92 protein-coding genes and 2 pseudogenes are annotated in these 105,621 nt (G+C 69.2%); 43 read left to right on the top strand and 51 right to left on the bottom strand.

The window, feature by feature from the left end; translation table 11 throughout:
• Positions 1–5 precede the first annotated feature (5 nt).
• Both ACIRRA_RS20845 and ACIRRA_RS20840 read right to left on the bottom strand, forming a co-directional pair.
• The gene (locus ACIRRA_RS20845; protein ID WP_402770355.1) at positions 6–593 is read right to left on the bottom strand and encodes a recombinase family protein; all 588 of its coding nucleotides are present in this window, start codon (positions 591–593) and stop codon (positions 6–8) included.
• A pseudogene (locus ACIRRA_RS20840) lies at positions 571–975 on the bottom strand (ATP-dependent DNA ligase); the annotation flags it as partial. The pseudogene ACIRRA_RS20840 and the gene ACIRRA_RS20845, both read right to left, overlap by 23 nt.
• A 90-nt stretch (positions 976–1,065) precedes the next feature.
• On the opposite strand from ACIRRA_RS20840, the gene ACIRRA_RS20835 reads away from it, so the two are divergent.
• Positions 1,066–2,682, top strand: coding sequence for an FAD-binding protein (locus ACIRRA_RS20835; protein ID WP_402770352.1), 1,617 nt, complete (start codon positions 1,066–1,068; stop codon positions 2,680–2,682).
• A gap of 94 nt (positions 2,683–2,776) precedes the next feature.
• Here the strand turns inward: ACIRRA_RS20835 and xdhC are convergent, their stop codons facing one another.
• From xdhC to ACIRRA_RS20820, 3 genes are read right to left on the bottom strand one after another with little or no spacing between them, the layout of a single operon-like run.
• Positions 2,777–3,595, bottom strand: a complete 819-nt coding sequence (xdhC, locus tag ACIRRA_RS20830; RefSeq protein WP_402770349.1) for a xanthine dehydrogenase accessory protein XdhC — start codon at positions 3,593–3,595, stop codon at positions 2,777–2,779.
• A gap of 1 nt (position 3,596) precedes the next feature.
• Positions 3,597–5,966 carry a xanthine dehydrogenase molybdopterin binding subunit gene (gene xdhB / locus ACIRRA_RS20825; protein WP_402770346.1) on the bottom strand — a complete coding sequence of 790 codons (2,370 nt, stop codon included), beginning with the start codon at positions 5,964–5,966 and terminating at the stop codon, positions 3,597–3,599.
• Entirely contained in the window at positions 5,963–7,414 is a 1,452-nt protein-coding gene (locus tag ACIRRA_RS20820; protein WP_402770343.1) for a xanthine dehydrogenase small subunit, read from the bottom strand. Before ACIRRA_RS20820 ends, xdhB begins: the two co-directional genes overlap by 4 nt.
• 406 nt (positions 7,415–7,820) lie before the next feature.
• Here ACIRRA_RS20820 and ACIRRA_RS20815 point away from each other — a divergent pair, with 406 nt between their 5' ends.
• The gene (locus ACIRRA_RS20815) at positions 7,821–9,212 is read left to right on the top strand and encodes a nucleobase:cation symporter-2 family protein (RefSeq protein WP_402770340.1); all 1,392 of its coding nucleotides are present in this window, start codon (positions 7,821–7,823) and stop codon (positions 9,210–9,212) included.
• 4 nt (positions 9,213–9,216) lie between these two features.
• On the opposite strand, the gene ACIRRA_RS20810 is transcribed toward ACIRRA_RS20815, so the two are convergent.
• Positions 9,217–10,224 (bottom strand): bile acid:sodium symporter family protein, encoded by a 1,008-nt coding sequence (locus ACIRRA_RS20810; protein WP_402770337.1) that lies wholly within the window; start codon positions 10,222–10,224, stop codon positions 9,217–9,219.
• A gap of 83 nt (positions 10,225–10,307) precedes the next feature.
• Between ACIRRA_RS20810 and ACIRRA_RS20805 the strand changes: the two genes are divergently transcribed.
• The 3 genes from ACIRRA_RS20805 to ACIRRA_RS20795 all read left to right on the top strand — a co-directional run bounded on the left by ACIRRA_RS20805 (position 10,308) and on the right by ACIRRA_RS20795 (position 12,899).
• A complete protein-coding gene (locus ACIRRA_RS20805; RefSeq protein WP_402770333.1) occupies positions 10,308–11,177 on the top strand; it encodes a LysR family transcriptional regulator in 870 nt (289 codons plus the stop codon).
• A 168-nt stretch (positions 11,178–11,345) separates the two neighbouring features.
• Positions 11,346–12,632 (top strand): glycosyltransferase 87 family protein, encoded by a 1,287-nt coding sequence (locus ACIRRA_RS20800; RefSeq protein WP_402770330.1) that lies wholly within the window; start codon positions 11,346–11,348, stop codon positions 12,630–12,632.
• A gap of 90 nt (positions 12,633–12,722) precedes the next feature.
• Complete coding sequence (locus tag ACIRRA_RS20795; protein WP_402770327.1) at positions 12,723–12,899, top strand: hypothetical protein; 177 nt, start codon at positions 12,723–12,725, stop codon at positions 12,897–12,899.
• Between the two features lie 21 nt (positions 12,900–12,920).
• Here the strand turns inward: ACIRRA_RS20795 and ACIRRA_RS20790 are convergent, their stop codons facing one another.
• The gene (locus ACIRRA_RS20790; protein WP_354841679.1) at positions 12,921–13,259 is read right to left on the bottom strand and encodes a helix-turn-helix domain-containing protein; all 339 of its coding nucleotides are present in this window, start codon (positions 13,257–13,259) and stop codon (positions 12,921–12,923) included.
• A gap of 69 nt (positions 13,260–13,328) precedes the next feature.
• On the opposite strand from ACIRRA_RS20790, the gene ACIRRA_RS20785 reads away from it, so the two are divergent.
• Both ACIRRA_RS20785 and ACIRRA_RS20780 read left to right on the top strand, forming a co-directional pair.
• Positions 13,329–13,655: a hypothetical protein gene (locus ACIRRA_RS20785; protein ID WP_402770324.1), complete on the top strand. Its 327-nt coding sequence runs from the start codon at positions 13,329–13,331 to the stop codon at positions 13,653–13,655.
• A gap of 7 nt (positions 13,656–13,662) precedes the next feature.
• Positions 13,663–14,304 carry a cysteine hydrolase family protein gene (locus ACIRRA_RS20780; protein ID WP_402770321.1) on the top strand — a complete coding sequence of 214 codons (642 nt, stop codon included), beginning with the start codon at positions 13,663–13,665 and terminating at the stop codon, positions 14,302–14,304.
• On the opposite strand, the gene ACIRRA_RS20775 is transcribed toward ACIRRA_RS20780, so the two are convergent.
• Positions 14,288–15,562 carry a cytochrome P450 gene (locus ACIRRA_RS20775; RefSeq protein ID WP_402770318.1) on the bottom strand — a complete coding sequence of 425 codons (1,275 nt, stop codon included), beginning with the start codon at positions 15,560–15,562 and terminating at the stop codon, positions 14,288–14,290. The two genes, ACIRRA_RS20780 and ACIRRA_RS20775, sit on opposite strands and share 17 nt — an antisense overlap.
• 155 nt (positions 15,563–15,717) lie before the next feature.
• Between ACIRRA_RS20775 and ACIRRA_RS20770 the strand changes: the two genes are divergently transcribed.
• Entirely contained in the window at positions 15,718–16,314 is a 597-nt protein-coding gene (locus ACIRRA_RS20770) for a TetR/AcrR family transcriptional regulator (protein ID WP_402770316.1), read from the top strand.
• 65 nt (positions 16,315–16,379) lie between these two features.
• Here ACIRRA_RS20770 and ACIRRA_RS20765 read toward each other — a convergent pair whose 3' ends face one another.
• Positions 16,380–17,126 (bottom strand): methyltransferase domain-containing protein, encoded by a 747-nt coding sequence (locus ACIRRA_RS20765; RefSeq protein WP_402770313.1) that lies wholly within the window; start codon positions 17,124–17,126, stop codon positions 16,380–16,382.
• A 101-nt stretch (positions 17,127–17,227) separates the two neighbouring features.
• On the opposite strand from ACIRRA_RS20765, the gene ACIRRA_RS20760 reads away from it, so the two are divergent.
• On the top strand, positions 17,228–18,034 hold the full coding sequence (locus ACIRRA_RS20760; RefSeq protein WP_402770307.1) for a DUF1460 domain-containing protein: 807 nt from the start codon (positions 17,228–17,230) through the stop codon (positions 18,032–18,034).
• Positions 18,035–18,045: 11 nt separating this feature from the next.
• Here ACIRRA_RS20760 and ACIRRA_RS20755 read toward each other — a convergent pair whose 3' ends face one another.
• The 4 genes from ACIRRA_RS20755 to ACIRRA_RS20740 are packed head-to-tail and all read right to left on the bottom strand — an operon-like array spanning position 18,046 to position 21,792.
• Positions 18,046–18,837: a DeoR/GlpR family DNA-binding transcription regulator gene (locus tag ACIRRA_RS20755; protein ID WP_402770306.1), complete on the bottom strand. Its 792-nt coding sequence runs from the start codon at positions 18,835–18,837 to the stop codon at positions 18,046–18,048.
• Complete coding sequence (locus ACIRRA_RS20750; protein WP_402770303.1) at positions 18,834–19,658, bottom strand: carbohydrate ABC transporter permease; 825 nt, start codon at positions 19,656–19,658, stop codon at positions 18,834–18,836. Before ACIRRA_RS20750 ends, ACIRRA_RS20755 begins: the two co-directional genes overlap by 4 nt.
• Complete coding sequence (locus tag ACIRRA_RS20745) at positions 19,655–20,491, bottom strand: carbohydrate ABC transporter permease (protein ID WP_402770300.1); 837 nt, start codon at positions 20,489–20,491, stop codon at positions 19,655–19,657. The genes ACIRRA_RS20750 and ACIRRA_RS20745 overlap by 4 nt, the downstream gene beginning before the upstream one ends.
• 59 nt (positions 20,492–20,550) lie before the next feature.
• Complete coding sequence (locus tag ACIRRA_RS20740) at positions 20,551–21,792, bottom strand: extracellular solute-binding protein (RefSeq protein ID WP_402770297.1); 1,242 nt, start codon at positions 21,790–21,792, stop codon at positions 20,551–20,553.
• Between the two features lie 158 nt (positions 21,793–21,950).
• Between ACIRRA_RS20740 and ACIRRA_RS20735 the strand changes: the two genes are divergently transcribed.
• The 6 genes from ACIRRA_RS20735 to ACIRRA_RS20710 all read left to right on the top strand — a co-directional run bounded on the left by ACIRRA_RS20735 (position 21,951) and on the right by ACIRRA_RS20710 (position 28,519).
• Entirely contained in the window at positions 21,951–22,904 is a 954-nt protein-coding gene (locus ACIRRA_RS20735) for an SIS domain-containing protein (RefSeq protein WP_402770295.1), read from the top strand.
• Between the two features lie 14 nt (positions 22,905–22,918).
• The gene (locus ACIRRA_RS20730) at positions 22,919–23,857 is read left to right on the top strand and encodes an ROK family protein (protein WP_402770292.1); all 939 of its coding nucleotides are present in this window, start codon (positions 22,919–22,921) and stop codon (positions 23,855–23,857) included.
• Positions 23,854–25,011, top strand: a complete 1,158-nt coding sequence (locus tag ACIRRA_RS20725; protein WP_402770289.1) for an N-acetylglucosamine-6-phosphate deacetylase — start codon at positions 23,854–23,856, stop codon at positions 25,009–25,011. The genes ACIRRA_RS20730 and ACIRRA_RS20725 overlap by 4 nt, the downstream gene beginning before the upstream one ends.
• Complete coding sequence (locus ACIRRA_RS20720) at positions 25,008–25,949, top strand: hexose kinase (RefSeq protein WP_402770287.1); 942 nt, start codon at positions 25,008–25,010, stop codon at positions 25,947–25,949. Before ACIRRA_RS20725 ends, ACIRRA_RS20720 begins: the two co-directional genes overlap by 4 nt.
• Positions 25,946–26,803 (top strand): class II fructose-bisphosphate aldolase, encoded by an 858-nt coding sequence (locus ACIRRA_RS20715; RefSeq protein ID WP_402770284.1) that lies wholly within the window; start codon positions 25,946–25,948, stop codon positions 26,801–26,803. The genes ACIRRA_RS20720 and ACIRRA_RS20715 overlap by 4 nt, the downstream gene beginning before the upstream one ends.
• Positions 26,804–26,866: 63 nt before the next feature.
• The gene (locus ACIRRA_RS20710) at positions 26,867–28,519 is read left to right on the top strand and encodes a sulfatase-like hydrolase/transferase (protein ID WP_402770281.1); all 1,653 of its coding nucleotides are present in this window, start codon (positions 26,867–26,869) and stop codon (positions 28,517–28,519) included.
• Here the strand turns inward: ACIRRA_RS20710 and ACIRRA_RS20705 are convergent.
• The 5 genes from ACIRRA_RS20705 to ACIRRA_RS20685 form a co-directional block, all read right to left on the bottom strand.
• Positions 28,506–29,354, bottom strand: a complete 849-nt coding sequence (locus ACIRRA_RS20705) for an NAD(P)H-binding protein (protein WP_402770278.1) — start codon at positions 29,352–29,354, stop codon at positions 28,506–28,508. The two genes, ACIRRA_RS20710 and ACIRRA_RS20705, sit on opposite strands and share 14 nt — an antisense overlap.
• 11 nt (positions 29,355–29,365) lie before the next feature.
• The gene (locus ACIRRA_RS20700; RefSeq protein WP_402770276.1) at positions 29,366–30,370 is read right to left on the bottom strand and encodes a saccharopine dehydrogenase NADP-binding domain-containing protein; all 1,005 of its coding nucleotides are present in this window, start codon (positions 30,368–30,370) and stop codon (positions 29,366–29,368) included.
• Positions 30,371–30,502: 132 nt separating this feature from the next.
• A complete protein-coding gene (locus ACIRRA_RS20695) occupies positions 30,503–31,693 on the bottom strand; it encodes a cytochrome P450 (RefSeq protein WP_402770273.1) in 1,191 nt (396 codons plus the stop codon).
• Between the two features lie 20 nt (positions 31,694–31,713).
• A complete protein-coding gene (locus ACIRRA_RS20690) occupies positions 31,714–32,445 on the bottom strand; it encodes a DJ-1/PfpI family protein (protein WP_402770270.1) in 732 nt (243 codons plus the stop codon).
• A gap of 15 nt (positions 32,446–32,460) precedes the next feature.
• The gene (locus tag ACIRRA_RS20685; RefSeq protein WP_402770268.1) at positions 32,461–33,417 is read right to left on the bottom strand and encodes a GlxA family transcriptional regulator; all 957 of its coding nucleotides are present in this window, start codon (positions 33,415–33,417) and stop codon (positions 32,461–32,463) included.
• A 137-nt stretch (positions 33,418–33,554) separates the two neighbouring features.
• On the opposite strand from ACIRRA_RS20685, the gene ACIRRA_RS20680 reads away from it, so the two are divergent.
• From ACIRRA_RS20680 to rplL, 3 genes are read left to right on the top strand one after another with little or no spacing between them, the layout of a single operon-like run.
• The gene (locus ACIRRA_RS20680; RefSeq protein ID WP_402770265.1) at positions 33,555–33,938 is read left to right on the top strand and encodes an acyl-CoA thioesterase; all 384 of its coding nucleotides are present in this window, start codon (positions 33,555–33,557) and stop codon (positions 33,936–33,938) included.
• Entirely contained in the window at positions 33,938–34,390 is a 453-nt protein-coding gene (locus tag ACIRRA_RS20675; RefSeq protein ID WP_402770262.1) for an acyl-CoA thioesterase, read from the top strand. The genes ACIRRA_RS20680 and ACIRRA_RS20675 overlap by 1 nt, the downstream gene beginning before the upstream one ends.
• 41 nt (positions 34,391–34,431) lie before the next feature.
• Positions 34,432–34,815: a 50S ribosomal protein L7/L12 gene (gene rplL, locus ACIRRA_RS20670; RefSeq protein ID WP_357001394.1), complete on the top strand. Its 384-nt coding sequence runs from the start codon at positions 34,432–34,434 to the stop codon at positions 34,813–34,815.
• Positions 34,816–34,892: 77 nt separating this feature from the next.
• Here the strand turns inward: rplL and ACIRRA_RS20665 are convergent, their stop codons facing one another.
• Both ACIRRA_RS20665 and ACIRRA_RS20660 read right to left on the bottom strand, forming a co-directional pair.
• Positions 34,893–35,501, bottom strand: coding sequence for a MerR family transcriptional regulator (locus tag ACIRRA_RS20665; protein ID WP_357001397.1), 609 nt, complete (start codon positions 35,499–35,501; stop codon positions 34,893–34,895).
• Between the two features lie 285 nt (positions 35,502–35,786).
• The gene (locus ACIRRA_RS20660) at positions 35,787–35,948 is read right to left on the bottom strand and encodes a hypothetical protein (RefSeq protein ID WP_354841596.1); all 162 of its coding nucleotides are present in this window, start codon (positions 35,946–35,948) and stop codon (positions 35,787–35,789) included.
• Positions 35,949–36,089: 141 nt separating this feature from the next.
• Here ACIRRA_RS20660 and ACIRRA_RS20655 point away from each other — a divergent pair, with 141 nt between their 5' ends.
• A complete protein-coding gene (locus tag ACIRRA_RS20655; RefSeq protein WP_402770257.1) occupies positions 36,090–37,412 on the top strand; it encodes a hypothetical protein in 1,323 nt (440 codons plus the stop codon).
• Here ACIRRA_RS20655 and ACIRRA_RS20650 read toward each other — a convergent pair.
• From ACIRRA_RS20650 to ACIRRA_RS20630, 5 genes are all read right to left on the bottom strand, one after another.
• Positions 37,404–38,432, bottom strand: coding sequence for an LLM class flavin-dependent oxidoreductase (locus tag ACIRRA_RS20650; RefSeq protein ID WP_402770254.1), 1,029 nt, complete (start codon positions 38,430–38,432; stop codon positions 37,404–37,406). The genes ACIRRA_RS20655 and ACIRRA_RS20650 overlap by 9 nt on opposite strands.
• Positions 38,433–38,483: 51 nt before the next feature.
• Positions 38,484–44,507: an amino acid adenylation domain-containing protein gene (locus ACIRRA_RS20645; protein ID WP_402770251.1), complete on the bottom strand. Its 6,024-nt coding sequence runs from the start codon at positions 44,505–44,507 to the stop codon at positions 38,484–38,486.
• Positions 44,508–44,645: 138 nt separating this feature from the next.
• Positions 44,646–45,839 (bottom strand): DUF1501 domain-containing protein, encoded by a 1,194-nt coding sequence (locus ACIRRA_RS20640; protein WP_402770248.1) that lies wholly within the window; start codon positions 45,837–45,839, stop codon positions 44,646–44,648.
• 13 nt (positions 45,840–45,852) lie between these two features.
• Positions 45,853–47,157, bottom strand: a complete 1,305-nt coding sequence (locus ACIRRA_RS20635) for a DUF1800 domain-containing protein (protein ID WP_402770245.1) — start codon at positions 47,155–47,157, stop codon at positions 45,853–45,855.
• A 64-nt stretch (positions 47,158–47,221) separates the two neighbouring features.
• Complete coding sequence (locus ACIRRA_RS20630) at positions 47,222–48,094, bottom strand: class I SAM-dependent methyltransferase (RefSeq protein WP_402770242.1); 873 nt, start codon at positions 48,092–48,094, stop codon at positions 47,222–47,224.
• Between the two features lie 65 nt (positions 48,095–48,159).
• Between ACIRRA_RS20630 and ACIRRA_RS20625 the strand changes: the two genes are divergently transcribed.
• Both ACIRRA_RS20625 and ACIRRA_RS20620 read left to right on the top strand, forming a co-directional pair.
• The gene (locus ACIRRA_RS20625) at positions 48,160–48,867 is read left to right on the top strand and encodes a haloacid dehalogenase type II (protein WP_402770239.1); all 708 of its coding nucleotides are present in this window, start codon (positions 48,160–48,162) and stop codon (positions 48,865–48,867) included.
• A 56-nt stretch (positions 48,868–48,923) separates the two neighbouring features.
• Positions 48,924–50,264: a TerD family protein gene (locus ACIRRA_RS20620; RefSeq protein WP_402770236.1), complete on the top strand. Its 1,341-nt coding sequence runs from the start codon at positions 48,924–48,926 to the stop codon at positions 50,262–50,264.
• A 68-nt stretch (positions 50,265–50,332) separates the two neighbouring features.
• Here the strand turns inward: ACIRRA_RS20620 and ACIRRA_RS20615 are convergent, their stop codons facing one another.
• Positions 50,333–51,673, bottom strand: coding sequence for a hypothetical protein (locus ACIRRA_RS20615; RefSeq protein ID WP_402770234.1), 1,341 nt, complete (start codon positions 51,671–51,673; stop codon positions 50,333–50,335).
• Between the two features lie 176 nt (positions 51,674–51,849).
• Complete coding sequence (locus ACIRRA_RS20610; RefSeq protein ID WP_402770231.1) at positions 51,850–52,944, bottom strand: TerD family protein; 1,095 nt, start codon at positions 52,942–52,944, stop codon at positions 51,850–51,852.
• A 281-nt stretch (positions 52,945–53,225) separates the two neighbouring features.
• Between ACIRRA_RS20610 and ACIRRA_RS20605 the strand changes: the two genes are divergently transcribed.
• The 3 genes from ACIRRA_RS20605 (at position 53,226) to ACIRRA_RS20595 (ending at position 61,679) form a co-directional block, all read left to right on the top strand.
• A complete protein-coding gene (locus ACIRRA_RS20605) occupies positions 53,226–53,858 on the top strand; it encodes a GNAT family N-acetyltransferase (RefSeq protein WP_402770229.1) in 633 nt (210 codons plus the stop codon).
• A 97-nt stretch (positions 53,859–53,955) separates the two neighbouring features.
• Positions 53,956–60,291, top strand: a complete 6,336-nt coding sequence (locus ACIRRA_RS20600; RefSeq protein WP_402770226.1) for a beta-ketoacyl synthase N-terminal-like domain-containing protein — start codon at positions 53,956–53,958, stop codon at positions 60,289–60,291.
• Complete coding sequence (locus ACIRRA_RS20595) at positions 60,288–61,679, top strand: aminotransferase class I/II-fold pyridoxal phosphate-dependent enzyme (protein WP_402770224.1); 1,392 nt, start codon at positions 60,288–60,290, stop codon at positions 61,677–61,679. Before ACIRRA_RS20600 ends, ACIRRA_RS20595 begins: the two co-directional genes overlap by 4 nt.
• On the opposite strand, the gene ACIRRA_RS20590 is transcribed toward ACIRRA_RS20595, so the two are convergent.
• Positions 61,652–62,908: an MFS transporter gene (locus ACIRRA_RS20590; RefSeq protein WP_402770382.1), complete on the bottom strand. Its 1,257-nt coding sequence runs from the start codon at positions 62,906–62,908 to the stop codon at positions 61,652–61,654. The genes ACIRRA_RS20595 and ACIRRA_RS20590 overlap by 28 nt on opposite strands.
• A 103-nt stretch (positions 62,909–63,011) precedes the next feature.
• Between ACIRRA_RS20590 and ACIRRA_RS20585 the strand changes: the two genes are divergently transcribed.
• The gene (locus tag ACIRRA_RS20585; RefSeq protein WP_402770221.1) at positions 63,012–63,893 is read left to right on the top strand and encodes a LysR family transcriptional regulator; all 882 of its coding nucleotides are present in this window, start codon (positions 63,012–63,014) and stop codon (positions 63,891–63,893) included.
• Here ACIRRA_RS20585 and ACIRRA_RS20580 read toward each other — a convergent pair.
• Positions 63,880–66,168, bottom strand: coding sequence for a molybdopterin-dependent oxidoreductase (locus ACIRRA_RS20580; protein ID WP_402770218.1), 2,289 nt, complete (start codon positions 66,166–66,168; stop codon positions 63,880–63,882). The genes ACIRRA_RS20585 and ACIRRA_RS20580 overlap by 14 nt on opposite strands.
• Positions 66,169–66,655: 487 nt before the next feature.
• Between ACIRRA_RS20580 and ACIRRA_RS20575 the strand changes: the two genes are divergently transcribed.
• The 3 genes from ACIRRA_RS20575 to ACIRRA_RS20565 are packed head-to-tail and all read left to right on the top strand — an operon-like array spanning position 66,656 to position 70,011.
• Positions 66,656–67,333, top strand: coding sequence for a TetR/AcrR family transcriptional regulator (locus ACIRRA_RS20575; protein WP_402770216.1), 678 nt, complete (start codon positions 66,656–66,658; stop codon positions 67,331–67,333).
• 2 nt (positions 67,334–67,335) lie between these two features.
• Entirely contained in the window at positions 67,336–68,196 is an 861-nt protein-coding gene (locus tag ACIRRA_RS20570; protein WP_402770213.1) for a 3-hydroxyacyl-CoA dehydrogenase, read from the top strand.
• Positions 68,197–68,247: 51 nt separating this feature from the next.
• The gene (locus ACIRRA_RS20565) at positions 68,248–70,011 is read left to right on the top strand and encodes an oleate hydratase (protein WP_402770210.1); all 1,764 of its coding nucleotides are present in this window, start codon (positions 68,248–68,250) and stop codon (positions 70,009–70,011) included.
• 63 nt (positions 70,012–70,074) lie between these two features.
• On the opposite strand, the gene ACIRRA_RS20560 is transcribed toward ACIRRA_RS20565, so the two are convergent.
• The gene (locus ACIRRA_RS20560; protein ID WP_402770207.1) at positions 70,075–71,007 is read right to left on the bottom strand and encodes a LysR family transcriptional regulator; all 933 of its coding nucleotides are present in this window, start codon (positions 71,005–71,007) and stop codon (positions 70,075–70,077) included.
• Positions 71,008–71,172: 165 nt separating this feature from the next.
• Between ACIRRA_RS20560 and ACIRRA_RS20555 the strand changes: the two genes are divergently transcribed.
• Both ACIRRA_RS20555 and ACIRRA_RS20550 read left to right on the top strand, forming a co-directional pair.
• Complete coding sequence (locus ACIRRA_RS20555; RefSeq protein WP_402770204.1) at positions 71,173–71,610, top strand: nuclear transport factor 2 family protein; 438 nt, start codon at positions 71,173–71,175, stop codon at positions 71,608–71,610.
• 76 nt (positions 71,611–71,686) lie between these two features.
• Positions 71,687–72,466, top strand: coding sequence for an SGNH/GDSL hydrolase family protein (locus ACIRRA_RS20550; RefSeq protein WP_402770201.1), 780 nt, complete (start codon positions 71,687–71,689; stop codon positions 72,464–72,466).
• On the opposite strand, the pseudogene ACIRRA_RS20545 reads toward ACIRRA_RS20550, so the two are convergent.
• Both ACIRRA_RS20545 and ACIRRA_RS20540 read right to left on the bottom strand, forming a co-directional pair.
• A pseudogene (locus tag ACIRRA_RS20545) lies at positions 72,463–72,606 on the bottom strand (TerD family protein); the annotation flags it as partial. The gene ACIRRA_RS20550 and the pseudogene ACIRRA_RS20545 overlap by 4 nt on opposite strands.
• Before the next feature lie 116 nt (positions 72,607–72,722).
• A complete protein-coding gene (locus ACIRRA_RS20540) occupies positions 72,723–74,318 on the bottom strand; it encodes a carboxylesterase/lipase family protein (protein ID WP_402770198.1) in 1,596 nt (531 codons plus the stop codon).
• 183 nt (positions 74,319–74,501) lie between these two features.
• Between ACIRRA_RS20540 and ACIRRA_RS20535 the strand changes: the two genes are divergently transcribed.
• Together ACIRRA_RS20535 and ACIRRA_RS20530 are read left to right on the top strand one after the other, a co-directional pair.
• Entirely contained in the window at positions 74,502–75,722 is a 1,221-nt protein-coding gene (locus ACIRRA_RS20535) for a cytochrome P450 (RefSeq protein WP_402770195.1), read from the top strand.
• Between the two features lie 113 nt (positions 75,723–75,835).
• Positions 75,836–76,219, top strand: a complete 384-nt coding sequence (locus tag ACIRRA_RS20530; RefSeq protein ID WP_402770192.1) for a hypothetical protein — start codon at positions 75,836–75,838, stop codon at positions 76,217–76,219.
• A gap of 57 nt (positions 76,220–76,276) precedes the next feature.
• Here the strand turns inward: ACIRRA_RS20530 and ACIRRA_RS20525 are convergent, their stop codons facing one another.
• Positions 76,277–76,738 (bottom strand): PaaI family thioesterase, encoded by a 462-nt coding sequence (locus ACIRRA_RS20525; protein ID WP_402770189.1) that lies wholly within the window; start codon positions 76,736–76,738, stop codon positions 76,277–76,279.
• 148 nt (positions 76,739–76,886) lie between these two features.
• Here ACIRRA_RS20525 and ACIRRA_RS20520 point away from each other — a divergent pair, with 148 nt between their 5' ends.
• Entirely contained in the window at positions 76,887–77,537 is a 651-nt protein-coding gene (locus tag ACIRRA_RS20520) for a GntR family transcriptional regulator (protein ID WP_402770186.1), read from the top strand.
• Positions 77,537–78,763, top strand: a complete 1,227-nt coding sequence (locus ACIRRA_RS20515) for an MFS transporter (RefSeq protein WP_402770183.1) — start codon at positions 77,537–77,539, stop codon at positions 78,761–78,763. The genes ACIRRA_RS20520 and ACIRRA_RS20515 overlap by 1 nt, the downstream gene beginning before the upstream one ends.
• Positions 78,764–78,837: 74 nt before the next feature.
• Here ACIRRA_RS20515 and ACIRRA_RS20510 read toward each other — a convergent pair whose 3' ends face one another.
• Positions 78,838–79,998, bottom strand: coding sequence for an acyl-CoA dehydrogenase family protein (locus ACIRRA_RS20510; protein WP_357001471.1), 1,161 nt, complete (start codon positions 79,996–79,998; stop codon positions 78,838–78,840).
• A 5-nt stretch (positions 79,999–80,003) separates the two neighbouring features.
• A complete protein-coding gene (locus ACIRRA_RS20505; protein ID WP_402770379.1) occupies positions 80,004–80,834 on the bottom strand; it encodes a CoA transferase in 831 nt (276 codons plus the stop codon).
• 134 nt (positions 80,835–80,968) lie between these two features.
• Here ACIRRA_RS20505 and ACIRRA_RS20500 point away from each other — a divergent pair, with 134 nt between their 5' ends.
• Positions 80,969–81,553, top strand: a complete 585-nt coding sequence (locus tag ACIRRA_RS20500; protein ID WP_402770179.1) for a TetR/AcrR family transcriptional regulator — start codon at positions 80,969–80,971, stop codon at positions 81,551–81,553.
• 191 nt (positions 81,554–81,744) lie between these two features.
• Here the strand turns inward: ACIRRA_RS20500 and ACIRRA_RS20495 are convergent, their stop codons facing one another.
• Positions 81,745–82,068 carry a rhodanese-like domain-containing protein gene (locus tag ACIRRA_RS20495; RefSeq protein WP_402770176.1) on the bottom strand — a complete coding sequence of 108 codons (324 nt, stop codon included), beginning with the start codon at positions 82,066–82,068 and terminating at the stop codon, positions 81,745–81,747.
• Between the two features lie 82 nt (positions 82,069–82,150).
• Between ACIRRA_RS20495 and ACIRRA_RS20490 the strand changes: the two genes are divergently transcribed.
• On the top strand, positions 82,151–82,624 hold the full coding sequence (locus tag ACIRRA_RS20490; protein WP_364621920.1) for a MarR family transcriptional regulator: 474 nt from the start codon (positions 82,151–82,153) through the stop codon (positions 82,622–82,624).
• Positions 82,624–83,616, top strand: coding sequence for an LLM class F420-dependent oxidoreductase (locus ACIRRA_RS20485; RefSeq protein WP_402770172.1), 993 nt, complete (start codon positions 82,624–82,626; stop codon positions 83,614–83,616). The genes ACIRRA_RS20490 and ACIRRA_RS20485 overlap by 1 nt, the downstream gene beginning before the upstream one ends.
• Before the next feature lie 162 nt (positions 83,617–83,778).
• On the opposite strand, the gene ACIRRA_RS20480 is transcribed toward ACIRRA_RS20485, so the two are convergent.
• On the bottom strand, positions 83,779–85,095 hold the full coding sequence (locus ACIRRA_RS20480) for a family 1 glycosylhydrolase (RefSeq protein WP_402770169.1): 1,317 nt from the start codon (positions 85,093–85,095) through the stop codon (positions 83,779–83,781).
• A 67-nt stretch (positions 85,096–85,162) separates the two neighbouring features.
• On the opposite strand from ACIRRA_RS20480, the gene ACIRRA_RS20475 reads away from it, so the two are divergent.
• The gene (locus ACIRRA_RS20475) at positions 85,163–85,744 is read left to right on the top strand and encodes a TetR/AcrR family transcriptional regulator (protein ID WP_379387798.1); all 582 of its coding nucleotides are present in this window, start codon (positions 85,163–85,165) and stop codon (positions 85,742–85,744) included.
• 100 nt (positions 85,745–85,844) lie between these two features.
• Here the strand turns inward: ACIRRA_RS20475 and ACIRRA_RS20470 are convergent, their stop codons facing one another.
• Positions 85,845–88,334, bottom strand: coding sequence for an aminotransferase class I/II-fold pyridoxal phosphate-dependent enzyme (locus tag ACIRRA_RS20470; protein ID WP_402770166.1), 2,490 nt, complete (start codon positions 88,332–88,334; stop codon positions 85,845–85,847).
• Positions 88,331–89,350 carry a helix-turn-helix domain-containing protein gene (locus ACIRRA_RS20465; protein ID WP_402770163.1) on the bottom strand — a complete coding sequence of 340 codons (1,020 nt, stop codon included), beginning with the start codon at positions 89,348–89,350 and terminating at the stop codon, positions 88,331–88,333. Before ACIRRA_RS20465 ends, ACIRRA_RS20470 begins: the two co-directional genes overlap by 4 nt.
• A gap of 343 nt (positions 89,351–89,693) precedes the next feature.
• Here ACIRRA_RS20465 and ACIRRA_RS20460 point away from each other — a divergent pair, with 343 nt between their 5' ends.
• Positions 89,694–90,071 carry a hypothetical protein gene (locus ACIRRA_RS20460; protein WP_402770160.1) on the top strand — a complete coding sequence of 126 codons (378 nt, stop codon included), beginning with the start codon at positions 89,694–89,696 and terminating at the stop codon, positions 90,069–90,071.
• Here ACIRRA_RS20460 and ACIRRA_RS20455 read toward each other — a convergent pair whose 3' ends face one another.
• A complete protein-coding gene (locus ACIRRA_RS20455) occupies positions 90,072–90,476 on the bottom strand; it encodes a hypothetical protein (protein WP_402770158.1) in 405 nt (134 codons plus the stop codon).
• Between the two features lie 144 nt (positions 90,477–90,620).
• On the opposite strand from ACIRRA_RS20455, the gene ACIRRA_RS20450 reads away from it, so the two are divergent.
• Positions 90,621–90,749 carry a hypothetical protein gene (locus ACIRRA_RS20450; protein WP_402770155.1) on the top strand — a complete coding sequence of 43 codons (129 nt, stop codon included), beginning with the start codon at positions 90,621–90,623 and terminating at the stop codon, positions 90,747–90,749.
• Here ACIRRA_RS20450 and ACIRRA_RS20445 read toward each other — a convergent pair whose 3' ends face one another.
• Complete coding sequence (locus ACIRRA_RS20445) at positions 90,750–92,027, bottom strand: ROK family protein (RefSeq protein WP_402770152.1); 1,278 nt, start codon at positions 92,025–92,027, stop codon at positions 90,750–90,752.
• 67 nt (positions 92,028–92,094) lie between these two features.
• Between ACIRRA_RS20445 and ACIRRA_RS20440 the strand changes: the two genes are divergently transcribed.
• Both ACIRRA_RS20440 and ACIRRA_RS20435 read left to right on the top strand, forming a co-directional pair.
• Positions 92,095–93,654, top strand: coding sequence for a carboxylesterase/lipase family protein (locus ACIRRA_RS20440; RefSeq protein ID WP_402770149.1), 1,560 nt, complete (start codon positions 92,095–92,097; stop codon positions 93,652–93,654).
• Positions 93,655–93,718: 64 nt separating this feature from the next.
• Positions 93,719–94,417, top strand: a complete 699-nt coding sequence (locus tag ACIRRA_RS20435; protein ID WP_402770146.1) for a hypothetical protein — start codon at positions 93,719–93,721, stop codon at positions 94,415–94,417.
• Positions 94,418–94,425: 8 nt separating this feature from the next.
• Here ACIRRA_RS20435 and ACIRRA_RS20430 read toward each other — a convergent pair whose 3' ends face one another.
• The 9 genes from ACIRRA_RS20430 to ACIRRA_RS20390 all read right to left on the bottom strand — a co-directional run bounded on the left by ACIRRA_RS20430 (position 94,426) and on the right by ACIRRA_RS20390 (position 103,949).
• Positions 94,426–95,478: an aminotransferase class V-fold PLP-dependent enzyme gene (locus tag ACIRRA_RS20430; RefSeq protein ID WP_402770143.1), complete on the bottom strand. Its 1,053-nt coding sequence runs from the start codon at positions 95,476–95,478 to the stop codon at positions 94,426–94,428.
• A 90-nt stretch (positions 95,479–95,568) separates the two neighbouring features.
• A complete protein-coding gene (locus ACIRRA_RS20425) occupies positions 95,569–97,071 on the bottom strand; it encodes a flavin-containing monooxygenase (protein ID WP_402770140.1) in 1,503 nt (500 codons plus the stop codon).
• Positions 97,072–97,203: 132 nt separating this feature from the next.
• Positions 97,204–97,440 carry a hypothetical protein gene (locus tag ACIRRA_RS20420; RefSeq protein ID WP_402770137.1) on the bottom strand — a complete coding sequence of 79 codons (237 nt, stop codon included), beginning with the start codon at positions 97,438–97,440 and terminating at the stop codon, positions 97,204–97,206.
• Positions 97,441–97,468: 28 nt separating this feature from the next.
• On the bottom strand, positions 97,469–98,821 hold the full coding sequence (locus ACIRRA_RS20415; RefSeq protein ID WP_402770135.1) for a hypothetical protein: 1,353 nt from the start codon (positions 98,819–98,821) through the stop codon (positions 97,469–97,471).
• A gap of 13 nt (positions 98,822–98,834) precedes the next feature.
• Entirely contained in the window at positions 98,835–99,668 is an 834-nt protein-coding gene (locus ACIRRA_RS20410; protein WP_402770133.1) for an ABC transporter permease, read from the bottom strand.
• Positions 99,665–100,639 carry an ATP-binding cassette domain-containing protein gene (locus ACIRRA_RS20405; protein WP_402770130.1) on the bottom strand — a complete coding sequence of 325 codons (975 nt, stop codon included), beginning with the start codon at positions 100,637–100,639 and terminating at the stop codon, positions 99,665–99,667. The genes ACIRRA_RS20410 and ACIRRA_RS20405 overlap by 4 nt, the downstream gene beginning before the upstream one ends.
• Positions 100,636–101,922 (bottom strand): glycosyltransferase, encoded by a 1,287-nt coding sequence (locus ACIRRA_RS20400; RefSeq protein WP_402770127.1) that lies wholly within the window; start codon positions 101,920–101,922, stop codon positions 100,636–100,638. Before ACIRRA_RS20400 ends, ACIRRA_RS20405 begins: the two co-directional genes overlap by 4 nt.
• 41 nt (positions 101,923–101,963) lie before the next feature.
• A complete protein-coding gene (locus ACIRRA_RS20395) occupies positions 101,964–103,508 on the bottom strand; it encodes a condensation domain-containing protein (protein ID WP_402770124.1) in 1,545 nt (514 codons plus the stop codon).
• Between the two features lie 141 nt (positions 103,509–103,649).
• Positions 103,650–103,949 (bottom strand): hypothetical protein, encoded by a 300-nt coding sequence (locus tag ACIRRA_RS20390; RefSeq protein ID WP_402770121.1) that lies wholly within the window; start codon positions 103,947–103,949, stop codon positions 103,650–103,652.
• Positions 103,950–104,304: 355 nt separating this feature from the next.
• Here ACIRRA_RS20390 and ACIRRA_RS20385 point away from each other — a divergent pair, with 355 nt between their 5' ends.
• Positions 104,305–105,015 carry a Mut7-C RNAse domain-containing protein gene (locus tag ACIRRA_RS20385; protein ID WP_402770118.1) on the top strand — a complete coding sequence of 237 codons (711 nt, stop codon included), beginning with the start codon at positions 104,305–104,307 and terminating at the stop codon, positions 105,013–105,015.
• 114 nt (positions 105,016–105,129) lie between these two features.
• Here ACIRRA_RS20385 and ACIRRA_RS20380 read toward each other — a convergent pair whose 3' ends face one another.
• Positions 105,130–105,519: a MarR family winged helix-turn-helix transcriptional regulator gene (locus ACIRRA_RS20380; RefSeq protein ID WP_402770376.1), complete on the bottom strand. Its 390-nt coding sequence runs from the start codon at positions 105,517–105,519 to the stop codon at positions 105,130–105,132.
• Positions 105,520–105,621 lie beyond the last annotated feature (102 nt).

Here is a 105,621-nt window from a genome sequence, read left to right as displayed (position 1 = left end):
CGACATCACCCCGCCACCATCAGCCGGGTCGGCCGATTCCACCCGAACGGAGGTCGCCTAAAACATACCGATACACAGGTTTTGACAATTACTCCGGAGTGCAACCGTCCAAGCTCCCGGGTTTTCCTCTGCGAGCCTTGGTTACGTTCGGTGGCCGCTTCTAGCTCACCTTCGGCGACGATTGCCAGCACGGTTGCCACCAAGCGGCCCGCCCAAGTGCTCAGGTCGATAGATTCGGAGGTGGACGCAAGCGACTTACCCCGTTCCCGAAGGAACTCCATCAAGGTGGACAACGGGATCAGTCGGCGCGAGATTCGGTCCAGCCGGTACCCGACCAGGACATCCCACTCGATCAACCGTTCAGGCTTCAGCCATGCACCGAGTTCGGGGGTTTTGAACGGGTCTACGCCGCCGGACACCCCGAGGTCTACAGCCCAACCGACAACGGTGGCACCGTGCATACGTGCCCATGCTTCTATGGCTTCACGCTGGCGGGCTTCAGAGGTACCCGCGTCCTCTGCCTCCCGGGACAATCGGATACGGCCAAGTACCCGTTTCCCTACATGATCATCGTTCACACCAATGTTGTACATGTATTGCGGTAGAGATCTGCACCGCCCAGATCACGGCGAGCTTCTCGACACAGAGTTCGTCGGCGGTGCGGCCGTAGCGCGGGAAGTACAGCTGGACAGTCGGAATCCAGTCCGGCGCACCGCCGGGCAGGCGTTTCTGGTGGACCTTGCCGCCGGGCAGGCCCTTCGGGAAGCGGTGCAGCATGCACGGCCGGTCCCGCAGCGCGTTGACGATCCCGTCGCCGACGCTCAGGTAGTACTGCACCAGATCGAGCTTGGTCGCCCCGGTTTCGGGGAAGTACACCCGATCCGGATTGGACACGCGCACCGTGTGTTCGCCGACCGGCACCTCGATCGCCGGTGCGGCTGACTTGCTGGCCACCCGTCCGACGGTAACCGGCATTCCGGCCATCCGCGACCGGCTCGCCGTGAACCGCACACCGAACTAGAACGCGTTATAGTTCATCTCGCTGGGATTTCTTCACTCGGGAAGGTGGACGCAACGGTGCGGACCTGGGACTCTTCGGCCAATGTGGTGGTGGTCGGATACGGGGGCGCGGGTGTCGCGGCAGCACTGGCCGCGCGGGAGTCGGGCGCCGACGTGCTCGCCCTGGACCGCTACCTGGGCGGCGGGGCGACCGCGCTCTCCGGCGGAATCGTCTACGCGGGCGGCGGCACCTGGGTGCAGCGCGCGGCCGGGGTCGAGGACGACGTGGAGAACATGCTCGCGTATCTGCGCGCCGAGGTCGGCGACACCGTGAGCGAGCGGACGCTGCGCAAGTTCTGCGAGGAGTCGCCCGCACTGATCGATTGGCTGACCGGGCACGGGGTGCCGTTCCAGCCGTCGCTGTGCCCCTTCAAGACCTCGTACCCCACCGACGACTACTACCTGTACTACTCGGGCAGCGAAAACTCCGGTGGCTTCCGGGAATTGGCACGGCCGCGGCAGCGCGGGCATCGCGCGCACGGACGTGGGGTGTCCGGCAAGAAGCTGTTCGGGCCGCTCGCCGCGTCGGCGGCGAAGCACGGGGTGCGGGTCCAAACCGGCACCCGGGCAACACGGCTCGTGATCGAGGACGGCCGGGTGGTCGGCATCGAGGCGACCACGATCAGCGGCGCGCCCGCGGCAGTGCAGCGCAGATTCGCCGCGCTGGCCCGCATCTCGGCGAAACCCGGTGTGTACCACCAGGGTCTGCGCAAGGCGGCGCAAGCGCTGCTGGCCCGCATCGAGCGGCGCTACGGGACGCCGGTGCGCATTCAGGCGCGGTCGGGGGTCATCCTCACCACGGGCGGCTTCATCGCCAATGGCGCGATGGTCGCCGAGCACGCGCCGGACTATCCGTGGGCCGAGGGACTGCCACTGGGCACCGCCGGGGACGACGGCGGCGGTATCACCATGGCGCAGGAGGCCGGCGCGGCCACCGGTCGCATGGATGTGCTGTCCACCTGGCGTTTCATCGCACCGTCGAGTGCCTACTTCGGCTCGATCGCGGTGGATGCCAACGGTCGGCGCATGATCGACGAATCCCGCTACGGCGCGGCTCTGGGCGCGGCCATCGCCGCCAGTCCGGGACATCGGGCCTGGCTGCTGGTCGATGCCCCGCTGGCCGCCGAGGCGCGCCGCCAGCTCGGGAAGCAGTCGGTCTGGTTCCAGCGCATGCAGGCCGAGCGGCTGCAGCGGTTCGGCAGTGTGACCGGCCGGACCGTCGAGGAGGTCGCGGCCCGGGCCGGTATCGATCCCGCGGCCCTGCGCAAGACCGTGGATGCGCACAATCGCGCCATCGAGCAGCAGCTGCCCGACCCCATGGGCAAGCCCGACGACATCCGCCGCCCGCTGCGCACGGGACCCTTTGCGCTGCTGGACATCTCGTTCAAGTCCCGGCTGACCTACCCCATGCCCATGCTCACCCTGGGCGGGCTGCTGGTGGACGAGGAGACCGGCGCGGTCCGCACCGAATCCGGCGCGGCCATCCCGGGTCTGTTCGCGGCGGGCCGGGCCGCAGTCGGAGTGTGCTCGAACTCGTACGTGAGCGGCCTGTCCCTGGCCGACTGCGTGTTCTCGGGTCGCCGCGCCGGTACCCACAGCGTGGAGCTGGCGGCCACGCACTGACCCCGGAGCCCACGCTGCGGCCATGGCCGACGGCGACGTCACCACCGCGCCCCCGGAGCGCTGATCGCGTGCCCGCGGTTCCCGCGCCGCGGCGTCAGTCGGTGGTGCGCGCTCCGAGTTCGAAGGTGTGCACCAGATCCGCCGCGACGCTCACCGCGATGACAGCCGGTTCCTTCCCGGTGATATCGGCCAGCCCGATGGGAGTCTTGATGCGGCCCAGGGCTTCCGGCGAATGGCCGCCCTCGGTGGTGAGCCGCTTCCTGAACCGAGCCCACTTGGCCGGGGATCCGATCAGGCCGATGGTGCCGAGGTCGTCGGCGCGCAGCGCGGCATCGCAGAGAGCGGCGTCCTCGGCGTGATCGTGGGTCATGATCAGGATGTGGGTGCCGGGCGGCAGCCGGTCGAGGACCTGCTCGGGCAGCAACGGCGTGTGATGGGTATGGATCCGGGCGATGGCGTCGTCCAGCGGCGCGAGCCGTTCCCCGGTGAGCACCTCGGGCCGGGAGTCGATCAGATGCAGGTCGAGATCCTGGCGGGCCAGGATGCGGGCCAGTTCCAGCCCGACATGACCGACACCGAAGATGGCCACGGACGGGTGCACCGGCAGCGGCTCGAGCAGGACGGTCACCGTGCCGCCGCAGCACTGGACGCCGTGCTGACCGACAACCTTGTCGTTGAGGGCGAATTCCATCAGCTCGGGTTCGGCGTGCGGTTGCGAGATCAGTTCGCGGGCGCGCTCGACGGCGACGGCCTCGATATTGCCGCCACCGATCGAACCCCAGATATCGGACTGTCCCACCACCATTTTCGCGCCCGCCCGGCGCGGCGCGTGGCCGCGCACGGACGCCACCGTCACCAGGACGCCGGGTTCCCGGCGATCGCGCAGTCGCGCGACCGCGGTCACCCAGGTCATGTCACGCACCGGCGGAAACGCTTTCCTCGGTGGCGAATTCGCGGGTGCGCCGGGCCGCGTCGAGGGCCCAGTACACCGCCTCCGGTGTGGCGGGCGCGCCCAGCTCGACGCTCACCCCGTCCGGTCCGAAGGCCGCGGCGGCCTGGCGCAGCGCCTCCCGCACGGAGAACGCCAGCATCAGCGGCGGCTCCCCCACCGCCTTGGACCCGTACACCACGCCCTCCTCGTGCGCGTGCTGCAGCAGGGTGACATTGAAGACCTCGGGCATCTCCGAGAAGCTGGGCAGCTTGTAGGTGCTCGCCGCCTGGGTGAGCAGCCGCCCGCGACCGGGTCCGTCACCGGTGTCCCAGCGGATGTCCTCGAGCGTCAGCCAGCCCGCGCCCTGCACGAAACCGCCCTCGATCTGGCCGATATCGATGAGCGGCGACAGGCTGTCACCGACATCGTGAACGATGTCGACGCGGCGGATGTGGTACGCGCCGGTGAAGCCGTCCACCTCCACCTCGGCGGCGGCGGTGCCGTAGGCGAAATACTTGAACGGCGAGCCGTGCATGGTCTTCGCATCCCAGTGCAGGCCCTCGGTGCGATAGAAACCGGCCGCCGACAACTGAACTCGCTGCAGGTAGGCCGTCCTGCACAGGTCGTTCCATTCGACGACCGCGTCACCGGGGCCCAGGGCACGGGCGACGCCGTCGGCGATGCGGACGTCGGAGGCATTGACCCCCAGCCGTGCCCCCGCCACCTGCAGCAGCCGGTCCCGCAGTTGCTCGCAGGCATTCTTGACGGCCGCGCCGTTCAGGTCGGCCCCCGAACTCGCCGCGGTCGCGGAGGTGTTGGGCACCTTGTCCGTTCGCGTCGGCGCGAGCCGCACCTTGTCCAGCGGGATGCCCAGCGTGGTGGCCGCCACCTGCAGCATCTTGGTGTGCAGGCCCTGCCCCATCTCGGTGCCGCCGTGATTGATCAGCACCGACCCGTCCTTGTAGATCAGCACCAGCGCCCCGGCCTGGTTGAAGGCCGTCATGTTGAACGAGATGCCGAACTTGACGCCGGTGACTGCCAGCCCGCGCTTCACGTGCGGATGCGCCGCATTGTAGGCCGCGATCTCCCTTGTGCGCGTGGCGATCTCACCGCGTTCGAGCACCTGGTCCCAGGTGGCGGTGATGCGCTCGGGGTGGCGCACCTGCTGCCCGTAGGGCGTGGACTGCCCGGCGCGGTAGAAGTTGCGGCGGCGCAATTCCATCGGATCCAGGCCGAGCAGCGGCGCGCACCGGCCCAGCAGGTCCTCCATGACGAGCATGCCCTGCGGTCCGCCGAAGCCCCGGAAGGCGGTATTGGAGGGCTTGTTGGTCTTGGCGATACGACCGGTGAAGCGCCCGTTGGGAATCCAGTACAGGTTGTCGATGTGGCAGAGCGCGCGGGCCAGCACCGGCTCCGAGAGGTCCAGGCTCCAGCCGCCGTCCGAGGTCAGGGTGGTGTCCAGCGCCTGGATGTGCCCGTCGGCGTCGAATCCGACCCGCCACTGCGCGTGGAATCCGTGCCGCTTGCCGGACATGGTCAGGTCCTGGGTTCGGTTCAGCCGCAGCCGGACCGGACGTCCGGTGATGGTCGCGCCGAGCGCCGCGATGGCCGCGAAGCCGTGTGGCTGCATCTCCTTGCCGCCGAATCCGCCGCCCATGCGCAGGCATTGCACGGTGACCTCGTGATTGTGCAGCCCGAGTACGTGGGCCACGATCTCCTGGGTCTCCGACGGATGCTGGGTGCTGGACTGCACGAACACCTGCCCGCCCTCGTCGACATACGCCAGGGCGGCATGGGTTTCGAGGTAGAAGTGCTCCTGGTCGGAGAAGTGGATTTCGCCGGTGAACACGTGCGCCGAGGCCGCGAACCCGGATTCCAGGTCGCCGCACCGTATCTGGGGATGCGCACCCTGGAAGCTGCCGGCCGCCACGGCTTCCTCGATCGTGATCAGTGAGGGCAGCGGCTCCAGCTCCACATCGACCGCCGCCGCGCCCAGCCGCGCGGCCTCGAGGGTCTCGGCCAGCACCCAGCAGACGGCGTGGCCGTGGAAGCAGACCTCGTCGGGGAACAGCGGCTCATCGTGCTTGACGCCCGCGTCGTTGATACCGGGCACGTCCGCGGCGGTGAGCACCCGCACCACGCCGGGCACTCGCAGCGCGGGCGCGGTGCGCAGGGCGGTGATACGCGCGTGCGCGTGCGGCACCTGCACCGGATACGCGTGCAGCACATCCTTGGTGCGATACACCAGGTCGTCGGTGTAGAGCGCAGCCCCGGTGACGTGCAGAGCAGCGCTCTCGTGCGGCAGCGCCACACCCACCGGGGGGTTGTCGGGTCGTTGCGACAGGTGGCTCATGACAGCATCCCCGCGGGTTCGGTGGTCTCGGCGAACAGTTTGCGCAGGCTCTCCCCGAGCATCGCGCTGCGATACCGCGCGCTGGCGCGGTGATCGTCGAGCGGCGTGCCCTCGTCCCGCAGCACCTGTGCGACCTCGATCACGGTCGATTCGGTCCATGGCCGGCCCACGAGGGCCGCCTCGGTGTCGTAGGCGCGCACCGGGGTGGCGGCCACACCGCCCAGCCCGATGCGCGCCGAGCGCACCAGACCGTCCTCGATGTCGAGCGCGAAAGCCACTGCGACACTGGAGATATCGTCGAAGCGCCGCTTGGCGATCTTGTGGAAGGCGGTCACCGGCGCGAGCGGCAGCGGAATCCGGACGGCCTTGATGAGCTCGTCCGGCCGCCGCACCGAGTGCCGGTAGCCGGTGAAGTAGTCGGCCAGCGCGATCTCGCGCTCACCGTCTGCATCGGCCAGCACGACCGACGCAGCCAGCGCCAGCAGCACCGGCGGAGCGTCGCCGATCGGCGAGCCGGTGCCGAGGTTGCCGCCCAGGGTGGCCCCATTGCGGATGAGCCGGGAGGCGAACTGCGGGAACAACTCCGACAGCAGCGGCACCCGCCCGGCGAGGCGGCGTTCGATCTCGGTGAGGGTGAGCGCCGCGCCCAGCTCGATCCGGTCCGCGCCGATGGTCAGCTCCCGCAGTTCGGGCAGCTGATCAACGGCCAGCAGGTAATCCGCCCGCTTCCCGCGGAGGTTCGCTTCGACGCCCAGGTCGGTGCTGCCCGCCACCACAGTGGCGTCCGGGTGCTCGCGCAGCAGCCGGAGCGCGTCGGCGAGGGTCGCGGGCCGGACGAAACGCCGCCCGCCTGAACTGAAGTCGGTCGCCACCGGTTCCGGCGGGTCGGAGGCGAGCCGCCGGGCCAGTTCGTCATCGGCGCCCGGCTCGCCGACCGCGAAGGCGGCATCGCGGATGGGCCGGTAGCCGGTACACCGGCACAGATTGCCGCTGAGCGCGTGCAGATCGAAACCATTGGGCCCGGTCTCGGCGTGCGCGCAGTCGGGCGCGATCTCGTCGAGCGCCCGCCGATCCGGCCGGTAGTACTCCGCGGCCATGCTGCACACGAATCCCGGTGTGCAGTAACCGCATTGCGATCCGCCGCGCACCGCCATCTCGCGCTGCACCGGATGCAGCTCCGCGGGGCCGCCCAGGCCCTCGGCGGTGACGATCTCCTGCCCGTCCAGCGCGACGGCGGGCACCAGGCAGGCATTGATCGCCACCCATTCGGTCGGCTCGGCCACTCCCGGCCGGGCCACCAGCACCGAGCACGCGCCGCATTCGCCTTCTGCGCAACCCTCCTTGCACCCCGTGAGCCCGAGCTCCCGGAGAAAGTCCAGCAGGGAGGTATGCGTGGCGACGGGAGAAATCGGCGTGGTTTTCCCGTTCACCGTCATGAAAATTGCCATCAGGCTGCTTTCTACGTCGAGTGCACTATCGAGTGCACTATCCAGTGTCGGCGGATTAATTCCGCTCGTCGAGAAAGCCGTGCCTCAGCAGCCGTGCGCCACCCGGCCGGGCACCCACACCGTGCGGTGAGCGAGACGACGCAGGTCGGAATTGCTGGACATCCGGTCGCCTCCTGCCTGTGACCATGGGTTACGAGGCCCCGAACCTACGTCGCGGCACGATATCGGTCAATACGAAGGGCCGCGGGCCGTGGGATTCTGTAGGAAAATACGAAGGCGGCCGGGAGGCGCGCCGGTCCGGCTGGACAATCGAACAATCTGCTGCGGGACAGGTATTTCCTGCGCCATCATTCGGGTCGTGGTCGCGGCCTGTTCGGGCGGCTGTTCACGTGTTCCAGGAGGCATCATGCAAATGCGCTTTTCGCGCCCCTCCCGTAAACCCGATATCGGCGTCGTCGGGCCCCGGCATCCGGTCGACGAAATCCCGCCGCCCCCACGATTGGCGCTGCTGGGCCTGCAGCACCTGGCGATCATGTACGCGGGCGCGGTCGCGGTGCCGCTGCTCGTCGGCGGAGCGCTGAAACTACCGGCCCACACCATCGGCCTGCTGGTGAATGCCGATCTGCTGGTCTCCGGCGTCGTCACCATCATCCAGTCGGTCGGCATCGGCCGGATCCTCGGTGTCCGGCTACCGGTGGTCGCGGGCGCGACCTTCACCGTGGTCTCGCCCATGATCCTGATCGCGCAGCAGTTCGGCGGCGGCGAGGCCGGGCTGCCCACCGTCTACGGCGCGATCCTGGTGTCGGGCGTGTTCGGTCTGGTCATCGCCCGCTTCTTCGCCAAGGTGGTGCGGTTCTTCCCGCCGCTGGTGTCGGGCTGCGTGATCTGTGTGATCGGGCTGTCGCTGATCGGCGCGGACGCCGGGCTGATCGCCGGCGACGACCCGAAAGCGGCCGACTACGGCCAGATTTCGCATATCGCGCTGGCCGGGCTGGTGATCGCGCTGATCGTGGTGATCCACCGGTTCGCCCGCGGACTGATCGCCCAGCTGGCCGTGCTGATCAGTGTCGTGATCGGCACGCTGGTGGCGGTGCCCATGCATCTGGTCGACATGTCGGCGGTCGGGTCCTCGGGCTGGTTCGCGATCTCGCGGCCGTTCATCTTCGGCGCACCCGAGTTCCATCTCGGCGCGATCATCTCCATGTGCGTGGTCATGCTGGTGACCTTCACCGAGTCCACCGCCGATATGGTCGCTGTCGCCGAAATGGTCGACAAGCAGCTCGAGCCGGCGGATCTGGGACGCGGCCTGGCCGCCGACGGACTCTCCGCGGTGCTGGCCGGATTCATGAACTCCTTCCCCGACACCGCCTTCGCCGAGAATGTCGGCCTGGTCGGACTGACCGGCGTGCGCAGCCGCTGGGTGGTCGCGGCCTGCGGCGGCATGCTGGTGGCGCTGGGGCTGGTGCCCAAGGTCGGCAGCGTGGTCGCCGCGTTGCCGGGTCCGGTGATCGGCGGCGCGGCCACGGTCATGTTCGCCATGGTCACCGCGGTCGGGCTGCGGGTGCTGCACAAGGTCCAGTTCGAGGGCACCAGCAATATGCTGATCGTCGCGGTCACGCTGTCGGTGGCGCTGCTGCCTGCGGTGGCCCCGAACATCTACACCAAGTTCCCGGCCGACTTCCAGATGATCGCGGGCAGCCCGATCACCTCGGCCGTGATCGTGGTCTTCGTGCTCAATCTGGTCTTCAATCACTGGGGTGCGAGCAGAACCCGCACGCCGGCGAACGAGGCGCACTGACCGCTCACACCGGTTCCACTGCACCGCTGGGCAACTCGGCTTCCACCGGGTCCGCCCGGCGGGCATAGCGCTGAGCCAGGGCCGCGCAGGTGAAGAGCTGGATCTGGTGGAAGATCATGAGCGGCAACACGATCAGGCCGACCGGATGCCCCGCGAAGAGCACCGAGGCCATGGGCAGGCCGGTGGCGAGGCTCTTCTTGGAGCCGCAGAAGGTCAGCACGATGCGGTCCGCGCGGGAGAAGCCGAGCAGGCGGCCGCCCAGTGAGGTGAGGGCCAGCACGGTGGCCAGCAGGGCCGCGCAGACCAGCACCGTGGACGCCAGCACGCGGGCCGGCAGGTCGTGCCAGATGCCAGCTGTCACACCGGCACTGAACGCCGCGTAGACGACGAGGTAGACCGAGCCGCGATCCACCGTCTTGGTGGCTGCCGGATGGCCGAGCACCCAGCCCAGGCGGGGGCGCAGCAGCTGCCCGGCCAGGAACGGCAGCAGCAGCTGGACCACGATCGCGAGCACCGCCGACGGTGAAACATGCACGCCCGCCGTGGTATTCATGCAAGCCATCACGAGCAGCGGGGTCGCGAAGACGCCGATCAGATTCGACAGCGAGGCGCTCACCACCGCGCCGGCCACGTTGCCCCGGGCCATCGAGGTGAAGGCGATGGAGGACTGCACCGTCGAGGGCACCAGGCACAGGAACAGCACGCCGGTGTAGAGGTCCGGGGTGAGCACGCTCGGCACCAGTACCCGCAGGGCCAGGCCCAGCAGCGGGAAGATCACAAAAGTGGCTGCCAGCACTCCGGAGTGGAGTCGCCAGTGCCGCAGTCCGGCCAGGGCCTCACGGGGTTCCAGGCGGGCGCCGTAGAGCAGGAACAGCACCGCGATGGCGATCTTGGTGGCCCAGTTCAGTACCTCGACCGCTTCGCCGCGCGCGGGCAGCAGGGCGGCCAGCGCGACGGCGGCGAGGATGCCCAGCATGAAGGAGTCGATGCGGAGTTTGGCGAGGAGCTGCACGTTTCGACGGTAGGAGGGTGAATGCTGATCGCGATAGTCGTTCGATCCGATATCTCTCATCGAGATACGTGATAATTACCGGCATGTTCGAACCCGAGCTGCTACGCACCTTCCTGGCCGTGGAGCGGGCCGGCGGCTTCACCGCCGCGGGCCGTCAGCTGGGCCTGCGCCAGTCCACCGTGAGCGGTCATATCGCCCGGCTGGAACAGGCCGCCGGGCGGGAGCTGTTCCGCCGCGACACCCGCAATCTGGCGCTCACCGCCGACGGCGCGGCCATGATCGGCTTCGCCCGCGCCATCCTCGACGCGCAAGCCCAGGCCCAGGCCTACTTCTCCGGTTCCGCCCTCACCGGCCTGGTCCGCCTGGGCGCGTCCGACGATCTGATGGCCCATGCGCTCCCCGACATCCTGGTGGAGTTCCAGCGCACCCATCCCGGCGTGGATCTCGAGCTCACCGTCGGCCTGAGCGAGACCCTCAAATCCCGCATGACCGCAGGTGAACTCGACCTGGTCTTCGGCAAGCGGCTGCCGGGCGAGCGGCACGGCACGCTGCTGTGGCGGGACCGTCTGGTGTGGGCGGGGCCTTCGGCCACAACGGAATTCGAGGATCCTGTGCCGTTCGTCACCTATCCGGAGCCGAGCCTGACGCGGCAGCAGGCGTTGCGCGCGCTCGAGCACGCGGGCCGCACCTGCCGGGTCGCCTGCGTCAGCGACAGCCTGCTCGGACTGCGGGCGGCTACTCTGGCCGGGCTCGGGGTGATCGCGCACGCGGCGGGTGTGCTGCCCGATGGGCTGGTTCCGCTCACCGACCCCCGGCTGCCCGAATTGGGGGAACTGGATTTCGTTCTCATGCACCGCCGCACCCGCCTGGCGGATCCGGAGCAGGCGCTGGCCGACGCCATCACCGCCAATGCGCGCCGCCTATCACTACAGACCACGCGGTCGGGCATGTGACCGCACTGCCCGCTTTGGGCGGTAGGGTGCTGAGAATCCGAATTCGCGCTACGCAGAGCGCGGATCGGCCGGCCGATGGCCGGCAGCGTCAAGGCGGGCGGGCTGAAGCGTTCGTGTTCAGCATTTCTCGAGCCCGGCAGTGTGTATCGCACATCCGAGGTGGGTTTGGTGTTGATCGATGCAAGAACGAATGACGGTACTGCCATTGCGGATTCCGGTGGGCCACCACCGGCGTGGCGCAGGACGACGCTGATCGTGCTGGCCTTCGGCGCGGTGCTGTCGCTGGTGCTGATCTTCATGACGGTGGATCCGTGGCTGGACCAGGTAGGTTTTCTGGCGGGCGGCTTCGACGTCCATGTCTACCGGGACGGCGCGTGGAAGATCTACCACGACCATCCGCTCTACACCGAGACGACACATCGCGGCCTGTCCTACACCTACACGCCGTTCTCCACGCTGATGTTCCTGCCGATCCTGATGGTGCCGTGGGGCTACGTCACGAATTCTTGGCTGGCACTGAACATTTGCGCGCTCTACGGCTGTGTCCTGTTGTGCTGGCGCGTACTCGGCCACCGCCTCACCTGGCGGCTCGCCGGGATCAGCGCCCTGCTGGCGGCGACGGGCATGTTCCTGGAGCCGGTGCGCACCACTCTCTACTACGGCCAGATCAATCTCGTCCTGATGGCGTTGATCCTCTGGGATTTCTCGCGCCCGGAGGGCAGCCGATTGCGCGGCGTGGGCGTCGGGCTGGCCGCGGGCATCAAACTGGTGCCGCTGTATTTCGTGGCGCAGTTCCTGGTGCTGCGCCAGTGGCGGGCGGCCGTGGTGGCCGCGACCACCTTCGTCATGACGATCCTGGTCGCCGGCGCCGTCCTCCCGTCCGATTCGAAGCAGTACTGGACCAAGACGTTCTTCCAGTCGGACCGCATCGCCCCCGACACTCAACCGGCCAATCAGTCGCTGCGGGGCGCGATCGCCCATCTCTCGGGCCATCAAGTGCCGCAGTGGCTGTGGCTGCTGATCGCCGTCCCGGTCGCGGTCGGCGGCCTGCTGCTCGCGGCGGCGCTCTACAACCGCGGCGAGAAGCTGCTCACCGTGACCACCGCGGGCTTGACCTCGTGCGCGGTCTCCCCGTTCTCCTGGAACCACCACTGGGTCTGGTTCCTGCCGCTGTTCGTCTACCTGATCAACCGTGCCGCGTCCGAACCGCGTTGGTGGTCGGCGGCCGGTTTCCTGTACCTGACCACCGGCGCGTGGGCCTACCACTGGACCGATCGCTGGGTGGTGGTCGGCTGGTTCCTGTTCCCGCCATCCTGGCCGATCTCGCAGATCCTGCTGAACTGCTATGTCATCGTGTACGCGGTCATCCTGGGCGGCCTGATCGCGTACCTCCGGTACTCCCCCGACCGCGGATATTCAACCGACCGGTCGGCTATTTGGCCGCATCCGTTATAGAAGAGTGGCCGAGGGTATATCCGAAACAGGCCAGAGATGGGAACCCCTCTCGCGCATACCTTTCGCGAGCGATGACCCGAGGAGGACGCCATGAAGGAGCCGGTGTGCATCGATTGCTGGCGGCGTGACAACCTCACCTTCGCCCAGCGGCTGGACCCCGCCTTCATCAAGCCGGGGCCGAAGTACCGGTGCGCCATGCACCGGGCGCAGTGCGAGGCGGACGGAATCGGACCGGACCACACGGAGCGCACCGACCGCGCCGCCTGACGAACCCGGACGCGGGGCGCGTCACGGCGTCTCGATGACGAGACCCGTTCGCGCGCTCCGCTTCTCACCCCACTCGTAGAGCGCGGTCAGCACCGGGACCAGACTCCACCCCTCGTCGGTGAGGTCGTACTCCACCTGCGGCGGGACGGCGGGAAACACCGTGCGCCGCACCAGCCCATCGGATTCCAGCTCCCGCAACTGCTGAACCAGCATCTTCTCGCTGGTGTCCGGCATGAGCCGCCGCAACTCCCCATACCGCCGCACCCCCTCCTTGAGGTGCGCCAGAATGACCGCCTTCCATTTCCCCCCGATCAGATCGACGGTCACCTCGACCGGGCAGTGGTAGCGCTTCGCCGGCATCTCGCCTCCGGTACTTACCGAAAAGTGCGTTCTTGTAACACTGTAATCATGGGACTTTCATGAATTCCCATGAAGGTCATTACATTCGATCGATTCAAGCCCGGCGTCACGCTGGAGACCATTACCCCGTATCTGCCCGAGGAGGTCGCCAAGGTGTGGCGGCTGTGGAAGGCGGGCATTGTGCGGGAGAACTATGCCCGCGCCGACGAGCCGGGGGTGGTCATCGTGTTCGAGGTCGACAGCGTCGAGCAGGCGCAGCGGTACGTGAACGACTTCCCACTCACCAGGAAGGGGTTCCTGGAGTGGACGTATGTGCCGGTCACGGCCCCGCTGCCGATCGAGGCGCTGATGGACGCCTCGGTGGATGTCGCGGAACCCTACGACCGCACCCGGTGAGGCCGTCATGCGACAAGCCTACGGCCTGACCATTCCGCAGACCGTCGAGGACGCCTGCCATCCGGAGCGGATGGCGCTGCTGATCTACGACATGCAGGTCGGCATCGTGGGGCAGCTGCCCGACGGCGAGAGCATCGTGAAGTCCTGCGTGCAGTTGCGGGATGCGGCGCGGGCGAACGGCTTCCGCGTCTTCTACACCCGGCACATGTCGATTCCTCCTGCCGCGGCGGGGATTTCGCAGTTGCGCACCGCCATGGAGTGGCAGCACGTGGACGATCCGGCCGAGGTGCGGGCCGCCTTCGCGCAGGGCTCGCCGCGGTACCAGTTGGCGCCCGAGCTGTCCCCGGGTCCCGACGAGGTCGTCTTCGACAAGATCACCATGTCGGCATTCGCCGGGACGCTCCTGGATATCGCCCTGCGGGACTTGGGGATCGGCGCGTTCGCGGTGGCAGGCATCGCCATGGAGGTCGGCATCGAACCCACGGTGCGCCACGCCACCGACCTGGGTTACCTGCCCATCGTGGTGACCGACGCCTGCGGCGCGGGCCATGCCGAGGCGGCCGAACGCTCGCTGGCCGGACTGGCCTTCGCGGGCGGTTCCCGCACCACCGACACCGCTGCCCTCAGCGCGCTCATGAATCGCCGCTAGCGGGCAGAATCTCGGTGTAGGACAACGGGATCGCGGCCGGCCCGCGTAGCGTGACGTGTTCCCGGTACGGCGGACGCTCACAGTCGAGCCCGGGTTCGCGCACGCGCCGCGCGAATCGGGTGAGGGCGATATCGGCCTCCAGCCGGGCCAGCGGAGCGCCCAGGCAGAAGTGCTGGCCGAGACCGAAGGCCAGGTGCCGGTTCTCGCGGGCCGGGTCGAAGCGGCCCGGCTCCGCGAAGACCGCCGGATCGCGGTTGGCGGCGGCGAGCAGCATGATGATCATGTCGCCGGCCGCGATCTCGATGCCCGGCAAGGCAATCGGGTCGCGAGCGATGCGCGGAACCAGTTGCACCGGCGGGTCGTAGCGCAGGGTCTCCTCGATGACCGGCCCCGCGAAAGCCCCTGCGGTGCGCAGAATGGCCAGGTGATGACGGTGGCCGAGCAGCGCCAGGGTGGCATTGGCGATGAGGTTCACCGTGGTCTCGTGCCCGGCGATCAGCAGCAGCCCGCAGGTCGCGATGAGCTCCTCGTGGGACAGCGCGTCGCCGGAGTCCTCGGCGGCGATGAGCGCGGACAGCAGATCGTCCCCGGGCCGCCGACGCCGCACGCGCGCCAATTGTTCGAAGTAGGAGTGCAATTCGTTGTTGGCCCGCACCAGTTCGACCGGGTCGGGCCGGCCGGAGGTGGCGGTCCCCGATACCGGGTCGAGGGTGCGAGCCAGCATGGACGACCACTCCCGCAGCCGCGGTTCGTCCTCGATCGGCACCCCGAGCAGTTCACAGATCACCGTGATCGGCAGCGGATACGCGAGATCCGCCACCACATCCAGCCGCCCACGCTCGGCGGCCCCATCGAGGGCGGCGTCCGCGATCGCGGTGATCCGCGACGCCATCCCCCGCACCACCGCCGGCGTGAACGCCTTGGCCACCAGCCGCCGCAACCGCGTGTGATCGGGCGCGTCCCGGAACAGGAACGACATGGTCCCCACCAACTCCCCGGCCCGTTCCCCCGCGAGATCGTAGGTCGGCGTCGGCCCCAGCGGCAACGAACCATGCCGCCGCTCCACCACCGCCCCCGAATGCCGCAGCACCGCCGCACAATCCCGATACGACGTCAGCACCACCACCGGCCCACCCCCGAGCCGCACCGGCCCGTGCTCGCGCATGCGGTCGTACAGCGGATACGGATCGGCCCGATTCGCCGGATCCAGCAGCCCGGCGAAGAACCCGGGAGTGGACGGGGAGTGCGCAGTGGTCATGGATACCGCCTAGAGGTCCGCCGGGCCGACAAAAGCTACAGTCACTGTAGCTACAGTGACTGTAGTATTTGCGCGGCAGATCCAGATGTCAAGGCAGCTCCGAAGCAGAGAGGTGAACCGTGGCCGAGCGCCGAAACCGGGCCTACGCACCGCGGATGGCACCCGAGCAGCGACGGGAGCAGCTCCTCGACGCGGTGCTGCGGGTCATTGTCGAGGAAGGCATTCACAAGGTGTCCATCGACTCCGTGGCCCGCGCGGCCGGGGTCAGCCGGCCGGTCATCTACGGCCTGTTCGAGGATTCCGATGCACTGCTGCGCGCCTCCCTGGACCGCGAGGAGACCGCGGCCCTCGCGGAGCTGGCAACCGCGGTGCCACTGGCATCCGCCGGGGATCCGGGCCGCGCCGCCACCGAGAGCCTCGAACGCTTCCTCACCGCGGTGCAGGCCACGCCGGATCGGTGGCGGGCGGTTTTCCAGCTGGTCGATTCGAGCACTCCGACCTTCCGGCGCCGGCTGGAGCGGGGGCGACAGGCGTTCATCGCGGCGCTGGAAACCTTCGTGCGCGAGGCGGTTCCAGCCGAGCGGCGGGCGGCGGTGGATGTGGAGCTCACCGCCCGCACCCTGTTCGCGCTGTTCTGGGAAGCGGGCCGGCTGGTGCTGGCCGCACCCGAAGCCTTTCCGCCGCAGCGTATCCGCGATTTCGCGGCGAGCCTGATTCCGGCGCTCCCCGCCTTTCAGCAGCCGGGCGGCTGACCCCGCCGCAGTCGATGTGTCCACGCTGCGTCCTACAAGATCCGAAAGGTCCAGGGCGCGGCCGGTTACGCCGGCTGGACGGCCGTCACGAATTGCACCGCGCCGGAGGACTTCCGCACGGTCACCTCGCAGCCTGCGGCGGTGAGGACGTCCGGCACGACGTGGTAGCCGAGGCTGCGCGCGCCCCCGATGCCGGCCACGCCGCGGAAGAGTGGGAAGTCGAGCATCGGCGGGTGGGCCAGCGCGGTCACCGCGATCCGCCCGCCCGGCCTGGCCACCCGGGCGATCTCGGCCAGCGCGCCCTCGGCGTCGGGAAAGAAGTGCAGCGCGAAGAAGCAGGCCGCGGCGTCGAAGGCGCCGTCGGCGAAGGGTAGGTGGCCCGCATCGCCACGCACAAAACCAACCGGTCCAACCGCATTGGTGCGCGCCGCCTCCGCCAGCATGGACTCCGAGGCATCGAGCCCGACGGCAAGGCCCGAATCCCCCGCCGCCCGACCGAAAGCCCTGGTGAACAGCCCTGGCCCGCAACCGACATCGAGCACCAGCGCGCCCTCGGTGATCCCGAGCGAGTCCACCGCCCGCTGTTTCTCCCGGCGCACGCCGACCGCATTGCGTCCCATGGCGAGCCGGAAGAACTCGCGCCAGATGGGTTCGTAGATGCGGGAGATCAGCGGCACCCGCATGGCCGCCTGACCGATGCCCTTGGCCGGCGGCGTCTCCGCCCCGAGCACATCGAGATATCCGTGGACGACGGTAGATTCGGGGAGGAGCAATTCCACGATGCGCTGCTGCGGCGACTGGGTCGCGATCATGCCGCGCAGCTTACGCAGGTATTCGGCGCAGCGAAAGGATTGTCTGGGACAGGAAACGGCTGTTAGGTTCGATCTGCACGTCTCGTTCCGATGGAGGGGTTTTGCGCACAGTCACCCGAATCCTGCTGATGCTGGTCACGCTCGTCTCCGCGCTGGCCCTGCTGCCCTCCCAGGCCATGGCCACCCCGGCCGACCCGGCGCTCGACGGGGCCACCTCGCAGCAGCTGGACGACCTGCTCGCCCTGCGCAACTCGATCACAGGCAACCGGACCGACGCCATCGCCCAGCTCTCCAGCCGCTTCCTCGGCACCCCCTACGGCGCGAACATGCTGATCGGCTCCGCCACCCAGCCCGAGCAGCTGGTCATCGACTTCCGCCGCGTCGACTGCTTCACCTACCTCGACTACGTGGAGGCCCTGAGCCGCTCCACCACCCGCGCCGACTTCATCCAGAACCTGATGGCCACCCGCTACGCCGACGGCCAGGTCGAATTCACCCGCCGCAAGCACTTCTTCACCGACTGGGCCGCCGTCAACCGCATCGCGGCCACCGACATCACGCCGACCCTCACCCCGGCCGCGGTCACCGTCACCAAGCACCTCAACGCGAAAGCCGATGGCGGCAACTATCTTCCGGGCATCCCGGTGGTGGACCGCGACATCACCTACATCCCCAGCGGCTCCTTCGACAACGCCGTCATCACCGCCCTCCACACCGGCGACTACCTCGGCGCCTACACCCCTGACGCCGGCCTCGACGTCTCCCACGTCGGCATCTTCATCAGCACCCCGAACGGGCCGATGTTCCGCAACGCCTCCTCCCTCGCCGCCAACGACCAGGTCGTCGACACCCCCCTGACCCAGTACCTCACCACGGTCCCGGGCCTGGTCGTGCTGCGCCCGAACTGATTCGGCCGCGCTCAGACCAGATGCACCTCGACGCCCGCGTCGCGGATGGGGGCGAGGGCGGCGGGGGCGGCGTCGCGGTCTACGACCAGGACGTGGATGGCGTCGATGGGGCAGATGCGGGCCAGGGCGGTGCGGTTCAACTTGTCGGCGGTGGCGACCACGATGACGCGATGGGCGCGGCGGACCATTTCGGCATTGATACCCGCCTCGTCGAGGTGGCGGCATTGGGCGCCGCCCTCGGCGGAGATCGCACCGACGCCGAGAATCACGGTGTCCAGGCGTAGTTCGGCCAGGGCCAGGGCGGCGAGGGGGCCATGGAGTTCGTAGGACTCGCGGCGGGCCAGGCCGCCCAGGCAGATGGTGCGCAGGTGGGGGCGCAGGACCAGTTCGGCGGCGATATTGAGGGCGTTGGTGACGATGGTGAGTTCGTGGTCGGTGGAGGTGGGGAGGTCGGGGCGGGAGGCCAGAGCGCGGGCCACGGCCGTGGTGGTGGTGCCGCCGTTGAGGGCCACCACTTCGGCCGGATCGATCAGGGCCGCAGCATGTTCGGCGACGCGTTGTTTGGGCTCTTCGGCGCCGCCGCGGTAGCGGGCGGGGAGGTCGTAGGCGACCGCGGTGGCGACGATGCCGCCGTGAGTGCGGGTGGCCAGGCCCTGGTCGGCGAGGGCGGTGAAGTCGCGCCGAATGGTGGCGGGGGATGCGCCGACACGGGCGGCGGCCTCCTCGACCGAGAGGCGGCCGGCGTCGGCGAGCAGTTCCAGCAGGCGATTCCAGCGCCGGGCACGATCGGCGGTAGCGGTCATTTCACGCTGCCGGCGGTGAGGCCGGCGACCAGGCGCTTCTCGATGAGCGCGAACAGAATCACGACGGGCACGATGCCGACGGTAGAGATCGCGAACACATATTGCCAAGCCACGTCGTACTGCCCGACGAACTTGGTGAGCGCCACCGACAGCGGCTGATTCTCCGGCGTGGTGAGAATGACCAGGCTGGCGGCGAATTCGTTCCAGCACGAGACGAAGGCGAACACGGTGGCGGTGACGATGCCGGGCCACACCAGCGGCAGGCTCACCCGGGTCAGGATCTGCCAGCGGTTCAGCCCGTCCAACTGGGCGGCCTCCTCCACCTCGACCGGCACCCCGGCGAAGAAGCTGTGCAGGATCCACACCGCGAACGACAGATTGAACGCACCGTTCACCAGGATCATGGCCAGCCAGGTGTCGTTGATGCCGAGGGTGAAGAACTCGCGCAGCAGGCCGGTCACCAGCACGGTCGGTTGCAGCATCTGGGTGACCAATACCAGACCCAGGAACAGCGTCCTGCCCGGAAACCGCCGCCGCGCGGTGTAATACGCGGCCGGAATGGCCACCACCAGCACCAACAGCGTCCCGAACACCGAGATCACCAGGGTGCTCACCAGATTGAACGGCAGCGGCGTCTCCGGCGTGTGCCACATGGTGGCGTAGTTGTCGGGCCGCCATTGCCGCGGCAGGTAGGTCGGCGGGATCCGCAGGATCTCCGAACGCGGCTTGAACGACCCGAGCACCATCACCAGATACGGCAGCAGGAACACCGCCGCCAGCACCGCGCCGACAGCCGTGAGCCCCCACCGCCGCCGGGTCATCGCGCCTCCTCACCGGCGGGCCGGATCAGCTTCACGTAGATCGCGATGATCACCAGGATCAGCACGAAGTTCAGCACGCTCATGGCCGCCGCCGTGGCGACCTGCTGATTCTGCCGAATCAGCTTGAAGGTCAACGTGGTCGTGGTGTCCGCGGAGAAGCCCGCGATACTGCCGGTCAGCACCTGCAGGATCGGCAGCGAATTGAACGAGTTGATGATGTTGATGACCGTCGCCACCGCCATGGCCGGACGCAGTTGCGGCAGTGTCAGATACAGGTATCGCTGCCAGGAGCTCGCCCCGTCCACCCGCCCCGCCTCGTCGATGTCGGACGGAATCGATTGCAGCCCCGCCAGAATCGTGTAGGTCGTGAACGGCACGGACACGAACACCGCCACCCCGATGGCCACGAGGAACGCCGGCCCCGGCTCCTTGGTGAATCCGAAACCCCGGTCCAGCACCCCGATATCGACCAGGAACCGGTTGGCGATCCCCACATCCGGATCCAGCATGTAGTCGAAGATGGTGGTCGTCATGACCACCGACGCCGCCCACGGCACCAGGATGGCCAGCCGCACCGCAGTCCGCCCCGGGAAGTCCTTGTTGAGAAACTGCGCCAGCCCCGCCGAGAACACCAGCGTGATCACCACGACCGCCACCACCCACACCACGGTGTGCGCCAGGATCGCGGGCAGCTCATCGATGGCGAACAGCCTGCGGAAGTTGGCGAATCCGGCCGGGCCGCGGTCGGTCCCGTAGGCGCTCAGGTCGCGGGTCGAGGTCCAGATCATGTACCCGGCCGGGTACGCGACCACCGCCGCGATCAGTACCAGCACAGGGCCGATCCACGGCAACGCGCGCAGCGTGGCCGTGGATCGATGGCAGGCGACGCCCCTCAACTCGCCGCCTGCTGAATCTTCTGCAGCACCGAGGCCGGGTCGCTGCCCTGCGCGATCGTGCCCATCTGCTGCCGGATGGCGCCCTGTGCGGCACCCCATTTCGGGTTGTTGCTCGGGTAGAACTTCGCGACCGGCAGGGTGGCGGCGAACGCCTTGGTGACGGGATCGTCGGTGAGCGCGGCCGCACCGCTGGTGGTGACGGGGATGAAGTGCTCACCGCTGACGAACTTGGCGTAGACGGCCGCGGAGTAGAAGTAGCTGAGGAACTTCTTGATGGCAGCGGCCTTGGTGCCGTCCTTCTTGAAGGCCATGAGATGGTCGGCCACACCGAGGGTGGACGGGTCGCCCGTCTTGGTCGGCGAGGGCGCGGTGGCGTACTTCAGGCTCGGATTCTTGGCGGCGATCTGACTGATGGTGGGCGGCAGCCCCTCGATCATGCCGATCTTGCCCTGGATGAACGCATTGATGACATCGAGCCGGTTGGTTGCGCCCGGATTCGGTTCGGTCACACCGGCGTCCGCGACGGCCTTCATGGCCCGTACGCCCTCGAGGTTCTGCGGGGTGTCGACGGTGACCTTGTCGCCATCGGACCAGGTGCCGCCCGCGCCGAAGGTCCAGATGGAGGTCTCGCCCTGGGCTTCCTCACTGCCCAGCGGCAGCCCGTACCCGGAGACGCCGCCGAGGGCCTGGATCTTCTTGGCGTCGTCGGTGAGCTCGGTCCAGGTCCGGGGCGGTGCGCCGATGCCCGCCTTCGCGAACAGCTCGGTGTTGTAGAACAGCGTGCGCGTAGAAGCGAAAAGCGGGAGCGCCCACTGGGTTCCGTCGATGGACGCGTTCTTGGCGAAGCCGGGCTGGATATCAGCGATCACCGCGGGGTCGGCGATATCGGTGGCGGGGTAGAGCTGGCCGTCGGTGGCGTAGGTCGAATAGGCGTCGATATTCAGGATGTCGGGCGTGGTGCCCTTGGACTGCAGTTTGGTGCGCACCACGTCATTGATCGAATCCCAGGACTCCATCGAGAGTTTGACCTTGACGTCCGGATTGGCCTTCTGGAAATCCGCGATGATGGCGTCCCACTCGGCCTTGGTCGCGTCGCTGTACGTCGGCGCGAGGAAGGTGAGCGTATTGGGGTCCGAGTCGTCGGATTTGCTCCCGCCGAAACCGCAGGAGGACACCGTCAGCACCAGGCCGGTCAGCAGCGCCACCGAGGAAAGTGCGCCGCGCAGTGGACGTTTCACGACAAGGGCTCCTCAATCTGCACACCCTGCGACGCGAATCGCGGATGATGAATGAAGCGAACGATTCGGTATGTCCGAATCTAACGCGAAGTCTGCTCGAATGTGATCGTTTGACCGGGAAAATTGACAGGAACGATCACTGGGTTGATCCTGGGTACGTGCTGCCCGAGGCGAATCGAATCTCCATCCCCGCAAGCCATCCGGCCGCCGGATCGCATCTCGCCGGCGAGGTGGCCACCCAGCCCGACGACTGGGCCCGCGCCGCGGCCACCGCCGCCGTGCACCGCCACCTGCTACCCGTCTCGGGCGAACGGGTGGCCGTACTCGGCTGCGGCACCTCGCTGTTCATGGCCCGCGCCTTCGCGGCACTGCGCGAATCCGCCGGGCAGGGGCTCACCGACGCCTGGCCCGCGGGCGATCCGCGCCTGCGCGATCTCGCGGGGATCGGCCGCGGCTACGACCGCTACCTGGTGATCTGCCGCTCCGGCACCACCACCGAGGTGCTGGACGCCATCTCCGCACTGCCCGAGGAGATTCCGCGCACGGTCATCAGCTCCAGCCCCGCCACGCCGGTGCTGGAGCTGGCCGACCCCATCCTCATCGACGAGGTGGACGAGCGGTCGGTGGTTCAAACCCGGTTCGCCACAACAACGCTGGCGCTGCTGCGCTGGCACCTCGGTGAGGATCTGCGCCCGGTGATCGCGCAGGCCCGGGCCGTGCTGGCCGACTACGACCCCGATGCGCTGAAGGGTGTCCGCCATGCCGAGCAGATCACCTTTGTGGGAATGGATTTCGCCGCCGCGCTCGCCGACGAGGCCGCACTGAAGCTGCGCGAATCGTGCCGCTCCTGGACCGAGTCCTACCTGTCCACCGAGTACCGGCACGGCCCCATCAGCATCGCCGGACCCGGCCGCGCGGTGTGGGCGCTGGGCCCGCAGCCGCCCGGCCTGGCCGATGACATCCGCGCCGCCGGAGCGCATATGGAGCATCGCGACATCGACCCCATGGCCGAGCTGGTCCGGGTGCACCTGCTGTGCCTGCTGCGGGCCGCCGACCTGGGTTTGGACCCCGATCACCCCCGCAACCTGACGCGATCGGTCATCCTGGGCTGATGGGTTGTGCCGTGATGGCTGACGCAGCAACAGATCTGGTGCTCGCCGTGGACGTCGGGGGCGGCACCACCAAGGCCGAGATCACCGACGCGGGCGGCGCCGTCCGATGCGCGGCAACCGTCGGGACACCGCGCGGCGAGGGAGCCTTCGATGCCATCGAACGGCTCGGCGGGGAGCTGCTGGCGACCCTGCCGCCGAACCACCGGCAGCGGGTGGCACGGGCGGCGGTGGTCCTGCCCGGGCTGGTCGACGCCGACCGTGGCATCGCGGTCTTCAGCAGCAATCTCGGCTGGCGGAATGTGAAGGTGGGCAATCGTTTCACCGACCGCTGGGGTCTGCCGGTGCTCATCGACCACGACGTGACCGTGGCCGGCTGGGCCGAATGGCGTTTCGGCGCGGGCCGCGGCCTCGACGATGTCTGTGTGCTGATCCTCGGTACCGGCATCAGCGGCACGCTGTCGGTGGGCGGCCGCCTGGTGCGCACCCCCGCGGGGCAGATCGGCCACGCGCAGGCCGGGGAATACGGCCACATCCCGGTGCGCTACCGCGACGGACTGCCCTGCCCGTGCGGCAATACCGGCTGCGTCGAGACGGTCGCGTCGGGACCGGCCATCGCCCGCGCCTACGCCGCGAGCACCGGTCGCGAAATCACCGGCGCGGAAACCGTTTTCGCTGCCGTCGACACCGATCCACAGGCGCGGGCGGTAATCGACGATGCCATCGACGCGCTGGCCGCGGGCCTGCTGGGCGTCGTGCACGCGAGCTGCCCCGAGCTGATCGTGCTCGGCGGGGGCCTGGCCCGCGCGGGCGTGGTCCTCACCGACGGCCTGCACGCCCGGCTCACCGCCCTGCTGCGGGTGGCGCCCGTTCCACGGATCACACTGGGCGAGTTCGGCATTCGCGCCGGGCTGATCGGCGCGGCCCACCTGGCGCGAACGGGTGAACTGCGATGACCGGCCGACGCGGACTCGAATTGCGCGGCCGGGTGGTGACCCGGGCGGGGTTGCTGGAGGACGGTGTCGTCTCGATCCGGGGCGAGCGGGTGGCCGCGGTGCGGCCGGCCACCGAATGGGCCACGACCCACCGCGAACTACCGCCCGAATACGCGGGCACGATCGTCCCCGGCCTGGTGGACATCCACACCCACGGCGGTTTCGGCCACCGCTTCGATACCGAGGATCCGGCGGAGGCGCGCGCGGCCGCGGCCTTCCACCATCGGCGGGGCTCGACCAGCGTGCTCGCCAGCCTGGTGACCGCCGCGCCCGACACCATGGTGGCCCAGGCCGCCACACTGCGGACGCTCGCCGCGGACGGGGCCATCGCCGGTATCCATGTCGAGGGGCCGTTCCTGTCCCGGACCCGCTGCGGAGCACACGATCTCGGCTGTCTCATCGATCCGGATCCCGCGCTGATCGATCGTCTGCTGCGAGCCGCGGAGGGCAGCCTGCGGGTCATGACCCTGGCCCCCGAACGTGCCGGATTCGACACCGCCGCCAAACAATTGGCCGACAGCGGCGTGGTGGTCGCGGTCGGCCACAGCGATTCGAGCTTCGCCCGCTTCCGGGCGGCGCTGAGCCCGGAGGGGTCCGCCACCCTGGTCACCCATCTCGCCAACGGCATGCCGCCGCTGCATCATCGGGCACCCGGGCCGGTGGCGGCGGGCCTGGTCGCGGCGGCCGAGCGGCATGCCTTCGTCGAGGTCATCGGGGACGGCGTGCACGTCGATTCCGGTTTCGGCGCACTGGTTTTCGCCACCGCCTCCGACCGCGTGGTGCTGGTCACCGATGCCATGCAGGCAGCGGGCATGCCGGACGGGCAGTATCGGCTGGGACCACGGCCGGTCACCGTGACCGACGGCGTGGCCCGGGTGCCGGGCGGCTCGCTGGCGGGCGGCACCGCGACGCTGCTGCACTGCCTGCGCTGGGCGGTGCGCGAGTGCAGCGTCCCGCTGTACGACGCCGTCGCGGCCGTCACCTCCACCCCCGCCGACGCCGCCGGGCTGGATCAGGTCGGCGACCTGCGGCCGGGCCTGTACGCCGACGCCGTGGTGCTCGACGACGACCTGAACCTACGGCGGGTGCTGCGGCGGGGACGGTGGCTGGCGTGATCCTCACCGTCACCATGAATCCCGCCTACGACCTGACCTACCGGCTCGAACGCCTGGAGCGCGGGCGCGCCCAGCGGGTGCTCTCGGTCGAGCAGCGCCTGGGCGGCAAGGGCATCAATGTCACCCGCATCCTGTGCCAGCTCGGCAGCTGTGTGCGGGCAACGGGATTCGCCGACCACACCTTCGCCGCGGCGGCCGCCGCGGAATTCCCCGCCGACTTCGTGCCCGCCCTGCCGTGGGTCCGGCGCACCCTGGTGATCAGTGAATCCCGCGACGGCACCGCCACCGGCCTGTGGGAGCCGGGCGCGTATGTGCACGAACCGCACGCCGTGGATCGGCTGCTGGATCGCGTCGCATTCCTGCTGCCCGAGCTGCGCGGGCTGGTGATCTCCGGATCGCTGCCCGGCGGGGTGGACGACGCAGTGCCCGCCGACCTGGTACGCACGGCTGTCGCGGCGGGCGTGCCGACCGTGTGTGATGTCGACGGTCCGGCATTGAAGCTCGCGGCCACCGTCCCCGGCGTCGTGCTCACACCCAATCAGGATGAGCTGGAACGCCTCACCGGCGTGGTCGCCGAGACCCCGCATGCCGTGGCGGCGGCCGCCGGTCCACTGCTGGCGGCCGGTGTCCGCGCCGTGGTCGCGACCCGCGGCCCGGCCGGAGTGGTCGCGGTGACGGCATCCGGGGCCTGGTCGGCGACGCTGCCGGAACCGTTGGCGGGCAATCCGACCGGCGCGGGCGATGCCGCCGCGGCCGCCGTGATCCGCGCGCTGGCCGCCCCGGGCGAGCCGGACTGGCCGGCCCTGCTCACCGATGCCGTCGCGACCTCCGCGGCGTCCGTGGTGATCCCGGTGGCGGGCGAGATCGACCTGACGCTCCGCGACCGCCTCACCCCCGCCGTCCAGGTCACCGCACTGGTCCCGGAGTCCCGGCCGTGACGCTGGTCCCGCTCCCCGAGCTGCTCGCCGCCGCCGCTCCCGGTGGGCTGGGCGCGTTCAATGTCATCACCCTGGAACACGCGCAGGCCATCGCCGCCGCGGCCGAGTCCGCGAATCGGCCCGCCGTGCTCCAGATTTCGGAGAACACCGTCCGCTACCACCGGGGCCTGAAGCCGCTCGCGCACGCCTGCCTGCACCTGGCCGCCGACAGCGCCGCCGCCCTCGCGGTCCATCTGGATCACGCCACCTCCCGCGAATTGATCACGCAGGCGGTGGAACTCGGTATCACCTCGGTCATGTACGACGGCTCCGCCCTCGACTACACCGCCAATGTCGAGGTCACCGCGGCCATCACCCGCTGGTGCCACGACCGCGGCGTGCACGTGGAGGCCGAACTTGGCGCGATCGGCGGCAAGGACGGCGCCCACACCCCCGGTGTGCGCACCGATCCCGGCGAGGCCGTGGCCTTCGTCTCGTCGACCCGGGTGGACGCCCTGGCCGTGGCGGTCGGTTCCGCCCACGCCATGCGCACCCGCGATGCCGTGCTGGACACCGAGCTGATCGCCGCCCTGGCCGCGAAACTCCCGGTCCCCCTGGTACTGCACGGATCGTCGGGCGTCTCCGACGCCGGCCTGCGCGCGGCAGTACGGCACGGCATGGCGAAGATCAATATCGCGACCCGCCTGAATATCGCACTCGCCGAATCGGTTCGGTCGACCCTCGCCACGCACCCGGATCTCTCCGACCCGCGCCGATATCTGGGCCCCGGCCGGATCGCGATCCAGCACGAGGTCGAGCACTACCTCCGCGTCCTGTCCCCCGGACGGGGGATACCGGGTCCCGCGCAGGCGTGACGATCGGCTCGCGGAACTGTCCTACGCTGCCCGGGAATCGCCACTTCGGCAGTAGGAGGCCCCTTGTTCGGCAGACGTGGATTCCTGACGGGAGCAGCAGCATCGGTGACGGCGGCGGTGGCCGCTACCGCGACCGGACCGGCGCCCCGGGCCCGGGCCGATGTGGACCCGGGCAAACCGAACATCCTCGTGGTCATCGTCGACGAGATGCGCGCGCCCGCCTGGTTCCCCGATCAGCGGACCCTGGATCAGCTGCTTCCCAACCTGGCCCGCATCCGGCACGGCAGCGTCTCGTTCGAGCAGCACTACACCGCCGCCAACGACTGCACCGCCTCCCGCGGCGCGCTGGTGACCGGGCTCTACAGCCACCAGACCGGCTGCATGGTGGTCTCGGAATCCACACTCTCCCCGCGCTTCCCGACCTGGGGCTCCATGCTGCGCGAGCAGGGCTACGAGACGACCTGGTGGGGCAAGTGGCATCTGGGCCACTACCCGGACCGCACGCCGGGCGCGCTGGACGCCTACGGGTTCGGCGGCGGCACCTACCCGTCGCCGAACGGCGCGCCGGGGCAGGGGTTGCAGGCCGATCCGAAGATCGTCGACGACTTCGTGGACTGGTTCGAGCACGATTCCGGCGGATCGCCGTGGTGCACCACCGTGTCACTGGTGAATCCGCACGACATCCAGTACTGGCCGCGCTGGACCCGCCGGGACCAGGCCAACCTCGACCTTCCGCGCTGGATGGACCAGCTGCCCGGGAATTTCGAGTCGCTGGAACAGCTTTCGGCCAAGCCGCGGCTGCAGATGGCACTGGTGCAGGCGTCGGTGGTGGCGTTCGGGCTCGCACCCTACGGCACGCCCGAGGCCACCCAGGCCTGGATCGACATGCGCAACCTGTACCTATGGCTGCAGCAGCAGGTCGACGGGCAGATCGGCCGGGTGCTCGACACGCTGTACTCGCGACCGGACGTCGCCGCCAATACCGTCATCGTGTTCACCTCCGATCACGGCGATTACGCCGGATCGCACGGGTTGCACGGCAAGGGCGGCGGCGCCTACGACGAGGCGGTCCGGGTGCCGCTGTACGTGCACGACCCACGCGGATACCTCAGCCCCACCGATTCCACCAGCGCACGCACACAACTCACCTCCAGCGTCGACCTCACGCCCCTGCTGCTGACCATCGCCACCGGCGGCGCGGACTGGCGGGCCGGGGACCGCTACGAGCACCTGCGTGGCCGCCTGGACCTGGCGGCCCTGTGCCGCGATGCCTCCACCGCCGGGCGCCCGTGGATCGCGCACACCACCGACGAGTCCACCATCGAGGAGGCGGCGATCCTGTTCGACCACAACGCACCCGGCCACGTGGCCATGGTGCGCACGGCCGACGCCAAGTTCGCCTCCTACTCGAAGTGGCTGGACGGCCGCATCCAGATCGACGCGTCGGCCGAGCAGGAATTCGAACTCTACGACTACTCCACCGAGAACGGCCGCCTGGAGCTCGACAATCAGGCGGCGAGCGGAAATCCGCTGCGGGACACCATGGCACAGCTGCTGGCGCAGGCCATCGACACCGAGATCCAGCAGCCGCTGCCCGGGTATCTGAAGGACGCCCAGGAGCAGGGCATCGACGACTACGTGCAATCCAACCGCAGCATCGCCGCGCGCGCCGAGCGCCTGGGCAACTTCCTGGAGGACTTCCTCACGCCGAAGTGACGAACTCGCGCAGGGCGATCGGCGGGTGGCCGGTGAACCGCTCGATGGATTCGGTCACGCGGAAGAGCTCGTGACCGGATCCGATGGCGGCGAACATGGTCCACAGGTGGGTCAGGTGCTCGACGGCCACCGCGTCGCGGTAGACGGTCATGGCCCACTCGGCCCACTCGCCCGGATCGACGTTCCGGTAAGGGACGCCGAACAATTCGGCGGCCTCGCCGACGGTCATGATCTCGCCCGCCAGCCACAGCACCGGATCCACCGGGCCCTCGGCGCGCAGCACGCCAGCCCCGACCCCGGCCACATCCGCGCCCGCAATGAGCGGCAGCACGGTGTCGGGCGAGCCGAGCGGCAGCGCCAGCTCCCCGCGGTCGCCGATGGCCACCCGCAGGTTCTCGTAGAACACCGCCGCGCGCAGGTGAACCGCGCCGATGCCGGCGTTGTCGAGCACCTGTTCGGCCACCCAGTGCCGCCGCATGTGCGGGGTGCCCGCCTGCGGATCGGAGCCGAGCTGTGAGGTCGCGACCACGCGCTGCAGCCCCGCCTGACGGCCGACGGCCGCGAGAACCGCTGTGGCGTCGATCATTCCGGCGGTCACCGGATAGGTGAAGTAGGCCCGGCGCACGCCCTGCAGGGCGGGTGTCACGGCGGTGATCTCGCGCAGATCGCCGACGACGACCTCCGCGCCGAGGTCCTTCAGCTCGGCCGCACGGCCGTCATCGCTGTGCACGAAGGCGCGCACCGGCAGTCCCGCGCGCAACAGGGTTTCGGCCACCAGCCGGCCGGTGCCGCCCTGGCTTCCACCGGCCGCGCCGGTGACGAGAATCGGTTCCATTGCTCTGCTCCTCACGCCGTCGCCGGCAACCGCAGTTCGAAGGCCCCGCGCGCGGCGAGGCGGGTCAGGAAGTCCGCCGCGTCGAAAGCCTCACCAGGACTGGCGACTCCGGGCTTGGCTTCGCCCTCGGTGAGCCGCACCGCGGCTTCCACCGACGCCAGCGCGGCCGCCGACCACAGGTCCCGGCCGGTCAGCGTCCCGGCGGCGGAGCCGGCGGGCGCGAGAATCTGTGCGGCGATCATGAATTCGCTCGCGGCGCGGGCTGCCGCGTCCACCTGCTCACTGGCGAAGGCCTGGTCCTCCTCGAACGTGCGCGAGGTCAGCTGGGCCTCCACCGCTCGGGTGCGGGTGTGCCGGGGCACCGTGACCGCCTCCGGGAACGGCACGGGCGCGATCATGGGCCGCGGCCCGACCGGCGGCGGGAACGCGAAGATCGCCTGCCGCGGTTCCACGAATCCGTACCGCTGCTCGCCGTCCTCGTAACCGATGCGATCGGTGTCGGCGAACAGCAGCCGCGCGGTCTCCACCGCGCCGTGGGTCATCATCCAGTTGGTGACGTTGTAGGCCACCGTGATCCGGTCGATGCCGGGAATCCCGCGTGCGACCGCCCCGGCCAGCAGATCACCCAGTCCCCCATAGAAACTCACACTCGGCAGCATGGTGATCCCGGCCCGCTGCGTGGGCTCGGTGAAGCTATCGAACAGCCGCTTGACGTGGTGCACCTCCACCGCGTGATCGACATAGTGGCAACCGCCCTCGACGGCGGCGGTAGCGACCGGCAGTCCGGTGGTGGCGAAGGGCCCCGCACAATGGATGATCACGTCGGCGGCCTCGGCCAGCGCCCGCAGTGCCGCCGGATCATCCAGCGCGGCGGGCATCACCCGCGAATAACCCAGGGCAGCGAGGGCATCCGGATCCCGCCCGGACACCACCACCTCTTTTCCCCGTGCGGTGAGATCGGCGGCGACCAGGCGACCGGTGTGACCGGTGGCCCCATAGATGGCGAATACGGTCATGAAAGATCAACTCTTTTGACTCGACGGATAATTCGAACGTCAGTTCACGTATATAGACCGCCGCGCCGACGAAAAATCATCGCTCGTCGCCCGGGAATTTCGATTCCTGGATCTACGCACCCCGGAGCCAGGTCAGGAACGCAGGCGCACGGGCAATCGCTTCAGGCCGTGGATCACGGCATTCGGATACCACCGCAGCTCGGAGTCGTCGACGGCCAGCGTGATGTCCGGAAAGCGCTGCAGCAGTGCGGTGAAGGCCACCCGGCCCTCGAGGCGGGCCAGGGGCGCGCCGACGCAGTAGTGGATGCCGTAGCCGAAGCCCAGGTGGCCGGTGTGGTCGGCCGTGGGGTCGACGCGGTGCGGATCGGTGAAGTGGCGCGGGTCGCGATTGGCGGCGGCCAGGGCAACCAGGACCATTTCGCCCTCGGGAATGACAGTGCCGCCCACGGTGATCGGCTCGCTGGTGAAGCGCAGGGTGGCCATGTCGACCGGGCCGTCGAAACGGAGGAATTCCTCGACCGCGGCGGGGATCAGGTCCGGGTTCTCGCGTAGCCGTTCCAGCCAGGGACGGTCGCGCAGCAGGGCGAGCATGCCGTTGCCGACCAGGTTCACCGTGGTCTCGTGCCCGGCGACCAGGAGCAGCAGTGCCATGCCGATGAGCTCGCCCTCGTCGAGCTCGGCGTCGTCACCGACGAGCGCCGAGAGCACATCCTCGCCGGGCTCGGCCCGCTTGCGCTGCAGCATCTTCCGCAGGAACGCCACCATCTCGTCGTGTGCCCGGGACCGGTCCACATCCGGCTCCAGGGTGCCGACGAGGGCCTTCGTCCACTCGCGGAAGGTGCCGTGGTCCTCGATGTCCACATCCAGCAGGTGACAGATCACCGCCACCGGGAGCGGCACCGCGAAGGCCTGCAGCAGATCCACCCGCTCGTGCGCAGCCATGGCGTCGAGCAGGTCGTTCGCCGTCCGTTCGATGATGGGCTGCAGGGCGGCCACCCGGCGCGCGGTGAACGCCTGGGACACGGCCTTGCGCAGCCGGGTGTGGGTGGGCGGATCGGCATTGAGCATGTGCCGCAGGCCGTCGTGGGTGCGCGGCCCCGCCCAGGTCCCGGCGTACTTGCGCTCGATCACCGCTTGCAGCCGGTCGATGTCCTTGCACAGCCGCGGATCCGCCAGCGCCGCGCGCGCTTCCTCGTAGCCGATGATGAGCCAGCGGTCCACGCCGTCGCCGAAATGCACCCGGTGGACCGGGCCCTGCTCGCGCCAAAGCCGGTAGTACGCATGCGGATTGGCGAAGAAATCGTCGCCGAGCAGCTCGGTCACCCCTCCGACGGTACGGGAAGTCAGCGCTTGGCGGCGGCGCGTTCCCGCATGCGGTTGAGGGTCAGCCGCCAGAAGGTGGTGGCCAGGTCGACCGGAAGGCGGGGTGTGGCGGCGCGTTTGGTCATCTCCAGTCGAGCCTTGCGCATGATCTCGGCCGGCGCCTTGTCCGGGTGGCCGGTGTCGAACGGCGGGTGCGGGTCGTATTCGATGTAGAGCTGAGTCATCTGCGCGACCTGGTCCCCCGCGATCCGGCCGACCAGCCACAGCCCGAGATCGATTCCGGCGGAAACCCCGGCGGCGGTGACGATCTTGCCGCTGTGCACGATCCGGTCGTGCGGGCGCGACTCGGCCCCGAACGCGGCCAGGGCGGGCTGGGCGGCCCAGTGCGTGGTGGCGGGATGACCGCGCAGGATGTCCGCGGCGGCCAGGATCAGCGCACCGGAACAGACCGAGGTGGTCCACTGCGTGTTCGGGTGCACGGCCCGCAGCCACTCGATGAGCTCGCGGTTGGCCATGGCCTCGGTGGTCGCGGCCTCGGATCCGCCGACCAGCACCAGATCCGGTGCGGGGGTCTCGGCGAAGGTGTGGGTCGCGCCCAGCGCGAGCACCCCGCTGTCGGAGACGATCGGGCCGACTTCATTGGAGACGAACCGCAATTCGCTGTCCGGAATCATCCGCAGCACCTCGTACGGCCCGATCGCGTCCAGCACGGTCATGCCCGGGTAGAGCACGATGGCGATCTGGAATGTCATGGGACACTCCCCCTTTCAGAAAGTGGTGAACCGGGCGCGGTACTCGCCCGGCGGTATGCCCAGCTGACGGTGGAAGATTCGGTACAGGGTCTCGGGGCTACCGAGCCCGACGGCGGCGGCGATCCGGTCCATGGGCTGGTCGGTGGTCTCCAGCAGGCGCCGGGCCGCGGCCACGCGGACCTGCTCGACATAGCGGGCGGGGGTCGTCCCGGTCTCGCCGGCGAAGACGCGGGAGAAGTGCCGGATGCTCATGCCGACCCGCCCGGCCAGCGCGGGCAGCGAGAGATCCGCCTCCAGATTCTCCTCCATCCAGACCTGCAGCGCCCGTAGCGAATTCCGCTTCGGCGGGTTGGCCGCGAGCGGCGTGCTGAACTGGCTCTGTCCGCCGGGCCGGTGCAGGTACACCACCATCCAGCGCGCCACCTCGCGCGCCAGGTCCGGCCCGTGGTCGGCGGCCACGATGGCCAGCGCCAGGTCGATGCCCGCGGTCACCCCGGCCGAGGTCCACATCGGCCCGTCGCGCACATAGATGCGGTCGGGTTCGGTGGTGATGGCCGGGAACTGCTCGGCCAGCAGCTCGCCGCCCGCCCAGTGCGTGGTGGCGCGGCGGCCGTCCAGCAGTCCGGCCCGCGCCAGCAGGAAGGTGCCCGAACAGACCGAGCCGACCCGATCCGATCCGGCGGCCAGCCGCCGGATGCCGGTCACCAGCTCGGCGTCCCCGGCCGCGGCCCAGACGGTCAACCCGCCCACCACGAGCAGCGTGTCCAGCGGTCCGTCCCAGGTGTCGAGCCCGTGCGCAGCGGTCACCTCGATGCCGCACGAGGACCGCACCGGACCGGACTGCGCGGCGGCCAGTTCGACTCGGTAACCCGGGGTCGCGCCGAGCGCGGCCGCCCCGGTGAACACGTCGGCGGGCCCGGCGAGATCGGTCAGCTGGAACCCGTCGAAGACCACGATCAGCACCACCCGCATGCCTTCAGACTGCGGTCTCCGCCCGATGGCGTCAATGACACGACTCTTGCAGATTCGGCCATCCGACAATAGCCCGGACGTTGCTGATCGAACCGGCATGAGCTGAATCACCGCGGCCCGCTTGATATGAATGCGTGGTGGCCCGACACCTTTTCCTGTGCCCCCTGCGGTGGTCCGATATGGACGCCGATGGGCATGTGCACAATGCGGCGCACCTGCGCTACCTGGAGGAATCCCGCATCGACCTGTTCTGGACGCGGGGTTTCGGCGGCGCCAATGTGGTCGCGCAGATGGACATCGACTACCTGACGCCGCTGCGCTACCGCCAGCAGCCGGTGCGGGTGGAGACCTGGGTGACCAAGATCGGCACCTCGTCGTTCGCGCTGCAGCAGGAGATCCGGGACGCGGATGTGGTGTACTCCACGTCCGTGTGCACGATGGTCGCCTTCGACCAGGCCACCCAGAAGTCGCGCCCGCTGCCCGAGCATCAGCGCCACCTGCTGAAAGATCTGGAAGCCTGATGCACACCTACGACATCCAGCTGCGCCGCACCGACATCGACGCGCAGCAGCACATCAACAATGTGGTGTTCGCCCAGTACCTCGACGAGGCCCGCTCGGATCTGCTGGGCCGCTACGAATCTCTGCGGGGTGGCTCCGAATCTCTGCGGGGTGGCTCCGAATCTCTGGCGGGCAGCCACGAATCCGGCGGGGCCGCGTGGCTGGTGGTGGTGGCGGGCCAGCGCCTGTCCTATCGCATGCCGCTGCTCTTCCGGGCCGCGCCGGTCACCGTCACCTCGGTCGTGGAACGCATCGGCACCACCTCGTTCACCCTGGCCCACGAGGTCCGCGACGCCGAATACCTGTATCTGTCCGCCACTTCCACGCTGGTCGCCATCGACGATGGCGCGCCACGCCCGCTGACACGCGGGGAACGCGAATATCTGATGACCTTGGCGGCTCCGCGCGCTTAGACTTGTTCGTATCGCCTGGTCAGCGTTGCAAGGGGTACATCATGGCCAAGATGACCATTGTCGAGTTGCTCGACGTTTTCAAAGGTATGACGCTGCTGGAGCTTTCGGAGTTCCTGAAGGCGTTCGAGGAAGAGTTCGGTGTCACCGCCGCGCCGCCCGTGGCCGTCCAGGCTGTGGCGGACGCGCCCCCGGCCGAGGCGGCGGACGAGCAGAGCGAATTCGACCTCGTCCTGGAATCTTTCGGGGACAAGAAGATTCAGGTCATCAAGGCCATGCGGGAGATCATTCCCGGCCTCGGCCTCAAGGAGGCAAAGGACCTGGTCGAGGCGGCCCCCAAGGCGGTCCTGGAGAAGGTCGACAAGGATGCCGCCGAGGCGGCCCGGATCAGGCTCGAGGCAGCCGGGGCCCGCGCCGCCCTCCGCTGATCAGTGGGGCACAGCGCTGTTCAGTCCTGTGCGAGTGTGGCCCCGGCGGGACACCGGGGCCATCCTCGCCGACGCGACTACCCTTGCGCGCCACCGGGTTCGAAGCCGGGCGGCAGGTAGCGTCGCCGCTCCTGCTGCATGCGCTCGACATCCTCGGCGCTCAACGCGGCGAACGCGGCCTCGCGGCGCTGGAACAGCTCGGCGCGTTGCTCCTCGGTGAGTTCTCGCATCCGGGCCTCGCGCTGCTGGGCGAGCCGGGTGAATTCCTCCAGCGTCATGGGCTGATTCATGGCCACCATCTCCTCGATCAATCGCAGGAACTCCAGTGCCGACGGCTCGGCCGTGCGGTCGAGTCCGTCGCGCACACCGAGCAGGCGGGCGCGCAGGCGCAGTGCCTGTGCGATCCGGCGGTCGAGCACCTCGAGCTGCTGGCGGACCAGGTCCCGGGGGTCCTGATCCGGAGCATCGGCGAGCACGCCCGCGATCTCCTCGAGCGTGAACCCGAACTCCCGCAACGCGATCACGCGATGCAACCGCCGCACGTCCGCCGCGCCGTAGCAGCGATGCCCGCCACCGGTGCGCGAGGACGCCGTCACCAGCCCGAGCCGGTCGTAGTGATGCAGCGTCCGCACGGTCACCCCGGTCTCCCGGGCCAATTCCCCGACCCGCCAGGTCCGCTCATCCATCGCGCCTCCCTTTCGGTGTGCTCCACCCACGCTAAAACCTGACGTTACGTCGGTTTCAAGCGTGATCGCGGTCACAAATTCCCGATCGCTACCTGATACCTTTCGGCTATGACAGTCGATAGGGTGTCGACGAGCGCGAGCCGGGGAGCGCGCGAACCGAACCACCGGCCCTGCTGCGAGCTCCGGCGGCGCCCGCCGGGGACCAGCCGAGTAACGAAAACGCCCGCCGCCCTGGATGATTCAGGACGGCGAGCGTCGGCTCCGTGACGTCGCGACGGCCGGGGCTCAGCGGGTGCTGTGGGCGCCCAGCGCGGCACTGAAGATCGCGGCGCGGGCGCGCGTGGACCGCAGGTTGGCCCGCTCCTGAGCGGTCAGCGCCGAGCGGGAACGCTCTGCGAGGACCGAGAGCACGGTCAGCGGGTTACGAGAGAAGTTGATGAAAGCCATGACAGCCCTCCTTCCGGAGTTGCGCCGGCGTAATACCGATTGCACAGACCTCGCGGGTTGCGAGGTACAGATCGGCAATTATGGCCCACCTCCGACTTTTTGGTCAAGTTCCGTTCACCTTCCGTTCACCTAAGGAGAACAATGCCGGACTCGAACTCTGTGGGATTGCCGCCCTTGACTCTCGGGGATGACGAACGGGAGGCGCTACGTGAACTGGCACGCTTCCCGCTCCTGGATGCCATCTACGGGCGGCGCTCCCGGCGCTTTCCGCTGGGCGGGAGCATTCCGGCGGGCCCGCTGGCGTTCACCAGCAAGCACGCGCCGCGCGCGCTGAGCGAGCTGGAGCGGGCGGTGGTGCTCAATACCGTCGCCGGTTGGACCGGATGGCATTTCGGGATCAGCCACCATCCCGGATACGCGCCCGCGTGGCCCAACTACAGCGGGTCGGCGACGGGACGAACCTTCGCCTCGGCGGCCGGATTCCACACCAGCGAGTTCTTCTTCACCGACGACTCCGGGACCTACTTCCTGCCGACCCGCGACGCCGCGCCGACGGCGGCCTACGCCGAGGGCGACGGTGCGGCCGAGGCCCAGCTGAACGCGCTGCTGGCGCGGGTGATCCGGTTGTCGGACAAGCGCATTCACATTCCGCGCAAGGAGCCGTACCTGGAGGGCCACAACACCTGGATCGCCAATCACCCCGGCTCGCTGCTGGTGATTCCGGTCGCGGATGTGGCCCAGCAGCTGCTCGCCAATATCGCGTTCTTCGTCCAGAACGGGTTCGCGCTGTACGACGACATCAACAAGAGGGAGATCCCGGGCGTCGAAAAGTACCGGGACCGTTTGCGTTTCACCGATCCGATTCCGCTCAGCTTCGTCGAGCAGTATTCGCTGACCGAGGCCACCGCCGAACTCATGGCGGCGGTGGTGAACGGCCACCTGCTGCTCGGGGCCATGGGTTTGGGCGGGTGGACCTTCGACGGCATCGACCGGCTCACCGTGCTGGGAGCGTCCGGCGATCCGGAGGTCCCGGGCCTGGGGTTCCGCTATGACGCCGATCCGGACTGGCCGTTCCCCAATCCCACCGGGCTGCTCGGGGTGTTCGAGGCGTTCTGCCGCCCGCACCACGAGTCCATGGCCGCCGCGGTCGAGGCGCTGGCCGAGCGCAAGTTCGGGCCGGGCGGGCCGTACCACCCGGCGACGCCGGGACCCTTCGCCGACACCCCGGGCGTGCGCGGCGCCGCCGCACCGTGGGACCGCCGCTTCCGCGAATTCGTCGCTCTCCAAGCGACTTACATCGACGAGATGTTCGGGAAGTTCCCGGGCACGGTGCCCACGGTCTGGATCATGAACTATCTCCAGGCCCAGCACATCGACCTGGACTTCTACGACACGCTGCTCAGCGACACCGCTTACCTGTCCACCCACCGCGAGCACCACGGCGTCTGGCACGGCTCACACTGAAGCGCGCTGTCCTTCCACATCGGCGCGCAGCCCTACCGCCTCCGCGAGCCGGCGGTGGGACTCCAGGCGGGCGGTGCGGTCGTAAGTGCTGGTGTGGACCAGGAATTCGTCGGCCCCGGTGCGATGCACCAGACGGTCCAGGTCGGCGAGGACCTCGGATGCGGTGCCGTGGATATGGCCGCGCAGGGCTTCCTCGAACAGGGTGCGCTGGCGGTCGGTCATGGGCTCGCGCTCGATGAGCTCGGGCGGGCTCAGGGGCGGGAATTCGCCGCGGGTGCGGGACCAGGCTGCCGACCAGGCCTCGGGTAGGAGCAGGCGGCGGGCCTGCTCGGTGGTGTCGGCGATGACGACCGAGCCCGAGAGGACGACATACGGTTCGTCGCCACCGGGGCCCGGGCGGAAGCCGGTGCGGTACCGCTCGATCGCCTCGACCATGGCGTCCGCACCGGAGACGGGCGCAATGACCAGGGGCAGGCCGAAGCGGCCGGCACGCTCGGCCCCGGAACCGGTGGCGAGCAGGAAGGCGGGCACCCGCAGGCCCTCCGCGGGCCAGGCGTGCACGCCCTGGCGACCACCCGCGAAATAGGCCAGCAGCTCGGACAATTGGGCGTCGAAGTCCTCGGCGTCGCGCCGGTCGTGGCCGAGGGCGCGGCGCACGCCGCCGGTGAAGCCGACCGAGCGGCCCAGGCCCATATCGATGCGGCCGGGATACAGCGATTCCAGGACACCGAACTGTTCGGCAACGATCAGCGGCTGATGGTTGGGCAGCATGACGCCGCCGGTGCCGACGCGGATGCGGGAGGTGGCCGCGGCAATGGCGGCGGCCAGGACCGTCGGCGCGGACCCGGCCACGCCGGGCACGCTGTGGTGTTCGGAGACCCAGAAGCGGTGGTAGCCCCACTCTTCGGCGAGACGGGCGAATTCGACGGTCTCGCGCAGAGCCTCCGGATGCGGCTGGCCCGCGCGTACCCGGGAGCGGTCCAGGATGGAGAAGCGGATCGCCCGCAGTGCCGGAGTCATGGTCACTGCCAACGCAGGCGGCGGGCTTTGATTCCGGGCACGCGACCCGGGTCACAGCGGCGGCGGTGGGAGGAAGCCGGTGGCGACGTAGAAGTCGAGGTAGCGATTCAGGGTGACACGGTCGGCGCCCGGACAGGCGGAGTCCGGATCGACGGGGACCCCGGTCACCTCGGCCGAATAGTTGACGGTGAGTGCGGCCGCCCGCACCAGCAGGTCGTCGGCTCCGGGTTGTTCGGCCGCGGTCAACAGCGCGGTCGCGAATTCCGCCGGGTCGACGAGGTCGATCCGATAGCCCCGGCCCAGGAGTTCGTCGCGAATGGCCTCGAGGGACAGGGTCCGTCCGGGCAGCAGGCCGACGGTGCCGGGCCCCGCGGGTTCGGCTGCCGCGGCCACGATGGCCGCGGCAGCCTGGTCGACGGGCAGCATGGCGACCTCGCCATCCGGCAGCTCGGGTGCGAGACCGAGGACCAGCATGGCGCGCAGCATGGTCCACCAGGCGTCGTCGGTGCCGGCCGCGCCGGTGCGGGAATCGCCGGTGATCAGGCCGGGGCGGTAGACGCGAGCGGGCAGGCCGCGGTCGGCGGCGGTCCGGACGAGGTGTTCGGCAACCCATTTCGTAGCGACGTAGCCCGGCAGCCCGTGCGGGAGCGGGGCGTCGGCGACCGAGGCGGTCGAGATGTAGTGAACCGGTTTGCAGCGACCGACGGTGGCCAGCCGCAGGACCTCCACCGTGCCGCTGACGTTGGCGTCGCGCATGCGGGTATACGGCGCGAGGTGGTTGACGAGGGCGGCGTTGTGGTAGATCACGTCGATCTGCCGGGTTAGTTCGGTGAACTCCGCCGGGGTCAGGCCGAGCCGGGGTCGGGCGAGATCGCCGGGGACAGCCGCGATTCGATGTACATCGGCGGAGATGTCGATGCCATAGCGGGTGGCGTTCGCGGAGATCCGGTCGTGTGCGGCGGAGACATCGCGGGCGCGTGCGAGGCAATAGATGGTTGCGGTGGTTCGGTCGAGCAGCTCCCGCAGCAGGAAGGCGCCGAGGAATCCGGTTGCGCCGGTGAGCAGAATGGCGGCGGGTTCGCCCGGACGAAGCGCGGGGAGGCCCGCGGCGGTGATCTCCGGGGCCAGGGCCATGTCGGCCGAGGGGTCGGGTTCATCGCTGATCGGGGCCGAGTCCGCCCGCAGGGCGGCGGCGAGTTCCCGCACCTGCGGATGGGCGAACAGGTGAGTGAGCGGTACCGGACGGCCGAGCCGGTCGGCCAGGGCGGCGCGAACCCGGATGGCGGACAGGGAGTTTCCGCCCAGGGCGAAGAAGTCGTCCTCACGTCCGACCCGATCGATGCCCAGTTCCGCACTGAGCACATCCGCAATGGCCAGTTCTTCGGGTGTCTCCGGCGCACGGTATTCCCGCACCGGAAGTTCGGGATCGGGCAGCGCCGCCCGGTCCAGCTTGCCCGTCGGCCCGAGAGGGAAGGCCTCGACCACGATCAGCTGGGCGGGAATCATATAGCCGGGCAGCCGCTTTCGGGCTGCCGACAGCACGTCGGAGAGGTCCGGGTCGGCCACGCCGGTGCGCAGGTATCCCACCAGCCGCTCCCGGCGGATCGCCACAACCGCCTCGGCGACAGCAGGGTGCGTGCGCAGTGCGGCCTCCACCTCACCGGGTTCGATGCGCAGGCCGTGCAGCTCGAGCTGGAAATCCGTGCGGCCCAGGTATTCCAGGCCACCGCAGCGGGTACGCCGGACCAGGTCGCCGGTGCGGTACATGCGCTCCCCCGCGGTGGTGAAGGGATCGGCTACGAAGTGATCCGCCGTAGTACCGGCCTGTCCGAGGTAACCGCGGGCGAGTTGAGCACCCGCGACGTACAGCTCGCCGGGCGTGCCCGCGGGCACGGGGTGCAGGCGGGAATCGAGCACGTAGGCGCGCGAATTCCAGTGCGGCGCACCGATGGACACCGGTGCGTCGCCCGAGTGCGTGACCTCGACGCCGGTCACGGAAATCGTCGCCTCGGTGGGCCCGTACAGGTTGTGCAGCCGGGCCGGGCCGGCGGCGGTGAATCGCGCGATCAGCTCGGCGGGCAGAGCTTCACCACCGGCCCACACCACACGCAGTGCCGCGAAGGCCGCGGCCGGGGCATGGTCCAGCAGCGCGCGCAGCAGGGACGGGACGGCGAGGAAAGCCGATACCCGGTGGCGGGCCATGAGATCGGCCAGGTGTTCCGGATCGGCGCGGCCCGGCCCCGACGGGATCACCAGGTGCGCGCCCACGGCGAGCGGGACCGTGGCGCCGATGAGGGAGGCGTCGAAGGTGGCGGGCACCAGCTGGAGGTAGGTATCGCGTTCGGTCAGCTGGTATTCGCCGGTGAAGAACGCGATGTAGCCGGCCAGGGCGGCATGCGGGACGCCGACGGCCTTGGGGCGGCCGGTGGATCCGGATGTGAAGATCACATAGGCGAGGTCCTGTTCACGCAGCGGCCGCAGCCGGTCGGCGTCGGTCACCGGATCGGCGGAGAACTCGGACAGCTCAGCGGGATTCAGGAGATCGGCGGTCACCGTGCACACGGGCGCGGCCGTGGCCAGCATGGCCTCGATCCGGTCGGCGGGCTGGCCGGGGTCGATCGGCACGAACGCGCCACCGGCCTGCACGATGGCGTAGAGGCATACCACCAGATCGGGGCCGGGATCCAGCGTGGCGCCGACCCCGGCGCCGGGACCGACGCCCAGCCCGATCAGCTTGCGTGCCAAACGATTCGATCGCTCGGCGAGCTCGCGATAGGTCAGTGCGCCGCCGTCTCCGGTCACCGCGAGCGTGTCGGGGGTTCGCTGGGTCTGGTCCATGAACGCCTCGAACATGAACCTGTGTGGCACTGTGTGATTCGGCCCGGTCGCCGCGAAGGTTGCGAGTTCGGCGGCCTCGGTCAGGGGCAGGTCCCCGACTGCCCGCTCCGGGTCGGCGGCGACCGCGGCGAGCAGCGCGGTCAGCCGTCGGCCGAGCCGGGCGATGGTCGGATCGTCGAACAGATCGACGGCGTATCGCCACGAACAGCTCAGTCCCGCAGCGCCTTCGGAGTCGCGCTGCGCTACGACCGTCAGTTGCAGATCGAAGGGTGAGAAGGTCTCACCCAGGTCGGCCGCGGTGACCGTCAGACCGGGCAGCCGCAGCACCTGATCGCCGAATTCCTGGAAGGACAGGGCCACCTGGAACAGCGGGTGATGCGCCCGGCTGCGCGGCGGGTCCAGGTCGGCCACCAGCCGTTCGAAGGGCAGTTCGGCATGGGCGAGGGCGGCCAGGTCGGTTTCGCGCACTCGGTCGAGCAGGCGGGCGAAGCTCTCGCCCGGGTCGATGCGGGTGCGCAGGACCAGGGTATTGACGAACATGCCGACCACATCGTCGAGCTCGGGTTCGCCGCGGCCCGCGACCGGCGCTCCCACCGCCACGTCCGTGGTTCCGGCCAGCCGGGCCAGCACGACCGCGAGCGCCGCGTGCACCAGCATGAACACGGACATGCCGCGCGCACGGGCCAGTTCCTCCAGCGCCCGGTGCAGGGTGGCGTCCACCCGGAAGTGCTGGGCCGCACCGCGATGCGACGCCACCGGTGGGCGCGGGCGATCGGTGGGCAGGTCCAGCAGTGGGGGCAGGCCCGCGAGCGCCTCGCGCCAGTGCAGCAGTTGAGTCGCCACCACTGAGCCGGGATCCGATGCCACGCCCAGCAATTCGCGCTGCCAGATCGCGTAGTCGGCGTACTGCACACGCAGTGGCGGCCAGTCGGGGGCTGTGCCGCGGGTGCGGGCGGTGTAGGCGGCCATGAGGTCGCGGGTCAGCGGGACCATGGAGAAACCGTCAGCGGCCAGGTGGTGGATCACGACGGCCAGTACGTGCTCGCGGTCGGCGGTCCGGAACAGCCGCAGACGCACCGGGACCTCGGCGGTGACGTCGAATCCCGTACCCGACAGCATGATCAGCTGCGGCCGCACCTCGGTCTCCGCGATGTCGACCGGTGCCATATCGAACTGGACTGCGGCGGCGGGCAGGATGTCCTGATAGCCGGTGCCATGGTGCTCGGGGTAGCTGGTACGCAGCGCCTCGTGCCGGTCGAGCAGATCACGCACGGCGAGTTCCAGAGCCACCGTGTCGAGTTCGCCGGACAGGCGCAGTGCGAACGGGATGTTGTAGCTCGCCGATCCCGGGTCCAGACGCGCCAGAAACCACAGGCGCTGCTGCGTCGGCGACAGCGGCACCCGGGTCGCGCGGCGCGACCGCGCGGTCAGCGGTGGCCGGGCACCGCCCTCTAGCGCGTCGACGGCCGCCGCCAGCGCGGCCACCGTCGAATGCTCGAAGATCAACTGCACGGGCACCCGGGTGCCCCGATCCGCACCCAGCCGTCCGGCCAATCGGGTGGCGAGGAGGGAGTTTCCGCCGAGCTCGAAGAAGTCGTCGGCCGCGCCGATCCGGCCCACCCCGAGCAGCTCCGCGAAGGCGGCGGCCACGGCACGCTCGCTGGCGGTCAGCGAGGGCCGGTACGGGCGCGCGGCGACGATGGGCTCGGGCAGGGCGGCCCGATCCAGCTTCCCGGACGGAGTCAGGGGAATGGCGTCGATCACGGTGATGGCGGCGGGGACGGCATGGCGTGGAAGCTGTTGCCGCGCATACTCGGCCAGGCTCGCGGTATCCACGACGGTGCCCGCCGCGGGCACCACGTACGACACCACACCGTCGGCTCCGCTGCGCAGGCGACGTACGCAAGTGGTTGCGAAGGCCACGGATTCGTGTGCGGACAGGACGGCGTCGATCTCATCGAGCTCCACCCGGATGCCCCGGATCTGCACCTGCGAATCGTTGCGGCCCAGGTATTGCAGCACCGGGACACCGGCGCGGCCGCTGATCCACCGCACCACGTCACCGGTCCGATAGAGGCGCTCCCCCTTGCCATTCGGGTGCGCCACGAAGCGGGCGGCGGTCAGCCCGGGACGCTCGTGATACCCGCGCGCCAGGCCCGGCCCGGCCAGATACAGCTCACCGGCCACCGCCGTCGGCACCGGCCGGAGGCGGGGGTCCAGGACGAGAGCGGTCACCCCGGCGATCGGTCCACCGATATCGACGGTGTCCACGGTGGCCAGCGCGGTGCTGATGGTCGCGGCGACGGTGGTTTCGGTCGGGCCGTAGAGATTGAAGAAGGACCGTCCCGGCGACCAGCGTGCGACCAGATCCGGCGGGCACTCCTCGCCGCCCGCGACCACCACCGCCAGGTCGGGCAGCCTGCTCGCCTCCAGTCCGGCCAGGGCGGCCGGGGTCAGGAAGGCGTGCGTCACCCGCTCGGCGCGCAGCAGGTCTGCGAGTTCGCCACCGCCATAGCAGTCCGCGGGCGCGAGCACCATGGTCGCGCCGGCTCCGACGGCCAGCAGCAGTTCGAGCACAGCGGCGTCGAAACTCGGGGAGGCGAAGTGCAGGGTCCGGGACTCGGCGGTGACGGCGAAGCGACGGGACTGGTCGGCGCAGAGCCCGGCGAGACCGGAATGCGTGACCGCCACGCCTTTCGGGGCCCCGGTCGACCCGGAGGTGTAGATGACATACGCGATATCCCGGCCGTGTAGGCGGCGGGTGCGTTCGGTGAAGTGCAGGGATTCGGCCGAGGCGTCGGCGAGGAGCGCGGCACAGCGGGGCGCGTCGAGTTCGAGCCAGTCGAGGTCAGCGCCGAGCCGGTCGCGGAGTGCGGACAGGGTGAGCCCGCTGCGCGCGCCCGCGTCGGCGAGCATGTGCGCCACCCGGTCCGGCGGATAGCCGGGGTCGACCGGCACGAAGGCCGCCCCCGATTTCGCCACCGCCCAGACCGCGACCACCGCCTCGGGCGAGCGCGGCAGCGCCAGCACCACCCGGTCGCCCGGGCCCAGCCCCCGGGCCACCAGCACCCGCGCCAGGCGGGTGGATCGCTCGTCGAGCTCGGCATAGGTCAGCGACTGCGCGCCCGCGCGCAGTGCTGTCCCGGACGGATTACCCTCCGCCGCCGCGGCCAGTAACTGGGGCAGCAGTCGGATCCGTGGGTCGCGGCGGCCATGCGTGTTTCTCGCCCTGCCCACCGCAGAAACATCGGCGCGCACCGGTTCCTACTCTCAGCCTCGATTCGCCTTCCCACACGAGCGAACTGAATACCGCGTTCCGAGTGGGTCGGCAACACGTAGACGTGTCGGCAGGCCGAAACTCCGGTCATGTCGTGGTCAGGCGGACAGCAGCCCGAGGTCGCGGCGACCGGAACCGACCACCGGGGCGGGGTCGGTGGCGAGGACCCGGTGCAGCAGTTCGTGATAGACGTCGCGGAAGTCGACGGTCACCTTCAGGTCGCCATTGTCGAGGTCGGTGAGGCTGGGCTCGTCGCCGTGGAAGCCGCCCGCCACGGACGCCCCGGCCAGGAAGACGGGTCCGGCGGTGCCGTGATCGGTGCCCTGCGAGGCATTCGCGGCCACCCGGCGGCCGAACTCGCTATAGGCCATCAGCACCACATCGCGGCCGCGCGGATGTGTCGAGAGGTCCTTCAGGAAGGCGGTGACCGCCTCGCCCAGGCGGCCCAGCAACTGTTCCTGGGTGTGCCGTTCGTCGGCGTGGGTGTCGAAGCCGCCCAGGCTGACCGAGTAGACGCGGGTGGGGACACCGGCCTTGACGCACTGGGAGACCAGGTCCAACTGGGCGGTCAGCGGGTTCGCGGCCGTCTTCCCGGGCGGCTTCAGCGACGAAAAGGTCTGCCGTACAGTCTGTTCGGCCTGATAGCCGGTGCAGACCCGGGCCCGCGCCGGGCTGTCGGCGGCGTCGGCGGCGGCCAGGCCGGACAGGGCCGCGGCCAGGTCGGCGGACAGCGGCGCGGACGCTGGATCCAGCGCTGCCGCAGTGTGTTTCGCGCCCAGGGCGAGCTGGGGCAGAACGGGCCCGATATTGACCGCGCGGACCGGATCGTCACCGGTCGCGTCCAGCCAGCGGCCGATCCATCCGGTCTGCACCGGCTCGTCGGGTGAGGCCGTCTGCCAGATGTCCATGGAACGGAAGTGGCTGTGGTCGGGTTTGGGATACCCGACTCCGCGCACAATGGCGAGGGTGCGGTCGCTCCACAGGCCGGACAGGCCCTTCAGGGCCGGGTTGAGGCCCAGCTGGTCATCCAGATGCAGGACTTCCTCGGGGCGGTAGGACAGCTCGGGGCGAGCGTCGTGATAGGCATTGTCCGCGTAGGGAATCACGGTGCTGATGCCGTCATTGCCGCCGTAGAGGGTGAGCACCACCAGGATTCCGGAACCGGCGGCCAGCGGGGTGGTGACGGCGCGCTGCTGCAACTCGTCCCAGGTGATCACGGAGGCGCCGGCCACGCCGAGCGCGCCCAGCACGCCGGTGCCGACCAGGAACTGTCTGCGACTGAATTGCGGCATGGTGGTGTGGCTTTCAGCTGGTGAGGTATTCGGGCGTATTGATGGCGAGCGCGGCCAGCCGGGGCGGCTGATCGACGGCGGTCGCGAGCACGGCGGCGCTGCGGTCGGACCAGGAGCCGACGCCGAGCAGGTAGGCGGTGACGTCCAGGCGGTCGGCTCGGCCCGCCTGCGTGATCGGCGACAGGTCGGCCTGCTTCATCAGATCCATTGCCGCCGTGAGCCGTATCTGCGCGGCGGCACTCGACATCCAGCCCTGCCCGCGTGGCCAGCCGCCGACGGTGGGCGGATAGAAGGGCAGCTGGCCGAGTTTGCGCAGCGTCCCGGCGAGGGCGCGGGCATCGGCGTCCGCGGTCAGCGGGATCCTGAAGGCCCGCACGGCGGCGATCAGCCATTCGACCGGTCCGTGGACGACGGTGTCGCGGGCGGTGGTGAATTCGGGATCGGTGCAGACGGCCGTCACCAGGGCGGACAGGTCCCGGCCGGGGCCGTAGGCGGCGGTCAGGCGGTTCAGGGCGGCATCGGAGGGCGGATCGTCGGAGGCCAGCTGCTGCCACAGTCGCCCGGCGACGAACCGCGGGGACTCCGGGCGGGCGAGCACGGCATCGCAGAACGACCGGGCGTCCAGTGCACCCGTCACGCCCAGCACGGTTTTCGCTCCGGTGTCGTGGCGCTCGGGGTCGAAGGTGGCCGCACCGCCGGTGATGGTCCAGCCGGTCAGGGCCCGGGCGCCCTCGCGCACATCGGTCTCGGTGTAGCCATTGCCGTGGCCGAGCGCGAAGAGTTCCATGAACTCGCGGGACAGGTTCTCGTTGGGCGCCTTCGCGGTATTCGCGACGCCGTCGAGCCAGCGCAGCATGGCCGGATCGGTGAGCATGGCATAGGCGAGCGCGGAGAAGTCACCCGCGCCGCCGGCCCGCAGCGTCCGGTTCTGCGCGGCCATCTCGGCGGCATTGCGCACCTTGCTGGCCGAGGTGGCGAAGTGGTTGTGCCACAGCAGGGTCAGCTTCTCCCGGACCGGGACCCGGACGGCGGCCATGCGCCGCAGCCACCACCAGGTCAGCGTGTCCAGCTGACCGGTGATCTGCGCCTGGTACTGCTTGCGGGCCTCGGTCGTCGCGCCCTTGCCGAGCGGGGCGGGTGGGACCAGCTCCGGCACGGGGGTGGCACGAGCGCCCGGATCGGCCTCGGGGTCGGCGGTCAGCGCGGCGCGCAGGTAGCCCGCCACATCCGAGACCGCGTCGATCTCGGGCCCGGTCGCCCCGAACCCGGTCCGGCGCAGCACCCGCGCGGTACGCATCCACTCCGCAGACTTGCCCATGTCCCCGAGTATCGAGCGCCCGCGCGCCCGCTCAGCCGGTCGGGCGCGGAGTTTCAGGCAATCTTCAGTCTCCGACCGGACCGCGGACCGCGTGCAGCAGCGGCGCGCGACCGTTGCCCGGCGGCAGATCGGCCAGCGGTTCGCCGAGGTACTCCTCGAACAATCCCGACAGCGACCGCAACTCGACCATGTCGAATCCCACTGACCGCAGCAGGTTCTCGATCTCCTCCGATTCGAAGAAACTCAGCCACGGCTCGTTCATCGCCGCGATCCGCTCCGCCCGCGCCCGCACCTCCGCACGCTCCTCGTCCGTGCTTCCCCCGCTCAGGTAGTCGAGCACGACATGCACCGGCTGCCCCTGCCCCGCAATGAACCGCAGGGTCTCCTCGATCGCTTCCCGGGTCAGATACATGACCACACCGAGCCAGACGAACACCGCCGACCGCTCGCGATCGAACCCGGCGGCAGCCAATCCCCCTGCCAGCGTGCCGGTTTCGAAATCCACCGGAACGAACGTGAGCGACTCCGGAATCTCGATCCCGGCCTTAGCGAGCATCTCACGCTTCCACTTCTGCGTGTCCGGATGGTCGACCTCGAACACCCGCAGACCGGGATACGGATTCCGATACCCGAACGTATCCAGACCCGCCCCCAGAATCACCACCTGCGTGGTCCCGTCGGCCACCGCCCCGGCCACCACCTCCTCCGCGAACCGAGCCCGCGCCCCCAGGAAGTACCGCCGCACCCGCTTCCGCGGATCGTTCCCGCCCGGCCGATCCAGCGTCGCGGTATCCAGATCCCCGATCCGATCCGCCGTCATCCCCAAGATCCGCGCCGCCAGCGGATCGGTGAACACCCGAGGCTCCCCCGAAAGCTGGTGATAGGCCCGCGCATACGCGGTAGCCAAAGCCGTCCAACTCGCCCTACCGGTTTCCATGGGATGAGCCTAGAACCGTCCCTGGCCGTCGGAACTATGACAAACAACTCGCCTAGTCTTCGACTGTGGACGTATTGAGCCCGAAGGCGCTGTTGTTCGATGTGCAGGGGACCGCTACCGATTTCCATTCGACCATCCGGCGGGCGGCCGAGGCCGTGCTCGGGGGTGACCGGCCGGGAGAGGACTGGGGCGGGTTCGTGAACGAGTGGCGGGCCGCGTATTTCACGGAGACGTCGCGGCGGCCGGAGCAGGGGCCCTGGGTGAGCGTGGCCTCGGTGTACCGGAAGACGCTGGACCCGCTGCTCGAGGCGAGGGGGATCTCGGTCGGGGTGGCGGAGCGGGACGAGCTGACCCGGGCGTGGGCTCGGCTGGACCCGTGGCCGGATACGGTGGCGGGGCTGCGGCGATTGCGGGAGCGGTTCACGCTGGCGACGCTGTCGAACGCGGATGTCAGTGCCGTGGTGGAGATTTCGCAGCACGGGGAGCTGCCGTGGCATGCCGTGTTCGCGGCGGAGATGGCCGGGGTGTTCAAGCCGGATCCGCGGACCTATCGGCTCGCGGCGCGGTATCTGGGGCTGGAACCGGCCGAGATCATGATGGTGGCCAGCCATAAGTACGACATCCGGGCGGCCGGCGAGCTCGGATTCCGGACGGCGTTCATCACGCGACCCCTGGAGTACGGCGATCCCGAGTTCGGCGACACGGAGTTCTCGGACGAATTCGATATCAATGCCGTGGATTTCCTCGACCTGGCCGACCAGCTCGGCTGCTGAGGGCACCGGGGTCTCCTACAGTGGCAAGTGGACGTCTCGATACGGGAGGGTCGGCCTTGTCCACAACGCTCGTGAAGGGTCAGAACGGACCGCTCACCGCGCCGGAGGTGGTGGTTTCCGTCCGGGTCGCGGCGGCCGCCGCGCTGTCCGCGCTGCTGGTTACCGAGCACGGGAAGGTGCGCTCGGACGCGGATTTCGTGTTCTACAACCAGCCGGCCGGGCCAGGGGTGCGGCTGCGGAACGGGGTGGCGGGGCAGCCCGCCGAACTGTCGGTGGCGCTGACCCGAGTGCCCGCCGACATCACCCAGATCCGGGCTGTGATCACGCTCGACGAGGCGGGGTCCACCTTCGGCCGGATCGCGCCGCCGATCGCGCTGGTCTCCGATCAACACGGGAACCCGCTGTACGAGTACAAGATCGAAGACCTGCACACCGAATCGATCGTGATCGCGGTGGAGCTGTACCGGCGGTATGGCAACTGGAAGGTGCGCGCGGTCGGCCAGAGCTATGCGGGCGGCTTCGAGGCCCTGGTCACCGACCACGGGGTCACCGTCGAGGAAGCGCCGCCCGCCGAGACCCGCACCACTGTGCCGCCTCCGCCGCCGTCCCCCACGGCCTACCCGCCGCCGGTCGAGCCGACCTATGTCACGCCGAACTCGCCGTGTCCCATTCAACCGCCACCGACTCCGCCATATCCCACTCAGCCGCCGAGTTCACCGTATCCCGCCCAGCCCCAGCAGTATTCGGCGTATCAGGCCCCGCCGCCCCCGAACCCCGCGCCGCCGACCGGTGACGGCGGGCTCGCACGCGGGCGACCGGTGAATCTGTCCAAGGGTCAGCGCGTCACCCTGCGCAAGGACGGCGGTGTCGCGCTGACCCGGATTCGGATGGGGCTCGGATGGGACCCCGCCCGCCAGGGCGGACTGTTCGGGCGGCGACCGGTGAACATCGACCTGGACGCCTGGGTGGCCATGTTCGCCGACCGGCACCTGGTGGACGTGGCCTACTACGGGCAGCTGACGTCCAAGGACGGCTCCATCCGGCATTCGGGCGACAACCTCACCGGCGAGGGCACTGCCGGGGACGACGAGGTGATCCTGGTCGACCTGAGTCGTGTGCCACGCCAGGTGAATACGCTGCTGTTCATCGTCACCTCATATCAGGGCCACACCTTCGAGCAGGTCAGCAATGCCTACTGCCGGCTGGTGGACGACACCACGCAGGCCGAGCTGGCCCGGTACGCGCTGGCGGGTGGCATGCCGTTCACGGCCATCGCCATGGCCAAGGTGTTCCGCGCGAACGGCGTGTGGGCCCTGCAGGCCATCGGAGAGGGCTTCCAGGCCAAGCACCCGGGCGAGGCCGTCCCGCAGTTGGGCCGCTTCATCAGCGTCTCCTGACAACACGACGCCCGACGGAAACGGGGCGAGTCCGGGCCGGACGCGCCCCGCCGCGAACCGAACCGGGATCAGGCGCCGTAACGCAGCACCACGAAGTTGTCACCCTGCGCGGGATCCCTGGTGGTTCCTGCCACCACGATCTCGCCATTCGCCTGCAGCGCCACGGCATTCCCGTGATCGGCCGCCGTCCCGAGGTCGGTGCTCACCTTTCCGTCCGCACCGAAGCCGCTGTCGGGCTTGCCGTCGGAGGTGTAGCGGGCCAGCGCGATATTGTCCCCGGTGCCGGTGCCGCTGCTGGTGCCGACGACGACGATCTTGCCGTCGTGAGCCAGCGCCACCGCCGCGGCCACATCGGCCTTGCCGCCGAAGTCCGTGGCGGTCTTGCCATTCTCACCGAAACCGCTGTCCAGCTTGCCATCCGGCGTGTACCGCACCACCAGGAAGTTGTCGCCCTGGACCGGGTCCTTGGTGCTGCCCACCACCACGATCTTGCCGTCGGACTGCACCGCCACCGCATTACCGTGATCCGCGGCGGTGCCCAGATCCGTGCTCACCTGACCACCCGCGCCGAACCCGGGGTCCAGCTTACCGTCGGAGGTGTAGCGGGCCACCGCGATATTGTCCCCGGTGGTGGTGCCGGTGCTGGTGCCCGCGACCACGATCTTCCCATCCGCTTCCACGACAACGGATTTCGCCGTGTCCGCCTTGCCGCCGAAGTCGGTGGACACCTTGCCTTTGTCACCGAAACCCCTGTCCAGCTTGCCATCCGGCGTGTACCGCACCACGACGAAGTTGTCGCCCTGCACCTGGTCCCGGGTGCTGCCCACCACCACGATCTTGCCATCGGACTGCACCGCCACCGCATTACCGTGATCCGCGGCGGTGCCCAGATCGGTGCTCACCTGTCCGCCGGTGCCGAAGCCGCTGTCCAGCTTGCCATCCGAGGTATAGCGCGCCAGCGCGATATTGTCGCCGGTGGTGGTGCCGTGGCTGGTGCCCACCGCGACGATCTTGCCGTCGGACTGGAGGGCGATCGCACTCGCCACATCGGATTTGCCGCCGAAGTCGGTGGTCACCTTGCCGCCGGTGCCGAACCCGTTGTCCAGCTTGCCATTCGAGGAGTAACGAACCACGGCGAAGTTGTCGCCCTGGGCCGGATCCAGGGTGCTGCCGGCGACGACGATCTTGCCATCGGGCTGCACCACAACGGCATTCGCGTGATCGGCCCGCGACCCTAGATCGGTGATGACCTTGCCGCCGTCACCGAACCCCGTGTCCAGCGTGCCCGCGGACACCGAACTGCCCTGCGCGCCCGAGCAAGCGCTGATGGCGAGCCCGATGATGGCCAGGAAGACCAGTAACAGCAGGGATTTCGGTGTGACGCCGAACCGTCGTGACGTAAGCAACATGTGAGCTACCTCGTTTCAGCAATGGAAGGGGGTAGAGCAGCACAGATTGGAACCACGAAAACCACGACAGTATGGCCGCAATCAGCATCCGGCCGGACCCGGATGAACCTGTTCACCTGCGGCACACCGGCGACTCGCCGGAAAACCCGGCCGGAAGGACCGGCCGGGTCCGGAAGTCAGAGGAACTTGCCGACCTGCGCGGCCGCCTCGACGGGATGCCCGGCCTGAATCGGGTGACCGAGCGCCTGCACCTTCCAGATGCCGTCCTCGCGGTGCACTTTCGCCACCACCATGCCGGTGTGCGGGCCGCCCGAGCTCAGGTTGGACCGGGTGAGTTCGGCGCTGTTGGTGCCGTCGATCAAGCGCCAGAAGGCATTGCGCACCCGCTCGAAGGTGTGCCCCGCGTAGGAGGTGATGACGAAGACGATGGCGGTGACATGCGAGCCTACCCGGGTCAGGTCGACGGTGATGACCTCGTCGTCGCCCTTGCCCTCACCGGTGAGGTTGTCGCCGGAGTGCCGGATGGCGCCGTCCTTGGTCACCAGCTGGCCGTAGTACGCGGCGTCCACCAGATCGTGCCCGGCGTACACCAGGGCCGAGGCGTCCAGATCGATCTCGGCCGGGCGCGAACCCCATTTGTGCTGTACCTGGACGGGATCCCAGCCCAGCCCCATCTTGACGAAGCTCAGGTCGGCGCCCTGCCGCCGCAGCGCGACGGTGTCGCCGGCCCGCAGCACCGGCGCGATGACGGGCGCGGCCGAGCGCGCCGGCTGCGGCGAGGTGCTGATCGACACGCCGTGATCGGCGAGCAGTGCCGCGAAGCCGCCGGGATGGCCGAAGCCGACCGCCCGGGCGTACCAGCCGTCGTCGCCGCGGTCCAGATCCAGAGCCGCCACCGTCGATTCGTTGCCGAGGCCGTCGATCACGTACTCGTACAGCGGGATTCCGCGCTCGTCCGCGATGCCGATGTGCGGGGCGGGATAGTCGCCGAGGCGGCCGTCGCGGTCGTCCAGGGTGACCACGATGCGGATGTGCGCCACCCCCTGCGGGATCGACGCCAGGCTGACGGCAAAGGCGTTCTGCCCGGGCACCAGCTGGATGCCGGGGCCCGCGGGGTGGTTGTAGAAGATCAGGTCATTGTCGTCGCGGACGGCGCCACGGTCGGTGAGAAGCAGCGCGGCCAGATCGATACCCGCGCTGAAATGCACCGTCACGGTGATATCCGCGACGCCCAGTTCACCGGTCTGCCCTTGGGTTAGAAGTGCGGCCACGCTCCCACTCTATGGGAACCCGGGGTCACCCGGACGAAACGAAGCGATATCGCTTTACGCGCGCGAACCCCAGGGCATGTCACAGCATCAGGCCATCCCCCGGTGAATCATTTTATGCCACAACACGAATCGGCCGCATGATCAGTAACTTACGAGTACCCTACTCCGCAGTAGCCTGCGGGGCTACCATCCAGTGGGGACACGCAGGCACCACTGGACACCAGCAGACTGTCCGTCATCGGGGTCGGGCGCCGACGGGCATGAAAATGTAGGGGACTGTTTTGGTTCAGTCGCATGCACCGGTCGTTCGCCGCGCCACCGCAGCCGACATCGAGGACATGGTCCGGGTGCTCGCCCTGGCCTTCGAGTCCGACGATCCGATCGAGGACTATGTCTTCCCTGATCCCGTGGTCCGCCGCCGGCACGCGCCCGGCATGCTTCGCGTTCTGATCAAACACCGCTACCTGCCCGCCGGCGCCGCGCTGGTGGCGGAGGTGGACGACCGGATCGTCGGCGTGTCGCTGTGGATTCCGGACGGCTACCGCAATCCGGCATGGCGGGAAGCCATTTCGGGCCCGCAGCTGCTGTGGGCCATGGGTGTCGGTGCGACCAAGCGCGGCATCGAGGTGGATGCCGCCATCGCCCGCACCGCGCCCGCCGAACCGCACAACTATCTGGTCTATCTGGGCGCGGAACCCCAGGCGCAGCGGGCGGGTGTGGGCCGCGCGCTACTGGCCCGGCTCACCGCCGAATCCGACGCGCACGGCCGCGCGCTGTGCGGAATCTGCAAGGACGAGAACGTCGCCTACTACGAGACGATCAATTTCGAGCAGGTCAGCCGGACCCGAATCGGGAGTAGCGGTCCGGACATGAACTTCCTGCTGCGTCCGCCGACGCGCGTCAGCGCCGGCTGACGTCGGCAGCGGGCGCCCGGATCGTGGATCACGAGCGCGGCTCCGCATTGCCTCGGGGGGATCGCCAGGTTCGTTTCTGTTTTGCCGAGGAGACGTAGTGTCTGACATTGCCATTGTCGGAATCGGGTGCCGCTACGCCGGTGGTATCGATTCACCGGAATCGTTCTGGGACTTCATCATCAACAAGGGCGACGGGGTCGTGGAGATCCCGTCCGATCGGTGGGACTACCGCCGCTTCTACGACCCGGACAAGCGCACGCCGGGGCGCATGTACACCAAGCGCGCCGCGTTCATGACCGGCGATCCGTGGGCCTTCGACCCCGAATTCTTCGGCATCTCACCGCGCGAGGCCGCCGCCATGGACCCCCAGCAGCGGCTGGTGCTCGAGGTCGCCTGGGAGGCACTGGACGACGCGGGCATCGCCGGTCGGGTCTCGGGTGCGCCGATCGGCGTCTACGTCGGGGCCTTCACCCTCGACCAGATGGGTACGTCCCTGACCAATGCGACGCTGCCCTGGGTGGACATGCATACCCCGGCAGGCGCGTCATACACCATGATCTCCAACCGGATCGCGTACGCGCTCAACATGATCGGGCCCGCCCTGACGGTGGACACCGCGTGCTCGTCGTCGCTGGTGGCCTTCCACCTGGCCTGCCAGGGGCTCGAGAACGGCGACTGCACCGTGGCGCTGGCCGGCGGCGTCACCCTGATGCTGCAGCCCGAGACGTTCGTGTCCATGTGCAAGGGCGGCTTCCTGGCCGCCGACGGCCGCAGCAAGCCCTTCGACGCGAGCGCGGACGGCTACGGGCGTGGCGAGGGCTCGGGCATCGTGGTCCTGAAGCGGCTCGAAGACGCCGAACGCGACGGGGACCGGATCTACGCGGTGGTCAAGGCGACCGGGTCCAATCAGGACGGGCGCACCACCGCCATCACCGTGCCCAATGCCGATCTGCAGGAGGCCCTGGCGAAGTCGGTGACCGAACGGGCGGGCATCGCGCCGCACGAGGTCACCTACGTGGAGGCGCACGGGACCGGCACGCCGGTCGGCGATCCGCTCGAGCTGCGGGCCATCGGCCGCGCCTACGGACGGGTCGGGGAGCGTACCGGACCGCTGGGCGTGGGCTCGGTGAAGGCGCAGCTCGGGCACACCGAGGCGGCCTCGGGCATCGCAAGCGTCATCAAGTCGGCGCTGGCCATCACCCATCGCACGATCGCCCCGCAGGGCTGGCTCGACGAGCCCAATCCCGACATCCCCTTCGACGAGCTCGGCCTGGCGCTGCAGCTGGAGGCCCAGCCGGTCGCGCCGGGTGCGCGAATGACCATCGCGGTCAACGGCTTCGGATACGGCGGCACCAACGCGCACGCCATCCTCCAGGAGTACATCCCGGCGGAGGCTCCCGCCCGCGAGCCCGGACACCTTGGCGTGCTGCCGATCTCGGCCCGCAACGACACCGCCGTTCGCGCCCTGGCACGCGGCTTCGCCGAGCTCATCGCGGCGGGCGCCGACCCCGCCCGGCTGGCCGAGGCGGCGTGGACGCGCCGCCACCACCACCCTGTGCGCGCGGGCCTGGCCTTCGGTGACGACACCGAGCTGGTGCGGACCCTGGTGGACTTCGCCAATGGCGAGGGCCGCACCGCCAAGGTGATCGCCCGCAAGGTGCCCGAACCGGTCTTCGTCTTCACCGGCATGGGACCGCAGTGGTGGGCGATGGGCCGCCAACTGCTCACCGCCGGTGGCGCTTTCGCCGCCGCGGCCGAGCGGATCGACGTCGTGTTCCGGGAGATCTCGGGCTGGTCCATCGTCGAGGAGCTGCTGCGGCCCGAGGAGGAGTCGCGGGTCACCTCGACCGCGGTCGCCCAGCCTGCCAACTTCCTCATCCAGGTGGCACTGGTCGCGCTGCTCGACGAGCTCGGCATCCGGCCCGCCGCCGTGGTCGGCCACAGTGTCGGCGAGGTGTCGGCCGCCTATGTCACCGGGATGCTCTCACTGCGGGACGCGCTGCTCGTCGGCTATCACCGGGCGCGGTTGCAGGCCACCACGGCCGGTTCGGGCGGCATGCTCGCCATCGGCCTGCCACAGGCCGCGGCCCTGGAGCTGATCGACGGCGATGAGCTGGTCAGCATCGCGGCGATCAACAGCCCGAGCGCGGTCACCCTGGCCGGTCATGAGCAGCGGCTCGACGAGATCGCCGAATACCTCACCGAGCAGGGTGTTTTCGCGCGCCGACTACAGGTCGAGGTGCCCTACCACAGCTACCTGATGGACCCCATCCTCGACGAGCTGCGCACGGCGCTGGCCGATCTGACGCTCGCCGATCCGCGAATTCCGCTGTGGTCCACGGTGACCGGGACCCGCGTCACCGCGGGCGATTGGGACGCCGAATACTGGTGCGCCAATGTGCGACAGCCGGTGCGCTTCGCCGACGCCGTCACCGAGCTGGTGAGCGCGGGCAGCCGGGTGTTCCTCGAGGTCGGCCCGCATCCGGTGCTGGGCGCCAACATTCGCGAAATCCTCATCGGTGCGGGCGAGACCGGCACCACCGTCGCCACCTTGAATCGCAAGCAGGCCGACGACGAGAGCGTCCGGCAGACCGTCGCGGGCCTCTACACCGCGGGCGTGCTCGATATCGACGCCCTCTTCGGCGCGGTCGTCACCCCGCACCTGGACCTGCCGCGCTATCCGTGGCAGCGCACCCGGCTGCGCGTCGAACTGCTGGGCCCGCAACAGCTCAAGTACGGCACCCCCGGCGGCTACCGCATGCTCGGCGATCCGATGCTCGAGGACCCGACCACGGCCTGGCGCATCCAGCTCAGCGTGGGCGATCTGCCGTGGCTGGCCGACCATGTGGTGGGCGGCTCCCGGATCCTGCCCGGCGCGGCCTATCTGGACGCGGCGCTGAGCGCGGCGGCGCTGCGCACCGAGTCCACCCGGGTGGCCATCGAGGATGTCCGCTTCCTCGCGCCGCTGGCGGTGGACGAGGGCATGGCCCCGGTGGTGGAACTGAACGTGGAGGAATCCACGCGGCGGTTCACGATTCGCTCCCGCGAGCCCGCGGGCATCAACTGGACGATCAATGCCACCGGCCGGCTGGTCGAGGGCGTGTACGAGCCGACCAAGGCCGACCTGCCGGCGCTCGAGGAGATGCTGGCCATCGACCCGGACGCCTACTACACCGCCTTCGCCGCCCGCGGCCTGGACTACGGCCCGGCCTTCCGCCGCGCCACCGAGCTGCGGGTGTCCGGCAATACCGTGGTCGCCACCCTGGACGCCGCCATCGCCCGCGACAGCGGCCACCTCGCCCACCCGGCCGTGGTCGACGCGGCCGTGCAGTGCTTCGGCGCGGTCCTCGCCGCCGCGCCGAATGCCGAACGGGGCGCGCTGGTTCCGGTCGCGGTGGAAGGGGTGCGGGTGTTCGCGCCCATCCCCGACCGGGTGACCGTGGTCGCGCGGCTGCACGGCGGCGACGATCTGACCTGCGACTACGACCTGCTCGACGCCGAGCGGAACGTGATCATGCGGATCATCGGGCTGCGGCTGGGCGCCATCAACCCGGATCGCGGTGCGCTGCAACGACTCACGGACTACTTCTACGAAGACCGCTGGGACATGCGGGAACCCGTGGACACCAGCGCGCTGCCGTCCCCCGCGGCGTACACCCTGGCCATCGACCTCGCCACCGAGGCCGGTTCCCGTGCCGGTTTCATCGCGGGCACGACGGCCCACGGTGAGGTGCTCGTGGTCGGCGATCCGACCCGCAAGGACCTGGAAGCCGTGGTGCGTGAACGACTTCAGCAGATCGTGGCGCTGAGCGGCGTCGAGCGCACGCACGTCGTCCTGGTGGCGGGTTCGGAATACACCGACCTGGACGCGCTCTGGACGCTGCGCCGGATCGCGGTGACGATCGAGGGCTTCCTCGAGGACTGGCTGCGGCAGCGGGGCGCCGAGATCCCCATGACCGGTGACGGCTCCCTGCACGTCTCCCTGGTCACCGAGCGCGCCTTCGCGCACCCGGACGAGGATGCCGCGCCCGACCCGGCCCACGCCGCCCTCGCCGGCGCCCGCCGGGTGCTGCTCAATGAGCAGTCGCGGCTGCGCTGGCGACTGATCGATGTGGATCCCGAGGTGGCCGAGGCGGATCTGGCCGCCGAGCTCGCCATCGCCGGCGCGTTCACCTACGACCACTCCGACGAGGTGGTGCTGCGCAACGGCCTGCGCTGGGTGACGGTGGTCGCGGCCACCATGCCCGACCGGCTGGAGGCCCTGGACCGGGCCGAACCGCTCACCGATCCGGAGGCGAATTTCCGTCTGGAGCTGCCGAAGTCGCGGGTGCTGTCCCGGATGGCGTGGCGACGCTGCGACCGGCGCGCCCCCGGCGCGACCGAGGTCGAGGTGCGGATCCTGGCCATCGGACTGGGCTACAAGGACCCGCTGAAGGTCATCGGCGTGCTCGGCGAGCGCGAGATGGCGGGCACCTTCTACGGCACCGAACCCGGTATGGAGGCCGACGCCGTCGTCGTCCGCATCGGTGCGGACGTCGACAATGTGGCCGTCGGCGATCGGGTGTTCCTGACCTCCAAGGCCATGATCTCCCGCTTCCACACTACCGACGCGGACCTGATCACCCGGGTCGCCGACAGCACCGAGGTCGGCCAGTGCACGAGCACCGTGGCCTTCGCCACCGCCGAGCACTCGCTGCTGGAGCTGGCGCGGGTGCAGGCGGGTGATGTGGTGCTGGTGCACGGCGCGGCAGGCGGCGTCGGCTCGGCGGCGGTGCAGATCGCGAAACTGCACGGGGCCACCGTGATCGGCACCGCGAGCAGTGACGAGCGCCGGGCCTACGTCCTGTCGCAGGGCGCGGACCACGCGCTGGACTCCCGTTCGCTGAACTTCGCCGACGACGTCCTCGGCCTCACCGACGGCCGCGGCGTGGACGTGGTGATCAGCACCGCGCCCGGGGAGATCCTGCGCCGGAACTTCAAGGCGGTGACCGAGTTCGGGCGCATCGTGGAGATCGGCAAGGCCGACATCTACACCGGCGGCGTGCTCGACCTGGCGTACTTCGACAAGAACCTCTCCTACCATTCCTTCGACCTGGACCGCATGCTCGCGCTCAAGCGCAGGCCCACCGGAAAACTCGTGCGGGGCGTGCACGAGAAGCTGGCCGCCGGGATCTACCGGTACCTGCCCTACGAGCTGTACGACATCGCCGACGTGGCCAGGGCCTTCGAGGACGTGGCCCGGTCGGCGCATTTCGGCCGCATCGCGGTGAGCCTGGAATCCGAAGCGCCGCAGGTGCGCCCGATGATTCCGGCGGTCACCGTGGATCCGGCGGCGCAGTACCTGATCACCGGTGGATTCGGCGCCTTCGGCCTGGCCATGGGCCGCTGGCTGGTCGGGCTGGGCGCCCGGCGGCTCACCCTGCTCGGGCGCGGCGGCCCGCGCACCGAGGCCGCCCGGACCCAACTCGCCCTCTGGCAGGAGCAGGGCGTCGAGGTGGTCGAGGAGCGGGTGGACGTCACCGACGCCTATGCCATGACCGCGGTGATCGCGCGGGCGCACACCGCCGAGCACCCGCTGCGCGGTGTCTTCCACACCGCGGGCAGCCTCGACGACAAGCGCGTACCCGATATGAGCCGGGACAGCCTCGCCACCGTGTACCGGCCCAAGGCCGAGGGCGTGATCGCGCTGCGGCGCGGCATCGAGGCCGCCGGGGCCGAGCTCGACATGTTCGTACTGTTCTCCTCCGGCAGCAGCATTTTCGGCAGCATCGGCCAATACGCCTACACCGCAGCCAATCTCGCGCTCGATGCCACCGCGGACGTGGTGGTGCGGCAGGGCGGCACCGCGCTGTCGGTCGGCTGGGGCCACATGTCCGGCGGCGGGATGGCCGAGGACGAGTACGTGTCCCGCTACCTGCGCACCGCCGGATTCGATCCGATCAGCATGGAGGAGGGCGCCGAATACCTGGAGAAGGCACTGGAACTCGGCATCCACCACCAGGCGTCCATCATTCCCATCGACTGGTCCCGGGTGGCCGCCACGGTGTCCTGGTATGCCATGACCGGGCGCACCGCCGAGCGCGTCGCCGCCGCCGTCGAGGACAATTCGGCCGCGTCGCATCTGGTGGCGGCACTGCGCGAGCTCGACGAGCAGAAGCGGGCCGACGTGGTGGCGCACATGCTGGCCGAGCAGCTGGCGATGGTCATGGGCGTCGACGCCGACTCCATCGATCTGACCGTGCCGGTGCCGGAACTGGGCCTGGACTCGCTGATGGCGGTGGAATTCGGTGCGCTGGTGAGCAAGACGCTCGGCGTGGACTTGATGTCGATGAAGGTCGGCCGGTCCTTCACCCTCCAGCAGGCCGGCGCCCGCGCGGCCGAACGCCTGGTCGGCGGCGACGCGGCGGCGACCGGCGAGGCGGTGCCGGCATGAACGAGTCGGCACGCGATCTGGCCCGGAAACTCCTGGCGGGCAGCGGGATCGAAGAGACGACAGCCACGGGCAACGCAATGCAGCACCCGGTGTCCACCGGGATCGCAGCGGTGGGCCGGACCGCTGCCGCGCGCACCCCGCGCGGTCCCGGCCGCCAGTTCGCCGATCATCCCGACGTCGCCGCAGCCGTGGTGAAGCGGGCCGCCATCGCCGCCCTCTACGGGCAGTCGGGGATGCCGAACCCGGTGTTCCTGCCGCGAACCGGCCCGAACGACACCGTGATCCGGGCCCTGGACACCGACCTGGTGAACTTCAGCGCCTACAACTACCTGGGATTGTCCAGCCACCCCCGGGTGGTGCGGGCCGCCAAGGACGCGCTCGACCAGTACGGCGCGTCCGCGTCGGCCAGCCGGATCGTCTCCGGTGAGATCCCGCTCTACGGCGAACTCGAACAGCGGCTGGCCGGGATCTACGACGTAGGCGACGCCATGGTGACCACCAGCGGCTATCTCACCAATGCCGGGGTCATCGGCTTCCTGCTGCGCGAGGGCGATGTGGCGTTCTGCGACAGCCTGATTCACGGCAGCGTGGTGTCGGGCACGCAGTGGGCGGGTTGCCGCCGGATCAACTTCCGGCACAATGACCCTGACTCGCTGCGGTCGGTGCTGAAGATGTCGCGCTCCGGGTTCGACCGGGCAATGGTGGTGATCGAGGGCCACTACTCCATGGACGGCACCGTCGGCCGCGTCGCCGAACTGGCCGCCGTCGCACGGGAATTCGACTGCGCCGTCATGGTGGACGAGGCCCATTCGCTCGGCGTCTTCGGACCCACCGGGCACGGCATTCGCGAGCACTACGGCATGGCCGGGGCGGATGTGGACATCTGGATGGGCACGCTGTCCAAGGCGCTGGGCAGCGTCGGCGGGTTCATCGCCGCCGACGCCGATCTCATCGGAGCGATGAAGTCGAGCGCGCCCGGCGTGGCCATGCTGACCGGGGGGCCCGTACCCTCTGGCATCGCCGCGGCCCTGGCCGGGCTGGAGGTGCTGGAGGCCGAGCCGGAGCGGGTCACCCGGCTGTGGGAGAACGCGCGCCTGTTCGCTGGCGCGCTGCGGGAGCGAGAGCTGAATCTCGGTGACTCCCAGGGCACCCCGATCCTGCCGGTGATCGTGCCGGGCGAGATCCGGGCCGGATTCGTCTCGGCCCACCTGCTCCAGCACGGCGTGTACGCCGGGGCCATTTCGGCCCCGGCGGTCCCGGTGGGCAAGGAGCGGCTGCGCTTCTTCATCACCTCCGAACACACACGGCAGCAACTGCTCTCGACGGCCGACCTGCTCGACGAGGCGATTGCCATATCCGGTCAGCTGCCCGCCGACATGGCGGGCTGACGCACGCTCGCGCGCTGTGGGCGGAGCGCGAACACCGCCCACAGCAGCAGGCCCAGTGTGGTTGCGAAGACGCCGATCTCGCACACCAGCGCCCAGCCGCCCGCCTCGTAGGCCACGCCGGCGGTCACCGAACCGGCGACGCCGCCCAGGAAGTAGGTGACCATGTACGCGGTCGTCAGGCGGCTGCGCGCGGCCGGATCGAGGGTGTAGATGGCGCTCTGATTGGTCAGATGCGCGCCCTGGATGCCGAAGTCGAAGATCACCAGCGCGGCGATCAACGCGACCACGCTGTGCGCGCCCCAGGCCATCAGCGCCCAGCTCGCCAGCAGCACCAGCCAGGTCAGCGTGGTGACGCGGCGCAGGTGCCCGCGATCGGCCATCCGCCCGACCACCGGCGCGCCCAGCGCCCCGACCACGCCTGCCAGACCGAACAGGCCGATGGTGAATTCACCGTAGTGGTAATCGCTTCCGTGCGAGCCGGACAGCAGGAAGGCGATGGCCGTCCACACTGCCGAGAAGCAGGCCATGAGGATGAAGCCCAGCATCATGCGCTGCCGCAGCACCGCGTACCGGCGGATCAGCCCCAGGATCGAGGCCAGCACCTGCGGGTAGCTCTCGCCCGTGGCCGCCCGCGGCGTGGCGGGCGCGAGCAGGTACACGCTCACCGCCATCACCACCTGTAGTCCGGCCGCGACCAGCAGCACCGCCCGCCAGCCGCCCAGCTGCGCCACCGCCCCGGACAGCACCCGCGACAACAGGATTCCCAGCAGCAGTCCGCTCATGACCGTGCCGACCACCTGCCCGCGCCGGGCCGGATCGGCCAGCGCCGAGGCCCACGGCACCACCACCTGCGCGGCCGATGCCGCGACACCGGTGGCCACCACTCCCGCGAACAGCACCGCGAAATCGGGCGCGAAGGCCGAAACCAGCAGGGCCGCAACCGAGGCCAGCAGCAGCACCGGGACCATGCGGTGGCGGCGCAGGAAGTCACCCAGCGGCACCAGCAGGGCCAGACCGCACAGATAGCCGATCTGCGCGGCGCTGACCAGCAGGGCCGCGGTCGCGGTGGAGATGCTCAGATCCCCGGCGACCTGGTGCAGCAGGGGTTGCAGGTAGTAGTTGCCGGCGGCGGAGGAGCCCGCGGTCACCGCGAACACCAGCACTGTCGTCCGGGTCAGTGCCGTGCCGGGCGCGGTCTCGGGCGCGGGCCGGGCGGGGGCCACGGTCATCGAATCAGTCACCAGTCCATGGTGGGTGCGCCGAGCAATCAACAAAAGCGATGGTTTTCGATACTGTCATCTCTGAGATTGATGGCATCGGTAGGCTCGGCGCATGGAGTTGCGTCAGATCGAATGCTTCCTGGCCTGCTGCGACCATCGGTCCTTCACCGCCGCGGCCCGCGCCCTCAATCTGGTCCAATCGGCGGTCTCGACCAGCGTCGGCAAGCTCGAACACGAACTCGGGGTGCGCCTGTTCGACCGCACGCCACGCACCCTGGAGCTCACCGAGGCGGGCCGGGCCATGGTCGCCCCCGCCCGGACGCTGCTGCGCGCCCGGCGCGACATCGTGGACGCCATCGACGCCGACCGCGGCGAGATCCGCGGCGAGGTGGTCATCGGCAACCTCATGAACATCCACAATTTCGACCTGGCGGGCATCATCGCCGAACTGCACCAGCGGTTCCCGGCCGTGACGCTGCAGATGCGGCAGAGCATCTCCGGCATGGCGGGCAATGTGGCCGGGTTGCGCGACAATTCGCTCGAACTGGCGCTGCTCGCAGGCTCGAGCAGTGAATTCTCGGGCATCGCCACGCATCTCATCACCGAGGAGACCCTCGTACTGTGCACCGGCCCGGGCCATCCACTGGCGGGACGTCCCTTCCTGGCCGCCGACCTGGAGGGCGCGCGCTACATCGACTTCCCACCGGGCTGGGGCATCCGCACCATCGCCGACGAGCTGTTTCCGGGCCGCGTTCCCGTCATCGAGGTAGCCGACCAGGCCTTCGCACTGGAGTTGGTCGCCAAGGATTTCGGGGTGGCCCTCATCCCGAAATCCGTCGCACTGCTCTTCCCCGGCGTGCGCCACTCCGAATTCGCGCCCCGGCCGCTGCCCTGGAAACTGTGCGTCGGCCATGCCGTCCAGCGCACGCCGTCCAATGCGGCTCGTACCGTGATCGAGGCCCTCACGGCGAACAACAGGCTCAGGAACCGGTGATCGCGGGCGGGCCGGTGACGGACAGCGGCGGGACGGGGCCGATATGGGGCTCGATCTCCACCAGGGACAGCTGACCGGTGCAGCCCTGACTCAGGCGGGAGGTGCCGCGATCGTCGGTCAGCGCGTTCGGGTTTCCGTGGCGGCAGAAGGCCGGGTCTGCCGGGTCGGGGTCGTACCAGGCGCCGGTCGACAGCTGTGCGACTCCGGGACGTACCGCGTCGCTGATGTCCAGTCCGGCCAGACAGCTGCCTCGGTCATTGAAGATCCGGACGATGTCACCCGCGGCGAGGCCGCGGACGGCGGCGTCGTCCGGATGCAGCCGGACCGGTTCGCGGCCGGAGATTTTCGTGGACTGGCTGTGCGCGCCGATATCCAGCTGACTGTGCAGCTTGGTACGGGGCTGGTTGGCCACCAGCTGCAGCGGGAACCGCGCCGCCAGCGGGCTGCCCAGCCACTCGTCGGGCTCGAGCCAGACCGGATGTCCCGGGCAATCGTCGTAACCGAAGCCCGCGATGGTCTCGGAGAAGATCTCGATCCGGCCGCTCGGGGTGCGGAGCGGGTGCGCCGACGGGTCGGCCCGGAAGTCCGCGAACGCGATATGCTCCTCGGCTTCGATGGGCAGGTCTATCGACTCCCCCGCCCAGAACGAGTCGTAGTCCGGCACCTCGTGACCGTGGTCGTGCAGCCGCTCGCGCCATTCGTCGTAGAGGTGGCGCAGCCACTCCCGCGTCGTCCGCCCCTCGGTGAATTCCTTTCCGACGCCCAATCTTTCGGCCAGCTCGCCGAACATCCAGTAGTCGTCACGGGCCTCGCCGTGCGGGCGGGTCAGGGCCGGCATCGGGAACAGGAAGCGGTCGCCCTCGCCGGAGCCGTAGTCGTCACGTTCGATCGTCATGGTCGACGGGAGCACGATATCGGCATGCCGGGCGGTGGCCGACCAGAACGGATCGTGCACCACCACGGTGTCCGGGCGACCGAACGCGGTGCGCAGCCGGGCCAGATTCTGGTGGTGATGGAAAGGATTGCCGCCGGCCCAGTAGACCAGCCGGATAGTCGGATACGTCCGGTGCTCGCCGTTGTATTCGTAAGGCGCGCCCGGGTTCAGCAGCATGTCTGCGATACGCGCGACCGGAATGAAGTCATCGACACCATTGACGCCCTGGGACAGGCGCGGCGGCGACGTGAGTCGCACGGCCAGACCGACATTCGCGGCCGACCCGTAGCCGTGGCCGAATCCGCCACCGGGCAAACCGATCTGGCCGAGCATGGCGGCCAGGACCACGCCGAGCCACAGCGGTTGCTCGCCGTATCGGGCGCGTTGCAGCGACCAGCTCACCGTGACCAGCGTGCGCGTGCCCGCCATCTCCCGGGCCAGCGTCCGAATCCGTTCCGCGGCAATGCCGGTGATCGGCTCGGCCCACTCCGGATCCTTGACGACGCCATCGACCGCACCGCGCAGATAGCCGACGAAGCGCTGGTAGCCGACGGTGTAACGGTCCAGGAAAGCGTTGTCCGCCAAGCCTTCCGCGTCCAGCACTTGGGCGAGCGCGAGCATCAGGGCGGTATCGCTGCCGGGCCGAGCCGCGATCCATTCGGCGTGCGCTTCGGCCGGAATATCGTCGCGCAGCGGCGAGACGGTGACGAACCGGCAGCCGTTCTCCCGCGCCGTCTCGATCCAGCCGCGACCGTTGTGCCGCGAGACTCCTCCCGGCGCCACCGCCGTGTTCTTCGGCGACAGTCCCCCGAACGAGACCACCAGCCTCGAATGCTCGGCCAGCACCGATTTCGTCGTTGCGCGCGACATGATCGTGCCCATATCCGCGAGGATGTGCGGCAGCAACACCGTCGACGCGCCCAGGCTGTAGCTGTTGCGGTGCGAGACATACCCGCCGAGGCAGTTCAGGAAGCGGTGAACCTGGCTCTGCGCGTGATGGAATCGCCCGGCGCTGGCCCAGCCGTAGGAACCGCCGTACACCGCCGTCGGTCCGAATTCGCGGTACACCCTGGACAATTCACCGGCCAGCAGATCCAGCGCGGTGTCCCAGGAGATCGGCACGAACTCGTCGGCGCCGCGCGCCGCGGGTCCCGGGCCGTTCTCGAGCCAGCCCTTTCGCACGTAGGGCTGCGAGATGCGCGCCGGATGATGTTGGGCCGAGGCCACATTCTCGATCAGCCGGGTGGGTTCCGGATCACCTCGCCAGGGTCGCACCTCGGTGAGCCGGTCCCCGTCGCTGCTCGCCTCGAAAACGCCCCAGTGGGTGAGATGCGTGGCCATCCGACCAACATACGCCCGGCAGACCCTGCCGGACCAGCACGCTGAGCAACGGCATCCACCCCGCGCGGCCCCGCGGCTGACGGCCATCCAGCTGTCGGGCACCATCCGAACCGATTCGCAGACAGGCGGATTCGCCACGGCAAATGCGGCTGCGACACCCCGGACCGGCTCGAGGACAACGGCTCAGCCGGTGCCGAAAACACTGTGCGGTAACGGATTGCGCGGCCGATGAGCGGTACCGCGACTACCAGAACAACGACAACCGCACTCGCGATGGCCTGCGTCACCTCCGAAGGCCACGACATGGCGTTGGCCCAGTTCTGGGACGGCCTCGTCCGCTGATGAGATCGTGCGGGCGCTCGGCGACATCTCCATCGGCGGGCGATCCACGCGGATCCGGCGGCTCGGCTGGGTTGCACATTCGATAACCGAGAGTACGCTCATTTTTGAGTGCACTCAGTTTTCTGATCCGGGTTGGAGGTGTCCGATGGTCACGCAGACCAAGCCGGTGCACACCGGTCGGCGCCAGCGCAAGATGCACGACAAGCAGTCACGCATCTTCGAGGCCGCCGCCGCCCTGTTCGCCGAGCACGGTTTCAATCGAGTCACCACCCAGCAAATCTCCGATCGCGCGGATATCGCCGCCGGGACACTGTTCCGCTACGCCGCCACCAAGGGCGAGCTGCTGCTGATGGTCTACAACGAGGAATTGCGGACCGCGCTGGCGGACGGCGCCGCGGCGGCCCGCACGCAGACCGATGCGGTCGAGGCGGTGACGGCCCTGGTGGGCCCGCTCCTGCGGGCGGCCGAGCACCGGCCCGAGAACACCATCGTCTATCAGCGTGAGCTGCTGTTCGGCTCACCCACCGACACCTACCGCTCCGAGGGCCTGGCCCTGGTGGCCGGACTGGAGTCCATGATCGCCGAGCGGCTCATCGCCGACGCACGCCGCGACGGGATCGGCTCACCGCCCCTCGACGAAACCGCCTCGGCGCGTTGGGAAGAGCAGGCCAGGCTGGCGGGGCGCAGCGTCTTCGCGGTCCTGCACCTGGCGCTGGTGCAACCGTCCACCGGGGCGCATCCCGGCCACGACGCCATGGCGGATCTGCGAGCGCAGATCGCACAGATAATCGCTGGATTCTTCACATCCATAGGGAGGCAATGACAATGAGCATCGAGATCCGCAAGGTCACCGTGCTCGGCACCGGAGTTCTCGGTTCCCAGATCGCGTTCCAGACCGCGTTCCGCGGATTCGAGGTCACCGCGTACGACATCACCGACGAGGTGCTGACCGCGGCGCGCGACCGCTTCGACAAGCTGGCCGCCACCTACCGCGAGCAGGTACCGGGCGCGGGCGACGGCAAGGCCGAGACAACCGCTGCGGGCATCGCGCTGAGCTCCGATCTGGCCGCGGCGGTCGCCGACGCCGACCTGGTGATCGAGGCGGTGCCCGAGGTGCTCGCCATCAAACAGGACACCTACCAGCAGCTGGGCAAGCTCGCGCCCGAGCGCACCATCTTCGCCACCAACTCCTCCACGCTGCTGCCCAGCGCCATGAAGGACTTCACCGGCCGCCCGGACCGGTTCCTGGCGCTGCACTTCGCGAATCAGGTGTGGCACTTCAACACCGCCGAGATCATGGGCACCCCCGACACCGATCCGGCCGTCTTCCGGGCCGTCGTGGACTTCGCCACCGCCATCGGCATGGTGCCCATCGAGCTGCACAAGGAGAAGGCCGGCTACGTCCTGAACTCGCTGCTGGTGCCGCTGCTGGACGCGGCCATGAACCTGGCCGAGGGCGGCTTCGCCGAGCCCGAGGCGGTGGACAAGACCTGGCGCATCGGCACCGGCGCACCGGCGGGACCCTTCCAGATCCTCGACATCATCGGCCTCACCACGCCCTACAACATCATGGCCCACGGCGATGAGAACGCCCAGCGAATCGCCAAGTGGCTCAAGGAGAACTACATCGACCAGGGCAAGCTCGGCATCGCCACCGGCGAGGGGTTCTACAAGTACACGGCCTAGATCCACAGCGGCGCAAGCGCTTCCAGACCAATCTCCTGGACAGGAGTTCTCATGTTCTACAGCAGTGGCAATTACGAAGCCTTCGCGCGGCCGCGCAAGCCGGCGGGCGTGGACGGGAAGACGGCCTGGTTCGTGGGCTCGGGCCTCGCCTCGCTCTCGGGTGCGGCATTCCTGATCCGCGACGGTCAGATGCCCGGTAGCAAGATCACCATTCTGGAGGAGCTGAAGCTGCCCGGCGGCGCGCTCGACGGCATCAGGGAACCCGAGAAGGGCTTCGTCATTCGCGGTGGCCGCGAGATGGAGAACCACTTCGAATGCCTCTGGGACCTCTTCCGGACCATCCCCTCCATGGAGGTCGAGGGCGCAAGCGTGCTCGACGAGTTCTACTGGCTCAACAAGGACGACCCGAACTTCTCTCTCGAGCGCGCCACCGTCAACCGCGGTCAGAGCGCCCGGACCAAGAACCTCTTCACGCTGAACGACAAGGCGCAGAAGGACATCACCAAGATCTTCCTCGCCACCCGTGAGGAGATGGAGGGCAAGCGCATCAACGAGGTGTTCTCGAAGGACTTCTTCGAGAGCAACTTCTGGATGTACTGGCGCACCATGTTCGCCTTCGAGGAGTGGCACAGCGCGCTCGAGATGAAGCTGTACCTGCACCGGTTCATCCACCACATCGGCGGGCTACCGGACTTCTCGGCCCTGAAGTTCACCAAGTACAACCAGTACGAGTCGCTGGTGCTGCCGCTTCGCCGCTGGCTGCTGGACCACGGCGTCACCTTCAAGTTCGACACCACCGTCACCGACGTCGATTTCGACCTCACCGCGGATCGCAAGCAGGCCACCAGGATCCACTGGATCTCGGAGGGCGTCGAGGGCGGCGTCGACCTGGGGCCGGACGATCTGCTGCTGATGACCGTCGGCTCGCTCACCGAGAACTCCGACGAGGGCGACCACTACACGCCCGCCAAGGTCGACGAGGGCCCGGCCCCCGCGTGGGATCTGTGGCGCCGAATCGCCGCCAAGGACACCACCTTCGGCCATCCGGACGTATTCGGTTCGCACATTCCCGAGACCAAGTGGGAGTCCGCCACCGTCACCACGCTGGATCAGCGCATCCCCGAATACATTCGGAAGATCTGCAAGCGGGATCCCTTCAGCGGCAAGGTCGTCACCGGCGGCATCGTCACCGTGAAGGACTCCAACTGGCTGATGAGCTGGACGGTCAACCGGCAGCCGCACTTCAAGCAGCAGCCCAAGGAGCAGATCGTGGTCTGGGTGTACTCGCTGTTCGTCGACAAGCCCGGCGACTACGTGAAGAAGACCATGCAGGAGTGCACCGGCGAGGAGATCACCCAGGAATGGCTGTACCACCTGGGCGTTCCCGAAGCGGACATCCCCGAGCTGGCTGCGAGCGGCGCCAGGTGCGTGCCGGTCATGATGCCCTATGTGACCGCCTTCTTCATGCCCCGCAAGGCGGGTGACCGCCCGGACGTGGTCCCGGAGGGTTCGGTCAACTTCGCCTTCATCGGCCAGTTCGCCGAGACCAGCCGCGACTGTATCTTCACCACCGAGTATTCGGTGCGCACCGGCATGGAGGCGGCGTACCGGCTGCTCGATATCGAACGCGGCGTCCCGGAGGTCTTCAACTCCACCTACGACGTCCGCACCCTGCTGGCTGCCATGAGCCGCCTCCGCGACGGCGATCCCATCGACCTCCCGGGCCCGGACCTGCTCTGGCGCGGGCTGGCGAAGCGCCTCGGCAACAACGAGATCGGCGAACTGCTCGCCCAGTACGGTCTCATCGAGAAGTAGGCGGTACGGATACGGTTCGACGAGCCACAACGGCCCGGTTCCCTGGGGACCGGGCCGTTGTCGTCAGTCCGGGCAGTCGCGCCACTCGCGCGCGCCCGCGAGCAGGCGGGCGCGCACCCGGTCCAGATGCGGGCGGGCCGGACCGCCCACCCGGCGGGCCAGGAAGACGGTATTGATCGGTGCATCCTGCGGGTCCCAGAGCTTTTCGATTGCGCCCGAGGCCAATTCGCGGGTGCACAGGTAGCTCGGGAGCACCGAGACGCCCGCGCCCGCCACCACCGCGGCGAGGACGGCGCGCAGGTCCGGGATCACCAGGCCGGGGTCGGCTTCCAGTCGAGTGTCGAAGACGTGCCGCCAGTAGCGGCGGACGATCGGCAGGTCCGGGGCGTAGGTCACCAGGGGCACTCCGCCGAAGTCATTGGCGCGCAGGCGTTCCAGATCCGCGCGGGCGGCCACCGCGGGCGCGGCCACCAGCACGAACTCCTCATCGGCGAGCGTCTCCGCGAGCACGGTCCGGCCCCGCGGGCGAATGGTCGAAACGACCAGGTCGAGTTTCCCGAGTCGCAGATCCGCCAGCAGGTCGTCGGCCAGGCCGGTGCTCACCGCGAGCCGGACGCCGTCCGCGACCAGGGGTGCGAGCGCGGGCAGAACGAGCGTGGCCAGCAATTCGGCCGGGCCGCCGAGCAGGACCGGCGGTTCCACCGCTGCGAGGCCGTCATCGGAGCCGTCGCCGATCACCGACTCCAGGGCGTCCAGCGGCGCGGCCACCCGCGCGGCCAGATCGTGCGCGGCCGCGGTCGGGGCGACACCGCGCGGCAGCCGCTCGAACAGCGGCCGTCCCACCTGGCGTTCCAGCGCCTGCAGCTGGGTGGTCACCGTCGGCTGCGAGAGACCGACCTGACCCGCGGCGGCAGTGATCGACCCGGCACGGTAGACGGCCAGGAAGGTCCGCAGTTGCGTCAGGTCCATCGAGCCATCGGCCTGCCTATGTCGCACCCGGCGAGTCTATTGGCCCGGTGATGCGCGGCCGCCGCGGGCGCGGATCCCAAAGCTCTCTTCTACCCAATTTATTGAATACATCAGATCTGGACATCCTGGCGTGTCGCACACTACTGTTCGAAGTAAGTAGGCAATGATTTGACTATAGGAAATGAGGGAATCATGCACCCCTTCCGCAAGGCCGTCGAGGCCCGTGACGAGGCGGCCATGGAGGCCCTGCTCGCCGACAATGTGGTGTTCACCAGCCCGGTCGCCTTCAAGCCCTACCCGGGCAAGGCCATCACCGCCGCCATCCTGCGCGGAGTCATGCGGGTGTTCGAGGACTTCCGCTACATCAAGGAGATCGGTACCGCGGACAGCAGCGATCACGCGCTGGTCTTCGAGACCACGGTCGCGGGCAAGCGCATCACCGGATGCGACTTCCTGCACTTCGACGCCGACGGCCGGATCGACGAGTTCATGGTGATGGTGCGTCCGCTCTCCGGCGCGCAGGCGCTCGCCGAGGCCATGGCCGCGCAGTTCGAGCGGATCCAGGCCGAGGCCGTCGCGCAAATCGAACGGGAGGCAGCAGCGGCCGAACGCCAAGCGGCGGGCTCGTGAACGAGTTCGGCCCGGCCCCCGTGCCCGCCGATTTCCTGGGATGATCCACGCACAGTCACCGAAAGGCCGATCCGCCATGACCGATGGCCGGTACACCCGATACGTCGCCCTGGGCGACAGTCAGACCGAGGGCGTAGGCGACGGCGACGACCTGACCGGCCTGCGCGGGTGGGCGGACCGGCTGGCCGAGCGTCTCGCCCTCACCAATCCCGAACTGCGCTATGCCAATCTGGCGGTGCGCGGCAAACTGGCCCACCAGATCCGCGACGACCAGCTGGACGCGGCGCTGGCGCTGCGCCCGGATCTGGCCACCGTACTGGCGGGCATGAACGACCTACTGCGCCCGAACTTCGATCCGGACGAAATCGCCGGGCACGTCGAGGCCATGTTCTCCGCGCTCACCGCCACCGGCGCGGTGGTGGCGACACTGACCTTTCCCGATGTGGCCGAGACCATTCCGCTGGCCCGACCGATTCGCGGCCGGATCGCAGCGATCAACGACCGGCTGCGGGCGGCGGCCCACCGGCACGGGGTACTGGTGGCCGAGACCGGCCATCATGCCGTGGTGACCGATCCCCGCCTGTGGGACGCGGACCGGCTGCACGCCAGCCCGCTCGGGCACCAGCGCATCGCCGACGCCGTGGCCGAGGCCCTGCGGTTGCCCGGCGCGAACGACGCCTGGACCCGGCCGCTGATCCCGGACCTGCCCGAGCACGGGGCGCTGCGCTCGATCGCTGCCGAATTTCAGTGGGCCGCAACCGCACTGGGGCCGTGGGTGATGCGCCGCCTGCGCGGCATCTCCTCCGGTGACCGGCGGGTGCCCAAGCGCCCGGTGCCGCTCCCGGTGCGCCTCTAGACGTTGACCCCGTAATCCCGTGCGAGACCGGCCAATCCGGAGGCGTAGCCCTGGCCGATGGCCCGGAACTTCCACTCGGCGCCGTGCCGGTACAGGTCGCCGAACACCATGGTGGTCTCGGTCAAGGCGTCCTCGGTGAGGGAAGCCGGTCAGCTCCGACCCGGTGCTCAGTTGTTCGCGGCCACAGTGGCTTCGCAGCTGCGGGCGGCCGCGCGCCGGCGGTCACCACTGAGCTGCCTTCCCAGCGGCGCCCCGCCTACCGCACCAGGTCGCTCCAGAACTCGCAGCGGTGGTCGGCGTAGAAGGTATCGGAGAATTGGTTGCCGCCGGGCCGGAAGGAGAGGAATGACGGTGCGGCCGTGTTGTATTGCGGGATGGCGGGCAATCCTTGCGGATCCGCGGCGCCCGCGGTGATGAAACGGGTCCAGTAACGGCGCATTTCGTCCTGCAGGCGCTGCTGGCCGGGGGTCATGACGCCGTGCAGGAGCGGGCCGGCCTGCACGAGGTCGAAGAGGGAGGGGAGTTCCGCGGCGTGATAGGCGCCCATCGGGAAGGTGCTGGGCGGGGCCAGGGCGGAGCGGTCGTCGAATTCGTAGACGTAGGTGGGGTTCTGGCGGCCGAAGTCGCCGACCTGGTCGACCAGATTGCAGACGGCCTTGTCGGTCCAGGCCCGGGTGAGCGCGAGAGCGGGCTGCACGTAGTCGCTCAGGGGATACTCCCCCACGATTCGATCGACCTGCGCCTGATCCACCCCGCTCAGCTTCGAAGTGAGCAGGGCTGAGTAGTCCGCGGCGGCCATCCTCGCCCCGAGCGGGATGCCGTAGTCCATCCACACCCACAGTGCCATCTCATCGTGGTTGGAGCCGATGAAGGTGGGAACATGCTCCATCCCACCGGCTTTCAGTACGGCAACGGGATCGTCTGGGAGAAAGTCGTTGCCGTACACCACATTCGACGAATCCGGCGCGCGATCGACGAGGACATCCGCGGGCAGGCCGCGCAGGCACGCCGCATCCGCTCCCGGGCAACCGACTCCGGCTGCCCAGGCATCGCCTTCCGCCTCGGCAGCCGAGAGCGCTTGCCCGGAGCATGGGCCGCTCTGCATCATGGCCGCCTGGAAGAGTCCGGCCGACGAGGGCGTGGCCAGCTGCGCGCAGATCGAAGTCCCGCCCGCCGATTCACCATCCACCGTCACCCGGTTCGGGTCGCCGCCGAACGCCGCGATATTGCGCTGCACCCAGCGCAGCGCGGCCTGCTGATCCATCAGCCCGTAGTCCCCGGAGCCCGCGCCCTCGTCCAATCCCGAGGCGGCCAGGAAGCCGAAGGCGCCGAGCCGGTAGTTGATGGTGACCACGACGCTGTCACCGTCGGGCTGCGACACCAAAGGCGCTGCGCCGTACATGCTTCCGGTGCCGGTTTGCAGACCGCCGCCGTGAATCCACACCATGACCGGCAGGCCGCGACCGTCGGCCGGCAGCGTGGGCGGCGTCCAGACGTTCAGGTAGAGGCAGTCCTCATCGGTCGAGCGCAGCCCGCCCGCGCCCGTGGCCTGCGCGCACTTCGGCCCGGCGTCGCGGGCCTCGCGGACTCCCGGCCACGGCGGGACCGGTGCGGGCGGCCGCCAGCGCAGCGCGCCCACCGGCGGTGCGGCGTAAGGGATTCCATTGAAGAGGCGGTAGTCCGGGGCGACCACGCCGTGCAGGCTGCCGCTGTCGATGGCGACGGTGTCGGGGGCAGCCGGTAGGGCCCGCGCCACCGGTCCGTTCACCGCGAAGACCGTCACCAGCAGGGTGACCACCGAGAGCACCGCCCCGGCTCCCCATCCCATCCACTCCCGGTCACGCACGATCACCCGAGCCTCCTGGGCCAGCAGCGTTATCGCGTAATCGTTCGATACTAGTCGGCTGTCCGGCGCGGGGGTCCTGAGTCTCGAGATGCGCGCAAAACCCCTGCGTACTAGTGGGTCACCGCACCGCGGCCGTCTCACGGCGAGACGGCCGTTGACAGTCGATTCAGGGCCGGAAACCGTGGGCACATGACCCGGACCTCACCCGACGCCCTCGACCTGTTCGACCCCACGCACCTCGACGATCCCTATCCGCTGTACCGGCGGCTGCGCGAGGAATCGCCGGTGTACCGCATCCCGGGCACCGACTTCTGCCTGGTGACCTCATGGGATCTGGTGACCGAGGCGGTGAATCGGCCCGCCGAGTTCTCCTCGCACCTCACCGGCGCACTGCTGCGTCAGGAGGGGCGGCCGCCCGCCACCTTCGATATGGACGGCGGCGGGCAGGCCATCCACGTGCTGGCCACCGCGGATGATCCCAGCCACCAGGCACAGCGGAAGCTGGTCCAGCCCTTGCTGGCCAAGCGGATTCGCGGCCTCGGACCCACCGCCACCGAGCTGGTGGACCGGCTGTGGACCGAGCAACTGGACGGCGATCGCATCGACTGGGCGACCGGCATGGCCGATCGGCTGCCGCTGGCGCTGGTCGCCGACATCATCGGGCTGCCGGATGCGGATGTGCCGCAACTGCTCACGTGGGCCTACGACAGCACCGAGATGCTGGGCGGGGTCGTCGAGGCCGAACGCTTCGGGCAGCTGGTCACCGCCGCCACGGAGCTGGCCGCCCACCTGCACACCAGGTTCGTCGCCGCCCAACAGGATCGGGGCGACGACATGCTCGGCGTACTGGCCCACGCCTGCGCGACCGGCGACATCACCGAGGCGGTGGCGGTGCTCATCCTGGTCCAACTCGTCGGCGCGGGCGGCGAATCCACCGCCGGGCTGATCGCCAACGCCGCGCGCCTGCTCGCCACCCGCCCCGAACTCCAGGGCGAACTGCGCCGCGAACCCGCGCTGCTGCCCGCGTTCCTCGACGAGGCGCTGCGGCTGGAATCACCCTTCCGGGGCCATCATCGGCACGTCACCGCCGATACCGTGCTGGGCGGCACCGAGATTCCCGCGGGCAGCCACCTGCTGCTGCTGTGGGGCGCGGCCAATCGGGATCCGGCCCGCTTCGAGCATCCCGACGCCATCGACCTGGACCGCCGCAGCGGGGCCAATAATCTCGCCTTCGGGCGCGGCATCCACTTCTGCATCGGCTCGGCGCTGGCCAAACTGGAGGCCACCGCGGCCCTGACCGCGCTGCTGGACCGGACCACCGGATTCACCCTCGTCGAAGACGCCCCGCCACAGTGGTTTCCGAGCATCTTCGTGCGCCGTCACCGCAGCCTGCCGCTGCGCATCCGCTGATCCGCGCGGATTCTTCCGCGCGTCCGCCGCGTGCCGCGGGCTCGGTCACGGCATGATCGTCGTCGATCGAGGGGGGGATTCACCGCCGTGACCACAGGAAAGGGGTTCTGTTCGTGAAGACCGTGTACCTCCGCCGCATCGCCCTGGCCACGCTGGCCTGCGCCGCCTTCGGCGCCTTCGCCGCCCCCGCGTCCGCCGACGCGGCCCCGCAGCGGATCACGCTCGACTACGCCAAGGGCCGCTGCGCCCAGACCATCCTGCTGGCCCACTCGTTCACGCCCACCACGCTGGAGATCACCACCTCCAACAACTTCACCGACGACGCCAAGATCGACATGAACGGGCAGCGCACCCCGCTGCCCGACACCTACGACGCCCAGACCACCCGGATCGACCTGGGCACCCCGATGCCCGGGGTCATCCCGTTCGAGGTCTCCGGCTCGGAGTGGCCCGGCAGCGTCGGCACCGGCTGCAAGGGCTGGATCATCGTCGCCTGACGCGCCTGCAAGAACGGCCGAGCCCCGGAGGAAAGCCTCCGGGCTCGGTCGTTCGGCTCACTTGCCGTGGGCGCGCAACTGGTACAGACCCTCGGTCTCGGCCACCACCACGCCATTGGCGTCGGTCACCACGGCCCTGAGGGTGAAGTCGGCCTTGCCCCTGGCCTCGGCCTCCTCGGTGATGCGCGCGATCTCCTCCTCCGACAGCGTGGCCTCGGCACGCACATCGGTGGCGGCGGGCTTGCGGAAGAAGATGTGCAGATCCTTCACCAGGGGGAAGTACTTGGCGGTGTCGAAGCTGGCGATGGCGACCGCGCCGCCCAGGATCTCCGCGACGGTGAACAGCACGCCGGCGTACATGACGCCGAAGTGATTGCCATTGCCCTCGATCGGCACCGTGGTGGCGGCGAAACCGGGGCGCACCTCGTCGGCCCGCACCCCCATCTTGTGCGCGATCGGAATCGTGAACTCCAGACCACCGTTCACGACCTCGTTCAGCGGCGGGGCATCGTTCGCCATGCGGACCTCCTCGTCCCGGAAATGGGGCAACTTACTGACGTATCGCCAACAACGTGAATCATTATGGGTGAGAGGGTTGTGGCGCAACTCTTTCAACCCCGGGTGAATCCCGCCACATTCGGGCAAATCATCCCATGTCACATCTAGTATGCAAGTCGTGTCCAAGACCTTCTCCGCCGCCGAGCGGGCCTACCGCGAAATCAAGGAACGCATCCTGAGCGGCGACCTGCCGGGCGGGGAGCTGGTCAGCGAGAACGAGATGGCCGGGGAGCTGGGCACCTCCCGCACCCCGGTCCGCGAGGCCTTCCTCCGGCTCGAGACCGAGGGCTGGATGCGGCTCTACCCCAAGCGCGGCGCGCTGGTGGTACCGGTGCCCTCGCACGAGGCCGAGCATGTGATCCATGCCCGCTACATCGTGGAAACCGGCGCGGTCGACGCGCTCACCCGCATCGCCCGCGCGGGGCTGATCCCCCGGCTGCGCGAGTCCCTGGACCGCCAGCGCGAACTCGCCGACGCGGGCAACCTCGACGAATTCGCCATCGTGGACGCCGATTTCCATCGCGAGTACGTGGTGGCCGCCGACAACCCGCTGCTCATCGGCTTCTACGACTCGCTGCGCGAGCGCCAGCGCCGGATGAACAGCGTTGCGCTGCACCGGGGCGAGACCCATCCGCACCGGATCATCGAGCAGCACACCAAGCTCGCCGACCTGATCGAAGCCGCCGACGCCGCCGGTTTCGCCGAAGCACTCGCCGAGCACCTCACCGACGTGCACGGCGTGACCCTGAGAGGACTGTGATGGCGACGCTGACAGCCGTCGGCACCCGCACCACCGGTATCGGCACCCACCCCAGGGCATGGCTCGGCGTGGCCACGGCGATCTTCGCGATCGCCTGGGGCGGCAATGAATTCACGCCGCTGCTGGTCATGTACAAGCGGGACGGGCTGCCCGTCACCACCGTGGATCTGCTGCTGTTCGAATACGTGCTGGGCATCGTCCCCGCGCTGCTCATCGGCGGCCCGCTCTCCGACCGCTACGGCCGCCGCCCGCTCATGCGGCCCGCGCCCTTCATCGCGGCCACCGGCTCGACCCTGCTGGCCTTCGGATCCGCTTCCGTCCCCATGCTTTCCGCCGGGCGCGTGCTGTGCGGCATCGCGCTGGGCCTGGCCATGGCGGTGGGCAGCAGCTGGCTCAAGGAGCTCTCACAGCCGCCGTTCACCGCCGAGACCGCCTCGGGCACCGGGGCGCGACGCTCGGCCATGAGCCTCACCGGCGGCTTCGGCGTGGGCGCGGGCGTGGCCGGGGTGCTGGCCCAGTGGGCGCCGTGGCCGGACACCCTCGCCTACCTGATCAATGCGACGCTGTGCGTGCTGGCGGCGGCACTGCTGTTCCGCGCCCCGGAAACCACTGCCCCGCAGGCGAATCCGGGCCCGCTGCTGGACGACCTGAAGGTCCCCGCCGCCGCGCACCACCGCTTCCGCACCGTGGCGCTGCCGGTCTGCCTGTGGCTGTTCACCTCATCGGCGGCGGCCTACGCCATCATGCCGACGCTCATGATGCCCAAGGTGCACGGCGCGCCCATCGCCTTCTCGGCCTTCATCACCGTCATCACGCTGGGCTGCGGGTTCGGCATCCAGTCCGTCGCCCGCCGCATCGACCGGCCGGGCTCGCTGCGCCTGCCCGTCCTGGCACTGAGCCTGGTGATCATCGGAATGGTCCTGGCCGCAGCGGCTTCCGCCACCCTCACCATGTGGCTGACGGTGCTGACCGCCATCGCATTGGGCATGGGTTTCGGCAGCGGCCTGGTCGCGGGCCTGCTCGAGATCGAGCGCATGGCCCGGCCCGACGACCTCGCGGGACTGACCGCGGTGTTCTACGCGGTGAGCTATCTCGGCTTCGGCGTCCCGGCCGTCATGGCGGTATGCCATGACGGCATCGGCATCGGCTACCCGGCCATGTTCGATGTCCTCGCGGCCGGGTGCGCGATCTGCCTGGGCATCGTGAGCCGCGCCCGCGCAGCCTGACCGGGGAGTACAGACTCCGGAAACAGTGGCGGCGACCCGAATTCGGGCCGCCGCCACTGCCGTCCAGCTCCGCCTCACAGCGAGCGGGAGATGATCTCCTTCATGATCTCGCTGGTGCCGCCGTAGATGCGGTTCACGCGAGAACCCGTGTACATGTTCGCGATCGGGTATTCCATCATGTAGCCGTAGCCGCCGAACAGCTGCAGGCACTTGTCGACCACCTTGTCGGCGGTCTCGGCGGCGAACAGCTTGGCCATGGACGCGGTCGACGGATCGTTCTTGCCGTCGATGTACTGCTGAATCGCGTAGTCCACCAGCGTCTTGATGGCCAGCGCCTCGGTCTTGACCTCGGCCAGGGTGAAGGCATTGTGCTGGAACTTGCCGATCGGGCGGCCGAACGCCTCACGCTCCTTGGAGTAGCGCAGCGCCTCCAGCACCGCCGCCTCGGCCAATGCCGAGCACAGGCTGGCGATGATCAGGCGCTCGCGGGCCAGCTGCTCCATCAGCTGGTAGAAGCCCAGACCCTCCTGCGCGCCGAGGAGATTGGCGACCGGGACGCGCATATCGGAGAAGAAGAGTTCGCGGGTGTCCTGGGCGTGCTGGCCCATCTTCTCCAGCACCCGGCCGCGCTCGAAGCCCGGCAGATCCTTGGTCTCGGCCACGATGAGCGAGACGCCGGCCGCGCCCTGGGACGGGTCGGTCTTGGCCACGATCACCAGCAGATCGCAGTGGGTGCCGTTGGAGATGAACGTCTTCGAGCCGTTGATGACGTAGTGGTCGCCCTCGCGGATGGCGGTGGTGCGCACCGACTGCAGGTCCGAACCGGTGCCCGGCTCGGTCATGGCGATGGCCAGCACCAGCTCACCGCTGATGATGCCCGGCAGCCACTTCTGGCGCTGCTCCTCGTTGCCGTAGTGGTAGACGTAGTGCGACACGATCGGCGAGTGCACCGAGAAGCCGAAGCCATTGTCGTGCGCGTAGACCAGCTCCTCCTGGACCACGGCCTGCAGACCGAAATCGCCGCCCGCGCCGCCGAATTCCTCGGGCAGGTCCAGCCCGAGCAGACCGGCGTCACCGGCCTTGTTCCAGAACTCGCGATCGACCATGTGCTGCTTGGTCCAGCGCTCACGGTTGGGCGCGGACTCCTTGCGGAAGAACTCCGCCGCGTGCTTGCGCAGCTCGCGGTGCTGGTCCGTCTCCCAGGTGGGGCGGTAGTCGGGGAACAGTACGGACATCGGTGTCACTCTCCGTTGTTGCGTCGGATGCCGTTGAGCGGCAGGTCGTCCCGAGCGGCGATGGCTTCGAGCTCGGCAATGGTCTTGTCGGCGAACGCCTTCCGGAAGGCCTCGTGAGTGCCGTCGGTCCCGAAGGCCGCCAGCGCGCCCAGGTAGAAGTGCGGCTCCACCGCCCCCAGCGCGATGTGGCCGTCGGCGCACTCGTAGACGCCATAGCCGGGGAAGGCTCCACCCAGCACCGCCCCGTCCCCCGTGAGCCGATACCGCACCGCGTCGCCCGCGCGGGCCGCGGCCTCCTCGAGCGCCACCCGATACGGCTGTCCTGCGCCGGTTCCCGCCCGGCGTACCAGGGCGGCCAGCGCGGTGGACACCGCGCGTTCCGCGCCGAGCATGTCGGCCACCGGGACGGTCGGCATGTGCGGCGGGGTCAGAGTGCCGTGCACGGCTTGGTAATTCAGGTCGTGACCCGGCACCTCGGGTTCCTCGGCGTGGCCGATGATCTCGATCAGCGAGAGCTGCGGGAACCGTTCCTGCGGCTGCGCCAGCCCGAGCCGGGCCAGCGCCGAGGGCCGCATGGACGTGATGAGCAGATCGGCGGTGGCCAGCAGCTCGTCGAGCTCGGCGCGGTCGGCCGCCTGCTTCACGTCGAGGGTGACGACCTGCTGCCTCGCCACCAGCGTCTCGTACCACTGCGGCGCGGCGGCCGCGAGCGGATCGCCGGTGGGCGGCTCGACCTTGATGACGCTCGCGCCCAGTTCGGCCAGCCGTGCGGCGGCCAGCGGCCCGGGCAGATTCACCGCCAGTGAGACGACCTCGATCCCGGTCAGGGGCCGCATCGTTGGTTCCTCCATACAGCGAACGATACAATTGTATTGTAAGTGGGTCAATGGTAACGCCAGCTCAGCGCCTGACCGGGAACCGCTACCACTCGACGTAAAATCGGCGGACGCAATCGACGAGTTGAGGGGCGATGCTGAATCCACGAGCCACCAATGACGACCTGACCGCCAAGGCCCGTATCCGCAATGCCGCCATGGACCTGTTCGCCCAGTACGGCGACTCCCGGGTCTCGCTGCGCGCGGTGGCCGCCGAGGCCGGCGTCACCCTCGGGCTCGTCCAGCACCATTTCAAGACCAAGGACGGCCTGCGCGACGCCGTCGACAAGCTGGTCGTCGACTACTTCGCCCAGACCGTCGCCTCGATTCCTCCCACCGGCACGCACGCCGAGGTCGCGTCGGCCCGCGACGAAGCGGTCCGCCAGATGCTGCACGACAACCCGGCCGTCGTGAACTACATCCGCCGCTCGCTGCTGGAACCCTCCGAAACCCGTATCCATCTCCTGGACGCGGTCGTCGACCTGACCCGCAGCGAGGTCACCGGCTTGCGGGAGGCCGGCCTGGCCTCCACCGACAAGCCCGAGTCCGCCCAGATAGTTGCGGTCCTGCTCCGCCAATTCGGCGAACTCCTGCTGGCCCCCATGCTCGACGCCGTCTGGGAACGCGTCTCCCCCGACAACCCCACCCGCCCGCGCCTGTCGATCACCGTCAAGGACTGAGCACGCCACAGCGCGGAGCACCGCCACCAATCCCGTACGCGATCCCGTACGGAATCGCAAGAATGAACGCGCTCGCGCCGGGTCGACCCCGCCCGCCGAGATCGAATCAACCGCGGCGCCATCGCGCGTCCGAGAAGAATCGGCCGTCCGCCGCCACGAAGCGGAGGACGACCGATTCACGGCGTGCGCGATCAGCTTTCGACGAGCAGGCCCGCCTCGGTCCAATCCTGAATGCCGTCGCGGTACTTGCGGACATTGGTGTAGCCCAACCGCTCCAGCTTGGTGGCCACGTTCTGACTGTTGGGGCAGGCGGCGTTGGAGCAGTAGGTGACGATGGCCGCGTCGCGATCCGGAAGCAGGTGCGGCGCACGGCTTTCCACCTCGGCCTCGACCAGCGCGAGCGCGCCCGGGAGGTGGGCCTTGGCGTAGTACTCGCCGCCGAGGGCATCGAGCACTATGACCGAACCGGCCTCGATCTCCTGCACGAGTTCGTCGCGTGTGATGAGTGCGGTCATGGGGAGTTCCTTTCCCGAAAACTATGTGCGTGTGCACGCTACTACTTACGTGTGCGCGCACGCAACTGGTTATGATGGGCCGGTGTCCGCCTCCCGATCCCATCCGGCCGTCCACGCCTGGGCCGCCCTGCTGCAAGTCCACGCGAAACTCGTGCCCGAACTCGACGCCGCCCTGCGCCGCGCCACCGGACTGCCGCTGAGCTGGTACGACGTACTGCTGGAACTCGATGGGCCGCACCGGCTCCGAATGAGCGACCTGGGCGAGCGGGTGGTGCTGAGCCGGACCCGGGTGAGCCGGCTGGTGACCGAGATGGAGTCGCACGGTTTGGTTCGGCGTGAATCCAATCCGGACGACGGCCGCTCGGCGTTCGTGAGCATTACCGATGCGGGCCGCCGCCGCTTCCGTGAGGCCGCGCCGCACTATCTGACCGGCATCGAGCAGCGCTTCGGGGGCAGACTGGATCCGGCCGAACTCGAAACCGTGGCAACGGCATTGCGCAAGGTGCTCGGCCCGGCCGAGGTGACCACACCGGATTCGAACAGAGGAGATATCTAGTGCGTTTCGGCATCTTCATCCCTCAGGGCTGGCGGCTCGACCTGGTCGGCATCGATCCCGCCGCACAGTGGGGAGTGATGCGGGACCTGGCGCAGCGCGCGGATTCGGAGGACGTCTGGGAGTCGCTGTGGGTGTACGACCACTTCCACACCATGCCGGTCCCCACCGAGGAAGCCACCCACGAGGCGTGGTCGCTCATGTCCGCGCTGGCGGCCAGTACCACGCGCATCCGGCTGGGCCAGATGTGCACCGCCATGAGCTATCGGAACCCCGCCTACCTGGCCAAGGTCGCCGCCACCGTGGACCTCATCTCGGGCGGCCGGGTGGAAATGGGCATCGGCGGCGGCTGGTACGAGCACGAATGGCGCGCCTACGGTTACGGATTCCCCTCCGCCGGTGTGCGATTGGGCCGCCTGGACGAGGGCGTGCAGATCTTCAAGCAGGCGTGGACCACCGGCAAGGCCACTCTCGACGGCAAGTACTACCAGGTCGACGGCGCCATCGTGCGCCCGCTTCCCCTGCAGGAGGGCGGAATTCCGATCTGGATCGCGGGCGGCGGCGAGAAGGTGACGCTGCGCATCGCGGCGAAGTATGCGCAGTACACCAATTTCGCGGGCGATCCGGAGACCTTCACCCAGAAGTCGGACCTGCTGCGCGCCCACTGTGCCGCGGTCGGAACGGAATTCGACGCCATCACCCGGAGCTCCAACTTCAATACCCTGGTCGGCGCGACCCAGGCCGAGGTGCAGGACCGCCTGTCCCAGCTGGAGGCCCGCCTCATCCCCTTCGTCGGAGCCGAGGGCGCGGCTCAGCACGTCAAGGATCTGTTCCGTGACTCCCCCGCCGTCGGCACCCCCGAGCAGATCGTCGAACGGCTCTCGCGCGTCAAGGATCTCGGGCTGGGCTACTCCATCCACTACTTCCCCGAGACCGCGTACGACACCTCCGGTCTGGAGCTCTTCGAGCGCGAGGTCGTCCCCGCGCTGCGCTGAACCCGAAAACCGCCCGCTGACGCCGTTGTCCGGGGTCAGCGGGCGGCATGCGGTGCATCGCCGGATCGGACCGATGGGTCGACGCCCGATGCGCGGGTCGGGCCGGTCAGGGGCAGCACCTGACACGGTGTCGCACGGCCGATCCGGCGAGCCGCCGGGTGGTCAGCGGGGCAGCGTCACCGGATCGGTGCAGCTGGCGGGGGCGTCGACCAGCGAGCAGGTCTTGGGCTCGCGGGTCGGGCGGTAGTCGGCGGGGACGCCGCCCACGCGGGTGATCTCGGTGTAGGCCGGGACGGCGTCGGTGGGGCGGCGGGTGAGGGTGGGATCGGTCAGGACGTCCACCGTGTAGAGGCCGAATCGCGGTGTGTAGGAGCCCCATTCGTAGTTGTCGGTGAGGCTCCAGTAGTTGTAGCCGATCACGTTCATGCCGTCGGCCCTGGCGCGCTGCACCCAGTAGACGGTATCGCGCAGATCGTCGGCGCGGGTGTACCCGTCGGCGCGGGGATTGCCGTTCTCGGTGGGCATGCCGTTCTCCACGATGTAGAGCGGCTTGCCGGGGAAGGCGCGCGAATAGTATTCCAGCGCATAGTAGATGCCGTCGGCCTGCAGCGGGTTGTTCCACATGTCCAAGTTGATCGGAAGGCGCGCGGCGTCCGGGGAAAGCCCGTAGTAGTAGTCGATGCCGACGAAGTCGAGCTTGGCGGCGATCTTATCGATCAACGGTCCGTTCACCGCACCCTCGGCAGCCGGGATGTAGGCGACGTTGCTGGTGACCATCGCGCCCGGCTGCACCTGGTGGATGTAGTCGTAGATGGCGTTGTGCGCCTGTGCGATTCGATCCTGCATCACCGGCATGGCGGTGGCGGGTAGCGTGCCCATCCGGATCTCGTTGAGCATGTACATGGTCGGCTCGTTGAAGGTGACCCACAGCGGGTTGCCGGCCGCGTAGCGATCCACGATCCTGCGGGCGTTGGCCAACCAGTCCCCGACCATGTCCGCGTGGTTCCAGCCGCCCCTATCCACCTCCCATCCGGGGTACACCCAGTGGTCGATGGTCAGCATGGGCCGCATGCCGGCGGCCTCGATGGCTCCGATCACCTTGTCGTAGAAGCGAAGTCCGTCCTCGTCCCACACGCCGGGATGCGGCTGCACCCGCGCCCATTCGATGCCGATCCGGTACACCTTCACGCCCAGCTGCTTCGCCAGCTGGATGTCGGACTCGTACCGGTCGTAGAAGTCGATCGAATCCCGGTACGGGTCACCGGCCTTCCCGGACTCGGCGTACCGCGACCAATTGCTGTCCGGTGCATGTCCTTCGGATTGGAAGCCCGAGGCCGCCACGCCCCACAGGAAATCCGGTCCGAGCGGGGCGATCTGCTCGGGCGGCTCGGGCCGGGCGAAGGCCGGGGTGGCACTCGCGGTCAGGGCGGCGGAGGCGGCCAGGACGACGAGGGCGAGGTTGCGGCGGCGGAATCGCATGCCAAAAACCGTACAACGCTCGGTTTTGACTGACAAGAAACTCTCAGTGTCCGCTTAGACTCGACCGGTGGCGAAACGAGGACCCTACGGGAAAGGCATCGAACGGCGGGAGCAGATCCTGGAGGCCGCGCTGCACACCATTGCCGAGCGCGGATTCCTGGCGACCTCGGTGGCCGAGCTGGCCGAGGCGGTCGGCCTGAGCCAGAGCGGACTGCTGCACTACTTCGGCTCCAAGGAGGAGCTGTTCGTCGCGGTCCTGCGCAAACGCGACGAGATCGACGTGGCAGCCATGGGCGACCCCACGCCCGAGGCGCTCATCCAGCTCATTCGCCGTAATACCCAGGTGCCCGGCCTCATCGAGCTGTTCACCCACATGCAGGCCGCCGCCGCCGATCCGAACCACCCCGCCCACGAGTACATGCGCCTGCACTACGAACTCGGCACCGCCGGCTTTGCCGAGCTGATCCGCGGCATCCAGCGGGCGGGCGGCATCCCGGAGTCCGTCGACGCCGAGGTGATGGCCACCGCGTTCATGGCCCTCGCCGACGGCCTGCAATCGCGCTGGCTCATCGACCCGTCCATCGACATGGAGTTCTATCTCCGCCAGTGCTGGACCCGATTCACCGGCATGACGTTCACCGGCGACTAGCTGGTGGTGGACGAGAATGGATCGCTTCGACCGGCTCGAAGCCCTGCACCGGCGCGGCCGAGCCATCGGCATCGACGCACCGATCGCGACTCCGCCGCTGTCACAGTTCGCTCATCTCGATACCGGCGATTGCCGCACACGGTTCCGCGCCGCCCTCGAAAACGCTTGGGACGACATCCCTTCCATCCGACCCGGGGGCCGCGCTGTACCCCAGGATCGCGGTGGCCGCGGCCGCGCCGTACGCACGACTCGCGACATCCGGACGCACGGACGGGAAGTTCGAGCGATGTATCACCGTGACGTTGTCGGCCACCGTCACCATGCTGTCCACGCGGGTCACCACGCAGTTGCCACCCGATTTCGCCGTCAAGTCGACCACCACCGCACCGGTCGGCAACGCCGCCAGCCCCGACCGGTCCAGGAGCACCGGCGCGGGCGTCCCGCGCCGTCCGGCCGCACACACCACCAGATTCGGACGCACGGAACGGATGTAGTCCGCGACCCGGCCCGGATCGGGATCGAGGAGAAAGCGATTCGCACCACGGGCCGACGCGGCGGCGCGCTGCTCGGCTCGGCGACCGATAACGGCCGGCGACGCATCACCACAGTGAACCGCGGCGTCGATGGCCGCGAGCCCGGCCTGTCCACAGCCGATGATCAGCGCGCGCACCACACCATCCGGATCCTGCTCGCGCAGGCGCTCACGTCCCTCGCGGTAGGCCACCTCACCGGCGATCCGGCTCATGGCGGTCAGCGGATCGAGATGAGCCGCTTCGAGATCCGGTGGCATGTGCTCGAAGCCCACCGACTCCACCCCGTATTGGCTCAGCCGGTGAATGGATCGACGGCGTTTCACCGGATCCTGGAATCCGAGTAGTAGTTGCCCGGTCCGGGTCGGCATCGTATCCAGGTCGTAGGCAGGCGGTTTCACCCAGGCGACCAGGTCGGCGACGGCGAAGACGCATTCGGGTCCCGGTACCACCGAGGCGCCGGCGGCCCGATAGTCGGCGTCGTCGAACCGGGCCCACCGCCCGGCATCCTGCTCCACCACCACCTTCAGCCCGCTGCGGACCAGCGCCGTCACATCATCCGGTGTGGAGGCGACACGCAATTCGTGGGCGGCGGTTTCGCGCAGCACGCCGACGGTGGAGACACGCGGAGACCGGGCGGGAATCCGTCGTTCCAGCAGGGCGCCGGAATACGTCATGCCGGCGTCGATCCGCTGGAGCAGCCGCTCGATGCGGTCGAACAACTCGACGACCAGGTCCGGACCCACCTCGCCGGTGGCGCGCCGGGGCGTTGTCACGTTGAGCCGCACGCCCATTCGATGCGATCCGGTGCGGTCCAGCGCCACACAGTCGATACCGGCCGCCATCAGCAGCAGGTCCTCCAGGTCCGCGCTGGATCGCACCGCCGCCGCCGACATCACCCCGGCATCGAATTCGATCGTGAGGAACATGCCGTCCCGGCTGCCCAGGGGCCGCAGCAATTCAGTGCCGAATCCGGCATTGATCCCGGCCACCAGCCGCCGCGCGGAATCCATCCGCTCCCGCAGCAGCACGCGGTTCCGGATCAGGTAGCCGTCCGAGGTGCCCTCGATCGTGGCACGGGCCAGATGTGTTGTCTCACGCTGGAACGCGACGCGCAGTCGCTCGCGCACCCGGGCCAGCCACTGCTGGTCTCCCGAACAGGCCGCACCCAGCTTGCACGGGCCGAAGGCGTTGAACGCCTTGGAATTACCGGTGATGCTGAGTACCCGGTCATACAACCGGACCGGACCGTCGGCCGTCGGGACGACGATCGACGCGATCGGTATGTGCCCCTCCACGAGCAGGTCGAACGACATATCGCAGATCACCGGCACATCGGCGGCGACGAGTACCCGGCCGATCTCGACCAACTGCTCGACGGTGTAGTCGGCGACCACGGGGTTGCCGGGCAGAGTCAGCAGGACCCCGCACAGGTCTCCCTGAGCCGCATGATGTTTCAGGGTTCGCGCCAGCGAGACCGGGTCGATCCGGAAGTCGCGGTCGGCGGTCACATCGCTGGTCGCCATCCGCATGCCGAACTTGGCGATGTGCCCGGCCACGCTCTTGTAGTAGCCCTCCGGGCAGACCAGGACGCCACCGGGCCGAGCCAGCGTGGCGATCGCCTCCTCCAGCAGGACGGTGCTCGAGTAGGGGCTGACGATCACCTCGCCGGGATCGATATCGACTCCCGGCATTCCGTCGATCGGTTGCGATATCCGTGCGAACAGCCGCTCGGCAGCCAACCGGCGCAGGACCGCCGGCTGCTTCTTGGCGTAGGGCGACCCGTCCCGGCCGTCGGTGAGATTTCCGCCGCCCGCCGCGCCATGACCGGCCATCACCTCGGCCCATGCGGAATTCAGGGCCGCCGTGGCGTTCCGGTCCATGGGGAGCCCGGTTTCACCGTGATACGCGTCGATGATCCCGCGATAGATCCGGCCGTTCGTCCCGGCGAACCGGCTCTCGCTGTCGAGGTAGTTCCGCGCGAGACGCTTGCGCTGGTCGGAACGGTCCGCCACGTCGACGGGGTCCAGCGGCGGCGGCACCGCGAACCCTCGGCTCATCTGGGCGCGCCTTCAGAGCCGGGCTGCCCGTCGTTCCAGGCCTGACGCAGGGCCGCTCGGAAACGGTCGCGGCAGTCCTCCTGGTCCAGGTGCTCGAACCGAATCAGTCCCGTACTCTCCACGAGATCGTTGACGACGAGCGCCATTCCGTCCGCCCTGAGATCACGGAGGTGCTTGAACTTGCGGTGGGCGGTCTGGACGTCGTGCCACAGTGACGAGAACCGGCTGGAGTCACGCTCGCGGCGGCGGAAGTCGTAGTCGCCGGCCAGTACGTAACTGTCGTCGACGATGAGCATGCCCTGCGCGTTGGGAGCGAACTCCCTTTTCACCAGTGTGGTTTCCACCTTCGCCTTGACCTGCTGCCAGAGCTTGTCCTCGTAGGGCGTCACGTTCACGACGTCGTCCAGCACATAGACGCGCTGCACCGACACACCGGATCTGGCCTTGGCGAGGATTGCCCGGTGATACTCGACGCCGACGTCGCCGCCGATCGCGCCCAGTTCGGCGGTGTGGATCGCGCAGATCCGCTGCTGCGCGCGATCCAGCACGGTGAGCCAGTCGAGGACCGTATTCCATTCCGGCACAACGACACTGCCCGAGGGAATCTGAACCAGTACCTCCTCGGCCCGGACCAGCTGGCGCTCGGCGATCTCCCGGAGCGGCACGAGTTGCTCGCCCGTGTCGTCGAGGTTGGACAGACTCTGGGCGAGCGCGAGGACACGGGCGGCCAGGTCGGGCTTCTCGGTCGAGAGGATCTCGAAGCGGATGCGCAGGTCGCTGATGACACGCTCGGCCTCGGTCTCGTCGTCCAGGCCGGGCAGGCGTTCACCCAGGGCCGCACTCAGCTTTTCGCGCTGGGGGCGGGGTGGAACGCGTCTGCCGTTCTCGATCTGTTGAATCAGACTGCGCGAGCAGCCGACCCGATCGGCCAGCGCCTCCTGGGTGAGATTGCGTTGCCGGCGGAGTCGCTTGACTGCCGCGCCGATCTGCTCGCCGTCCGAGGCCGAGCCAGACATGCTCGTCTCCCATCATGATCCGGATTGCTCAGACGTGTCATGCGAAGCCCATCCTAAGCACGATGTGTCATCTTCGCCATCACAGACCTGGCACGAGTCTTCCGATTCTTTTGCCGGTCAGGCCAAAACGGGCGAAACGGCCATGACGAATATCAGCTGGGCCTCAGATCTGTGATTCGAATGCGGCAGCGATCAGCGCCACAGCACCCAAACCGCTTGATATCTACGATATCTGAGATACTTGTATGCCTATTCGCTTATCTATAAGCATTCTTCGCTTTCCATGTATCAGCCTTGAGCAATTCTTACGACTATGTGCCATCGAAGCACTCCAGTATCGTTGGTGCTACAACCACTCTTCGAGGAGGTGCCCGACCTCATGGCCCTCGAATTCACACCCTGGACCGTCCGCAGCGACAAGACGCCCGAGATGGCCGTTCGCACAACCCTTTCCACCAGCAGCTGGGTGCTCACCTGGCTCCCGGATCGATTGCTCACCCAGGAGGCCGCCTGCCACGGCCTGGTGCTCGACGAGATCCTGAGCGATCCGAATCCGGACGATCCCGAGCAGGCGCTCGCGGTGGCCGAGCTGCTGGCCGCCGAGCTCGACCTCACCCTGCGCGAAGTCGTTGTGCTGCTGTGGGTTCGGTCCGCACAGCGAGACCTGCGCACCGAATCCACACCGGCGCCGCCGCACTCGTCGGCCCATGTCCACAGCTGATCAGCGAATCCGCTGACCGGCACCACCTTTCGAGATCCCGGGGAGGAGATCTCCATGACCACCGATTCCACCATCCGATGTTCGCGCTGCGGCTCGACCTATGCGCACGATGCCCGCGCCTGCCGGGGCTGCGCGCAGGCCGCTCGGGCGGATCGCGGCGGTGCCGCTGCCGACGGCCGGGTATCGGAGGTCCAGTGTGATCGGCACGATCACCTCGTCGCCGCGACCGATGGAAATGCCTGCGCTGCAGCCACTGTGGTTCGCGGGCACGGCGGTCGCGCTGGTCGGCGAGGGAATGCTCCCGCTTTCGCGGGCGGCGATGGCGGTGACGGCGGGAGGGGTGCCGTCACCGCCCTGCTCGTTCACCTGGCGGCCCGACCCCGGATCGGGCCGCTGGCCCGGCACCGCGCGCCGGTACCTCGGGGTGCGGGTCGGTATCACCGATGATGCGGGGCCCACTGGGCTCTGCACTTCCTGCCGCTGTTCGGCACCGACCTGCGCCTGGGCGATCCCGCGTTCGCCGACGGCCACGAGAACCGGTTCGGCGAGTTGCGGGCGGTCACCGTCACCAATATCCGCACCGGCAACCGGCATTTCAGCCGCTGGGCGACCAGCTCGATCGCCGCCGCGACCAGCGTGGTACCGGCCGGGCTGATGCTCGGGACCGCCCCCGCCTGATCAGGAACCCGCCCGGGCCGCGGCCGGTAGCGGCGGCACCACGGCGGGGTCGGAAAGGACTGCGCGGCGGGCGAAGCCGAGGGCGCCGGTGAGGATGCCGTTCTCGCCGAGGGCCGCCGGGGTGACCCGCAGGGCCAGGGCGGGCGCGAGGGCCCGGCGGCCGGCCAGGCGGGACTCGATGACCGGGATCAGCCAGCGGAACCACTCGCTCAGCAGGCCGCCAAGCACCACTTCGTCGGCATCGAGCAGTGCGGTGATGGACAGGATCGCGGTACTGAGGGCCCCGGCGGCCGTGTCGAGGGCGGCCTCCGCGCGCGCGTCGCCCCGGCTCAGCAGGGCCAGCAGCTCGGCCTGGGCGGGCTGCGAACCCTTGCGACGCAACAGTTCCCCGAGTCCGGCCGCCTCGAACACCGCCTCCGGGCCCGCGAAGCAGACCAGGCAGCCGCGGGCGCCGCAGACACAGGCGGGGCCGTCCATGGCGACCGGAATGTGCCCGGGTTCGCCGGCGATGCCGTGGCTGCCGGTGTGGATGCGGCCATCGAGGACGACGCCGCCGCCGATCCCGGTGCCGGCCTCGATCAGGACCAGGCCGCGCGAATCATGCTGCAGAGCATGGAATTCGGCCAGTGCGGCGGCGTTCGCGTCATTGACCACGTCGATCGCGACGGCGGGCGCGGGCAGCCGGGCCGCCACCAGGGCGCGCAGGCGTACCGGTTCCAGCCAGCCGAAATCCGGTGCGACCACAACGGTTTGCGCCGCGTCGTCGCGCACCGGCCCGGCCATGGCGATCACGATCCGGGCGAGCACCGGCGCGGGGTGCGGGCCCGAATCCGTTTCAGCGACGGCGTATCCGGGTAAGGACGAACCGATGCGGGCGATGACGCCGGCGACGGCGTCCGCCATGGCCTCCGGTGTGCCGGGGGCCAGGTCGTGCGGCACGACTTCGCGGTGGACGACACCGCCCGCGAGATCGGAGACGGCGACACGGAGCTGTTCGGAGGTGATCTGGATCGCGGCAACAGCGGCGCGGCGCGGTTCGAGGCGGAGGGGCCGGCCGGGGCGGCCGCGGGTGCCGGAGCGCAGGACGTCGTCCTCGCGGAGCAGGCCACGGTCGGCGAGATCGGCGACGAGGGCGGTGACGGAACCGTGGGCAAGTCCGGTGGCGGCGGCCACCTCGGTGCGGGGGCAGGGACCGTGGTCGGCGAGGTGACGCAGGACCAGGCCCAGATTGCGGCGGCGGATGGCGGCGGCATCGGTGGGCGGGGGTGCGGGATCCACGGGGTCGAGACTAAGGTGTCGGTTAATTATTTCAAGTGTTGACGTAAATGGTGGATCAGAGGTTGGCATGACCGCGGAACACATCGGACGACGGACCCTTCTGCTCGGGGCAGGGGTACTGGCCCTGACCGCGGCCTGCTCGAGCGGGCAATCCGGATCGGACCGGGCGCGCGCGGCCGACACCGTCACCACCACCTCGGGGCCCGTCCGCGGCGAGCGCCGCGAAACCGGCGTCGCCTTCCTCGGCATCCCCTTCGCCCAGCCGCCGATCGGTGATCTGCGCTTCGCCGCGCCCAAGAGCCCGGTCCCCTGGGTGGAGACCCGCGACTGCACCAAGTACGGACCCACCGCGCAGATCAAACAGCTGTCGGAGGTGACCGCCATCCCGGAGCCCTCCATCCCGGGCGACGGCATCCTCACCGTGAACGTCTTCACCCCGAACCCGGACCGGACCGCGAAACTGCCGGTGCTGGTGTGGATTCACGGCGGCGGCTTCGTGGCGGGCAGCCCCGCCAGCCCGTGGTACGACGGCGCGGCCTTCAATCGCGACGGCGTGGTGCTGGTGTCGGCCGGCTATCGGCTCGGCATCGAGGGCTTCCTGCATCTGGACGACGCCCCCGACAATCGCGGGGTCCTGGACTGGATCGCCGCGCTCACCTGGGTCCGCGACAATATCGACGCGTTCGGCGGCGACCCGGCCCGGGTGACCATCGCGGGCCAGTCGGCCGGCGGCGGCGCGGTGTGGGCGCTGATGAACACCCCGTCCGCGAAAGGACTTTTCCGCGCGGGCATTTCGGAGTCCGGCGCGGTCACGCAACCCAATGATCGCGCCACCGCGCTGGCCATGTCCGAGCTGTTCACCAAGCGCACCGGTGTGCCCGCCACCGCCGCCGCGCTGCGCGACGTCAGCAAGATGCGGTTGCAGGACATGGAGGACGCGCTGCGTGCTCCCGGTCCGGACAGCACCGCCGCCGCCCTGCTCGGCCTCGCCCCCTGGGCGGACGGCACGCTGATCCCTGCGACCAGCGCCGAGGTCCTGAAATCCGGTGCGGACCAGGATATTCCGCTCATGATCGGCTTCACAGCGCAGGAGTTCAACGGCGCCTCGCTCGGCGGCGAACAGCCGCCGGTCACCGGTGCCACGCTGCCGGCGGCCCTGGGCACGCTGGGTTTCGGCGCCGCCACCACCGCCGCGTTCGGCCTCGCCTACCCGGGGCTGAACGCGAATCAGCTTGCGGGACAGGCGCAGAGCGACGCGGTCATCCGCATGCCGTCCTACCGGGTGGCGGAGATGCGGGCGGGGCGCAACCAGCCGACCTGGCTCTACGAATTCACCTGGGCCTCGAATGCGCCCAAGTACCGTGGCATGTCGTTCCACTGCCTCGACGTGCCGTTCGCCTTCGACCTGCTGGGAGCGCAGGGCGTGACCGCGGTGGCGGGCGACAATCCGCCGCAGTCGCTGGCCGATGCCGTGCACCGGGCGTGGGTGTCCTTCGTCAGCAACGCGGACCCGGGTGGCGGCTGGCCCCGCTACACTCTCGACCGGCGCGAGACCATGATCTGGTCCGATGCACCGCACGTCCAGTCCGATCCATTCGCCGCACAGCGTCCGATCTGGCTGCGCTGACACCGGAGGGCTACCTGTAGCCGGAGCCGGAAGCCGTACGCGTCGAGTCGGATGGGTGGTAGGCATGCAGGTGAACCGCTGGATCGCACCGGTCGCGGTGGCCGTGACCCTGGGACTGTCCGCCGCACCCGCCGCCCACGGCGATCCCGGTGACACGCAGGCCGCGCTCGGCGGCGGCTCCGGTCTGGTCCTGGGCCGCGCCACCAAATGCAGCCTGACCACCATCGGCTACGACGCCGCCGGCCGACTGGTCGGCTTCACCGCCGGCCACTGCGCCGAGGCGGGGACCTCGGTGCGCGGCGAACAGTTCCCCGATGCCGGAGTGGTCGGCGTGGTCCGCGACGCCGACGAGCAACTCGACTATGCCGTCATCGAATTCGATCCGTCCGCGGTCACCCCGCTGCGCACGCTCAACGGCAGCACCATCACCGCCGTCGCCCCCGCACCACCGGCCCTGAGCATCGTCTGCCAGAACGGCCGCACCAGCGGCCACGCCTGCGGCGTCGTCTTGGCCTCCAGCCCCGTGGGCTTCCTCGAACAGGCCTGCTCCAGCTACGGCGACTCCGGCGCTCCCGTCACCAGCGGCGACCAACTAGTCGGCATGGTCTCGGCACCCTTGATCAGCGACACCCGCGTCATCCACTTCAGCTGCACCAACGCCGACAACCCGGTCCACACCCCCGTCATCGCCGTAGCCTTCGACACCATCCGCGCCGCCGTCGACGCCGGCAAGGGCATCGGCAGCGGCTTCCAGCCGATCTGACCTCCGGCCTACCCGGCGAGCACGTCGAGCGCCCGGTCGATGTCCGCCTCGGTGTTGTAGAGGTGGCAGGCCAGCCGCAGTCGCCCGGCCCGCAGGGCGCCGACGATGCGCGCCTCGCGCACCCGCTCCAGGGTCTGCTCCGGCACCTCGATCGACACGATCGCCGAATTGCCCTCGGGCAGGCCGAGTCCCTTGCGCAGCCGATCCGCCAGCGCCACATCGTGCCGGTGAATGGCGTCGATCCCGACCCGTTCGATCAGCTCCAGGCTCCGCCGCTGCCCGATCCACGCGGGCCACACCGGCCCGACATCGAAGCGGCGCGCGTCCTCCGCCAGCCGCAACGGTCCGTCGTAGACGGTCTCCCAGGGGTTGTACCCGGCGTACCAGCCGGCGGCGACCGGGATCAGATCATCCAGTGCCGCAGGCGTTCCCGCGAGGAACGCGGTGCCCTTCGGACCGAGCAGCCACTTGTAGCCGACACTCACGATCCAATCGGCCCCGGTATCGCGCACCGGCAGCCAGCCGGCGGCCTGGCTCACGTCGAAGAGCACCCGCGTGCCGTGGGCACGGGCGGCGGCCACGGTCGCCGCAACATCCAGCACCGCGCCGTCGGCGGACTGCACCAGGGCGGCGGCCACCACATCGTCGCCCGGCCGGATCGCGTCCGGCAGGTCCGCCAGCGGTACGACCCGCACGTTCAAGTCGGTTCGGACCAGGAAAGGCCAGAGCACCGAATTGAATTCGTGCTCGGGCACCAGCACGTTCGCGCCCGGCCGGAGGCTCTGCGCCACCAGCCCGACCAGTTGCGAGACCTGCGCACCCGCCGCCACCTGGGCCGCCTCGAACCCGGTGAGCCGTCCGAACGCGGCCCGGCACGCGTCGACGTGCGCGTCCACGCCCGGGATGTCGAACTCGCCGTGCATGCGCTGTTCCTCGGCCGCGATCACCTCTGCCACAACCGATTTCGGTAGCAGGCCGTAACTGGCCGCATTCAGGTAGGTCGTCGTGGGCGCGAACTCCTCGCGCACCATGGCCGGGAACGAAGGCGGAGTAGTGGTCATTCCACCATCCTGCGATCCCGGCCGGCGGTGCCGAAAGGGCCGGCCGCCGGAAAACTGGCCTGATCGTGAATGCGGCGGCCCGGGAAAGAGTCAGGCGGAACGGGATTCGGCGGGGGCCGGGGTGGATTGGCGGGCGGTGCGGCGGAAGCGTAGGACGCCGTCCTCCAGTGGGGCCTTGCGGAGCATGGCGCGGTCGCGGAAGTAGTTGTTGATGACCTGCCATGGGCCGCGGGTGCCCTGGCGGGGCATGACGCCGTCGCCGCGCTGGATGTAGCCCGAGGTCAGCGCACCGCCCATGAGGGACGCCTCGGAGCGGTCGCCCTCCTCGGGGATGGCGACGACCTCGGTGAATCCGTTGTCGCGCATGTGGTTCAGCAGGCGGCAGAAGTACTCGGCGGCCAGATCGGCCTTGAGCGTCCAGGAGGCATTGGTGTAGCCGAGGATCACCATCATGTTCGGGACGGTGCCGAGCAGCGCGCCCTTGTAGGCCACCAGATCCCGGGTGGCGAGCGCTTCGCCGTCCACCTCCAGCTCCGCGCCGCCGAGCATCTGCACGGTGAGACCCGTTGCGCTGACGATGATGTCGGCCGCGAGCTCCTCGCCCGAGGACAGGCGGATGCCCTTCTCGGTGAAGGTCTCGATGGTGTCGGTGACGATGGACGCCTCACCCTTGCGCAGCACCCGGAACAGGTCGCCGTTGGGCACCACGCACAGGCGCTGGTCCCACGGGTTGTAGCTCGGGGTGAAGTGCTTCATGTCGATGTCCGGCCCGACCTGCGCGCGCACCGCGGCCAGCATGAGCTTGGCCGACAGCTTGGGGTTGGTGCGCGAGAGCTGGTAGCTGGCCCGCTGCAGCGCGATATTGCGCGCCCGGCCCGCCCTGTAGGCAATGGCGGCAGGCACTCTCGCAAACTTGAAGCCGACCGCGACCGGGTCGTCGGCGGGCAGCGCGGCGATGTAGGTGGGCGAGCGCTGCAGCATGGTGACGTGCGCGGCGTCATTGCTCATGGCCGGGATGAGGGTGATGGCGGTCGCGCCGCTGCCGATCACGACCACGCGCTTGCCGCGGTAGTCGAGGTCCTCGGGCCAGTGCTGCGGGTGCACGATCTGCCCGCCGAAGTTCTCCTCGCCGGGAAACTGCGGCCGGTAACCGTTGTCGTAGTCGTAGTAGCCGGTGCAGCCGATCAGGAAGTTGCCGGTGTAGGTCTCGGTCTTGCCGGTGCGCTCGTCGAGCACCTCGACGGTCCACACCCCCTGGTCGCCGGACCAGGCGGTCTTGGTGACCTTGCGACCGAAGCGAATGTGGTCGGTGACGCCGTATTCGGCGGCGGTGTCCTCGATGTACTGGCGGATGTGCGGACCGTCGGCGAGCACCTTGGTGCCGTGCCAGGGCCGGAAGCCGTAGCCGAAGGTGTACATGTCCGAGTCGGAGCGGATGCCGGGGTACTTGAACAGGTCCCAGGTGCCGCCGATGGCGGTCCGGCGCTCCAGGATCAGGTAGCTGCGCCCGGTCTGCTCGCGGGTCAGATGGCAGGCCATGCCGATTCCGGACAGACCGGCCCCGATGATCAGTACGTCGACATGCCGCGTCATTGAGGTTCTCGCTTCTGGTCGCGTCCGGACACCGGCGTCCGGACGCACCGAGTATTACATGTTATTTACGGTAACGTCTACTGTCAGGCGGCGGGTGGGGACCAAGGTCCCGTTCCGCGCCCGTCGCCCCGATCAGGCCGCGCGGACCTGACCCGGGCGATCCGGTTCCGACCGGTAGCGGGTGGTCGCGCCGTCGGTGCCCAGCGCCTTCCACACCTGCTTGGACACCGGATTCATCAGCCCGATCTTCTTGGCCAGCGACAGCACGAACCTGTCTATCGGGTTCGCCTGCGGCACACGATGTTCCAGAAACCCACGGGCGAAAGAGATGTGCCGGGCCTCCCCGGCCGATGTGAATCGCCATGACACCGAGCACTTCTTGATATGTGCACAACACTTATGACCAGAAGTTCGGTGTGAGTCCCCAGGCTTCGAATTCGTCGATGACCTGATCCCGGAGCGCGGCGCGGGTCGGGAAGCGGTCCGGGTCAGCGCCGGTGATCGCGAGTGTGACGGTCTCGCCATCACTCGACCAGGACAGATTCAGCCCGACCTCGAGGCGGCGGAAGAGTTCGGTCTCGCCGGTGCAGACCACCGGGCGCATGAGGACCGAGCGGGCGCGGACATCTGCGATGGTGGCCACGCCCTGGCCGGTCTCGCCCAGATTGGTGCACAGGCATTCCGGAGCCTTTGCGGTGCGGGAGAAGTGGGCGAGCACGATTCTGGGCAGCATCATCTGGACCGGTTGCAGGTGCTGAAGGGCCGGCGTGGTGGCCGGATCGGCATAGGCGCGGGCGGCCTGTTTGATCGCCGCGCGCACGCCGCGCAGGTCGGTGCGCTCGCCCTTGCGGTAGGGCACGGCGGTCGGGAGGCCGGTGGTGGCATTGCCGCGCGGATCGTCGATACCGCGCAGGGAATGGGGAATGTCGACGCGGACCGCCGAGTCGTCGGCGATCCGGCCGCTGCGGCCCAGGATGCCGACCGCCATGCCGACCATGAGGCCGTTCGCGGTGCCGTCGTGTGCGGAAGCAACGGAATTCCATTCGGCCGCGTCGACTTCCACGACCAGGTCGGCGGCGGAGTACCGGTCCGGCAGCGGCAGCAGGGGTGCGGCCGGGCGCGGATTCCGCTCGGGCTCACGGACATTGCGGGACTTGACGGCGGCGCGGATGCCCCGGGCAGCCGCGCGCAGCTGGCCGAGCGCGTCGGCGAGGTGGGAGCGGAGCAGGCCGGTCGACGGAATCGAACCCACGAGGCGCCCCGAACTGGTGGCGATATCCGGCGTTGCCTGGGCGGCGAGCCGTTCGAGCGCGTCACCGACCGCATAGAGCACCGCGCCGCCGTCCGCGACCACGTGCGAGGTGACCAGGGACAGCAGGGTGCCGCCCGTGGTGGTGGGGGCGGCCGACAGCCGCCACACCCGCCCGGTGACCGGATCGAACTCGACGTGGCTCTGCTCGAAGAACCAATCCAGCACGCCTGTTTCGGGAACCTGATCCGCCTGCATCGCAAGCGGTTCCGCGGTGGTCGCGGACACCCACCAGGGCCGTGCGAAGGGCACCGAGGTGGTCATCACCCGCCGGGCCAGGAACCCGTGCGCGAGGTGAGCGTGAAACCGTTCCAGCACAGCCGGATCCAGCTCCTCGTCGAAGCGCCAGGCCAGCTGATTGACCAACGCGTTGCCGTAGAGGTCGTGCAGCTTGAGGAACAGGTCGTCGTCGGCGGTGAGCCGGTTCAGGATGTCGATCATCACGGCCTCCGGATCAGCGGGCACGCAAGCTGCGAACGGTCAAGGGCGCGAACACGATCGCGACGACCAGCGCGGCGCCCACGGACCAGGCGAAGTCGGAGCCGACCGAGCCGGAGTCGGCGAGGGTGCGCACGGCGGCCACCAGGTGCGAGACGGGGTTGTAGTCGGAGACGCGGCGCAGCCAGGCGGGCATGGCCGCCACCGGCACCAGGGCATTGGAGGCGAAGCTGGTGAACGTCAGCACCAGCATCGACATGCCCTGCACCGCGGCGGGTTTGGCCACCGTCACGCCGATGAACGCGAACAGCCAGCTCATGGCGGTGGTGGCGAACACCACCAGGGCCGCGCCCAGGATCAGGCCCAGCGGATGGTCCGGGCGGTAGCCCATACCGAAGCCGACCAGCAGCACCATGAGGGCGGCGATCACGTAGCGGGTCGCGCCCGCCAGCAGTCCCCCGGCCACCGGCGCGAAGCGGGCGATGGGCATGGAGACGAAGCGGTCGAAGACGCCGGAGCGGATGTCCTCGGAGAGCTGGACGCCCATGGCCACCGACGAGGTGAGCACGATCTGTACCAGCACACCGGGAATCAGCGTGGGCAGGTAGGCGTCCAGGCTGCCCGCGATGGCCTTGCCGAAGACGCTGCCGAACAACAGCGGGCCCACGATGGGCAGCAGTACCGCGTCGTAGAGCAGCTGGGGGCTGTGCCGGAAGGTCAGCAGACCCCGTTGCGCCATCACCAGGGATTGGACCAGTGCGGCCCGGACCCCGACATGGGTCATGCGCGGCTGCCGGGCGATGCGAGCGGTGGGGTGCAGCAGCACCGGGGCGTCGGAGAGGACGGTCATGCGGTCCGCCTTTCGGCCGGAGTCGAGGTGCGGGCCGGGCGCTGGGTGAGCGCCAGGAACACCGAGTTGAGGTCGGGGCGTTCGACCCCGAAGCCGCGCAGGCGGATTCCGCTGTCGCGGCGGGCGGTGACGATGTCGGCCGCGGTACCGATATCGCTCAGCGGCACGGTCAGGGTGGCGGGATTGTCGCCGTGCAGCGGTGTGGTCCCGGTGAGCCGTTCGACGGCGGTGTCGGCGAGTGGCCGCTGCCCGGGATCGGCCAGGTCGATGCGCAGCATCTCCGCGCCGATGGAGGACTTGAGCTCACCCGCCGTGCCCTCGGCCACCACGGTGCCGTGATCGATGACGGCGATCCGGTCGGCGAGAGCGTCGGCCTCCTCGAGGTACTGCGTGGTCAGCAGGATCGTCGCGCCCCGTCCGACCAGCCCCCGCACCACCGACCACATGCGCTCCCGGGTGTGCGGGTCCAGGCCGGTGGTGGGCTCGTCCAGAAAGATCAAGGGCGGCACCGTGATCAGCGTCGCCGCCAGATCCAGCCGCCGTCGCATACCCCCGGAGAATGATCCGACCCGCCGCTGCGCGGCCTCGGTCAGCTCGAACTCCGCCAGCAGTTCCGCCGCCCGATCCTGCGCCGCCCGCCGGCTCAGCCCGAGCAGCCGCCCGAACAGTCGCAGGTTCTCCCAGGCGGTGAGGTTCTCGTCCACGGCGGCGTACTGCCCGGTGAGCCCGATCATCGACCGCACCGCCGTGGCCTGCCCGGCCACGTCGTAGCCGAAAACCGTTGCCGTGCCGCTGGTCGGGCGCAGCAGCGTGGCCAGCATGCGCACGGTGGTCGTCTTCCCCGCCCCATTGGGCCCGAGCAGCGCGAACACCGTGCCTGCGGCGACGCTCAGGTCGACCGCGTCCACCGCGGTCATGGACCCGAAACTCTTGGCCAGCCCGCGCGTTTCGATGGCGATCTCCGAACTCATCGCATACCTCCGATCATTGTCGAAACACGATCCACCGCACCGGCCGGAGATGATTCCGGGTCCGGTACAAGGGATTCGATGACATCCGCGGCACGCTGGACCCCGTCGTCCCGGAACCGTGCCCCGTGAGCGGCCGCCCGCAACACCACCCCCGGCTCGGTCGCCCGAATCAGCAACCGCTCCAACCGATTCGCACTCAGTCGCGAGAACGGCGCGGTCGCCCCCAGCCCGAGCGCCTCTACCTGCCTGCCCCAGTACGGCTGATCCGCCTGCACCGAGCAGATCACCGAAGGCACCCCCGCCCGCAGCGCCGCCGCAGTCGTACCCGCGCCGCCGTGATGCACAGCCGCGGCACACAGCGGCAGCACCGCACGGTGATCGACCTGATCGACCACCGCGAGGTCGCCGCCTATACGGCCCCGAAACCGCGGCCCTACCAACAGCAGTCGTAATCCGAGCCGTCGGCACGCTTCTCGCACCATCGCCTCCGTGGCGACCGGATCGGTAACCGGCATCGAGCCGAATCCGGCATACACCGGTGCGGCGCCCTCGATCAGCCACTCCCCCAGCTCCCCGCCGATCCCGACGCCGCCGTCGGTCACAACCGGGAATCCGGTGAAGGGCACCGCCCCGAGTTCATCGGCCAGCCCGGGAAAGAGCGCCGGATCGTAGGCTTGAATGGCGGTGTACGCCGGTACTTCCCCAGAGCCGGGTGAGTTCGCCACAGTCCCGGCGTCATCACGCAGGGCCGCGATTTCGGGAGCCAGCGCCCAGGCACGAGCAGTGGTGAGAGCCTTCCAGCCGAGGCGGTTGACAGGTCCGGGAAGGTGACTGCCCCCGGGCATGGCAAGCACCGCAACCGACCGATTCGGCCGGATCGGGAAGAAATGCATCGCCGCGAGCGGAATGCCGTGCTGCCGGGCAGCCTCAGCGGCCACCTCTTCGCACGCCATCCCGCTCACAAGAACCTCGTTGTCCCCCGTGAGAGAGAGCAGATCGCGAGCGGCCTCGGCGAACCCACGCCGTTGCAGATCCAGCGCCGCGCGCACCCGCTGCACCGGATTCGCGTGCCGGAACCGCCGGTCATCCCGCTGAGCACGCAACAACTCATCACTGTCGATTCCGAACGGCGCGGCCGAAACCCCGTGCCGCTCAGCGAACTCGACCAGATTCGGTGACACGGCCATGGTCACCTGGTGACCCCGACCCGCCAGCTCCCGCCCGAGCAGCACCCCCGGCTGCGCATCACCCCGGCTACCAGCGAAGGCGAGCAATGCCTTCATCGCACACCTCCGATCCGATCCAGCCCCGGCGCGTGCACGACTCACACCTGCGCCGGGGCCGGGATCCGGGGCGCCGGCGTGGGGTCGGGTGCCGCCGCCGGAAGGCCGAAAGGCTGTCGCGCGGCAGTGGTTCGGGCCGCATGGACGCCGCCGGGTTTCCGATCCCTCCCGTCGGGTCCGGTCCCGCCGCACAGGGCGGCTTCCGCCTGTGCTCCCGAAGCGAATTCGCGCATGGCGCGTGTGAATTCGGTGAGGAACCGGTCCATTTCGATGGCGGGGAAGGAGGCGGGGAAGCGGGTGGAGAGGCGGAGGCCGTCGGCGGCGCGGACGATCCAGAAGAAGACCTCGTCGGTCGAGTAGGACTCGGCGCGGAGGGTGTGGCCGCGCAGGGATTCGACGAGTTCGTAGTCGGGGAGGACGCGGATGTCGAGGAAGGAGATGCCGAAGCGGGGGCGGTCGGCGCAGTCGAGGAGTTCCAGGACTCGGGTCCAGGTGGCGTCGTGGGCAATGCGCGAACGGCGCAGGACGGTGCGGGTGGATTCCAGGGCGCTGTCGGGGTCCAGGCCGGGGGCGAGGGTGATGTCGATGGGGACGACATTCACGAACCAGCCCATGGATTCCAGCCAGCGCAGGTCGGGGCGGGTGGCGATGGGCATGATGGCGCGCAGCGAGATATGGCCGAAGGTGCGACGGTAGGCGATGGCCAGCGCGGTGAAGACGGCAACCGAGAGCCGGTGCCCGCGCTGGGAGACGGCCTGCTCGATGCGTTCGAGCTCGGTGAGCGACAACAGTTTTCGCGACACACTGGCCTGCACCCGATTGTCGTCCGCGCCGCCGCCAGCGGTGATGGCGGGCTCGAAGCGCGGCAGCATGCCGTCGGAGCCGTCCAGGAATCGCCGCCAGTACCGCACCGGCTCGCACTCGGTGGTCAAGGCCGCCGCGGTGCTGCGCTCCCACTGCGCGAAATCCGCGGCGCTGCCGAAGGTCGGCGATTCGCGCACCGGCTCGCCCCCGGCGACCGAGCGGTACAGCGTGCGCAGTTCCAGGATGACGATGGCCTGCGAATAGGCGTCCATGACGGAGTGGTCGGCGCCGACCAGGACGGTGAAGTCACCGGTGTCGGCGTGCTCCACGGTGGCCAGCAGGCAGTGCGGCCACCGCAGCGGCGACAGCCGCGATTCCAGTGCGCCGGTGAGGTATTCGTTGATCTCCCGCGACCCGGTGACCCCGGGGACCGGCTCTCCGGTGACGCCGATATCGGCGGCGGCGCACACCAGCCGCTCCAGCTCGGGGGCGTCGTGGCGCACCAGGGTGGTGCGCAGGCCCTCATGGCGGGCGTGCCACTGCCGTGCGGTCTCGCGCCAGTGCTCGGCGTCGAAGGGCGCGTCCATCTCGAAAATGGTTCCGATCCAGCGACCTCGGCCCGGCCGCAGGTCGGCCGCGTCCGTCTCCCGGCAGTGACGGACGTGCACGCTGGCCAGGGGCCGCTCGTCGGCGGCCCACTCGGACCCGGCGGCCAGCTCGGCCCGCCACAGCGTGAGCGCGCCGGGACGGACGGCGAATTCGGACAGGTGGGTGTAATCCATGACCGTCTCCCTCATCGAATTCCGCCGGTGTCGGTGCGACCGTTCGATTTCCGTAAAGAAATCACAGTGCGCGAAATAATCGCGATCGAAACGGTTTATAAGCCGACCGGCGAATTAGAAGCTATTGCCCCTGTAGGGGCACTATTTGCCGGACGATCCCGCACCGGCGGCAGCACTGCCGGATCCCAGCGCCCACGCGGCGGTTCCGCCGGCCCGCGCCGAACCGCCGGCCGCGCCGGAACCGGTGCCCAGCAGTCCGAGCATCGACCCGGGCCCGGGAATCAGCGCGGCCGGGCCGCCCGCGGCGGAGCTGCCGGTGCCGAGGCTCACACCGGCGGAAGCGGAGGAGCCGCCGCCCACCGGTGCGGCGGTAACCAGGGCAGGCGTCGGAAGGGGCACGGTGAGGCCCGCGAGGACGAGACCGGACCGGGCTGCGTTCATGGCCGGATTTCCTTTCACCTTCATCAGGACAAGCGCCGAGAACGGCGACTTGTGGGCAGCAGGTCGATGGCGCGGCGGCGACGCTGCCGAGAGATGCACTCGATGGGTGAATACCCCTTCGTCCATCGGTGGGCCGAAACGACCTGCGAACCAAGAAAAACATCAACATTCCAACTCCGCAACCAGTCAGTGTGCAAACAATTGGTTAACTAACTGTTCTCACACCTTTCGACTGTGCTTCAGGCCACTGCACCACTGAAATTGGCCTCCACTTCACTTTCCACGCCGCCCGACCGGCCGGCCGGGATCGAAATGGAGTTGCTCGCCGGTGCCCGGTTTCTGGGATCCTGGGCTGGTGAACGCAGGGGAAATCACCGTCGAGTTCGCGCCCGAGCTGCGCGTGTTCGTCGGTCAGCGCGACGGCTCGCCGGTCCGGGTGGACGGCACCTCGACGCTGGGACATGTGGTGGAGTCATTGGGTGTGCCGCTCACCGAGGTGGGCGTCCTGCTGGTGAACGGGGAACCGGTTGCGGCCGGGCACATTCCACGCGGCGGCGAGAGCGTCACGGTGGCGGCGGTGGCCCGCCCGCAGACCAGTCCCGAGCCTCTGCGCTTCCTACTCGACATCCACCTGGGCACCCTGGCCCGGCGGCTGCGCCTGCTGGGAATCGATGCGGCATACGAGAATCCGGATATCGGCGACGCCGCGCTCGCGGCCCGCTCCGCGGCCGAGCACCGGGTGCTGCTCTCCCGCGATCGCGGCCTGCTGCGCCGCCGCGAAATATATTCCGGCGCTTATGTTTACAGCCACCATCCGGCGGAGCAGCTGGATGACGTGCTGTCCCGCTTCGCCCCGCGCCTGGCCCCGTGGACCCGTTGCACCTCGTGCAACGGCACGCTGCGTGCCGCCGACCGCGAGACCGTCCGCGACCACCTGCCCGACAACACGGGCCAGACCTACGACTCCTTCGCCCAGTGCGTCGACTGCGGCCAGACCTACTGGAAGGGCGCGCACCACGCCCGGCTGGACGCCATCGTGGCGGACGCAATGGCCAAATTCGCCTGACCGGTCGCGACGAATGCCCAGGTCGGCCCCTGCCAGGCCGCGATCGTGGGGTTCGTCCAGAACGTGGTCGTCCACATCTTCGGCAATACCGAGGATCTGACCTGCACCGCGGCTTCAGCGGGCGCGGGCGGCCGCCGCGGCCGCGTCGAGGCGGGCGCCCAGGGCCTTGACCTGATCGCGCAGCACCTCGATGTCCTCGATCGGGACGCCGACCAGGTCCACCACGGTGCGGATCATCTGCTGTGCGCCGTGCTGGAGTTCGCGGCTGGCGTCGGTGGCGTGCAGCACCACCGCCCGGCCGTCGGTGGCGCTGCGCACGCTCTCGACCAGGCCACGCGACTGTAGTCGCTGGACCAGGGGCGAGAGCGTGCCGTAGTCGAGATGCACCTGTTCACCGAGGTCCTTCATGGTGATGCCGGGCCGTTCCCACAGCGCCAGCAGCACCAGGTACTGCGGGTAGGTCAGGTTCATGTCGTCCAGGAACGGCCGATAGGCGGCGGTCATGGATCGCGACGTGGAGTACAGCGCGAAGCACAGCTGAGCATTGAGCGACAGCAGTGCGTAGTCGATCTCCTCGTCCGCTCCGGCCCGTTGCCCGTCGGGTAC

The sequence above is a fragment of the Nocardia sp. NPDC101769 genome (genome assembly GCF_044766925.1).
In the GTDB taxonomy this organism is placed as follows: Bacteria; Actinomycetota; Actinomycetes; order Mycobacteriales; family Mycobacteriaceae; genus Nocardia.
The sequence above is the reverse complement of the archived record's forward strand: the minus strand, read 5'-3'. Positions and strand labels throughout refer to the sequence as shown.

What these genes read in the sequence shown, in the direction of transcription:
- rplL (WP_357001394.1), top strand. Translation starts at nt 34,432, where the DNA reads ATGGCCAAGATGACCATTGTCGAGTTGCTCGACGTTTTCAAAGGTATG.
- ACIRRA_RS20525 (WP_402770189.1), bottom strand. Translation starts at nt 76,738, where the DNA reads ATGGCGAACGATGCCCCGCCGCTGAACGAGGTCGTGAACGGTGGTCTG.
- ACIRRA_RS20380 (WP_402770376.1), bottom strand. Translation starts at nt 105,519, where the DNA reads ATGACCGCCGCCTATCGGCCGTTCCTGGACGACATGAACCTGACCTAC.
- ACIRRA_RS20405 (WP_402770130.1), bottom strand. Translation starts at nt 100,639, where the DNA reads ATGAGTTCGGAGATCGCCATCGAAACGCGCGGGCTGGCCAAGAGTTTC.
- ACIRRA_RS20705 (WP_402770278.1), bottom strand. Translation starts at nt 29,354, where the DNA reads ATGGAACCGATTCTCGTCACCGGCGCGGCCGGTGGAAGCCAGGGCGGC.
- ACIRRA_RS20515 (WP_402770183.1), top strand. Translation starts at nt 77,537, where the DNA reads ATGGCGACGCTGACAGCCGTCGGCACCCGCACCACCGGTATCGGCACC.
- xdhC (WP_402770349.1), bottom strand. Translation starts at nt 3,595, where the DNA reads ATGACCTGGGTGACCGCGGTCGCGCGACTGCGCGATCGCCGGGAACCC.
- ACIRRA_RS20555 (WP_402770204.1), top strand. Translation starts at nt 71,173, where the DNA reads ATGCACCCCTTCCGCAAGGCCGTCGAGGCCCGTGACGAGGCGGCCATG.
- ACIRRA_RS20510 (WP_357001471.1), bottom strand. Translation starts at nt 79,998, where the DNA reads ATGTCCGTACTGTTCCCCGACTACCGCCCCACCTGGGAGACGGACCAG.
- ACIRRA_RS20845 (WP_402770355.1), bottom strand. Translation starts at nt 593, where the DNA reads ATGTACAACATTGGTGTGAACGATGATCATGTAGGGAAACGGGTACTT.
- ACIRRA_RS20395 (WP_402770124.1), bottom strand. Translation starts at nt 103,508, where the DNA reads ATGGATTACACCCACCTGTCCGAATTCGCCGTCCGTCCCGGCGCGCTC.
- ACIRRA_RS20585 (WP_402770221.1), top strand. Translation starts at nt 63,012, where the DNA reads ATGGAGTTGCGTCAGATCGAATGCTTCCTGGCCTGCTGCGACCATCGG.
- ACIRRA_RS20630 (WP_402770242.1), bottom strand. Translation starts at nt 48,094, where the DNA reads ATGGAAACCGGTAGGGCGAGTTGGACGGCTTTGGCTACCGCGTATGCG.
- ACIRRA_RS20750 (WP_402770303.1), bottom strand. Translation starts at nt 19,658, where the DNA reads ATGACCCGGCGGCGGTGGGGGCTCACGGCTGTCGGCGCGGTGCTGGCG.
- ACIRRA_RS20465 (WP_402770163.1), bottom strand. Translation starts at nt 89,350, where the DNA reads ATGTCTGGCTCGGCCTCGGACGGCGAGCAGATCGGCGCGGCAGTCAAG.
- ACIRRA_RS20480 (WP_402770169.1), bottom strand. Translation starts at nt 85,095, where the DNA reads ATGCGATTCCGCCGCCGCAACCTCGCCCTCGTCGTCCTGGCCGCCTCC.
- ACIRRA_RS20595 (WP_402770224.1), top strand. Translation starts at nt 60,288, where the DNA reads ATGAACGAGTCGGCACGCGATCTGGCCCGGAAACTCCTGGCGGGCAGC.
- ACIRRA_RS20570 (WP_402770213.1), top strand. Translation starts at nt 67,336, where the DNA reads ATGAGCATCGAGATCCGCAAGGTCACCGTGCTCGGCACCGGAGTTCTC.
- ACIRRA_RS20435 (WP_402770146.1), top strand. Translation starts at nt 93,719, where the DNA reads ATGCAGGTGAACCGCTGGATCGCACCGGTCGCGGTGGCCGTGACCCTG.
- ACIRRA_RS20805 (WP_402770333.1), top strand. Translation starts at nt 10,308, where the DNA reads ATGTTCGAACCCGAGCTGCTACGCACCTTCCTGGCCGTGGAGCGGGCC.
- ACIRRA_RS20425 (WP_402770140.1), bottom strand. Translation starts at nt 97,071, where the DNA reads ATGACGCGGCATGTCGACGTACTGATCATCGGGGCCGGTCTGTCCGGA.
- ACIRRA_RS20430 (WP_402770143.1), bottom strand. Translation starts at nt 95,478, where the DNA reads ATGACCACTACTCCGCCTTCGTTCCCGGCCATGGTGCGCGAGGAGTTC.
- ACIRRA_RS20675 (WP_402770262.1), top strand. Translation starts at nt 33,938, where the DNA reads ATGCACACCTACGACATCCAGCTGCGCCGCACCGACATCGACGCGCAG.
- ACIRRA_RS20590 (WP_402770382.1), bottom strand. Translation starts at nt 62,908, where the DNA reads ATGACCGTGGCCCCCGCCCGGCCCGCGCCCGAGACCGCGCCCGGCACG.
- ACIRRA_RS20815 (WP_402770340.1), top strand. Translation starts at nt 7,821, where the DNA reads ATGCAAATGCGCTTTTCGCGCCCCTCCCGTAAACCCGATATCGGCGTC.
- ACIRRA_RS20550 (WP_402770201.1), top strand. Translation starts at nt 71,687, where the DNA reads ATGACCGATGGCCGGTACACCCGATACGTCGCCCTGGGCGACAGTCAG.
- ACIRRA_RS20520 (WP_402770186.1), top strand. Translation starts at nt 76,887, where the DNA reads ATGCAAGTCGTGTCCAAGACCTTCTCCGCCGCCGAGCGGGCCTACCGC.
- ACIRRA_RS20635 (WP_402770245.1), bottom strand. Translation starts at nt 47,157, where the DNA reads ATGGGCAAGTCTGCGGAGTGGATGCGTACCGCGCGGGTGCTGCGCCGG.
- ACIRRA_RS20500 (WP_402770179.1), top strand. Translation starts at nt 80,969, where the DNA reads ATGCTGAATCCACGAGCCACCAATGACGACCTGACCGCCAAGGCCCGT.
- ACIRRA_RS20700 (WP_402770276.1), bottom strand. Translation starts at nt 30,370, where the DNA reads ATGACCGTATTCGCCATCTATGGGGCCACCGGTCACACCGGTCGCCTG.
- ACIRRA_RS20730 (WP_402770292.1), top strand. Translation starts at nt 22,919, where the DNA reads ATGGCTGACGCAGCAACAGATCTGGTGCTCGCCGTGGACGTCGGGGGC.
- ACIRRA_RS20790 (WP_354841679.1), bottom strand. Translation starts at nt 13,259, where the DNA reads ATGCCGGCGAAGCGCTACCACTGCCCGGTCGAGGTGACCGTCGATCTG.
- ACIRRA_RS20770 (WP_402770316.1), top strand. Translation starts at nt 15,718, where the DNA reads ATGGCACCCGAGCAGCGACGGGAGCAGCTCCTCGACGCGGTGCTGCGG.
- ACIRRA_RS20820 (WP_402770343.1), bottom strand. Translation starts at nt 7,414, where the DNA reads ATGGCAATTTTCATGACGGTGAACGGGAAAACCACGCCGATTTCTCCC.
- ACIRRA_RS20415 (WP_402770135.1), bottom strand. Translation starts at nt 98,821, where the DNA reads ATGATCGACATCCTGAACCGGCTCACCGCCGACGACGACCTGTTCCTC.
- ACIRRA_RS20390 (WP_402770121.1), bottom strand. Translation starts at nt 103,949, where the DNA reads ATGAACGCAGCCCGGTCCGGTCTCGTCCTCGCGGGCCTCACCGTGCCC.
- ACIRRA_RS20575 (WP_402770216.1), top strand. Translation starts at nt 66,656, where the DNA reads ATGGTCACGCAGACCAAGCCGGTGCACACCGGTCGGCGCCAGCGCAAG.
- ACIRRA_RS20640 (WP_402770248.1), bottom strand. Translation starts at nt 45,839, where the DNA reads ATGCCGCAATTCAGTCGCAGACAGTTCCTGGTCGGCACCGGCGTGCTG.
- ACIRRA_RS20765 (WP_402770313.1), bottom strand. Translation starts at nt 17,126, where the DNA reads ATGATCGCGACCCAGTCGCCGCAGCAGCGCATCGTGGAATTGCTCCTC.
- ACIRRA_RS20690 (WP_402770270.1), bottom strand. Translation starts at nt 32,445, where the DNA reads ATGACATTCCAGATCGCCATCGTGCTCTACCCGGGCATGACCGTGCTG.
- ACIRRA_RS20685 (WP_402770268.1), bottom strand. Translation starts at nt 33,417, where the DNA reads ATGCGGGTGGTGCTGATCGTGGTCTTCGACGGGTTCCAGCTGACCGAT.
- ACIRRA_RS20565 (WP_402770210.1), top strand. Translation starts at nt 68,248, where the DNA reads ATGTTCTACAGCAGTGGCAATTACGAAGCCTTCGCGCGGCCGCGCAAG.
- ACIRRA_RS20410 (WP_402770133.1), bottom strand. Translation starts at nt 99,668, where the DNA reads ATGACCGTCCTCTCCGACGCCCCGGTGCTGCTGCACCCCACCGCTCGC.
- ACIRRA_RS20470 (WP_402770166.1), bottom strand. Translation starts at nt 88,334, where the DNA reads ATGAGCCGAGGGTTCGCGGTGCCGCCGCCGCTGGACCCCGTCGACGTG.
- ACIRRA_RS20665 (WP_357001397.1), bottom strand. Translation starts at nt 35,501, where the DNA reads ATGGATGAGCGGACCTGGCGGGTCGGGGAATTGGCCCGGGAGACCGGG.
- ACIRRA_RS20535 (WP_402770195.1), top strand. Translation starts at nt 74,502, where the DNA reads ATGACCCGGACCTCACCCGACGCCCTCGACCTGTTCGACCCCACGCAC.
- ACIRRA_RS20615 (WP_402770234.1), bottom strand. Translation starts at nt 51,673, where the DNA reads ATGTTGCTTACGTCACGACGGTTCGGCGTCACACCGAAATCCCTGCTG.
- ACIRRA_RS20785 (WP_402770324.1), top strand. Translation starts at nt 13,329, where the DNA reads ATGAAGGTCATTACATTCGATCGATTCAAGCCCGGCGTCACGCTGGAG.
- ACIRRA_RS20755 (WP_402770306.1), bottom strand. Translation starts at nt 18,837, where the DNA reads ATGACCGCTACCGCCGATCGTGCCCGGCGCTGGAATCGCCTGCTGGAA.
- ACIRRA_RS20780 (WP_402770321.1), top strand. Translation starts at nt 13,663, where the DNA reads ATGCGACAAGCCTACGGCCTGACCATTCCGCAGACCGTCGAGGACGCC.
- xdhB (WP_402770346.1), bottom strand. Translation starts at nt 5,966, where the DNA reads ATGAGCCACCTGTCGCAACGACCCGACAACCCCCCGGTGGGTGTGGCG.
- ACIRRA_RS20655 (WP_402770257.1), top strand. Translation starts at nt 36,090, where the DNA reads ATGCCGGACTCGAACTCTGTGGGATTGCCGCCCTTGACTCTCGGGGAT.
- ACIRRA_RS20440 (WP_402770149.1), top strand. Translation starts at nt 92,095, where the DNA reads ATGACCGCGGAACACATCGGACGACGGACCCTTCTGCTCGGGGCAGGG.
- ACIRRA_RS20495 (WP_402770176.1), bottom strand. Translation starts at nt 82,068, where the DNA reads ATGACCGCACTCATCACACGCGACGAACTCGTGCAGGAGATCGAGGCC.
- ACIRRA_RS20795 (WP_402770327.1), top strand. Translation starts at nt 12,723, where the DNA reads ATGAAGGAGCCGGTGTGCATCGATTGCTGGCGGCGTGACAACCTCACC.
- ACIRRA_RS20400 (WP_402770127.1), bottom strand. Translation starts at nt 101,922, where the DNA reads ATGAAGGCATTGCTCGCCTTCGCTGGTAGCCGGGGTGATGCGCAGCCG.
- ACIRRA_RS20580 (WP_402770218.1), bottom strand. Translation starts at nt 66,168, where the DNA reads ATGGCCACGCATCTCACCCACTGGGGCGTTTTCGAGGCGAGCAGCGAC.
- ACIRRA_RS20660 (WP_354841596.1), bottom strand. Translation starts at nt 35,948, where the DNA reads ATGGCTTTCATCAACTTCTCTCGTAACCCGCTGACCGTGCTCTCGGTC.
- ACIRRA_RS20505 (WP_402770379.1), bottom strand. Translation starts at nt 80,834, where the DNA reads ATGCGGCCCCTGACCGGGATCGAGGTCGTCTCACTGGCGGTGAATCTG.
- ACIRRA_RS20650 (WP_402770254.1), bottom strand. Translation starts at nt 38,432, where the DNA reads ATGACTCCGGCACTGCGGGCGATCCGCTTCTCCATCCTGGACCGCTCC.
- ACIRRA_RS20725 (WP_402770289.1), top strand. Translation starts at nt 23,854, where the DNA reads ATGACCGGCCGACGCGGACTCGAATTGCGCGGCCGGGTGGTGACCCGG.
- ACIRRA_RS20775 (WP_402770318.1), bottom strand. Translation starts at nt 15,562, where the DNA reads ATGACCACTGCGCACTCCCCGTCCACTCCCGGGTTCTTCGCCGGGCTG.